This window comes from Desmospora activa DSM 45169, from assembly GCF_003046315.1.
Lineage (GTDB): Bacteria > Bacillota > Bacilli > Thermoactinomycetales > DSM-45169 > Desmospora > Desmospora activa.
Genome location: NZ_PZZP01000001.1, coordinates 2361675 through 2477017, shown reverse-complemented (window position 1 = coordinate 2477017; position 115343 = coordinate 2361675). Strand labels below are relative to the sequence as shown.

Annotated in this window: 101 protein-coding genes (2 of these 101 cut by a window edge); 76 read left to right on the top strand and 25 right to left on the bottom strand. The window is 48.2% G+C overall.

What is annotated here, in order from left to right:
- Window positions 1–1027 carry the 5' portion of a 2-hydroxycarboxylate transporter family protein gene (locus C8J48_RS11910; protein WP_107727085.1) on the bottom strand. It extends 296 nt beyond the left edge of the window, so the window shows 1027 of its 1323 coding nt (coding positions 1–1027); its start codon is at window positions 1025–1027; the stop codon falls past the left edge of the window.
- Window positions 1028–1383: 356 nt separating this feature from the next.
- Here C8J48_RS11910 and C8J48_RS11905 point away from each other — a divergent pair, with 356 nt between their 5' ends.
- Complete coding sequence (locus C8J48_RS11905) at window positions 1384–1872, top strand: spore coat protein (RefSeq protein WP_107727728.1); 489 nt, start codon at window positions 1384–1386, stop codon at window positions 1870–1872.
- Window positions 1873–2008: 136 nt separating this feature from the next.
- Here C8J48_RS11905 and rbsK read toward each other — a convergent pair whose 3' ends face one another.
- The 4 genes from rbsK to C8J48_RS11885 form a co-directional block, all read right to left on the bottom strand.
- Entirely contained in the window at window positions 2009–2950 is a 942-nt protein-coding gene (rbsK, locus tag C8J48_RS11900; RefSeq protein ID WP_107727083.1) for a ribokinase, read from the bottom strand.
- Window positions 2951–2985: 35 nt separating this feature from the next.
- Entirely contained in the window at window positions 2986–4083 is a 1098-nt protein-coding gene (locus tag C8J48_RS11895; protein ID WP_107727081.1) for a glycoside hydrolase family 172 protein, read from the bottom strand.
- An 80-nt stretch (window positions 4084–4163) separates the two neighbouring features.
- Window positions 4164–4763: a KpsF/GutQ family sugar-phosphate isomerase gene (locus C8J48_RS11890; RefSeq protein ID WP_170105429.1), complete on the bottom strand. Its 600-nt coding sequence runs from the start codon at window positions 4761–4763 to the stop codon at window positions 4164–4166.
- Window positions 4764–5037: 274 nt separating this feature from the next.
- Window positions 5038–6030 (bottom strand): LacI family DNA-binding transcriptional regulator, encoded by a 993-nt coding sequence (locus C8J48_RS11885; protein ID WP_107727077.1) that lies wholly within the window; start codon window positions 6028–6030, stop codon window positions 5038–5040.
- Window positions 6031–6372: 342 nt separating this feature from the next.
- On the opposite strand from C8J48_RS11885, the gene C8J48_RS11880 reads away from it, so the two are divergent.
- The 6 genes from C8J48_RS11880 to C8J48_RS11855 all read left to right on the top strand — a co-directional run bounded on the left by C8J48_RS11880 (window position 6373) and on the right by C8J48_RS11855 (window position 14477).
- Complete coding sequence (locus C8J48_RS11880) at window positions 6373–7686, top strand: extracellular solute-binding protein (protein WP_107727075.1); 1314 nt, start codon at window positions 6373–6375, stop codon at window positions 7684–7686.
- A gap of 78 nt (window positions 7687–7764) precedes the next feature.
- Window positions 7765–8658: a carbohydrate ABC transporter permease gene (locus C8J48_RS11875; RefSeq protein WP_107727073.1), complete on the top strand. Its 894-nt coding sequence runs from the start codon at window positions 7765–7767 to the stop codon at window positions 8656–8658.
- Between the two features lie 24 nt (window positions 8659–8682).
- The gene (locus C8J48_RS11870) at window positions 8683–9507 is read left to right on the top strand and encodes a carbohydrate ABC transporter permease (protein WP_107727071.1); all 825 of its coding nucleotides are present in this window, start codon (window positions 8683–8685) and stop codon (window positions 9505–9507) included.
- Between the two features lie 25 nt (window positions 9508–9532).
- Entirely contained in the window at window positions 9533–11050 is a 1518-nt protein-coding gene (locus tag C8J48_RS11865) for a glycoside hydrolase family 183 protein (protein ID WP_107727069.1), read from the top strand.
- Between the two features lie 84 nt (window positions 11051–11134).
- Window positions 11135–13492 carry a DUF6259 domain-containing protein gene (locus tag C8J48_RS11860; RefSeq protein ID WP_107727066.1) on the top strand — a complete coding sequence of 786 codons (2358 nt, stop codon included), beginning with the start codon at window positions 11135–11137 and terminating at the stop codon, window positions 13490–13492.
- Entirely contained in the window at window positions 13395–14477 is a 1083-nt protein-coding gene (locus C8J48_RS11855) for a glycoside hydrolase family 172 protein (RefSeq protein WP_107727064.1), read from the top strand. Before C8J48_RS11860 ends, C8J48_RS11855 begins: the two co-directional genes overlap by 98 nt.
- Before the next feature lie 83 nt (window positions 14478–14560).
- Here C8J48_RS11855 and C8J48_RS11850 read toward each other — a convergent pair whose 3' ends face one another.
- Window positions 14561–15682: a hypothetical protein gene (locus tag C8J48_RS11850; protein ID WP_107727062.1), complete on the bottom strand. Its 1122-nt coding sequence runs from the start codon at window positions 15680–15682 to the stop codon at window positions 14561–14563.
- Between the two features lie 429 nt (window positions 15683–16111).
- Between C8J48_RS11850 and C8J48_RS11845 the strand changes: the two genes are divergently transcribed.
- From C8J48_RS11845 to C8J48_RS11830, 4 genes are all read left to right on the top strand, one after another.
- On the top strand, window positions 16112–16369 hold the full coding sequence (locus C8J48_RS11845; protein WP_107727060.1) for a hypothetical protein: 258 nt from the start codon (window positions 16112–16114) through the stop codon (window positions 16367–16369).
- The gene (locus C8J48_RS11840; RefSeq protein WP_107727058.1) at window positions 16370–17026 is read left to right on the top strand and encodes a hypothetical protein; all 657 of its coding nucleotides are present in this window, start codon (window positions 16370–16372) and stop codon (window positions 17024–17026) included. It abuts the gene before it with no gap.
- 8 nt (window positions 17027–17034) lie between these two features.
- Window positions 17035–21711, top strand: a complete 4677-nt coding sequence (locus tag C8J48_RS11835; protein ID WP_342748251.1) for a DNRLRE domain-containing protein — start codon at window positions 17035–17037, stop codon at window positions 21709–21711.
- 269 nt (window positions 21712–21980) lie between these two features.
- Window positions 21981–22982, top strand: coding sequence for a TolB family protein (locus C8J48_RS11830; RefSeq protein WP_170105427.1), 1002 nt, complete (start codon window positions 21981–21983; stop codon window positions 22980–22982).
- Window positions 22983–23528: 546 nt separating this feature from the next.
- On the opposite strand, the gene C8J48_RS11825 is transcribed toward C8J48_RS11830, so the two are convergent.
- Complete coding sequence (locus C8J48_RS11825; protein WP_107727052.1) at window positions 23529–24053, bottom strand: type 1 glutamine amidotransferase domain-containing protein; 525 nt, start codon at window positions 24051–24053, stop codon at window positions 23529–23531.
- 289 nt (window positions 24054–24342) lie between these two features.
- Here C8J48_RS11825 and sufC point away from each other — a divergent pair, with 289 nt between their 5' ends.
- From sufC to C8J48_RS11730, 18 genes are all read left to right on the top strand, one after another.
- Window positions 24343–25131, top strand: a complete 789-nt coding sequence (gene sufC / locus C8J48_RS11820) for a Fe-S cluster assembly ATPase SufC (protein WP_107727050.1) — start codon at window positions 24343–24345, stop codon at window positions 25129–25131.
- Window positions 25132–25148: 17 nt separating this feature from the next.
- Complete coding sequence (gene sufD / locus C8J48_RS11815) at window positions 25149–26450, top strand: Fe-S cluster assembly protein SufD (protein ID WP_107727048.1); 1302 nt, start codon at window positions 25149–25151, stop codon at window positions 26448–26450.
- Window positions 26451–27671, top strand: coding sequence for a cysteine desulfurase (locus C8J48_RS11810; protein ID WP_107727045.1), 1221 nt, complete (start codon window positions 26451–26453; stop codon window positions 27669–27671).
- Complete coding sequence (gene sufU / locus C8J48_RS11805; RefSeq protein ID WP_107727043.1) at window positions 27658–28107, top strand: Fe-S cluster assembly sulfur transfer protein SufU; 450 nt, start codon at window positions 27658–27660, stop codon at window positions 28105–28107. The genes C8J48_RS11810 and sufU overlap by 14 nt, the downstream gene beginning before the upstream one ends.
- A 15-nt stretch (window positions 28108–28122) precedes the next feature.
- On the top strand, window positions 28123–29547 hold the full coding sequence (gene sufB / locus C8J48_RS11800) for a Fe-S cluster assembly protein SufB (RefSeq protein ID WP_107727041.1): 1425 nt from the start codon (window positions 28123–28125) through the stop codon (window positions 29545–29547).
- Between the two features lie 220 nt (window positions 29548–29767).
- Entirely contained in the window at window positions 29768–30778 is a 1011-nt protein-coding gene (locus tag C8J48_RS11795; RefSeq protein ID WP_107727039.1) for a glycerophosphodiester phosphodiesterase family protein, read from the top strand.
- 393 nt (window positions 30779–31171) lie between these two features.
- Window positions 31172–32149 (top strand): extracellular catalytic domain type 1 short-chain-length polyhydroxyalkanoate depolymerase, encoded by a 978-nt coding sequence (locus C8J48_RS11790; RefSeq protein WP_107727037.1) that lies wholly within the window; start codon window positions 31172–31174, stop codon window positions 32147–32149.
- A 135-nt stretch (window positions 32150–32284) separates the two neighbouring features.
- Window positions 32285–33097: a DUF2935 domain-containing protein gene (locus tag C8J48_RS11785; protein WP_107727035.1), complete on the top strand. Its 813-nt coding sequence runs from the start codon at window positions 32285–32287 to the stop codon at window positions 33095–33097.
- Window positions 33098–33350: 253 nt separating this feature from the next.
- The gene (locus C8J48_RS11780) at window positions 33351–36677 is read left to right on the top strand and encodes a phosphodiester glycosidase family protein (protein ID WP_170105425.1); all 3327 of its coding nucleotides are present in this window, start codon (window positions 33351–33353) and stop codon (window positions 36675–36677) included.
- A 484-nt stretch (window positions 36678–37161) separates the two neighbouring features.
- Window positions 37162–38022: a hypothetical protein gene (locus C8J48_RS11775; protein ID WP_107727030.1), complete on the top strand. Its 861-nt coding sequence runs from the start codon at window positions 37162–37164 to the stop codon at window positions 38020–38022.
- 314 nt (window positions 38023–38336) lie between these two features.
- Window positions 38337–39164 (top strand): helix-turn-helix transcriptional regulator, encoded by an 828-nt coding sequence (locus tag C8J48_RS11765; protein ID WP_107727027.1) that lies wholly within the window; start codon window positions 38337–38339, stop codon window positions 39162–39164.
- A 147-nt stretch (window positions 39165–39311) separates the two neighbouring features.
- On the top strand, window positions 39312–40349 hold the full coding sequence (locus C8J48_RS11760) for a glycoside hydrolase family 53 protein (RefSeq protein ID WP_107727025.1): 1038 nt from the start codon (window positions 39312–39314) through the stop codon (window positions 40347–40349).
- 237 nt (window positions 40350–40586) lie between these two features.
- Window positions 40587–41825, top strand: coding sequence for a sugar ABC transporter substrate-binding protein (locus tag C8J48_RS11755; protein ID WP_107727023.1), 1239 nt, complete (start codon window positions 40587–40589; stop codon window positions 41823–41825).
- A 54-nt stretch (window positions 41826–41879) separates the two neighbouring features.
- The gene (locus C8J48_RS11750) at window positions 41880–43166 is read left to right on the top strand and encodes a carbohydrate ABC transporter permease (protein WP_245891138.1); all 1287 of its coding nucleotides are present in this window, start codon (window positions 41880–41882) and stop codon (window positions 43164–43166) included.
- Window positions 43166–44008 carry a sugar ABC transporter permease gene (locus C8J48_RS11745; RefSeq protein WP_107727021.1) on the top strand — a complete coding sequence of 281 codons (843 nt, stop codon included), beginning with the start codon at window positions 43166–43168 and terminating at the stop codon, window positions 44006–44008. Before C8J48_RS11750 ends, C8J48_RS11745 begins: the two co-directional genes overlap by 1 nt.
- Window positions 44009–44360: 352 nt before the next feature.
- On the top strand, window positions 44361–46451 hold the full coding sequence (locus C8J48_RS11740) for a beta-galactosidase (RefSeq protein ID WP_107727019.1): 2091 nt from the start codon (window positions 44361–44363) through the stop codon (window positions 46449–46451).
- A 490-nt stretch (window positions 46452–46941) separates the two neighbouring features.
- Window positions 46942–47823 (top strand): Vgb family protein, encoded by an 882-nt coding sequence (locus tag C8J48_RS11735; RefSeq protein ID WP_170105423.1) that lies wholly within the window; start codon window positions 46942–46944, stop codon window positions 47821–47823.
- A 458-nt stretch (window positions 47824–48281) separates the two neighbouring features.
- Complete coding sequence (locus tag C8J48_RS11730; RefSeq protein WP_107727015.1) at window positions 48282–49223, top strand: GNAT family N-acetyltransferase; 942 nt, start codon at window positions 48282–48284, stop codon at window positions 49221–49223.
- 57 nt (window positions 49224–49280) lie between these two features.
- Here the strand turns inward: C8J48_RS11730 and C8J48_RS11725 are convergent, their stop codons facing one another.
- From C8J48_RS11725 to C8J48_RS11700, 6 genes are all read right to left on the bottom strand, one after another.
- The gene (locus C8J48_RS11725; RefSeq protein ID WP_107727013.1) at window positions 49281–49889 is read right to left on the bottom strand and encodes a TetR/AcrR family transcriptional regulator; all 609 of its coding nucleotides are present in this window, start codon (window positions 49887–49889) and stop codon (window positions 49281–49283) included.
- Between the two features lie 3 nt (window positions 49890–49892).
- Complete coding sequence (locus C8J48_RS11720; protein ID WP_107727011.1) at window positions 49893–50783, bottom strand: alpha/beta fold hydrolase; 891 nt, start codon at window positions 50781–50783, stop codon at window positions 49893–49895.
- A gap of 376 nt (window positions 50784–51159) precedes the next feature.
- Window positions 51160–52293 carry an N-acetyldiaminopimelate deacetylase gene (locus C8J48_RS11715; protein ID WP_107727009.1) on the bottom strand — a complete coding sequence of 378 codons (1134 nt, stop codon included), beginning with the start codon at window positions 52291–52293 and terminating at the stop codon, window positions 51160–51162.
- Window positions 52290–53501 carry an aspartate aminotransferase family protein gene (locus C8J48_RS11710; RefSeq protein ID WP_425430461.1) on the bottom strand — a complete coding sequence of 404 codons (1212 nt, stop codon included), beginning with the start codon at window positions 53499–53501 and terminating at the stop codon, window positions 52290–52292. Before C8J48_RS11710 ends, C8J48_RS11715 begins: the two co-directional genes overlap by 4 nt.
- A gap of 375 nt (window positions 53502–53876) precedes the next feature.
- Window positions 53877–54587 (bottom strand): 2,3,4,5-tetrahydropyridine-2,6-dicarboxylate N-acetyltransferase, encoded by a 711-nt coding sequence (dapD, locus tag C8J48_RS11705; RefSeq protein WP_107727007.1) that lies wholly within the window; start codon window positions 54585–54587, stop codon window positions 53877–53879.
- Window positions 54588–54699: 112 nt separating this feature from the next.
- Window positions 54700–55305 (bottom strand): TetR/AcrR family transcriptional regulator, encoded by a 606-nt coding sequence (locus C8J48_RS11700; protein ID WP_107727005.1) that lies wholly within the window; start codon window positions 55303–55305, stop codon window positions 54700–54702.
- 92 nt (window positions 55306–55397) lie between these two features.
- Between C8J48_RS11700 and C8J48_RS11695 the strand changes: the two genes are divergently transcribed.
- From C8J48_RS11695 to aceA, 3 genes are all read left to right on the top strand, one after another.
- Window positions 55398–56345, top strand: coding sequence for an alpha/beta hydrolase (locus C8J48_RS11695; protein WP_170105421.1), 948 nt, complete (start codon window positions 55398–55400; stop codon window positions 56343–56345).
- 193 nt (window positions 56346–56538) lie between these two features.
- Entirely contained in the window at window positions 56539–58146 is a 1608-nt protein-coding gene (gene aceB / locus C8J48_RS11690; protein ID WP_425430460.1) for a malate synthase A, read from the top strand.
- A 144-nt stretch (window positions 58147–58290) separates the two neighbouring features.
- Entirely contained in the window at window positions 58291–59577 is a 1287-nt protein-coding gene (aceA, locus tag C8J48_RS11685) for an isocitrate lyase (protein WP_107727001.1), read from the top strand.
- 150 nt (window positions 59578–59727) lie between these two features.
- Here aceA and C8J48_RS11680 read toward each other — a convergent pair whose 3' ends face one another.
- Window positions 59728–60429 (bottom strand): HD domain-containing protein, encoded by a 702-nt coding sequence (locus C8J48_RS11680; RefSeq protein ID WP_107726999.1) that lies wholly within the window; start codon window positions 60427–60429, stop codon window positions 59728–59730.
- Between the two features lie 234 nt (window positions 60430–60663).
- Between C8J48_RS11680 and C8J48_RS11675 the strand changes: the two genes are divergently transcribed.
- From C8J48_RS11675 to C8J48_RS11655, 5 genes are all read left to right on the top strand, one after another.
- Entirely contained in the window at window positions 60664–61371 is a 708-nt protein-coding gene (locus tag C8J48_RS11675) for a hypothetical protein (protein WP_107726997.1), read from the top strand.
- A gap of 213 nt (window positions 61372–61584) precedes the next feature.
- On the top strand, window positions 61585–62589 hold the full coding sequence (locus tag C8J48_RS11670; RefSeq protein ID WP_107726996.1) for a Bug family tripartite tricarboxylate transporter substrate binding protein: 1005 nt from the start codon (window positions 61585–61587) through the stop codon (window positions 62587–62589).
- Between the two features lie 64 nt (window positions 62590–62653).
- On the top strand, window positions 62654–63100 hold the full coding sequence (locus C8J48_RS11665) for a tripartite tricarboxylate transporter TctB family protein (protein ID WP_170105419.1): 447 nt from the start codon (window positions 62654–62656) through the stop codon (window positions 63098–63100).
- Between the two features lie 18 nt (window positions 63101–63118).
- Window positions 63119–64627 (top strand): tripartite tricarboxylate transporter permease, encoded by a 1509-nt coding sequence (locus C8J48_RS11660; protein WP_107726992.1) that lies wholly within the window; start codon window positions 63119–63121, stop codon window positions 64625–64627.
- 123 nt (window positions 64628–64750) lie between these two features.
- Complete coding sequence (locus tag C8J48_RS11655) at window positions 64751–65755, top strand: tripartite tricarboxylate transporter substrate binding protein (protein WP_107726990.1); 1005 nt, start codon at window positions 64751–64753, stop codon at window positions 65753–65755.
- A gap of 27 nt (window positions 65756–65782) precedes the next feature.
- On the opposite strand, the gene C8J48_RS11650 is transcribed toward C8J48_RS11655, so the two are convergent.
- A complete protein-coding gene (locus C8J48_RS11650; RefSeq protein ID WP_107726988.1) occupies window positions 65783–67156 on the bottom strand; it encodes an amino acid permease in 1374 nt (457 codons plus the stop codon).
- A gap of 156 nt (window positions 67157–67312) precedes the next feature.
- Here C8J48_RS11650 and C8J48_RS11645 point away from each other — a divergent pair, with 156 nt between their 5' ends.
- The 3 genes from C8J48_RS11645 to C8J48_RS11635 are packed head-to-tail and all read left to right on the top strand — an operon-like array spanning window position 67313 to window position 70174.
- Window positions 67313–68026, top strand: a complete 714-nt coding sequence (locus C8J48_RS11645; RefSeq protein WP_107726987.1) for a (Fe-S)-binding protein — start codon at window positions 67313–67315, stop codon at window positions 68024–68026.
- 13 nt (window positions 68027–68039) lie between these two features.
- Window positions 68040–69470 (top strand): LutB/LldF family L-lactate oxidation iron-sulfur protein, encoded by a 1431-nt coding sequence (locus C8J48_RS11640; RefSeq protein WP_107726985.1) that lies wholly within the window; start codon window positions 68040–68042, stop codon window positions 69468–69470.
- Window positions 69467–70174, top strand: a complete 708-nt coding sequence (locus C8J48_RS11635) for a LutC/YkgG family protein (protein ID WP_107726983.1) — start codon at window positions 69467–69469, stop codon at window positions 70172–70174. Before C8J48_RS11640 ends, C8J48_RS11635 begins: the two co-directional genes overlap by 4 nt.
- A 102-nt stretch (window positions 70175–70276) precedes the next feature.
- Here the strand turns inward: C8J48_RS11635 and C8J48_RS11630 are convergent, their stop codons facing one another.
- Window positions 70277–71023 (bottom strand): sugar phosphate isomerase/epimerase family protein, encoded by a 747-nt coding sequence (locus tag C8J48_RS11630; RefSeq protein ID WP_107726980.1) that lies wholly within the window; start codon window positions 71021–71023, stop codon window positions 70277–70279.
- A 277-nt stretch (window positions 71024–71300) separates the two neighbouring features.
- Between C8J48_RS11630 and cobS the strand changes: the two genes are divergently transcribed.
- Together cobS and C8J48_RS11620 are read left to right on the top strand one after the other, a co-directional pair.
- The gene (gene cobS, locus C8J48_RS11625; protein ID WP_170105417.1) at window positions 71301–72041 is read left to right on the top strand and encodes an adenosylcobinamide-GDP ribazoletransferase; all 741 of its coding nucleotides are present in this window, start codon (window positions 71301–71303) and stop codon (window positions 72039–72041) included.
- 228 nt (window positions 72042–72269) lie between these two features.
- The gene (locus C8J48_RS11620) at window positions 72270–73109 is read left to right on the top strand and encodes a sulfurtransferase (protein WP_107726976.1); all 840 of its coding nucleotides are present in this window, start codon (window positions 72270–72272) and stop codon (window positions 73107–73109) included.
- Between the two features lie 259 nt (window positions 73110–73368).
- On the opposite strand, the gene C8J48_RS11615 is transcribed toward C8J48_RS11620, so the two are convergent.
- Complete coding sequence (locus tag C8J48_RS11615) at window positions 73369–74835, bottom strand: nicotinate phosphoribosyltransferase (protein WP_107726974.1); 1467 nt, start codon at window positions 74833–74835, stop codon at window positions 73369–73371.
- Between the two features lie 5 nt (window positions 74836–74840).
- Window positions 74841–75278: a M67 family metallopeptidase gene (locus C8J48_RS11610; RefSeq protein ID WP_170105415.1), complete on the bottom strand. Its 438-nt coding sequence runs from the start codon at window positions 75276–75278 to the stop codon at window positions 74841–74843.
- Between the two features lie 183 nt (window positions 75279–75461).
- Here C8J48_RS11610 and C8J48_RS11605 point away from each other — a divergent pair, with 183 nt between their 5' ends.
- From C8J48_RS11605 to C8J48_RS11595, 3 genes are all read left to right on the top strand, one after another.
- Window positions 75462–76337: a DUF72 domain-containing protein gene (locus C8J48_RS11605; protein WP_245891137.1), complete on the top strand. Its 876-nt coding sequence runs from the start codon at window positions 75462–75464 to the stop codon at window positions 76335–76337.
- 143 nt (window positions 76338–76480) lie between these two features.
- On the top strand, window positions 76481–77296 hold the full coding sequence (locus C8J48_RS11600) for a sulfite exporter TauE/SafE family protein (RefSeq protein ID WP_107727723.1): 816 nt from the start codon (window positions 76481–76483) through the stop codon (window positions 77294–77296).
- Between the two features lie 19 nt (window positions 77297–77315).
- Window positions 77316–78749 (top strand): bifunctional metallophosphatase/5'-nucleotidase, encoded by a 1434-nt coding sequence (locus tag C8J48_RS11595; RefSeq protein WP_170105413.1) that lies wholly within the window; start codon window positions 77316–77318, stop codon window positions 78747–78749.
- A 196-nt stretch (window positions 78750–78945) separates the two neighbouring features.
- Here the strand turns inward: C8J48_RS11595 and C8J48_RS11590 are convergent, their stop codons facing one another.
- Window positions 78946–79428, bottom strand: a complete 483-nt coding sequence (locus C8J48_RS11590) for a QueT transporter family protein (protein ID WP_107726967.1) — start codon at window positions 79426–79428, stop codon at window positions 78946–78948.
- A 116-nt stretch (window positions 79429–79544) separates the two neighbouring features.
- On the opposite strand from C8J48_RS11590, the gene C8J48_RS11585 reads away from it, so the two are divergent.
- The 9 genes from C8J48_RS11585 (at window position 79545) to C8J48_RS11545 (ending at window position 88617) form a co-directional block, all read left to right on the top strand.
- Window positions 79545–79799: a DUF6154 family protein gene (locus C8J48_RS11585; RefSeq protein ID WP_107726965.1), complete on the top strand. Its 255-nt coding sequence runs from the start codon at window positions 79545–79547 to the stop codon at window positions 79797–79799.
- A gap of 78 nt (window positions 79800–79877) precedes the next feature.
- The gene (locus tag C8J48_RS11580) at window positions 79878–80180 is read left to right on the top strand and encodes a YunC family protein (protein ID WP_107726963.1); all 303 of its coding nucleotides are present in this window, start codon (window positions 79878–79880) and stop codon (window positions 80178–80180) included.
- A gap of 216 nt (window positions 80181–80396) precedes the next feature.
- Window positions 80397–80732 carry a hypothetical protein gene (locus tag C8J48_RS11575; protein WP_107726962.1) on the top strand — a complete coding sequence of 112 codons (336 nt, stop codon included), beginning with the start codon at window positions 80397–80399 and terminating at the stop codon, window positions 80730–80732.
- Between the two features lie 236 nt (window positions 80733–80968).
- A complete protein-coding gene (locus tag C8J48_RS11570) occupies window positions 80969–81553 on the top strand; it encodes a GNAT family N-acetyltransferase (protein WP_170105411.1) in 585 nt (194 codons plus the stop codon).
- 251 nt (window positions 81554–81804) lie between these two features.
- A complete protein-coding gene (locus tag C8J48_RS11565; RefSeq protein ID WP_107726959.1) occupies window positions 81805–82818 on the top strand; it encodes a LacI family DNA-binding transcriptional regulator in 1014 nt (337 codons plus the stop codon).
- 27 nt (window positions 82819–82845) lie between these two features.
- The gene (locus tag C8J48_RS11560; protein ID WP_245891219.1) at window positions 82846–84117 is read left to right on the top strand and encodes an ABC transporter substrate-binding protein; all 1272 of its coding nucleotides are present in this window, start codon (window positions 82846–82848) and stop codon (window positions 84115–84117) included.
- Window positions 84118–84340: 223 nt separating this feature from the next.
- A complete protein-coding gene (locus C8J48_RS11555) occupies window positions 84341–85228 on the top strand; it encodes a carbohydrate ABC transporter permease (RefSeq protein WP_107726954.1) in 888 nt (295 codons plus the stop codon).
- On the top strand, window positions 85229–86098 hold the full coding sequence (locus tag C8J48_RS11550; RefSeq protein ID WP_107726952.1) for a carbohydrate ABC transporter permease: 870 nt from the start codon (window positions 85229–85231) through the stop codon (window positions 86096–86098).
- A gap of 101 nt (window positions 86099–86199) precedes the next feature.
- A complete protein-coding gene (locus C8J48_RS11545) occupies window positions 86200–88617 on the top strand; it encodes a beta-galactosidase (RefSeq protein ID WP_107726949.1) in 2418 nt (805 codons plus the stop codon).
- Window positions 88618–88784: 167 nt separating this feature from the next.
- Here C8J48_RS11545 and C8J48_RS11540 read toward each other — a convergent pair whose 3' ends face one another.
- Window positions 88785–90131 (bottom strand): hemolysin family protein, encoded by a 1347-nt coding sequence (locus tag C8J48_RS11540; RefSeq protein ID WP_245891136.1) that lies wholly within the window; start codon window positions 90129–90131, stop codon window positions 88785–88787.
- A gap of 168 nt (window positions 90132–90299) precedes the next feature.
- Between C8J48_RS11540 and C8J48_RS19370 the strand changes: the two genes are divergently transcribed.
- Window positions 90300–90443 carry a winged helix-turn-helix transcriptional regulator gene (locus C8J48_RS19370; protein WP_107726945.1) on the top strand — a complete coding sequence of 48 codons (144 nt, stop codon included), beginning with the start codon at window positions 90300–90302 and terminating at the stop codon, window positions 90441–90443.
- A 60-nt stretch (window positions 90444–90503) separates the two neighbouring features.
- Here C8J48_RS19370 and mgtE read toward each other — a convergent pair whose 3' ends face one another.
- A complete protein-coding gene (gene mgtE / locus C8J48_RS11530; RefSeq protein WP_245891135.1) occupies window positions 90504–91868 on the bottom strand; it encodes a magnesium transporter in 1365 nt (454 codons plus the stop codon).
- 203 nt (window positions 91869–92071) lie between these two features.
- Window positions 92072–92317, bottom strand: coding sequence for a hypothetical protein (locus C8J48_RS11525; protein WP_107726943.1), 246 nt, complete (start codon window positions 92315–92317; stop codon window positions 92072–92074).
- A gap of 212 nt (window positions 92318–92529) precedes the next feature.
- Between C8J48_RS11525 and C8J48_RS18770 the strand changes: the two genes are divergently transcribed.
- The 6 genes from C8J48_RS18770 (at window position 92530) to C8J48_RS11500 (ending at window position 99423) form a co-directional block, all read left to right on the top strand.
- The gene (locus tag C8J48_RS18770) at window positions 92530–92676 is read left to right on the top strand and encodes a hypothetical protein (RefSeq protein WP_170105409.1); all 147 of its coding nucleotides are present in this window, start codon (window positions 92530–92532) and stop codon (window positions 92674–92676) included.
- A gap of 166 nt (window positions 92677–92842) precedes the next feature.
- Window positions 92843–94111 (top strand): hypothetical protein, encoded by a 1269-nt coding sequence (locus C8J48_RS11520; protein WP_107726941.1) that lies wholly within the window; start codon window positions 92843–92845, stop codon window positions 94109–94111.
- A 233-nt stretch (window positions 94112–94344) separates the two neighbouring features.
- Window positions 94345–95571, top strand: coding sequence for a lipoprotein (locus tag C8J48_RS11515; protein ID WP_146160486.1), 1227 nt, complete (start codon window positions 94345–94347; stop codon window positions 95569–95571).
- 139 nt (window positions 95572–95710) lie between these two features.
- Window positions 95711–96850 carry a hypothetical protein gene (locus tag C8J48_RS11510; RefSeq protein ID WP_146160485.1) on the top strand — a complete coding sequence of 380 codons (1140 nt, stop codon included), beginning with the start codon at window positions 95711–95713 and terminating at the stop codon, window positions 96848–96850.
- An 86-nt stretch (window positions 96851–96936) separates the two neighbouring features.
- Complete coding sequence (locus C8J48_RS11505; RefSeq protein ID WP_107726934.1) at window positions 96937–98097, top strand: hypothetical protein; 1161 nt, start codon at window positions 96937–96939, stop codon at window positions 98095–98097.
- A gap of 81 nt (window positions 98098–98178) precedes the next feature.
- Window positions 98179–99423, top strand: coding sequence for a hypothetical protein (locus C8J48_RS11500; RefSeq protein WP_107726931.1), 1245 nt, complete (start codon window positions 98179–98181; stop codon window positions 99421–99423).
- Window positions 99424–99577: 154 nt separating this feature from the next.
- Here C8J48_RS11500 and C8J48_RS11495 read toward each other — a convergent pair whose 3' ends face one another.
- Window positions 99578–100513 (bottom strand): protease complex subunit PrcB family protein, encoded by a 936-nt coding sequence (locus tag C8J48_RS11495; protein ID WP_170105407.1) that lies wholly within the window; start codon window positions 100511–100513, stop codon window positions 99578–99580.
- A 200-nt stretch (window positions 100514–100713) separates the two neighbouring features.
- On the opposite strand from C8J48_RS11495, the gene C8J48_RS11490 reads away from it, so the two are divergent.
- From C8J48_RS11490 to C8J48_RS11450, 9 genes are all read left to right on the top strand, one after another.
- The gene (locus C8J48_RS11490) at window positions 100714–102378 is read left to right on the top strand and encodes a DNA repair helicase XPB (RefSeq protein WP_107726927.1); all 1665 of its coding nucleotides are present in this window, start codon (window positions 100714–100716) and stop codon (window positions 102376–102378) included.
- On the top strand, window positions 102369–104273 hold the full coding sequence (locus tag C8J48_RS11485; protein WP_170105405.1) for a helicase-associated domain-containing protein: 1905 nt from the start codon (window positions 102369–102371) through the stop codon (window positions 104271–104273). The genes C8J48_RS11490 and C8J48_RS11485 overlap by 10 nt, the downstream gene beginning before the upstream one ends.
- Before the next feature lie 62 nt (window positions 104274–104335).
- The gene (locus C8J48_RS11480; protein WP_107726923.1) at window positions 104336–104758 is read left to right on the top strand and encodes a YlbF/YmcA family competence regulator; all 423 of its coding nucleotides are present in this window, start codon (window positions 104336–104338) and stop codon (window positions 104756–104758) included.
- Between the two features lie 160 nt (window positions 104759–104918).
- On the top strand, window positions 104919–105167 hold the full coding sequence (locus C8J48_RS11475) for a DUF2129 domain-containing protein (RefSeq protein WP_107726921.1): 249 nt from the start codon (window positions 104919–104921) through the stop codon (window positions 105165–105167).
- 118 nt (window positions 105168–105285) lie between these two features.
- The gene (locus tag C8J48_RS11470; RefSeq protein WP_107726919.1) at window positions 105286–106515 is read left to right on the top strand and encodes an MFS transporter; all 1230 of its coding nucleotides are present in this window, start codon (window positions 105286–105288) and stop codon (window positions 106513–106515) included.
- A gap of 171 nt (window positions 106516–106686) precedes the next feature.
- On the top strand, window positions 106687–107325 hold the full coding sequence (locus C8J48_RS11465; RefSeq protein ID WP_107726917.1) for a hypothetical protein: 639 nt from the start codon (window positions 106687–106689) through the stop codon (window positions 107323–107325).
- A 24-nt stretch (window positions 107326–107349) separates the two neighbouring features.
- A complete protein-coding gene (locus C8J48_RS11460) occupies window positions 107350–107649 on the top strand; it encodes a YkvA family protein (protein ID WP_146160484.1) in 300 nt (99 codons plus the stop codon).
- Window positions 107650–107915: 266 nt separating this feature from the next.
- The gene (minD, locus tag C8J48_RS11455) at window positions 107916–108716 is read left to right on the top strand and encodes a septum site-determining protein MinD (RefSeq protein WP_107726912.1); all 801 of its coding nucleotides are present in this window, start codon (window positions 107916–107918) and stop codon (window positions 108714–108716) included.
- 18 nt (window positions 108717–108734) lie between these two features.
- The gene (locus tag C8J48_RS11450; protein WP_107726910.1) at window positions 108735–109025 is read left to right on the top strand and encodes a cell division topological specificity factor MinE; all 291 of its coding nucleotides are present in this window, start codon (window positions 108735–108737) and stop codon (window positions 109023–109025) included.
- Between the two features lie 21 nt (window positions 109026–109046).
- Here C8J48_RS11450 and C8J48_RS11445 read toward each other — a convergent pair whose 3' ends face one another.
- Entirely contained in the window at window positions 109047–109853 is an 807-nt protein-coding gene (locus C8J48_RS11445) for a hypothetical protein (RefSeq protein ID WP_107726908.1), read from the bottom strand.
- A gap of 318 nt (window positions 109854–110171) precedes the next feature.
- On the opposite strand from C8J48_RS11445, the gene C8J48_RS11440 reads away from it, so the two are divergent.
- Window positions 110172–110612, top strand: a complete 441-nt coding sequence (locus C8J48_RS11440) for a hypothetical protein (RefSeq protein WP_107726906.1) — start codon at window positions 110172–110174, stop codon at window positions 110610–110612.
- A 118-nt stretch (window positions 110613–110730) separates the two neighbouring features.
- A complete protein-coding gene (locus C8J48_RS18765; RefSeq protein WP_170105403.1) occupies window positions 110731–110886 on the top strand; it encodes a hypothetical protein in 156 nt (51 codons plus the stop codon).
- A gap of 50 nt (window positions 110887–110936) precedes the next feature.
- Here C8J48_RS18765 and C8J48_RS18760 read toward each other — a convergent pair whose 3' ends face one another.
- A complete protein-coding gene (locus tag C8J48_RS18760) occupies window positions 110937–111104 on the bottom strand; it encodes a hypothetical protein (RefSeq protein WP_170105401.1) in 168 nt (55 codons plus the stop codon).
- A gap of 151 nt (window positions 111105–111255) precedes the next feature.
- Between C8J48_RS18760 and C8J48_RS11430 the strand changes: the two genes are divergently transcribed.
- The 4 genes from C8J48_RS11430 to zwf all read left to right on the top strand — a co-directional run.
- On the top strand, window positions 111256–111471 hold the full coding sequence (locus tag C8J48_RS11430; protein WP_107726902.1) for an alpha/beta-type small acid-soluble spore protein: 216 nt from the start codon (window positions 111256–111258) through the stop codon (window positions 111469–111471).
- A gap of 175 nt (window positions 111472–111646) precedes the next feature.
- Window positions 111647–113197 (top strand): acetate--CoA ligase, encoded by a 1551-nt coding sequence (locus tag C8J48_RS11425; protein WP_425430480.1) that lies wholly within the window; start codon window positions 111647–111649, stop codon window positions 113195–113197.
- A 61-nt stretch (window positions 113198–113258) separates the two neighbouring features.
- Window positions 113259–113789 (top strand): hypothetical protein, encoded by a 531-nt coding sequence (locus C8J48_RS11420; RefSeq protein WP_107726898.1) that lies wholly within the window; start codon window positions 113259–113261, stop codon window positions 113787–113789.
- 165 nt (window positions 113790–113954) lie between these two features.
- Window positions 113955–115343, top strand: the 5' portion of a protein-coding gene (gene zwf / locus C8J48_RS11415; protein WP_342748246.1) for a glucose-6-phosphate dehydrogenase. It continues 156 nt past the right edge of the window; 1389 of the gene's 1545 nt are visible here — the first part of the coding sequence; it begins with the start codon at window positions 113955–113957; its stop codon lies beyond the right edge, outside the window.

Here is a 115343-nt window from a genome sequence, read left to right as displayed (position 1 = left end):
ACAGAACGCCGAGACCCACCATCAACGGCCAGGTTAGGGTTGAGGAGATAAATTTGTAGAGGTGGAACGCTCCCTGTTCCATTTTCGCCGGCAAGACCTGTATATATTTTACGATGGCGGCCAAAAAGATCATCAGAATGGCGCCGGGGATCTCGACGAACCCTTCAGCTACTTTACCAAAGATGAAAAAGCTACAGGCCAGAATCAATCCGGCACCCATCAGAGGAAACTGGATCGGCTTCTCTTCGTTTTGCAAAGCCAACAATTCTTTCTCGTTGCCGCTTTTCACCAGCATTCCGTTACCGCTCAACTCCGGTTTCTTTTCACCCAGGCGTTTCAATAAACCAGCGGAGATCACCGCAATAATGTTACCCAATACGGCTGCGGGAATCATTTGTGAAATAAAGCTTTCCGCAGGAGCACCTAAGATGTGGGAATAAGCCAGGGAGAGAGGTAGAATTCCTTCCCCGACCCCACCACCGATAATGGGTACGATAATGAAAAAGAAGGTGTGATACAACTCATAGCCAAACAGTGTACCAACTAAGAGTCCCATCAGAATAGAGGCGATTGTTCCGGCCGCCAAAGGCACGAACATCCGGATAAAGCCCTGAATCATCACAGTTCTATGCATGCCCAAGATACTTCCTACAACCAATATGGATATATAGAGGTAAAGAAAGTTAGCAGAGCCGGGCTTATTGTCGACCAGAACGGTGATGGCTTCCACCGCTGAGGGAGAAAAGAAATCAAAAAAGATCATAATTGAAGGAACAAATAATGCCAGAATCGCAGGACCGCCGATATCTTTTAGAATCGGGATCCGTTGGCCGAGGTCGCCTAGCAGAATTCCAAGCGCCATAATGACGGCAAAACCGCCAATCATATCAGCGGGAAGCTTATTGTAGACGGCAGCGAGATAAATGATCGCAGCCAATACCAAATAGAGTGGTAAAGGTAAAAATCCGACTTTCATTGCAGCTAATCGTGAGAGAAAAGGGGGAGGTATTGTTTCCGCAGATTTCATAAAAAGACTCCTTCCACAAAAACCGCTTAGATTTACCGCGTATAAGAAATCGCTTTCCTTTTTAACAGTACATAGGGATTGAAGACCAACTATTATGCTACCTGTTTCAAATGTTTTCATGAAGTCAAAATAACTAATAAAAAAGTTTTATAAATAAAGTAAGCAGTAATCCATATATAAGATTCACCTTTTTGTGTGGGAATATGTTTTTTCACGGTTTATTTGATGGGGAAAATAGGGCATGAACCCATTGGGGAAATATTGCATAAGGTATCCCGACATTTTTTAAAGAGGTGTTGGGTGTGAGTAATGAAAGCAGAGGGTACCACGAAGAAGGACTGTCCGGGGACCAACAAATCTCTGATCATCGGCACTTGGCTTGGCACGAAACAATGGAGTTACATGAATTGACTGCTTTTCAAGCCAGTGCGTTAATCAAATTAAAAAAGAGCGTCAGAAAGGTGAAAGACCCCCAGCTTCAGTCGCTCTATATCTATTCCATCCAATTGCTTGAACAAAATTTACGTGAATTGCTTCTCTTTTACTCCTACGCGCCTTCCGTCAGTAACGACCATCATTGTCATAGGGGAATAACTGCTTCTCAGGCTGGAGACTTATTAGGGTTGGCTAAAACCTCCGTTCGTACCTATGCTGCTGCGATCACGGAAACGGCGACACCTATACTGCGGAGAGTTTTGACGAAGCAGCTTCATGCCGCGGTGGAATGGCATGGGAAAATTTTTTACTATATGTTGCAACACGGTTATTACCCTGCGTACAACCTTGAAATGTTATTAAGAAATGATCAAGTTAATGCGCAAAGAGCCATCGCCATGCGCTATTAACCGTGCTGAAAATCGGAAAGGCCGGTAGAACAGTAAAGATCCTACAAGAGATCTTTACTGTTCTACCGGCCTATTGTTAACTTCCCTCATAAGTCTAATATTCGCATTTACCCCACGGTTAAAACGAGAAGCTTTACTACTTTAGTGGAGAGTCGATCACAAATGGTTGAACATCCTTATAATACGGTAAAGATGGAATGGCCCCTTTTTTGGTGACAGTTAATGCACCAACAGCGTTGGCCATCTCGACCGTTTCCTCCAGATCCATAGCATGGACGATGCCAAATGCAAGCGCACCATTAAAGGAATCACCAGCACCAACCGTATCGATAGGCTCCACAGGAAAGCCGGGGATGTGTATCATTTTGTGTTTATTGGCAATCAGCGCCCCCTGATCAGCAAGTGTCAGGATAATGTTTTGAACCCCTTTGTCTAATAAGATTTCTGCCGCCTTCTGTGCACTGTTTTGATCGTGAACTTCAATGCCTGATAAAAATTGGGCTTCTTTTTGGTTTGGTGTTAAATACGTGATTTTTTTATATAATTCGTCATCCAGTTCTTGTGCCGGTGCTGGATTTAAAATAACCGGAACATTGAACCCATGCGCAAGCTCAGCCGCCCTTTTTACGGTTAAAATATTCATCTCCAATTGCAGAATGAGCACACCGGCTTCTCGGATTACTTCTTTTACATTATCCACTTCTTGCGGAGTGAACTGTAGGTTTGAACCGGGGATGACGATAATGCGATTATTTCCATGCTCATCGATATAAATGGATCCGACACCGGTAGGGTGAAGCTGGTCACGTAAAATATAGGATGTGTTGATGCTCTCCGCATTTAACGTATGTAAGAATTCATCTCCAAAGTCATCAGCCCCTAGCTTTCCTACCATCGTTACGGGGGCTCCGAGCCTGGCGGCGGTTACCGCCTGGTTTGCCCCCTTTCCTCCGGGAAACCGTCCAAAACTGGTTCCGATCACGGTTTCACCATCTTCCGGTATGCGGGGAGTAAGGGCAACCAGGTCCATCATAAAGCTTCCAATAACGAGCACGCTTTTCGTTTGTGTTTGCCCCATTTTGTCCACCTTCTAAAATGAGTTCTGTTTATGTTTTAGTAGTCGAAGCATTTTTTTAAATCTTTTGCATTAAATGGCGATATATCTGGCAATGGTAACCGCTCTTGAACGGGCAAGATCGAGTGGATCGTTTGGTGTGGTTCCGTTTGGTACCAGTAAGCCGTACTGGAGTAATCATCACTTCGATGATTGTTATGACCGTGTTCAATCGTAACCTTAATCGATTGATCAAATGTTATCGGATCTTGTATATGGTACCGATAGACAGAGATCTTGCCGGACCAGTTGGGACCGCCGCCTAGAATGATACCGTGATAAGGGGTGCATACTTCCTGTTGCGGACACCATGCCGTGTTAAAATAGTCTTCCATTCCTGTTCCATGTAAGGAGGGAGGCCAAGGTTCGCCATCGATAAAAATCATATCGTCACCTTCGCCGTACCAATTCCATTCCGGTGTAAAGCGCAAGTTATGGATATTTAGATTACAACCCACATAATGTCCTTTACCCACTGTGTCTAAAAGGACATAATTATTTTCTCCCGATCGATTTTTCCCTCCAAAACAGTAGAGCGCATTTGAGATGTTGTCTTCGATGCCCGTGGTCCGCTCTCGCTTCCATATAGCATGAAATCGAAGCGGACTGTCGATCTCCGCTTGATACAGCTCATAGTCGATATAGTAGTAAAACTTAATGGGCGCATCCGCTTCACTCGTAATTTCGATTTTGGCGTTTTGGCCAAAGGGCATGGGGAAGAAACAGTTTAAAGCCCGGCCATCTTCCGGACTCATCGTGAGCGGGGCAGAGGAGTAGTTTTTGGTGATGCCGTGTCCCATCCCGAAGAAATCACCGATCGGTGCTTGTACACTCGGGTTTTCCTCATTGTCCCAGAACATTCGTAATACGATTTTTCGATGTAAAAACGCCTCAAGTGAATCATCGAGAGGGGCCATGGTCATCCAGATGTGCGTGATACAGCCCGAACCTTCCAGCTCACAAATCGTTTTGCGATCCCCTGGGAATACCTCGATATAATCTTTATTTCCCCCGGTTTTATCGTAGCTGGATGCTCGTTTCCTTTTACAATTTCGCTCTCGGTATAAATCCCGTAACGAGGTACCTAAAAACGTCATCACTTATTCCCCTTTTCGTCTGTTGATGTTAAAGATAAGGGCGATGATTGATCGAGGCTATTGCTCGCGATCAAAAGCGGTCATTTCCTGATCTTTTCAGATAATTGTTGCCCTAAGCTGCCGCCGGGATGGTATAGATAAAAATCCTCTTTTTCAAATTTTTTTAAAACAGAGAGGCCGATGGCTAATGCATCCCCAATCACAAGCGTAATGGTTGCGCTTGTCGTTGGGGCTAGACCGAGATGATCCGCCTCTGTCTCATAGTGATAAGTGAGAGCAGTATCACACGATTGGGCTAAGGTTGAGTTTGCATTTGAAGTGATGGCAATCTTTTTTGCACCTATTTTAGCCAATGAGGGGAGGAGATTTAACACTTCCGCCGTTTCACCGCTGTTGGAGATCATGATGACGATATCCTCTTTTTGTATCATGCCTAAATCGCCGTGAACGCCCTCCGCACTATGCACAAAAAACGCAGGCGTACCTGTGCTGGCGAGAGAAGCGGCGATTTTTTTTCCGATGTGTCCAGACTTTCCGACTCCTGTTACAATCACTTTCCCTTTGCAATTGCGTACGAGGTGAAGTGCAGTTTCGTAATTAGGGCCAATCTGTTCTGAAAGCGCTTTAATCGAAGAGGCCTCCAATTCGATTACTTCTTTCATCTTACTTAATATTTCCAATGTCCTTCTCTCCCTTGTTGTCATGCTTAAACGTGGGTGGATTTCATGATGGGCTAAAATATATGTAAACGTTTACACGTAGGATTCGGAATTATTATATACACCGAATCTTACTTTGGCAAGGGAGAATTTTGAATTAAAAATCTCTTCATGGGGAGAGGCAAGGAGGTTCGTTGATGTGAAATTGAACTGAAACGCCCCCGCAAATTCCATATGGGCGTTTCAACTTTCGGTTACCATAGAAAAGTCTCTTCATCGCGTTTGGGTATTCGATTCAACGGGACCCATAGAGGTGAATTTGGGGAATAAACGTCTCTTGTATAATCTTTTTGCGTTTTTGCAGACGATGCATAATAATCTTCCCTACTTTTAAACCCATTTCATAGGGTTCTTGTTTCACATAGATGATCTGCGGGTTATCCAGGAGTTGTGCTGCTTCCACTTCGCCATAAGAGGCGACCACCATATCTTCCGGTATGTTGTATCCACGACGCCGCAGTTCAAGGATTACGCCAAAAGACATGGTGTTGTTAAAGGATAAGATTGCTGTCGGCTTTTTGTCGAGACTCAAAAAGTAATCGACGGCTAGACATCCGTCTTGTTGTGCAAAGTTGCCTTGATACGCAAACTGGAGGTCTTCTTTTAATCTATACTCCTGCATCGCTTGCTTGTACCCTTCGTATCGTTCCCAACCGGTACTCACTTTCAACGATCCGTTAACGACTCCGATCTGTCGATGCCCTTGCTCCAGCAGTGTTTTTGTTAAACCGTATGCCGCCTGAATATTATCTTCAATCACATAGTCTAGTTGCTGGGATTCGATCTCCATTTTTCGGTCTAATAAAACAATCGGAATCCCAGCGGAAGCGACGATGTCTTCACTCTCTCCCGATGTTGCTAAAACGATGGCATCTACTCTTTTTTCATACATCACCGTAAGCAGTTCTCTTTCTTTCTCCGAATCTTCATCAAAGCTGCAAAAGATTAAGTTGTAACCACTGTTGCTGACGGTATCTTCAATTGCTTTTGCAATTTTCATAAAGTAAGGATTGGCGATATCGGGAACAACGACACCGATTGTATTCGTTTTGTCCTGTTTTAAACTTCTGGCGATTGCATTCGGTTGGTAGTTTAGTTTTTTGACGGCGGCAAGAACGCGCGCTTTGGTCTCGTTACTCACATAACCGCTTTCATTTAAGACACGAGATATGCTGGCGGTGGATACACCGGATTCTTTTGCCACATCTTTAATCGTTATATTCCCCAAAGCGGCTTACTCCTTTCAAAAAAACCGTTTCACGAGGGGTTCATTCATCATCTCTTTTAGACAATTTTAACACAGTTTTCGGGGGAAGAGCTGGTTTGATGGGAGCTAACAGGGATACACGTTTTTAGCCTTGTGAGCGGACTTCTACTATTTTTGAAAATTTTCTTATTGCTTCTGTTGGATAAATGATTTAGAATACAAAAATGAAAGCGATTACAAACACTCACTCCATTATGTAAACGTTAACACATCGGATAAAAGGTGGTTTTTGCAGTAATGGGATAGACATCAGCATCGTCTGTGCACAGTTCTCGAAACGTTCGGCAAAGGAGGAAGGGTGAGATGAGAAAAAAGGCGTTCGCGCTACTTTTGTCGATTGTGTTGGTTTTATCGATTTTCCTTGCTGGCTGTGGCAATGATGCTGCATCGGGAGATAAAGTCGTGATCGATTTTTGGGCAAATCAATTTGAGGAAACGACAGACGAATGGTTTAAAAAGTGGGTTGATGAGTATAACCAATCGCAAGATAAAGTGGAAATTCGGTTGCAAATCGTACCAGGAGACGCTTGGGCACAAAAATTAAAAGCGGCGCAAGCCGCTGGTAAGGCTCCACAGGTTTATACCATGAATTACAGTAATATCGCTCCCTCCGTTGCCAAAAACCAATTGACGCCCCTAGACGAATATACGGATGCAGCCATCTGGGATGATCTGTTAGACAATGTGGAAGAATTTGTGACGGTGAAAGGAGAGCATTATGCTTATCCCAAGCTGGTAGAGCCGTCTGCGGTTCTGTATTACCGCAAGGATTATTTTGAGAAAGCGGGCCTGGACCCTGAGCAACCTCCGCAAACATGGGATGAATTGATCGATTACGGTAAAAAGCTAAAAACAAACAATCGATACGGTTTACATATCGCCAACAATGCGGATGAATTGGCATGGTCAACATGGGGATTACAACGGAACGGCGGCCGTGAAGCCGTTAACGACGAGTGGACGAAAGCGACGCTGGATAAGCATTACTTAGACTTGATCACCTTTTATCAGCGAATTTATGCGGAAAAAATTGCACCGGCGCAAGCATTGAGCGAATATACCGATTTGCAAGATTTTGGTGAAGGGAAGGTGGCAATGGCGGTTTCGGGATCTTGGGGAATTGGGCAGCTACGCAACGATTACCCGGATATCCTCGACAATGTCGGTGTAGCGGTGATGCCTTCCCCTGACGGAGACCATACCAAGCCGGTTTCAACCTTAGGCGGATGGACATTGGTGATCGATGGCAGGGCTGAGAACCCGCAGGAGGCCGCCGATTTTATTTCGTGGCTGTTGGCGGGGGATACGGAGATTATGGTGGACTTCTTTCGCACCAGTAAGTTTTCTAAATTTCCAACTCGCACTTCTGTAGAGGAAGCGCTAAATGAAGATCCGGAAGGAAAAAAGGATGAGGTACGGAAGCTGATCGCGGAAAAAGTGGTTCCCAATTCCGTCAGTGAGCCGATTTATCCGTGGGAAATCAGCTTTGCGTACGGTTCAGCCATTGAGCGGGCCATTAAAGGGCAGCATCCACAGAAGGCGCTAAAGCAGGCGGAAGCGGAAATCAACGACTACATCAAAAAGAATAATCTTGCGGGGATAAATCCAAAGCAATGATCCAACCCAAGGGTCAAATGGCTTTTCCGGAAGTACAATCTTCCGGGAAAGCCGATGCGGGGGTGAGGTGGGTAAAGCATGGGTAAAATCGAGCAAACGAAGAAGTACGATAATGGGACCGCTTATTTGATGTTGTCCCCCATCGTGATCCTGTTGACGAGTTTTGTTGCTGTTCCCTTTGTTTATGCCATCTATATCAGCTTTTACAACTGGGGCTTTTATCAAGACTCCGTTTTTGTCGGTTGGCGCAATTTCTATTTGGTTCTTACCGATCAGCTGTTTTGGCATTCGATTGTCGTCGGGTTGAAATTTGCCTTGTACGTCATCCCGTTACAAATGCTGCTTTCCTTCTTATTCGCCCACGTTATTCGCGCAATGGGGAGACGATCTTCCGGTATTGTAAAAACATCCATCTATATACCGACGGTTATTTCCGGCATTATTGCATCGATCATTTTTGGGTTTATCTATCATTATGACGGAGGGATCGCCAATTACCTCATCGGTCTGATCGGCATCGAAAAAATCGCATGGTTAAACGATGTGAGCACAGCATTGCCCAGTTTAGCGGTTCCGGCTATATGGCTTGGGTTTGGAATCTCGGCATTAATCATGCTGGCGGGATTGCTCGATATTCCCGATTCGTATTATGAAGCGGCGGATATGGAAGGGGCAAATGCCTTTCAAAAGATGATTTATATCACCATTCCGTTAATGAAAAACGTGATTCTGTTTTTGTTGGTAACCGGATTTGCCGGGGCGTTACAACAGCTTGAACTACCGATGATCATGACTGGCGGAGGACCGGTTAACGCCACACTGACCCCTAACTTGCACATCTTTAACCACTTTAGAAACGATGTAGAAATGGGATACACCATTGCCGCCGCCCTGTTGATGTTTGTCGTCTTGGGGAGTATAGCGGCGTTTATCTTTCGGATTTTAAATTCGGATAAAGCGATTGACGGATAACTGGTGGTAAAGGTAGGGAGTGTCATGGTTCGAGGAAATGCGGTTGGCAAGGCGATTGTTTATAGTATCGGGTTTTTGGTATCGATAGTTTCCATATTTCCGTTGGTCTGGTTGGCGATTGCAGGCTTCAAAGGCAAAACCGAGGTGGTTGCCACTCCCTTTCGCTTTTTTCCGGAAAAATGGCTGATTTCTAACTATATCACGATTTTATCGGATGAAGCCTTTTCGCGCTCGCTTTTGATCACCTTTATCGGTGCTGTTATCTTTACCGTTTTTACGCTGTTGATCAATTCAATGGCGGCTTATGTTTTTGCCCGGTTGGAATTTCGCTTTAAACGCATCCTGTGGGTCTATGTCATCATGACGATGTTTATCCCCAGTATGGCGATTCTCGTTACTTCCTTTATCGTTGTCTCAAAAATGAATCTATTGGATACGATCGCGGTGTTGATCCTTCCCGGTTTGGCCTCAGCCGCCCATATGTTTTTTATGCGCCAGTTTTATTTGAACATACCCGTATCGCTGGAGGAAGCGGCCATGATCGACGGAGCCGACCGCTTTAAGATCTATCTCTATATATTTTTACCCTTGTCCTACCCGGTTTTTGTCATCGTGGGCATCGCTGCTTTTCTCGGCTATTGGAATTCCTTTATCTGGCCGACGATGACGATTACAAGCCCGGAGCTCTATCAAATTATGCAGTATCTGGCGACGTTTCGATCGGAGCGCGGCTCTGAGATGGGCTTACTGATGGCAGGATCGACATTGTCGGCGATTCCTACCATTGTACTGTTCCTATTCTTTCAAAAGCACATCATGAAAGGAATTAAAATCTCCGGTTTAAAATAACCGGTCAGCAAAAGGATGGTGCAAAATGAACAGAAAAAAAGTGTTTGTGTCGACTCTTCTCATGAGCGTATTGCTTTGTACCGTATTTTTCAGCAGTGTGGAAGCGGTTACACCCTCCGGCCCTGAAATCATCGCGCGGGTGACGGGAGCGACACCAGCAGGGGAAACCGTACCCAATCCCAATCAGACCGACGTCAACTATCGCATCTCAGGAACGGATTTAGGCATTATTTGGGAAAAAGGCGATGGGGAATACTTTATCGCGTTTGGCGATACCAACGGGTTGGATGAACACGACTGGCGCAGCAATACACTGGCGATATCCTCGGATACCAATCTGGAAGATGGCTTATCTTTTGATACCATGATTCAGGATACGCCTGGACATGCCAAGGAGATCCTGCCTTCCAAAAAAGTGGACCGTGACGAGATTACCGTCATTCCTACCGCCGGTGTAACCGTTGGTGACAGACATTATATTCACTATATGTCCGTCAATCATTGGGGAGATCCCGGCCGATGGTATACCAACTATTCCGGAATCGCTTACTCCGATGACGATGGAGAGACGTGGGTAAAGCACCCAACGGCCCGCTGGCAAAACAATAATAACACCTGGGACAACAAGTTTCAGATGGCGGCATTCGTCAAAAAGGACGGCTTTGTCTATCTATATGCTACACCCAATGGACGCTTTGGCAATATTCATTTGGCGCGGGTGCCGGAGAACAGCCTGTTGGACATCGGAGCCTACCGTTATTGGAATGGAAACGAGTGGGTCGCTAATCAAGCAGAGGCGCGGCCGGTTGCTATCGGTGTAGCGGGAGAACTTTCCGTCGCTTATAATACCCACTTTGATCGCTATATCATGACGTATCTCAATGAAGACCGACGCGCCATTGTGATGCGGGATGCCCCTACGCCGACCGGACCGTGGAGCGGGGAAAAGATTTTGGTTCCAGACGGTTTTACGGGATTGGGGCAATATGGCGCGTATATGCACCCCCTGTCCAATGACGGTCCAGATCTTTATTTTGTGATGTCTACCTGGTATCCGGATTATAACACCCATTTGCTGAAAGCTCGTCTGGACGATGATCTGTTAGGCGACAATATCCTCTCCGATCCCGGTTTTGAAACGCAAACAAAAACACCGATCATGGCGCCGTGGTATGTAGAAGGGGAAGGAGGGATTGATCGCAACCTCGGCTATGCCCGTACAGGCGAGAACAACGGCTATGTTCGAAACGGAAGCGGCTGGAACGCGATTATGCAGCGAGTTGCGGTACAACCGCACACGGATTACACACTGAAGGGGTGGGTGCGAACGTCCAACAACAATACTGATGGCTACTTCGGTGCGAGAGTATACAAGGGTTCCATCTTGAAGGAGAGCAAGTTTGAGTCCCTTTCGGAATATACGGAGTTGACGGTGCAATTTAACTCCGGAAACAATGACATCGTGGAGATCTATACCGGTATGTGGGCGGAGAATGGTGATACATGGGTGCAAGTGGATGATGTCAGTTTGGAGAAAAACTAAGTTTGGATGAGTCTACTTTAGCGGATCGGAAGGATCGCTTTCCGATCCGCTAAAGTGTCATTTTGCTGAGAAGGAGGGGCTGCGATGATTCAATTGGAAAACAACCGATTAACGTTAAGGATCAATAAAAGCAATGGGGAAATTTGTGGTTTGTACGATAAGCTTAAAAAAAAGGAGTATATCTTGAGCCAACCGCAGTCCATTTCCTTTCGATTGGAAAGGGGTAGCGGAATCACGACGCAATATCGCCATTTTTCCTATATGTTGGACGAGTCTACCGAGGAAAAGAAAGCGGTACTGACGTGGGAAGTAGAAGCCGGTTTAACGGTGACAGGGACGATTATCGCCTCTTCCGCCACCGAAGAGTTTCGGTTTTATGCTAATGTAACAAATGAAACGAAGGAACCCGTCATTGGAGTAGAATATCCGATTATTCCCGATATCCAAGCGATTACAGCGGATGGGGCGGATGATTTTGTCGCCCATAGTTTTGCGACGGGCATTTGTATTCGCAACCCGTTGAAGCACTTTGAAAGTGAGGGTGTCGGCTTTAGACAGATGCCGTATCCCGAAGGTTTTTCCGGTGCTACGATGCAGTTTTTTTCCTATTATGGATTAAATCAAGGTGGTCTCTATTTTGCCGCACTTGATGGGGATGGATATGCAAAAGGGCTCAATTTCTACAAGAATGAGAGCGGCTTGCTGGAAGCCTCCTTTTTTCACGCCGCTGAGGATATCGGACCGCAGAAAGGGATAAAAGTGGAATATCCGATTGTAGTGCAGGCGCTTGAAGGAGAAGGGTGGGTTGAAGCTGCGGATCGCTATAAGGAGTGGGCGGTCCAGCAATTTTGGTGTAGAAAAGGTGTGCTTGCGAAACGAGACAAAGACGATTACGCCCCTTGGTTATATGAAGAGATGGGGGCCGCCACGTTTGGAATTAATGCGATGCATGATCGAAGCCGCTGGATCGATCGCTATCATGACTATATCCAAACCCCGCTTTTTCATATTCTAGGACCGGATTGGGTGAATCAAAGACAAAATTTTTACAACGGTGTACCCGGTGGCATGGATGATTGGTTCCCAACGCGCTTTCATCCGCATAATATCCAAACCCTCCAATCATACGGAGATAAATACGCTCCCTTTGAGTTTGACTATTTGTACAATATTTACGGTGCGGATGGGGAGCGTGGCCGAAAAGCGTTACAAAAGTTCCCTGAAGGAGAATCGCTACGCAGCATTGACAAGTATCAATTTCCGTTGATTTGTCCTGTCGCTCCTTATACACAAGATTTTCATGTGCGCCGGGATGAGCGCCTGCAGGAGGAAGCGGACGTCGATTCGATTTATTACGATATTTCCGCCAACAATATCCTGAAGGTCTGTTTGGATGATTCCCATGGTCACCCGGTCGGTGCAGGCAAACAAGTGACGATGGCGTACCGGCAAAACTATGGTAATACCAAAGCGGCCATGATAAAAAAAGCGGGCCGTTATATTCCAATGGGAACAGAAATGATGAACGAAGTCTTTTTGGATGTGCTCGACTATTATCAAGCCCGTGCCGGTGGACGACCGGCGGCTCCTCTTGAAGGATGGAACTTTCGCGAATTGCTCATTCAAGGCGAAGCAGAGCTGATTCCGATGTTTACCTATGTGTATCATGAATACGGTGCGCTTCGTCTCGACGGTTGGGGAAAGCTCGTGGAGGAGATCGGTTCCCTCTTTTATTTTACAGTGGCTCGTACATACTTATGGGGTGGATTGTATGAGTTAAATCATGAGTACAGTCCGATGGAAGTCGTCGATGGGAAAGAGAATGAGCGGTCGGAGCATTATTATTTATTTGAAGCGAGAGGCTATCGGCTGTCACCGGAACGAGCCCGCTATTTAGGGAAGTTTGCCCGTTTAAGAACCGGCAGCGGCAATCAATATCTGGCTTATGGAAAGATGTTAAGGCCACTATCGGTTCCATGTGAGCGGATCAAGGTGGACTGGTTTCATTACAATCATAGTAAGGGTTTAGAGGATTACAACCAGTCCGGCAAGTATGAAGTGGATGCGATCGTTCATTCCGGCTGGCAGTTTCAAAACGAATGCCTTGCTTTCTTTTTTGCCAATGTTACCGATGAACAAGCGGAGGTTTCCATCGATTTGGATATGAAAAAATATGTGCTTCCTCCCGGACGTTATCAGGTCAGAAAAATGGTCGATGATCGCGATATGGAGCCATTGTTCGTCATTGAGCACGATAATGTTCGCAAGGTGGAGTTCAATATTCCCGGAAAGAGCGTGGTCATGTTGGAAGTGATAAAAGCCGAAGAAAGAAAGGGTGAAGATGATGAATCGATTCAACGGCTTAGATATGGGCTTAGGCAACCTCGTGCGACTTTCCAATGCGAAAACACGGTCGATCAGTGCGGAAAATTTCACCGGTGAAAAAGGGAAAGGAGGAATGGCCACAGAAGGAACGGGTGCTCATAGTGCCCGCGAACTGGGGCAAGGGTGGAAAATATCTCCCTCTGTTGAGATTGAACCGGGAGCGGTATTTACCATGGCGGAGATTCGTGAACCGGGTGCCATCCAGCATATCTGGCTCACCTGTTTTCCCAACAGTTGGCGTCATCTGATTCTGCGAATGTATTGGGATGACGAAGAACAGCCGTCGGTAGAAGTACCGCTGGGGGACTTTTTTTGCAATGGTTGGTGCGAGAGAAGCAATGTCAATTCACTGCCGGTTGCCGTCAATCCAGCAGGTGGGATGAACAGTTACTGGCTGCTGCCCTTTCGCAAAAGTGCGAAGATTACGGTTGAAAACCGCATGCCGGAAAAAGTGGTCTTATACTATCAAATCGATTACACCTTGACCGATGTACCGGAAGATGCTGCCTATTTTCATGCCCAGTGGCGGCGAAGCAATCCGGTAAAATATAAAGACACCCATACCATTTTGGACGGTGTCAGAGGAAAAGGGCATTATGTCGGCACCTATCTCGCTTGGCAAGTAAACAATACCGGCTGGTGGGGGGAAGGGGAGATCAAGTTTTATCTGGATGGGGATCAACAATTTCCGACCATATGTGGAACCGGTACAGAAGATTATTTTGGCGGGGCGTGGAACTTTGAACATCCCCAAGGCGAGTATGGCTTGTTTTCCACGCCATTTCTCGGCCTTCACCAAGTGATCAAACCGGACGGCTTATATCGCAGTCAACAACGATTTGGCATGTATCGTTGGCACATCATGGACCCGATCCGGTTTGAAGAAGATTTACGGGTGACGATCCAGGCCCTTGGCTGGCGTTCGAATCAACGGTATTTGCCACTTCAGGACGATATCGCATCTGTTGCCTACTGGTATCAGGCTGAGCCGCATGCCCCGTTTGAACCATTACCGGATAATGACACTCTTGAGGTGATTTGAGGGGATATTTTGGGGATCGTTCTTGTTTGATTGAGTTTAGCGGAAACCCTTAGAAACTTCACTGCTGTTTAGACTGGAAGGTTCTACCCCGTTGGCCGTGACGGTTGTGTACCTGGATTGATTCGATTACTATCCATATATTTAAAGCCTCGATCAACCAAATAAATTATCCCGACCACCGCCAGATATATAAGTGGTAATAAAAAGCCATTCAACGGATACTCCGCCGCTTTTTGCACAAAAATGATCAACAATACCACTGCGAGAGGATACGGAAGCCATCCGATCCATGGTTGACGCAGGCTGGAGCGGAGCCAGAACAGCACAGCACTAATCGCCCAGATCATGCACGCAATGAACCAATTATGTTTCCATGGGGTGTTGGTGTAAAACAACAGCCGCTCACGGTCGACAACGGAAAAGTACCATTCTTGTGCAGGAAGTGTATCAAATGTAGTAAAAAAAATTGATCCCTCCTGCTTTAAAGGAAGGTTGGAAGCGACATCATATTTCCCCCGTGGCAAAATGATTTCCAAGCGGACGTGTGGCTCTCCTTCCCAATAACGAGCAGGGGTGAGATAGTATAAGTGGGAGAGGGCCGGGCTGACTTGACCGGCTTCATGATAAGCGACAGGGTCACGATACCGGATATGGATCTGGGTGGATTCTCCTGGTTGGAATGACAAGGGGATTTGTACTCCAAGCGGATGATGAGGATCCGTGATATATTCTGGAAAATCCATTGCCCCCTTCTGTGAGGAGTCGATCCCATTTTCCGGTTCTTGCGGTTCCCACTCTTGCGGGTGAACCACCTGGGGCTTTTTTATTGGGAGATGTTCACCATCTTGTGTCACTTGGAAGTTTGCATTTTTCAACTCTTTATGAAATTCCGGAAGGGATTCAGCATTACCTGGGGCAAGGAAAAACATTTGAATATGTCTCTGCTGATCTAAGGTATTCTTTAAACGGTATCTCACTTCCACCGCTGTCCGCCCTTGCCGAATGTTGGTGAAGGCCTCTTTATTCATATGGAAACGAACGGTTTCCTCTTCTAGTACAATCCCGGAGTTGGAATCAAACCAAATTTCTCCAGTCGCTTGTGGCTCACCCCTCACAGGGCCACCGTTGGCATCAACCTCAACCGGCAATAAGATTAACATCAACAGCCATAGGTACAATATGTGCTTTCCACGTACCAACACCACCGCAATTCCTCCCCTTGAGCCGGATATGACAATCCATTGAACAAAAATACTTTCCACTAAACCGATCGATGATCCTTTTTGGAACGCAGAAATAAACCGACCTTTCATAGAGAAGGTCGGTTATTTTGGTTTTGGTGGCTGTTTAGTGGGGAGTTCTTGATTGGTGTAAAATCGCGATGATGTGTAACGATCAAAATAAGTAGTTCATTTTAAGCAAAAAATATTTCTTTTGCAGGAGGAAAGCGTCGGAATCCGTCGAATATAAATCTTTGCCTTAAAATGAGGCAAATTTTTCATTTCTTGATGCTGGAATTAAATTTAACAATGTTGTATTTATGGGTAATAAAAGGAAAATAAAACCCAATCTCATTCAATCATACCCAGTCTTACCCATCGATCACAATTGAATATCAGAGAGGAGAAAGAAGCGTGTCTCAAAGCACAACGAAAAAGCTTTCCTGGATTTCAATCCTCGTAATCATTGCCATGTTGGGTTCATTGCTAATACCCGATTACCAGTTGGCTTACGCGGCGGCAAAAGAGGAAAATACAACGACGAAAAAGGAGAATACAAAACAGGAACTGCTTGACTTACGAACACAGTATTCGAAAACCTTTAAAAAAGGTGACGAATACATATTGGAAGAGTATTTGGAACCGATCCATGTGGAGAAAAAGGGCGAGTGAGTGGATATCGACAACGAGATCGAGCCGGTATCCCGCCAGTCGGCTCTCGATGACGAACTCCTCCTGGAAAATAAGGAGAACGAGTACCGTATCGGCTTTGCCAATAAAAGCACGGCCTCAAAATTGGTGCGATTTCAGCTGAATGAAGCGTACGTAGATTTTGGGTTGGTTGAGGGAAAAGAAGTCGATGCTGTTCATGAAGATAACCAGGTCTCCTATCCGTCGGTCTTTCCCAATGTCGACCTGGTGTACCATACAGGCAACACCAGTGTAAAAGAAGAATGGGTTCTCCACTCCTATGACGGAAAACGCAAGTCTTTTACCATGACCTTGAATACCGAAGGAGTGGAAGCGAAGCCGCAAAAAGACGGCTCGATTGACTTTTTGGATGCAAAGGGTAAAGCCGTTTTCACCATTCCCCGCCCTTTTATGATAGATGATAATCTCCGATACTCGGACAACATTCAGTTTACGATCCGCGAAGAGGGCAACCAAACGTTTTTAGATCTTAGCCTGGACCAAGAATGGTTGCAAGATCCGGAGCGGGCATATCCGGTCCGGGTGGACCCCTCCATCGTCATCCAGGGTAAATACAAAACCTACGACAGTTTTGTTGGAAGCAAGGATGAAAAAGAAAAGATAAAAACTACCAATTAACCACGTATCTGACAGTCGGAAATAACCCTGATCACGGCATCAGTCGATCTTTCATCAAATTTGCCTTGGAGCCGCTATTAAGCAGTGCTAAAATTCAGTCGGCCAAATTTAGTCTCTATCAGGTGAATGCGGACACGACACCTGAACGGGAAAATCTCCATCCCGTTACGGAGTATTGGAGCTCTTCAACTGTTACCTGGAGGAATCAACCGGCTGTTGGAGCAGCCATATCCAATCAAACCGTAGGCGGACCTGGGTGGGTGGACTTTTACCTGACCGATCTGGCACGGCAGTGGTATAGCGGTGAAGCTCCCAACTATGGGGTCTCCCTTCGTCACGCTACTGAGAGCAACAACCGCAAGTCCTATTGGTCCAGCGACTACACTGACAACAGTCTACGGCCTAAGTTGACGATTACTTATAATATTGACCCCTTGGGCAAAGAAGAGTTCTGGACCACTGTGGATTCCAATGTGAATACCTATAATGGTAATTTTTTCCTTTGTGATTGTTCTACCACATATGATGTCAGTATTCAGGGTCGTGGGATTCCAGCATCCGTGGAACGGGCCTACAACAGTCGCTCTACCGAAAGCGGGATCTTTGGCTATGGTTGGACTTCTAACATTGAGCAGCGCATCACCGACAATGGCCACGGTCCACTACTTTACACCGATGGAGACGGGACCACCCATACCTTTATCCCTAACGGTGACGGCACTTATCAGGCACCACCGGGAATCCACTTTGAGCTGACGAAAAAAAGTGGCTATACCCTGGAAGATAAGGACCAGACGAAATACCAGTTTAACACCACCGGTCGTCTGACCTCGATCACCGATGCTAACAACAACAAGACGACCATCAGCTATACGGGAAGTAATCCCACAAGTATCACCGATGCTTCTGGACGAAAAGTGAACCTTACTTTTAACACCAGCAACCGCGTCACCAAAGTGACCGATCCGGCCAATCGCACAACGGAATACACCTATGATACGGCTGGCAATCTTAAAACCGTAACTAAGAAGGATGCTGGCGATAAAACCTTATCTACTGTCACTTACGGATATGATACTGATCACAATCTGACGTCGATTAAGGATCCCAACGGCAACGATAAAACGGTGGAATACGACAGCGAAGATCGGGTGAAGCAGCTTTCCCAACGGGTTACTATCGGCGGAGAGAAAAAAGAAGCCACCACCTCGTTCCAGTACGACACTACCAACAAAATCACGACCGTCACCAACCCCAAGGGAACCAAGACCGTCTACACCCATAACGAATACGCTAATGTCGTTCAAATCACCCAGGATCCTATCGGGTTAAACGTCAAGCAAACATTTGAATATAACGATAAAAACGAGATGATTAGCCGAAAGGACGCTAATACTATTGCGATCAACAGTAATGCTACCTACCATTATACCTACGACGATAACGGCAATCTAACTAGCATTACCAATCCGCTCAATGAAAAATCGACGACGGAATACGATGAAAACAACAACCTTATCAGGGATACGGATCCAGAAGGAAACACTACCACCAACGAATATGACGATGAAAGCAACAAAACTTCTACTACAGACCCCTTAACCAAATCTTCGGCGATGATCTACGATGGTTACGGAAAAGTGATCGAAGAAACTACCGCTATGAGCCCAGGAGTAAACTTAGCTCGTAACGGTAGCCTAGAGAAGGGGAGTGGCAGCCTGGCGGATGGGTGGTATCAATTCCCGTCCGATTCAACCGCAGTCCGCTGGACCAACGGCGGGCTAACGGTAAACGGGGTAACTTTAGGGGATAAGAAGATCGAGATCGTCAACCCGACTGAAGATACCTTGATCGGTAGTGGCAGCAACTATACGATCCGCTATGATTCGAACCAGAGCTATTTTGCCAGTGGAATCGTACAAGTGGTAAATGCACAGGGGAAAGCCGGCATCCAGATTACAGGCTATGATAACGAAGACCGCATCACTGGTCGGATCAAGTCCAATGAAATCAGCGGCACCCAAGGGCCCATTCGTTTACATGCGGCGGCAGAAGCGGGAGCATTTCCGGCTAACACCATCAAGCTTCGAGTACGAGCCTACGCTTTCCATAACAACGGCCAAATTGCGGGAACCTATCGTTTTGACGGACTGCAGCTGGAAGAAGGTTTCCTTGGCGGGTACAACCTCCTTGAAAACTCCGGCATGGAACGGCCCAACGCTCAGAATGCTTCTATTCCCGACGGCTGGTTTATGTCACCCTTGACTGGCTCCTCCGATACCCTGGTTACCACCGATGCCCATACGGGGCAACGATCAGTTCGATTGGTCGGAGAGAAGGGTGTATATAAATCCATCTACCAGGATATTCCCATCAAGGGGAATGTGGGAGCTGTCTTTACCATCTCCGGTTTTTCCAAGGTGGAAAAGCCTGATCCTAACGGTGGCATTTATGGCTACATTGTCAGAACCTATTTGGGTTCGATGGAGCAGGAGACCTTCACCTATCATTTTGATAAGTTCAAATCCCACGATTGGCAACATCTTGCCCGTGAGATTAAAACAACGAAATCCTTTGACCGCATCCGTGTATTTTACCAATTTAGCGAACAAGACGGTGGGAGAGCTTGGTTCGACACTGCTAAAGTGATTCCCGGTTCAATTACCACGAAGTACGGATACGACAGCGACAAAAACTATCAAACCAAAATTACCGATTCAGAAGGACGCGTCATTGAGTCAGGATATGACACGGTGGGCAACCAGACTAGTGAGAAACAAGGGGCTGACACCACCACCTTCAGCTACGATGGTTTAGATCGTCTTACTAAAGTAATCGACCCCAAAAAAAATGAAACCAGCTACACTTATGACGGCAACGGTAATAAAACCAAGGTTATTAACGGCCACGGCAAAGAAACCATCTATGAATACAACGAACAAGACCAGGTACGAAAATCCATTGACGCAATGGGTGAATCTGTCCTTTTCACTCACGATCTAAACGGCAATTTAACAAAGATGTCCCAGCCCAACGGGAATACAATAACATATGATTATGACGCCATCGATCGGCAGGTCGCTGTCTCTTACAATGGAGAGAAGAGGTATTCCTTTGAATATGATCCCAACGGCAATGTCACGAAAGAGACGGATGAATCCAAGAAACAGTCTATCACCTTCACCTATGACGAAAATAATAAAGTTAAGACAGTAAAGGAACCTAATGACAACCAAACTGAATATATCTATGATAAAAACGGTAATGTTACAGAACAAAAATTAACCGCTGATAGTACGACAGTCACCCAAGGTTTCGACTTTAATGAAAATCTTCAAGTCACTCATGTTAAAGAAAATAGTAAAAATCGTGCCATCTACACATACGACGAGAATGATCGTTTTGTCAGCCGGAAGAATGAAGACGGTTCAGTCAGCCTCTTCTACTACAACGGTGCCAGTGACCTCGTGCAGCAAGTTGTCTTGGATAAAAACGGGGAGCAAAAAGAATCCTATACTTACACCTACAACAATAAGGGTAACATCACCCAGATTAAGGATTCTAAGGGTACCATAACGTATATGTATGACGAACTGGAGCAGCTGACCAAGGAAACCCGTCCGGATGGAACGGTGATGGAATATACTTACGATGCCACCGGTAATCGTCTGACCAAAAAAGTAACCAAGGATGGAACTATAACCACCACGATCTACACCTACGATGATGCCGATCAGTTGACCAAAGTGGACGGCCAAGCTTATATCTATGACAAAAACGGCAACCTGACAAGCGACGGCAAGCATAACTATGTCTATGATGCCGAAAACCGCCTTATTGCTGTGAAGGAAGGCGATAAGACGATCGCCTCCTATACCTATCGGGCCGACGGCATGCGAAAGACAATGACGATGGGCTCAACGACGTTGACGTTTCATTATGATGAGAATAAGAACGTCACCTATGAAACGAACCAAAACAACCAAATCGTAGCCAGCTACACTTATGGGGCAAATAACGAACTAGTCAGCATGACACGGGGTGGAAAGACATACTACTACCAAACCAACTATCGTGGGGATGTAATAGCCCTTACTGAGTCTACTGGAACGGAAGTAGCAAAGTATGAGTATGATGCCTTTGGGAATCTGTTGAAGGAAACGGGGAGTATAGAGAACCCGTATCGATATGCGGGGTATCGGTATGATAAGGAGTCGGGATTATATTACCTTCAAAATAGATATTACAACTCACAGGTCGGAAGGTTTTTATCCCGAGACAGTTTTATTGGATTTGAAATTCAGCCAATAAGCCTAAACAGATACACATATGGTTACAATAATCCAATTATAAATGTTGATCCTGATGGTAACATCTCACGTAGTTTGAAAAAAAAGCTGAGTAGAATATACCAAAATCATTGGCTAATTAACTATGGTTATCATTGTGGACCAGCTAGATGGTCCAATAGTCGAAAGGCCTTAGATGGGGTTGATGCATGTTGTATGGGACATGATAACTGTTATAAAGGCAAAGGTTTTTATAAATGCAGTTGTGATAGATCTCTTGTTAGATGCCTTAATGTAGCTATAAAGTATGGTTATTATAAAAGCAGAAGAGGTTATAATTTTGCAGTCCGAGCAAGGTGGTATTTTATAAAAATAGGCTCTCGCTATTGTGTATAAAGAATCTTTGTGAAGTAAGAAAGAAAAATAAAAAATGATTATGGCTATCAAAAGAAGCTGCTTACTTTTGTTAGCAGCTTCTTTTATATAAGGAGGAACAATGAGTAAGTTATTTTGAGATAGAAATAAGCTAATGACCGAATGAAGGCAGAGAAAATCAGTTAGGGAACACTAGTAAATCCAAGTGATCATTGATATATTGTGATCTCAAGTAAAACAATGTGAAAAATAGGTCTATTTCCAAAATGGTAAACTTAAGGGGGTTTTTTGTGAAAAAAAGGTTTCTTTCGTTGTTATTGTTATTACCCGCAATATTTGCAACAGGATGCACTAGTTTTATTTCAAGTATATTATCTGACGATACAACAGAATATTTACCGGATGGATTGCAAGAGATAGTAGATATTTCACCTGATGATTCAACGCTTCTTTTTTCATATAAAATCAATGATATCGCTTCAATTTATACTGCTGATGTGGATGGAAAAAACATCAAGCAGCTGACAAAGCCCAAAAAAGGTGAAGCTCATCTTTATCCGCGCTATTCTCCGGACGGAAAGAAGATTCTCTTTATATCCAGTAGTGACGAACAAAGGCGATCACCATTGATGATAATGGATCATGACGGATCAAATATCAAGCAACTGACTGATGATGATGAAATGATACAGGAAGCGATTTTTTCTCCGAATGGAAACAGAATTTATTTTATAAAAGCAACAGAATATGCGGAACTACCTTTATTGGCGGGACTCTATGGACCAATCAATCTTAACATCTTTTCAATGAATACGGATGGAACAGGGGAAAAGCAATTAACTGATTTTCAAAAAGGGGAATTGTATAACCTTATTGTTTCGGAAGATGAAAGTCAAATCAAATTTATAAAAAAGGATGATGATGAACCCTATTCTAACCAATTGTATACGATCGAGATGAATCAGCCAAAAGACATCAACAAGATTAATCTATCAAAAGAATTTATTGTAAATGTTGATATATCTTCTATGGATGATTCTATAGCTATCGCTGCAGTTGCAAAAGAAATTTTTTCGGATTCTGAGATATTCTTAGTTGATCCGGAAACAAACGAAACGGTACAAATCACTTCTCTTCAATCAGATACCAGTCATCCTCGTTTTTTTCATAAAAAGAAAAAGCTACTGTTTATGGAAATAATTCAGTCCGACCCAGATAAATATCCTCCTCAACATCAATTATGGTCTATCGATTTGCAGAGTAGGAAATTAGATAAAGTCAAGTTATTTTAGCAGAACATTAGAAAATAAGAATATGTCAATAACCTTTTTTCAGATCTTAAAAATGGTAAAGAAAAAGCCGGGGTAGGAATCACTCACTTCTCACCCGGCTTTATTGTACTATCCAGGGTACATATTAAGTAGAGTATATTCTAATGAAAAGACATTAGCTTTAGCAATAGAAAAAAATAACCCTTCACTTATAAAAGTCGGTCAACCAAATACACATTGGAAAAACTGGATTTGGTCCGATTTTGATAATCAATAATTAAAGTATGGGTAAGAATCTCAACCACCCTCTCGACATTGTGAGGGTGGTTGATTTTGAGCCTGGTAATGAAACACGCTCTTCTCTGGGGTGGAAATCCTGGAGCTAGCTTTCCCCTTCTGTTGAATTCGGCGACTGTTTAGCGGGAGACTCCCGCAGGATAAACCACCCATCTCTCACCTGTTTATACCGATGACGGTTGCTCTTTTTAAGCGGACAGAAGTCACAGCGACCGCCAGGGCGTTGCTTGTAGCATTCGATACAGCGGATCGGCTTTGGGCCGCCCGTCGTCACTGGGAAGCCAACCGATCGCAGAAGGCTTTGGCATAGGGGGCCAAGTCTGGGGGGCGGCGGCTGGAGATGAGGTTTCCGTCGATGACGACGGGTTCATCCACCCAGATGGCACCGGCGTTGGTCATATCGTCCTTGATGCCGGGAGTGGAAGTCACCTTGCGTCCTTTAAGGATATTGGCGGAGATTAGCACCCATCCGGCATGGCAGATTTGACCGATCGGTTTGTTGGTACGGTCCGCCTCCTGTACCAATTTTAATACTGACCGATAGCGACGGATTTTATCAGGCGCCCATCCGCCGGGTACGAGGACGGCATCATAATTTTCCGCTTTCATGTCGGCAAAAGCGAGATCGCTTGTGGCGGGCACGCCGTATTTTCCGATATAGACTTGATTTGCCTCCGGCCCGGCCAAATCGATGTGTGCCCCTTCTTCTTGCAGACGGATAATCGGATACCATAGTTCCAGATCTTCAAATTCTTGTTCGACAAAACAGACGACTTTTTTTCCTTGTAGCCGCATGGGAAAGCCTCCTTCAAGGGGATAATCAACGGGATAATCCGTTCGAATATATGGAAACCTTACAAACCTTGAATCGGAAAGCTCCTTCAGTTAGAATAAAATGAGAATCAAATGAGAATGAGTTTAAAAAGCTATTGCTCACTTCACTCTTTTTATCGTATCACAACCCAAAACACCCGCAAACTGAGAAATAAAACGATGATGCTGTCGAAATCAGGCGACAGTACGGTTTTATGATTTGGTTTGCGTATCATATATGGTGAATGGGAAAAATTGGAGGAATGCAGCCATGTCAACGTCACCCAAACTCACAATAAAAGATTTGCATGTGGCCATCGAAGAAAAAGAGATTCTCAAAGGGGTTGACCTCGAGGTAAAAGGCGGGGAGATCCATGCGATCATGGGTCCCAACGGAACAGGTAAATCCACCCTGGCGCAAGCACTGATGGGACATCCGCGCTATGAAGTAACCGGGGGCAACGTGGAACTGGACGGTGAAGACGTCCTGGAGATGGAAGTGGATGAACGGGCCCGCAAAGGAATGTTTCTCGCGATGCAGTATCCCAGCGAGATCAGTGGAGTGACCAACTCCGATTTCCTGCGTAGCGCCGTCAACGCCAAACGCGGCGAAGGCAACGAAATCTCCATCATGAAGTTCATCAAAGAGATGGACAAAAAGATGGATAGCCTCAATATGGATGAATCCTTTGCCAACCGCTACCTAAACGAAGGCTTCTCCGGCGGGGAGAAAAAACGGAACGAAATTTTGCAATTGCTGATGCTGGAACCGCGCATTGCGATTTTAGATGAAATCGACTCCGGTTTGGACATTGACGCCCTCAAAGTAGTGGCGGACGGCGTCAACTCGTTGCGCAATCCCAACACGGGTTTCCTGATCATCACCCACTATCAACGGCTGTTGAACTACATTAAACCAGACTTTGTTCATGTGACGATGCAGGGTCGCATTGTCAAATCCGGCGGACCGGAACTGGCGGAACGGTTGGAAGCGGAAGGGTACGATTGGGTGAAGGAAGAGTTGGGAATCGAAGACGAAACCGTTGAGTCTAAGGCTTAAGGCGGGGAGGCACTCGAATGAGCTTAAATACGGAACAACTCTTTGACCGCCAACTGGTGACCCAACTTTCCCAATCCCAGAACGAACCCACCTGGGTGTTGGAAAACCGCCTCCAAGCCTTGGAAGCCGCCTCCCAACTGCCGCTTCCTAAGTTGGAGAAAACACGGATCGACAATTGGAACTTTACCGATATTCACCCGGTTAATACGGAAACGGCCGTTGCTTCCACCGATCAGTTGCCGGAAGGAATCCGCCAGTTTGTTTCTTCTGACGAGGAAACCAATCTGTTGGTACAGAAAAACTCCAGCTCGGTTTACACCCGTTTGTCGGAATCCTTGGCAAACCAAGGAGTTATCTTTACCGATCTGGTGACGGCGTTGATCCAGCACCCGGAGCTGGTTCAATCCCATTTTATGACCGACGGCATTCGCCCTGATGAGCACAAATTGGCGGCATTACACGCTGCCCTATGGAGCGGTGGTGCCTTCCTCTATATACCGAAGAACGTGGAAGTGGAGACGCCGTTCCAGGTATTATTTTGGGTGGAGGGCGAAAATATCGGGACATTCCCCCATCTGTTGGTGGTGGCGGATTCCCACAGCAAAGCCCATGTGATTGCCAACTTTGTATCTGATGATGAGACAAAAGCCGTCGTCAACGGCATGGTGGAAGTGTTTGCCGGTGATGGTTCCAACCTGACATTGGCCAGCCTTCACACCCATGGCAAAGGGACGACCGATGTCGCTTACCGTCGGACTGTCGTTGGCAAGGACGCTCAACTGGAGTGGATTGTAGGTGACCTGAACCAAGGACGCACTGTCTCCGACAATACCACCCATATGAAAGGAAGCGGCGGTAATGCGCAGATCAAGTCGATTACGGTTGGTGCCCATGAAGAGCGTGCCAATATTACTTCCACCGTTCGCCATTGGGGGACCCACACCGAGAGTGATATTACCGCCCGCGGTGTGATGAAGGATAAGGCCCAAACCATTTTGAACGGGATCACCAAGATTGAAAAGGGTGCGAGAAAAGCCAACGGTGTACAAGCGGAAAAAGTGTTGATGCTAAACCGCGAAGCCCGCGGCGATGCCAATCCGATTCTGCTGATCGAGGAAAACGACGTACAAGCGGGTCACGCCGCCAGCGTGGGCCGGATCGATCCGATTCAGATGTTTTATCTGATGTCACGGGGCCTTTCCAAACGAGAAGCGGAACGTCTGATCATCTTCGGCTTCGTCGGGCCGGTTTTGGACACGATTCCTTTTGCTTCCCTAAAAGAACGGATCAGCAGCGTCATTGAAAGGAAGCTGGATTAGATGAACCGTTACGCCAAGGATTTTCCCATTCTCGATCAGAACGTGAATGGGCACCCGTTGGTTTATCTGGATAGCGCGGCAACCAGCCAAAAGCCGTTTGCGGTGATTGACGCGGTTGAACGGTATTATAAAGAGAACAACTCCAATGTTCACCGTGGAGTACACACCCTTGGAAGCAGAGCGACGGATCAGTATGAGGGTGCTCGTGAGAAGGTGCGCCGTTTTATCGGCGCTTCTTCCACAAAGGAGATTGTATATACCCGTGGAACCACCACTTCGCTCAATCTGGTCGCATCCAGCTATGCCCGTAGTCGGTTACAAGCAGGGGATGAAATCGTCATTTCCCCCTCCGAACACCACAGTAACCTGATTCCTTGGCAGCAGGCGGCAAAGGCGACCGGCGCCACCTTGAAGTATTTTGAGCTGGAGCCGGACGGCACGCTGGATCTAAAGAAAGCGGAGGCTGTGATTACGGATCGCACCAAATTGGTGGCGATCGCCTATGTTTCCAATTCATTGGGGACGATCTTCCCGGTAAAAGAGTTAGCGGCGATCGTGCATCGTCATGGCGGCGTCCTGGTAGTAGACGGGGCACAGGCGGTTCCGCATTTTAAAGTGGATGTCCAGGATCTGGATTGCGACTTTCTCGCTTTTTCCGGCCACAAAATGATGGCTCCCACCGGAATCGGGGTACTATACGGAAAAGAATCCCTGCTGGAGCAGATGGAACCGATGGAATTCGGCGGCGAGATGATCGATCATGTGGATCTATATGAGAGCACATGGAAAGAGCTTCCCTGGAAATTTGAAGGGGGTACCCCGATCATCGCTGGTGCGATCGGCTTAGGAGCCGCCATCGATTATTTGGAACAGGTGGGCATGGATGTGGTGGAAGCCTATGACCGGGATCTGACCCGCTATGCGTTGGAGCGGTTGTCGACATTGGAAGGGGTGGAGATCTACGGTCCCCGTGAAAATCGGGTTGGTTCCGTTCTCTTCAATGTCGACGGTGTTCACCCCCATGATGTGGCCACTGTCCTGGATGCGGAGGGAATCGCCGTCCGTGCCGGTCATCACTGTTGCCAACCGTTGATGCGTTGGTTAGAGGTGTCGGCCACTGCCCGCGCCAGTTTCTACCTGTATAACGATGAAGCGGATGTTGATCGATTGGTGGCGGGATTACAAAAAACGAAGGAGTATTTTGGCAATGTCCTTGGATGATCTGTACCGGCGCGTTATTATGGACCATTACCAAAAGCCCCGCAACCGTGGTACGATCGAAGACGGTGCCGTTACCGTCGATTTGAATAATCCCACTTGCGGGGATCGCATCTCACTGCAGATGCGAGTGGAAGATGGTACAATAGAAGAAGCAAAGTTCCTTGGTGAGGGTTGCTCCATCAGTTTGGCGTCCGCCTCGATGATGACCGAAGCGGTGAAAGGCCTAAAGGTGGAGGAAGCACTTCGATTTGTCGACCTTTTCTCCAATATGATGCAAGGGGAAGACGTCGATACCGACCAATTTCCGCTGGAGGACATCGAAGCCTTACAGGGTGTAGCCAAGTTTCCGGCTCGCATTAAGTGTGCCACCCTGGCGTGGAAAGCGTTGGAAAAAGGCGCTGAGGAAATCGATCGCAAAACGGCTGACCAATCCTGATGAGGAGGGATTTACATGGCCAAAGAGATGCCTGATATCTCGGATTATCAATATGGCTTTCACGATAAAGATGTTTCTGTGTTTCGAACCAAACGGGGTTTGACCCGGGAAATCGTTGAAGAGATTTCGCGGATGAAAGATGAGCCACAATGGATGTTGGATTTCCGCCTCAAATCCCTGGAACAGTTCTATAAAATGCCAATGCCTACGTCCCAGAACTCCAAGTGGTTCTCGATTCTGCCGGGCAAACTGGACGATCTCAACTTTAACGACATCACCTATTATGTCAAACCGTCAGAGCGGCAAGGGCGTTCTTGGGATGAGGTGCCGGAAGAGATTAAGCGTACTTTTGACCGTCTGGGAATTCCGGAAGCGGAGCAGAAATTCTTGGCCGGTGTTTCCGCTCAGTATGAGTCGGAAGTGGTTTACCACAATATGCAAAAAGAGCTGGAAGAGCAAGGCGTCATCTTCTGCGATACCGATACCGCCATCAAGGAATACCCCGAGCTGGTGAAGGAGTATTTCGGGACTGTGGTGCCGCCTTCGGATAATAAGTTTGCCGCATTGAACAGTGCAGTGTGGAGCGGCGGTAGCTTTATCTATGTGCCCAAGGGAGTCAAGTGCGAAGTGCCGCTACAAGCCTACTTCCGCATTAACTCCGAGAACATGGGGCAGTTTGAGCGCACCTTGATCATCTGCGACGACGAATCCTTTGTCCATTATGTGGAAGGGTGCACGGCACCGATCTACAGTACCGACTCCTTGCATAGCGCGGTCGTGGAAATCATCGTCAAAGATCATGCCCGTTGCCGCTATACCACTATCCAAAACTGGTCCCCCAACGTCTACAATTTGGTGACCAAGCGGGCCGTAGCGGAAAAAGGCGCTCATATGGAGTGGGTGGACGGTAACATCGGTTCCAAGCTGACGATGAAATACCCCGCCGTCATTATGAAAGGCGAAGGAGCCAAAGCGGACGTTCTTTCCATCGCCGTTGCCGGTAAAGGGCAACATCAAGACGCCGGTGCCAAAGTAACCGCTCTCGCTCCCAACTGTACGTCGACGATCGTATCCAAATCGATCTCCAAACAAGGCGGCAAGGTGACTTATCGCGGCCTCTCCAGCTTCGGTAAGAACGCGACCGGCTCCAAAGCCAAGATCGAGTGTGATACCTTGATTCTGGACGATCAGTCCACTTCCGATACGATTCCCTACAACGAAATTAAAAACGACGATATTACCCTGGAGCATGAAGCGACTGTCTCCAAGGTGTCCGAGGAACAGCTCTTCTACCTGATGAGCCGTGGTCTCTCGGAAGAGGAAGCGACACAGATGATTGTGATGGGCTTTATCGAACCCTTCACCAAAGAGCTGCCGATGGAATACGCGGTCGAGATGAACCGTCTGATCAAGATGGAGATGGAAGGTTCCATCGGATAAAGCAAAGTACAACCTCAACCCTGGTCGAAACCGACCGGGGTTTTTCCATTTTGACAACAAGAAAAAGAGAAAGGAAAGGTTTTTATTTGAACTCTGGAAAGGGGACAGATACATTTGTACTTATCCCTTTTTAGGAGATGTTATCATTATTACTCTAAAATAGAGGGCTTCTCGATCAGTCGTATGGATAAAATCTCTGAAAGCTACTCAGGAGGGAGAAATGGAAAAATCACAACGCATCAAGCGATTGATACGCAAAAGTTTGAGAAGTAAGTTATTGTGGTGCATGATCATCTTGTTGGTCTTTATCTATATGAATAACAGTTCTATTTTCGCCAAGCCGCAGACCGGCGAGCCGCTTTTGCTGGCTCATCGCGGATTGGGCCAAACCTTTGATCTAGACGGGGTGACAAACGATACCTGTACGGCAACGCGCATCCATCCCCCGGACCACCCTTATCTGGAAAATACGATTGCAGGGATGGAGGCGGCTTTTGCCGCTGGTGCTGATGTGGTTGAGTTTGATGTCCATCCGACGACAGATGGACAGTTTGCCGTTTTTCACGATTGGACGTTGGATTGTCGCACCGATGGAACTGGGGAGACACGGACGCATACGCTGGCAGAATTGAAGAAGCTGGATATCGGTTACGGTTACAGCGCAGACGGTGGAAAAACCTATCCCTTTCGCGGTAAAGGGGTTGGACTGATGCCTTCCCTTGATGAGGTGCTAGAGACTTTTCCGGATCAATCCTTTCTCATCCATATCAAAAGTGACGATCCCGCGGAAGGGGAGCAGCTGGCGAAGCATTTATCCGCCTTGTCCCCCGATGAACGCAAACGTCTGACGGTTTACGGCGGTGACCAACCGATCGCCGCCTTGAACGAGCATCTGCCTGATATGCACGTGATGTCTAAAGCCTCCATGAAGAGCTGCCTTCTCCCTTATATCGCCATCGGCTGGACGGGAATCGTACCGGAGGCTTGTGAGCAAACACAGTTGCATATTCCCGAAAATATCGCACCATGGCTGTGGGGATGGCCCGATCGCTTCCTGAACCGTATGGATCGAGTCGATACACGTGTCATCCTTGTCGGCGACGGTGGTGATTTTTCCAGCGGATTTGATACACCGCAAGATTTGGAGCGCCTACCCTCGGATTATCGCGGTGGTATCTGGACCAATCGGATTGATAGGGTTGCACCATTATTGCTCAAACAGGAGAAGTAAAAAGCTTGATGTAACCTAATGGATTTATTAGTGATGAAATGCCTTGTCTCCTTAGCGATTGAATGGGTGTTTCGACTGGTATCGAGTGCCGCCCGGATCAGCGGTAGAATCCAGAAAATTGGAGATCACTTTAAAGATTTGGACGCCGGATCTTCTCCGTCATCCCTGTTCCGTCAGGGGTGAAGTGAAATCCGGCGTCTAAACTGTTGGATCCAATCATCTGCAAACAGGGAAAAGTCGATTGGCATCTAGTTTGCAGGTATATAGGAGTAGTACCTGTTCATTGTTATCCAGGCGGGATCATAGGGGATTAAGATTTGCCGAGTGATTGGATCCGATACCCTTGCAGTTGGTGTAACTGGGACTGCAAGGGTATAAAAGGAGAGGGGAAAGATGGGCAAAATCAAAATTTTGAGAGCGGTTACAATCGGTTTGCTTTTATCACTATTGTGGGGAATGGCGCCGCTTGACTCCGCGCAAGCGGCAACTTTTGAGTCAAGGACGGCACCGGACGGTCGGCAGTATAAACTGTACGTACCCAACGGCTATACCCCAGGGACACCGGTGCCGCTGGTGGTGATGCTTCACGGCTGTACCCAGGATCCAGATCAGTTTGCCGCTGGTACACAGATGAATCAAGTGGCAGAGCGGGAAAACTTTCTTGTCGCCTATCCGACTCAACCTTCATCAGCCAACCTCAACAAGTGCTGGAATTGGTTTGAAACCCGCCATCAAGCCAGAGGCGGCGGAGAACCGGCTTCCATCGTCGGTGTGGTGAACCATATCAAAGGGAGTTACACTGTTGACGGCAGCCGTGTCCATGTCGCTGGACTGTCTGCCGGTGGTGCAATGAGCGTGATTCTAGGTGCCACTTACCCGGATGTGTTTACCTCGATTGGAGTGGGTGCCGGTTTGGAATATCAAGCAGCCACCAGTGTAACGGGGGCGTATATGGCGATGAACTACGGAGGTCCAGATCCGGTGAAGCAAGGGGAAGCCGCTTACCGCGCCATGGGCAGCTACGCCCGCGTGGTACCAGTGATCGTTTTCCATGGGACTGCGGATTATACCGTGCGCCCGATTAACGGTGATCAGGTGATATCACAGTGGGCCCGTACCAATGATATGGCCGCTGATGGCAATGGGATCGACGACAAGCCGGATACGACCCAGCCCGGCGCGGTTCCCAACGGTCGCACCTATACCAAATACCTTTATCAAAACGGGGCGGGAAATGTGGTCATGGAAAAAGTGATCGTCGATGGGATGGGCCACGCTTGGTCCGGTGGAAGCACAGCGGGATCGTATACCGATCCGCAGGGACCGGATGCCAGCGGGATGATGTGGCAGTTTTTTCAATCCCGCCGCTAAAGAATTGAGCTGCAATCGTAAAAGTTGCCCGCTTCGCAACCCCTACGCCGGTTTTAACCGGCGTTTTTTGCCACTCCATCAAACATGAACAATCCATCACACTCATAGAATAGGAGGAACAGGAATTGCGGAGGGATGGAAGTGGGTGATTACGAGCGTGTGTCTGCCTTTGAACATCGGTTTTGGCTGCAAGTGTTGGGGGATCATGGGCGGTTTATACGAGATTCACTGTCACCGCTTGAAACAGAAGAGGTGCAAAAAGCGATCGCTTTTATCCATACCTTTGATCATTTGTTACAGCAAGCCCATCGTTCTTTATCCACAGATGGTTGGATGCAGTTGGCGCAAGAGGCATATCAAGCTTCCCTTCAAATGCGAACGTTTAAGCTGCATCTGATTCGGCGACATTTGACCGAATCGATACAATTGCAGTTGTCCCCCACCTTTGTCAACCATATGGTAAATGAAGTAGAGGAGTATATCCGCCTCTTATACCATCTGAATCGCGGAGAGGCGCCGCCTCTACAAAACCCGCTTCATCACCATCTGGTATGGTTGCTGGATGCAGCAGGGCATGCGGGAGCAATCGAGGGCAATCTGGATGCAGTCGAAAAAGGGCTGAAGAAAAAAAGCCACCGCTTTACTACCCATTTTGAGCAATTTTACTTGAAAGCAGTGGAATTAGCAGGGTATATGCGCACCAATCTTAGTAACTTTCCTGCTTTGGATCGCTTTAACAGCCAAGTGGAGCTGGAGATTGCAGTGTTTCAACGATTCCTGGGAGAAATCGAGGAGCTGCGCCTCACCAATCAGGCTTTAGGGGTGCTTGCCCCTCTGATGGCAGATCATATGGCGCGGGAGGAGTGCTACTACCTCATAAAATTATCGCAAGTCTCTCATGTTCACGCCCCCGGTTGTGACCCAACCGCACCACGGCATGGAGAGTAGGAGAGTCGCCGGGAGGCGATTTTTTTTTATGGGAAATAGGAAGGGTGATCGAGCGAGAGCGATTGAAGGAAAATAAAGAGCCTGTAGATAATAATCTCCTATATATAGTTGTGCTCGACCACATGAGGAAAAAGTCGAGTACCGTTGTTTGAAAGTTTGTTAAACTCAAGAATCATTTACGGAAAAAAATTCATCTATTCACAATTCCTTTGAACGGATGTCATTCAATGAGAGTATGAAAGGAGGAAGAACGATGCGAGGGAAAAAAGGGTTTATTCTTTGGCTGGTATTGATACTGTTGCTCTCTCCGGTGTCGGCCTGGGGCCAACCTCCGGTCCATGAGTCGGGAGAGAAGACGCAGGAAGTTAGTCTAACGAGGGCTACATCGGATGCGGTTTCCATCATCCATGAGGAAAGTACGGAGGAAATCATCGCTTCTGGTATTCGTCTCACTCAGTTTAACCGCTTTGATACTCAGGGGTGGATGGAAGGAGCCGTTTTGCAGGTGGATTTATCAGAGGAGAGCGTACAGACGGACTTGTTGACGGCGGGAGCAGTGGCGGCATCGGCGCCGTTGCGTCAGCAGATGGAGGAAAGCGGTGCGATTGCAGGGGTGAACGGCGATTTTTTTGATATCAACAACACGGAGGCGGCACTGGGTGCGGAGGTGCGTGCAGGCGAATTGTTAAAAAGCGGTGGCGAGCGAATGGCTGCCTCTGTCAGCAAAGAGCGGTTGGGTCAGATTAGCCAGTTGTTGCTACAGGGGACGGTAACCGCGGAAGGAGACACCTATCACCTCGGCTCCATCAATGCCCCGTCATTACAAGCGGGAGAATTGGGACTATACACGGCGGAATGGGGACAAGCTTCGCGCAAACACTTGGCGCGGGAGGATGGAGTGGAAGTGCGAATCCAGGACGGGATCGTAGTGGATAAGCGGGAAGGGGAGGTTTTTCACCAACCCTTGCAAGCAGGGGAAACAGTGTTGAGCGGCTTTGGGCCAGCAGGTGATTTTTTGCGACCGCTTTCCAAAGGTACATCGATCACAATCGATTACCAAACCCAACCGGATCATCGCGATCTGCTGTTTGCCGTGGGTGGTGGGGATTGGTTGGTAAAGGACGGGAAAGTGGCAACCTCCGACGATGGTCCGATTCACCCTCGGACTGCTGTCGGTTTCAGCCGTGACGGCAAGGAGATGATTCTAGTCGCGGTGGATGGGCGCTCACAGGCGAGCCGGGGAATGAGCTTGAAGGAGTTGGCCACCTGGATGAAAGAGAAGGGGGCTTGGAACGCCCTCAATTTGGATGGTGGTGGATCGACGACGATGGTTGCACGCTCCCAGGGAATGAAGGGATTACGCCTGATTAATACTCCTTCGGATGGGGAGGAGCGACCGGTCCCCAACGGGATCGGGATCTGGAATGAAGCCCGAACCGGTAAATTGAAGGGCTTCCGGGTAGAGGCGTCATCAGAGCGTGTCTTTTCCGGTTTAACCCGAACATTTCGTGCCTATGCTTATGATACTGTTTATGCCCCGTTGTCCCTGGAGGATAAAAAATTGAAATGGACGGTCGATCCTGACGAATTAGGATCGTTTCAAGGGGCGGCATTGCGAGGAAATCGTCCGGGCAAAGGTCAGGTGCAGGTAGAATATCGTGGAGTGAAGTCGCAGCGGGATGTCCATGTCCTCGGCAAGCCGGTTCTACTGGCGATCGAACCGGGGACGATCGGCGTAGAAAAGGGAAAAAATGCCCGCTTTCTGGTAACCGGCAAAGATGAAGAAGGATATCAAACCTTTATCGAACCCCGGGATATTCAGTTGGACTACGATACCGATGTGGTTCAAATTAAACCTGATGAAGACGGCTCCTTTAACGTGATTCCGCAAGTGGAACGAGGGGCGACGGTCGTGACCGCCCAGGTTGGAAAATTGCGTACGCAAGTGGGGATAACGGTGGGATTAGAGGAACGAGGGGTGGACAACTTTGACGATTCCACCTCGCCCTGGCAATTTTCCAAGGTTCCCGCTGAAGTGGAAGGGGGGCTTTCCTATGTGGAGGCTCCAGGGCGTGAGGGACAAGCACTGCGGCTTGACTATGACTTTACCATGTCCACCCGGACCCGTGCCGTGTATGCTATACCGCCACAAGGGCCGCTGGAGTTACAGGGGGATGTAAAAAAAATCAGCGTCGACGCGTATGGTGATGAGGCAAACGGTCATTGGCTCCGCACCCGCATCAAGGATGCCGCAGGCGTCTATCATACCCTCGACCTCGCTCGAAATGTGGATTGGGACGGGTGGAAACGGGTAGAGACGGAAATTCCCGCGGGAGTAGAATACCCGATTCAGCTGGATCAAATCTACTTGGTGGAACCGGATGCAAACAAGCAAGACAGGGGCTATATCCTGCTGGATGATGTGACTGTCCATGTGGCGGAGGGGTTGGAACTGGAGAAACCAGAAATCCCTCACCATCCGATGGTGTTACAACAGGGAGAGTTACCGGATAACCGATGGAAATACGCCGTGATGAACGATATGCATATCGTCAGCGCCCACTCCGACAGCAAAGAGGTACGCAACTTTGAACGAGCTCTAAGCACGATTGCCGAGGAAGAGGTGGATTTTGTCGTCTTTAACGGCGATTTGGTCGATACGGATCAGCGTGAGGATTATCATTTTGTCAAAATGTTGATTGAGAAACATTTGGATATTCCTTACTATGTCACACCGGGCAATCATGAAACCTATGGCAGCGGCAATCTGGACAATTTTATTGATGTGTTTGGCCCGGATGCCGATTTTCACAGCTTTGTCCACAAAGGCACCCGTTTTATCCTGACCAATACATCGCTTGGTGGCCTGCGGGAAAGTGATGAGGGCCAGTGGACTCGCTTCAAACAACTGCTAAAGCACGCGCAAGAGGAACCAGCGGTGCAGCAATTGGTGATCGTAGGGCACCATCCCTTGCGTGATCCCTCGCCGGCGCAAAACTCCCAGTTTAGCGATGGAAAAGAGGCGGAGCTGTTGCAATCGCTGCTGACACAGTTTCGCGAAGAGAGCGGCAAACCGGCGGAGATGATCACCGCTCACGCCCATGTGAATCATGTGGACCAACTGGACGGAATTCCCCACATCATCATGGGACCGGTGGGCAAAGCCTTATACGGAGCTGCGGAGGATGGTGGTTTTTACAGCTATGGTGTCTTTGGCGTACAAGCCGGAGCAAAGGGAACAAAAAAAGAGAATGAACCCTGGCTATTGGCGGAGATTCGCCCGATTTTAGAGGATGTCACCTTGCAGCGGGAGGTGTTTCCCGTCGGTAAAACGGTATCACTACCGTTGAAGGGGATACAGGCGGAAGGGTGGACCTTCCCGTTGGCCTATCCCGCTACATTCCGTGTGCACGGTTCCGATGGTCTGATCGTCGATGGAGAGGAAAAAAAGGGTCAACAAGAGATTGCTCGTTACGATTCCGAGGAACAAACCATCCGCTTTCAACGGGAAGGAACCGTAACCCTAACGGTGAAGAGTGGTGACTTTCGAAAAACCTTTACCCTGACGGGGAAGAAATAAGGTCGTATTACGGGGCAAGGATAGGAGTGTCATATCTGATGGACCAAGGGTTCGAATTGGATACGGAATTTCGCTGATTGAAAGCCCACGGTTTAGCCTAGCGTACTGCTAACAGGTACGCGGCCCATGCGGGTACATTTCTAACTGCATGGGTCGGGGTGATGACACAACCCTGAACTTGAGCGTTGTCTAAAACGGAAATGGACTGCGGACGCAAACGACTCAAGAATCCCACGGCTTTAGCCGTGTGGAGTGTCAATCAAAAGGTTAGCTGATCTTAAATATCAACAGGCGGAGATGATCTCCGCCTGTTGTAAATCGTGAAGGTGATAAAAATGGAAACAAAATACTTATCTATGGTTCTTTTGTTACTGTTCATTCCCTTTTTTTATACGCATGTTCAGAGAACAAGGATACTCTAAATCTACAAGAGGGCTTTTTTGGAGTTGTATATTCCGATGCACTTAAAGAAGAGTCGGAATATGTGGTTTTCGATTTAGAAGGAAAGGATATTCATTCACGTTTACGGTTAAAAGAGCACGGCATATTTAGTATTCGTGAAGATAACCAAGGAAATTATTTTTTACCTGCTGAGTATGGTGAAAGGGTGATTCAGATTGCACAAGATGGATCCGTTCGTCCCATTGATTCACTGGAAGATCCTATATATCTTATAAAAGAAGATGATGTTCAAGTTGTAACATATAATACTGGTTACGACTACGGTACGTTAGAAATCTCTGAGGGAAGTAATGTAACACGATTAGAACTGGATGGATTTAACCGATTAGTCAGTTTTGATGAGAAATATGTTTATTCCTTTGCAGATCTAATCGATGAAGAAAAAACCGTATTATATATTGTGGATAGAAAGTTGGATAAATTGGTTAAGACACTACCTTTAAAACATGGCGTAGCGAATGATATGAAAAAGATACATGGAAAATTGATTATTACGGGAACGGATAATGCCACTGAATTAACAGTTGTTGATCAGAAGACGTTGGAAATAGAATATGTGGAGCTTCCAACCAAGAATCCAGAATATATTTTAGTAGATAACGATAGGCTCCTAATTACACATGTTGCTTCTAATAAGATTACAATCATGGACAAAAAACGATTGACGGTAACTGAAACGGTTGATATCCAACACCCCGTATTTAAAGTGCGAGCGGATCATCGCTATATCTATGCTCTAACTCAATTGGAGAGTAATGATCATGCAGGCGTTATTGGGGTATATGATAAGAAAACATGGAATCTTAAACGGGAAATATTGCTCCCAAAAATTCGTGAAACACTGGTTCAAGATTTAACATTACTTCATTCTGAGGAGAGATAAAAAATGATGATAGTGTTTGGAGTGTTATATTTAGGTTTACCGTTATTATCCGTAATATCAGGAATATGGGTCGGCTTAAAAAAGCCTGGATTCCTGATATTAATCGTCTCGATCTTAATAAACGTACTGATATACTATCTATCTTTTTTTGCAATGGGTGTTGAAATCAGAATAATGACTAAAGCTTTTGTACCGATTTATTTAAGCTTACATATAGTCCCTTTTTTAGCTATCAGATTTATAAAAGCAATAAAGAATTAACTTAATTAAGATGTCAGTAGTCCAATCTAAATCCGAATCGATGGAGGGTTCCAATGGACGGTGTTAAAAAGCGATATACCTTTTCGGTGTCAGAAAACACCTTTCCATTGTTTATCGAGAGTATCGGCTATAATCCCAGGGAGCAGGATTTTACGCGCCCGGAGGGGTATCCCTATTATCACTGGTTACAAACGCTTGCGGGGGAAGGGCGGTTTCACTTTGGGGGACATGAATGGGTGTTATCGCTGGGGAAAGGGATTCTGTTACTCCCTTATACACCCCATTCTTATTTTACCGTAGGATCACAGTGGACCACCGTGTATGTCACCTTTGGAGGAGCAGCGGTGCCATCCATTTTAAACGGATTGGGGATCCATTTTTCTGCCGTGTATGAGGAAAAGGAACCCCTTCCTTTTTCTAAGATCGTGTTTGAGATGCTACAGATGGTTGAACGGGACTCGGAGTTTTCACGCCTAGAATCCTCCGCCCATTTGTATTACTTCTTGATAATGTTGAAGCAATACGGAAAAATTAACAACCAATCCTCCCTCTCCAGCCATTATGATCGTATTCGTCCGTTGGTGGAATGGTTGGAAGCGGAGGTTGCACAACCGATCAGCCTGGATGAGATGGCGGCTTACGCCAGGATGAGCCCGCAATATTTAAATCAGATCTTTCAAAATGCCTTTGGCATCAGTCCCTATTCCTTTCTCATCCAGCTTCGGATTCGCAAAGCCAAGGAGATTCTCGTTTCCAATCCGGAAATTCCGTTAAAAAACGTGGCTAAGTTGGTCGGTTTTCGTGACCTGAGTCATTTTGTCGCTACCTTTCGCAAAAAGGAAGGAATTACTCCTAAAAAGTATCGCGATTTACATACGTGATGCTTGATGGGAGACAGGTGATTCATATTTTTACATTTTTAAAGAACTATTTGATACGCACACATCAATGAAAGCGCTTATAATGTGAGATGCACTCACTTTGTAAGCGCTTTCTATATTGAGGCGATTGAGGGAGGGAGATGCTTTTTGCAGGGGAAAATCAGTTGTCTGTTGGTTTTTGTTTTAAGTTTCTCATTGCTACCGATCCATGCCTCTTTGGAGAAAGCTGAAGCAGCACCGGCCTTTGCCAAAGGGGCGGATATCAGCTGGGTTCCGGGCATGGAGGCCCAAGGTTACGTGTGGCGGGATCGTTCTGGACGGGAACGGGACATCTTGCAGATATTAAGGGATGACTATCAGATTAACTCCGTTCGTATCCGGGTGTTTGTTCATCCCAACAATGATTATGCCAATGGGTACATGAATGCCGAGCGAGCCGCCGACCTCGCCAAACGGGCTTCCGATCTCGGGATGAGTGTCATGTTGACTCTGCATTACAGCGATTCCTGGGCGGACCCCGGCAAGCAGTACAAACCGGCAGCATGGCAGCGTTACAGTTTTCAGGAACTGATGGATGAAGTATGGAACTATACGCGTCAAGTGATGTTTACCATGCAGAGCCGGGGGGTGACGCCGGACTGGGTCCAGATCGGGAATGAAACCAATAACGGCATGTTGTGGGAAGACGGCCGCGCTTCGACCAATATGCGTAATTATGCTTGGTTGGTGAATACCGGACATCAAGCGGTAAAGTCGGTCAGTCCAAATACAAAAACCGTGGTTCATCTGGCTAATGGCTATGACAATGAGCTCTTCCGCTGGAACATCGGCGGCTTAATCGACAATGGCGCCCAATTTGACGTTATCGCCGTCTCGCTGTATCCCTCTCATGAGAATTGGCGGCAGATCAATGAGCAGGCATTGGCCAATATGAGAGACATGATCAATCGTTACGGGAAGGAAATCGTCGTCTCAGAAGTGGGGATGGACTATGATCGGGAAACGGAAGCAAAACCATTTATCGCCGATATTATCGCCAAAACCCGATCCCTCCCCAACCAGTGCGGCCTCGGTGTTTTCTACTGGGAACCACAGGCCTATCCCGGATACAACGGCGGATATAACAAAGGAGCCTGGAGGAGCGACGGGAGACCGACAGCAGCGATGGACGGATTTGTCGAATAACGCTTCATGGCCAAAAACAGGTACACCCCCGCAGGCCTGTTCATTGGCGAAGCCAGCTCCTATTCAGCCGAGGTCTCGGACTTCCGTTGGGTGATTTCAATCAGAAGGATCGACTGAGCCTCTGTGCTTGGTCGATTCTTCTATCAGTTTCATATTCTTATATGATTGATGCGTTATTTCATATGCACACCAAAATGAAAGCGCTTAAAATATAAGTAGAATGAAGGGGGTGTCAATATGGTAAAAAGGCGTATGGTTTGGTTGATGTCCATGGTCCTGATCTTGTCGCTTGTGCTGGCGGCATGTGCGCCGGAGCGTGAAGCGGGGAACGGGACGAAGGATGAAAAGCCGGATAAGTTGGTAGTCTGGGTCAATGATGAAGATGAACAGGTTGAAGCACTGAAAAAGATGACACAGCGATATACGGAAGAGACCGGCATCAAGATTGTGCTTGATCGGGTGGCTTTACCGGATCAGGTGGATAAGCTGGCTCTTGCTGGTCCTGCCGGAAACGGTCCGGATGTTTTTTTTCAACCTCATGATCCCTTGGGGGATATTGTAGCACGGGGATTGGCGATCCCATTGGAAATAGAGGAAGATGTGCGGAGCGGTTACAGTGAGACGGCCCTTGAAGCTTTTACTTTTGACGGGGAATTGTATGGTGCTCCCCTCGTCGTTGAAACACTGGCACTCTACTATAATACCGATTTGGTGAAAAATCCTCCAAAAACATGGGAGGAACTGGTGGAGATCGCGGAAGATTTGACGAATCCTTCGCAAGATGAATACGGCTTTCTGATGGCGCCTGAGTTTTATTATGGCTATTCTCTGATCAGTGCCCACGGAGGGTATATCTTCGGCGGTGAACCGGGTGAATATAATCCCGATGATATCGGCTTAAACAATAAAGGGGCAGTTAAGGGTGCTGCTTCGATTAAGGAACTGTATGAGAAGCGGTTGATTCCGGAAGCCTTGACTGTTGATGTAATGGATGGGTTGTTTAGCGAAGGAAAAGTGGGCATGAATATCAGTGGACCGTGGAATACCGCGATTTACGGCGGTGCGCTGGGTGATCGGATTAAAACGGCGCCATTGTCAAAAGTAAACGGTAAAGTCATACCCACTTTTGCCGGTGTCAAAGCGTGGTTGGTCTCTTATTATTCGGAATATCCGGAATGGGCGACCGATTTGGCACTGTATCTGAGCAACAAAGAAAGCAGCCAAACCTATTTTGAAGTCAGCGGTGAAATTCCGGCACGGGAAGGGGCATGGGAGGCGGTTGACGATCCCATTTATGATGGGTTTATAGCTCAAATTCCCCACAGCGTTCCGATGCCCAACGTTCCGGAAATGGCCCAGGTTTGGGGGCCGATGGATGATGCACTCTCCTTTATCGTGAAGGAGGACGATATGCAAGAAGTGCTAGATGAAGCGGTTGATCATATTCGACAGGATATTGCAGCGGCAGGACATTGAGGAATCAGATGGGGAGGAATTCCATCTCGCGGTTGTGGAAATGGGGTGAGGCACTTGTCAACGAAGATACCGCGGTCCCATCGTCCGAGGGTGGCACTGGTTCTGTCCATCCTGTTTGCCGGCCTCGGCCAGCTGTATAACCGACGATATATAAAAGGCATCGCTTTTCTCATCATCCAGGCTTCTTTTTTGATCGCATTTGCCGATTTTATCAATCTCGGATTATGGGGCATTTGCACACTGGGAACGATTCCGGGGACTGACCATTCGATCTATTTGCTCGTTTACGGCATCCTGGCATTGTTGTTGCTGACCATTGCGATTTTCCTGTACGTGATGAATGTGTTAGACGCCTACAGACAAGCCCAAAAAATCCGGGACGGTTGGCAGGCTCCACGGTTGATGGAGTCCATTCGAGCGGGATATGAGCGCAGCTTTCCCTATCTATTGACGATGCCGGGATTTTTTATGCTGATCTTCGTCGTCATTTTTCCGTTATTGTTTGCCGTATTGCTCGCCTTTACCAATTACAATCTGTATCACTCACCACCGCGTAATCTGGTGGATTGGGTCGGGTTTGATAATTTTGTCCAGTTGGTGACGGTGCCGATCTGGAAGCAAACCTTTTTTACCGTTTTTTCCTGGACCGTAGTGTGGACGGTAGTCGCAACCACCTTGCAAATTACACTGGGCCTCTTTCTAGCAGTACTGGTGAATGACAAGCGGGTCAAGTTTAAAAAGTTGATTCGAACCGTTCTCATTTTACCGTGGGCGGTGCCCGGTTTTGTCTCCATTCTGATCTTTGCCGCCATGTTTAATGATACCTTCGGTGCCATCAACCGCGATATCATGATTCCCTTGTTGGGGGAAGGATTGCCGTGGTTGACCGACCCCTTTTACACTAAAATCGCGTTGATCGTCATTCAAACCTGGTTGGGCTATCCCTTCGTTTTTGCCCTGTTTACCGGGGTGTTACAAAGCATCTCAAGCGAATGGTATGAGGCGGCCGATGTGGACGGCGGGACGAGGTGGCAAAAATTTCGCTATATTACGCTGCCGCATGTGCTGTATGCTACCGCACCCCTGTTAATCATTCAATACACTACCAATTTTAACAACTTTAACATCATCTATCTCTTTAATCAGGGGGGACCGGCGGTTCGAGGTCAAACGGCAGGCGGGACGGATATTTTGATTTCTTGGGTGTATCAGCTGACCTTCAATAATCAGCAGTACAGTATGGCGGCAACCATCTCGATCATTATCGGGTTGATCGTCTCGATCTTTGCTTTCTTTCAGTTTAGACGAACCCGATCGTTCCAAGAGGAGGGGAATCTCTGATGCAGCAAAAATGGAAGTCACGGCTGGAAGTGATGGGGATCTACCTCATCTTCGCCGTCATGTTCGTGATTATCCTCTACCCGTTGCTGTGGGCGGTCGGCATGTCGTTAAACGCCGGCAGGAGCTTGTATTCTTCTTCCATCATTCCGCAAAACTTTTCCTTTGAACATTACCGCTGGCTGTTTACCGACCCCAACAGCTACTACTTGATCTGGTACAAAAATACCTTGATCGTCGCGGTTTGTACCGCCTTTTTTTCCACCGTGATCACCGCCTTGATCGCTTATGCCGTGTCCCGGTATGAGTTTGTCGGTCGGAAAAGCGGGCTGTATCTGTTTTTGTTGCTGCAAATGTTTCCGGTGATGATGGCGATGGTTGCCCTCTACATCCTATTAAATCTGATTGGGTTGTTGGATACCTTGACCGGACTCATCTTGATTTACATTGGGATGCAGATTCCCTTTAACGCTTGGCTGGTAAAAGGGTATTACGACACGATTCCAAGGGAATTGGACGAAGCGGCACGGATAGATGGAGCGGGGCATCTGACCGTTTTCCTAAAAATTATGCTCCCCTTGGCGAAACCGATTTTGGCGATTGTGGCCCTGTTTAGCCTGATGGTGCCGATGCTTGACTTTATCCTGCCATCGATCATTTTACACAGCCGTGAGAAGTACACGTTGGCCGTGGGGTTGTTTCAATTTATCAACGATGAATTTTCCAATAACTTTACCCGGTTTGCCGCAGGAGCGGTGTTGATCGCCCTGCCGGTCTCACTGATCTATCTTTTCCTGCAGCGATACCTGATTTCGGGGTTAACCGCCGGCAGTACCAAAGGGTAGGTAACCTCTAGAGAAAAAGCGGGTTTACAGTAGCAGTTCGCTATGGTCACTCCGTTCCCAAGTCTCGCACTGCACTTTACAGCACAAGTCTCGCTATGGTCACTTCGTTCCCAAGTCTCGCACTGCACTTCACAGCACAAGTCTCGCTATGGTCACTTCGTTCCCAAGTCTCGCACTGCACTTCACAGCACAAGTCACGCTATGGTCACTTCGTTCCCAAGTCTCGCACTGCAATCAGTTTAAGCATGGCGATTGGAGGGAGGGGTCGATTCCGATTGGGTAAAATCGGGGAAATCGATCTCGATTACCTCCAGAATCTCATCGATGATTCGTAAAAGAAAGGGGAAACAAAATGGCGTATCCACCGATTAGCCCAAAAGTGCCGCATATGCTTCACGGTGCGGACTACAACCCGGATCAGTGGCAGGAGTATCCGGAGGTGTTACAAGAGGATATCCGTTTGATGAAAAAAGCCCGCTGCAATGTGATGTCCGTCGGTATTTTCGCTTGGTCTTCACTGGAACCCGAGGAAGGGCACTTTACTTTTGCATGGCTGGACCGGGTGCTGGATACCTTTGCCGAAAACGGGATCTACGCTTTTTTGGCTACTCCCAGCGGCGCCAGACCGGCCTGGATGTCGGCAAAATATCCGGAGGTGCTGCGGGTAGAAGCGAATCGGGTGCGCAATTTACACGGCAAGCGCCACAACCATTGCTTTACCTCTCCCGTCTATCGCGAAAAAGTAGCTATCATCAACCAAAAGCTGGCGGAGCGATACGCCCATCACCCGGCGGTAATCGGTTGGCACATTTCCAATGAATACGGTGGAGACTGCCATTGCGATTATTGCCAAGGGGCTTTTCGGCAGTGGCTAATGAAAAAATATGGAACGTTGGAAAAGCTGAATCACGCCTGGTGGGCACATTTTTGGAGCCATACCTATACCGACTGGGAACAGATTGAGTCCCCCGCTCCCCATGGTGAGGATGGCGTTCACGGCCTCAACCTGGATTGGAAGCGCTTTGTCACCGATCAGACGGTTGACTTCTGCCACCATGAGATTGCGCCATTGCGCAAAGAGAACCCCGATTTGCCGATTACCACCAACTTTATGACCATGTTTGTCGGATTAAACTATTGGAAATTTGTCGACCTGCTCGATGTAATCTCCTGGGATTCCTATCCCACCTGGCACGGTGAGCAAGGGGAGACGGCACTGGCACCGGCGATCGCATTCGTTCATGATATCAAACGCTCGCTCAAAGGTGGTCAGCCGTTTATGCTGATGGAGAGTACGCCCAGCATGACCAACTGGCAAGCGATTAGCAAATTAAAGCGACCTGGTATGCACTTGTTGTCCTCCATCCAGGCGGTGGCCCACGGTTCCGATACCGTGCAATACTTTCAATGGCGCAAAAGTCGCGGTTCCTTTGAGAAGTTTCACGGTGCCGTCGTCGATCATGACGGCAGAGACGATACACGGGTATTCGAGGATGTGACCCATGTCGGCGAGACGTTGGAGAAACTGTCCGATGTGGTGGGAACCACCGTCAAACCGGAAGTGGCGATCATCTTTGATTGGGAAAACCGCTGGGCGATTGAAGATGCCAAAGGCCCGCGCAATAGTGGGATTCATTATGAAGAAACAGTAAAACAGTTCTACCGACCCTTGTGGGAGCAGGGAATCTCGGTGGATGTGATCGATATGGATATCGATTTTTCCCGCTATAAGCTGATCATCGCCCCGATGTTGTATATGCTTCGCCCTGGTGTGGCGGAAAAGATTGAACAGTTTGTCGCTCAAGGGGGCACGTTTGTTACCACTTATTGGTCGGGGATTGTCGATGAAAACGATCTTTGTTTTTTGGGAGGATTTCCGGAGCCTCTACGCAAAACCCTCGGTATTCGCTCAGAGGAAATCGACAGCCTTTATAATTGGGATCGCAATGGAATTATGATGACAGGGGGCAACAAACTGGGGCTGAACGGCACCTATGAAGCCCATGAACTGTGTGATCTGATCCATCTGGAAGGAGCAGAAGCATTGGCGGTGTATGAGCGTGATTTTTATGCCGGTCGCCCCGCTTTAACGGTGAATACGTACGGAAAAGGAAAAGCGTATTATGTTGCCTCTCGCAACAAGGAACCATTTTATACCGATTTTTTGACCAAACTGATGCAACAACACGACATCGCGCAAGTGATCCCAACGGATTTGCCGCCCGGTGTAACCGCACAACTGCGAACAGATGGAACGCACGATTATATCTTTCTATTAAACTTCAGCGAAGAAGAGCGAACTGTTTTATTGGATGACGACAACTATACCGATGTGCTTGACGGACAGTTGGTTGAACAGGAGCTAACCCTATCCACTTACGGCGTTTGTGTGTTGAAACGTCTGGCTCGGTACGGGGTGGGAATGGGGAAGGTTTCTAAGTGAGTGAGGAGATTTTTGTTATTGAATCGATCTGTTGGAATCATTTGGAGTTTCCTATGATATAGGCAAAGATGTTGTTAAAAGTGATACGGGGCAGGCAGGTGGTCCTTCCCACTGACCGATCCCTCCGTGTACACAGTTTTGGTGGTCTGCTAATCAATGGAGAGGAGTAACAGGGTCAGATCGATGGCCACTTGTTTTGGTTTTACGCTTCGTGATACAATTCAAACGATTAAGTGTGAAAGGATGATAGGAAGGCCAATGATTTACTAATCCTATTCCCAAAAACGATCCATCACGAAGAGATGTTTATTGGATAGGATTAGTGTCGGCTTTTTTATCGTTACAAAAAGGGATTGATATCTTTAGTGTATGGGGATATCGCCGCTTTTTGTCGCGTTTGACACCTCCTATCCAATCAATTGGATGGGGGGTTTTTGATATATCAACCCTTAATCCATGATGAATATTTCTCAACGGGGGTTATCAATTGATGAGGAAAATAGTGGAATATGCCCTTCCTACCCATGGATCAGGACCATACGGGATTACAGTGGGAAGTGACGGTGCGTTCTGGTTTACGCAAAACAAGGGGAACCAAATTGGGAGAATAACGGTGACGGGAGAGGTGAGTGAATATAGGGTCCCTACCCCTGATGCCGGATTAACCGTGATTACATCCGGCATTGATGGAGACTTATGGTTTACCGAGAATAAGGCCAATAAAATTGGAAGGATAACCCTACAAGGGGAAATTACTGAGTATCCACTCGCGGCTGGTACAGGCCCATATGGGATAACCACAGGGCCGGATGGAGCGATGTGGTTTACGGCGATTACCGGCAATACGATTGGGAGAATATCCGCTTCTGGGGAGCTTAGCCAATACTCGCTGCCACGTCCGGGATCGTTTCCCTCGTTTATTGTCGCAGGATCGGATGGAGCTCTCTGGTTTACCCAGAATCAAAGCAATCAAATCGGTAAAATTACAACTACGGGAACGATCGTTGAATATCCGATCCCGACTCCCCATGCGGGGCCGGTCGGAATAACTGCTGGACCGGATGGCGCTCTTTGGTTTGTAGAAATCAACGGTAACAAAATCGGCAGAATCACCACATCGGGAGAAATTGAAGAATATCCCATCCCTACAGCCGATGCCCGTCCCCATGCGATTACTTCTGGTAAAGACAACGCTTTATGGTTCACTGAATGGGGAAGCAACCAGATCGGCCGAGTCACGCTTACCAGAGAGATTACGGAGTTTCCCATTCCTACCAACCAATCTGAACCCCATGGACTGGTTTGGGGACCGGATGGATCCGTCTGGTTTGCGGAAGAGTGTAATCAAATCGGTCGGTTAATCCGTGAATGAAACTGCAACTATATACCGTACATCGATTGTATTGTGAATGGGGATATGGATGCGTTGAAAAGTTTATATCAAGTACCAGGGCTTACTAGAATTGAGAAGGTATTGGCGTAATCATAAATCCTTCCCCCTTGCCAACCGGAACTCTTGTTGCTATGATTAGCGAGAAGACCTCGGCGAAAGGAGAGTACCAAGGATGAAAAAACGCGCACTTGCTTTCTTAGCAAAAGGAGTGGGGTACTCAACTGCCGTTTTCTTCGATGAAATCGAATCACGGGAGAAGTCTGTCCAAATGGGGCTATATCGACGACTCGACATGGGGTGATTCGATTTTTGTACAGCTAATGTACATCAAATAGACACCACAGGCCGGGCGATCCTGTGGTTCATATATTGTGAAGCATACACCACAGGATCAGACTGTGGTGTTTTTATTTGGAAAAAAGAGGAGGATATTTTTAATGCGAAGAGATGGAAACAACATCTATGTTAAGCCGTTGGAGTTGGAAGATGCAGAGACGATGCTGCGACTGGAATTGCGTAACCGTCATTTCTTTCAGCTGTATACGTCTTTGCGAGAGGAACGATTTTTTACCTTGGCAGGGCAGCAGGAGCGGATTCAGGGTTACATTGAAAAGCAAGCCCAGGATCAACATTATGGCTTTGGCATTTATTTGTTACAAACGGGAGAATTAATCGGCAATGTCAACCTATCCGAAGTGGCGCGTGGCCCTCTGCAGTGTGCTTGGATCGGTTATTGTCTTGATCAGGAACAGAACGGCAAGGGCTATATGACCGAGGCGGTGCGGCTGGTGGTGTCAATCGCCTTTGATCAACTGAAGCTTCATCGCATTGAGGCGGGAGTGATGCCCCATAACCTCGGTTCCATCAAAGTGCTGGAGAAAGCGGGCTTTCACAAAGAGGGAATCGCCAAGCAAAATGTGAAGATCAATGGCAAGTGGCAAGATCATCAGATTCTCGCCATTGTCAATGAAGAAGAGTCCGAGAAAAAAGAAAGGAAAGTGATACGTAAAAATCCCGATTCAGTCGCCACACCCATCGGACCTTATACCCATCTTGCGATCGTGTCAAGAAAAGCGGAACACCTGGTTTTATCTGGGCAGGTTGGAATCGATACAGAAGGAGATCTCCCCTCCGATGTAAAAGCACAATTTCGGAATGCCTTGAACAATGTGTTACGCATTTTAAACAGTGAAGATGTGTTTGCGGAAAGCATTGTGAAAATCAACATTTGGTTAACGGAATCGATTGATCGGGATTCCTTCTATGAAATCTGGGAAGAGTTGCACGGCGGTACACCGCCGGCAATGACCTTGGTCTATGTTTCTGCATTGGCTACGCCTGCTCTGAAGGTGGAAGTGGAAGTGTGGGCAGCGCGATGAAAATCGGTGTCGATTACAGGAAGTGGGGGTATCAGCTCAAGAGAAGGTGTGATAAAATCATGCCTTCCCCTTTTTTGTAACCAGGCCGGAAGCGATGAGTTCAACTATGAGGTCGATGGTTTCGTCATAGATGTCTTCGCCGATCTCTTTTTTGTGCAATGTCAACAAAAAAAGAGATCGGATGACACTGGCGATCATTTCCGGCTTTTTTGCTAGAATCAACCCTTGCTGTTGCCATGACGAAATGAGTGGGAGCAGTGCATCTGCGTCTTTTTGGATATGCTGCTCAATCACTTCTTGCTGTAGTTTTCGCAACATCAATTCATACTCGCCATCTACATAGAGGCGGCGAACAATGGGGTTGTTTTCCGCCAACGTCAATGCCTTTAGAATCCATTGCTTAAAGGATTCGGCGGTAACGGGTTCCAAAGTAGTCGACTGTAATTTTTGTTGAATGGACGCTTCCTCGATTTCCAAGATGCGAAAGAACAACTCTTCTTTGGAGTGAAAAAAGAGATAGAACGATCCTTGGGCAATGCCGACTGCATCCGTCAATTCGCGGATGCTCGTCTTTTTTAATCCTTGTGATCCAAAGCGCTCTCTTCCTACTTCCATCAGTTTGTTGCGGATGATCTCTTTTTCCCGTTCACTAAATCCTTTTACCATGAGTTAGGACTCCTTTGCGGCGTGTAACAAAAAATCGGAAATTTGCTTTTGCACATATTGAAGCTGATCATAAGACTGAAAAAACAGATGAGAAGCGCCGTTTAATTGTTCCGCCACCGTTAAATTGGGGATCACCTTTTTTGCTTGTGGAATCACCCGATTTGCTGGGAAAATGATATCGTTCTCAGCGGCAAACAGCATCGTTGGGGCGGTAAAGGCGGCTAATTCTTCTTTTGTAACATTTCCCGGCATTTCCGCTTTTACTTTGACATGATGAAAGACCGTTTGAACCATTTCAATGGTGTCTTCATCTGGATCGGAGGCGAGGGGCTGGATCGCTTGCAACAGTCGTTTTCGGTTTGGGAATAGCTGATACAGGAACATAGGAATGGCTAAATCCTTTATCACTCGGCGCATCGAGCTATTGGCGATTCCGGCAGGAACGATGAGAACCGCTTTTGTGATCCGCTCAGGGGTACAGGCGCCTAACTGGAGCAGAATCCCACCTCCCCATGATGTACCAACAACAGAAGCTTGAGCAAGTCCCAATCCATCCATGATGTCAACGGCCCACTTCCCATAACTGGTATCACGCGGCGATAGAGAGTTTTGGGCACTTTTGCCGGGGTGACCGACGGTATCCGGCGCATAGAGGCGAAAATGTTTGGCAAGAGGGAGGAACTTTTCCAGAATATACGGGTTGGTTGTATTGCCGCCTTGAAAAAGAAGAACGGGTGGGGCGTGTTCGGGCCCCGTAATGATGACATGTGTAGAACCGAAGCGAGTGTCAATTTGGGTAGTTTTGTATTCAATCTTTAGTTTGGCCAGTTGTTTGTTGTAAAGCTCCATCATCTTTACCTCACCTGCGGGACTTTTGTAGATTGTGGTGGACATTGTTTTTCCTCCAATGGAGTTGATATAATATGAACATATGAACGAAACTAATTTTTGTTCATAAAAACTGTATCCAAAGGTGATTGGAGTTGTCAAGAAATTGTTAAACTACAACTCACAGAAACTGGTTTCGCAACTGAACAAACTGGCGGGGTGCCCCCTCGCTGTAACGTAGACAAAAATAAATACGGCATTGGATGCCGTATAAAAAATCTAATAAGCCCATGAATTGCAGGGCAGTACTGTGATCTGTCTCTACTCAGTGTGGTAGCAAGTTGGACTTCATTCTCAACCCTGCCGTTTCTCATTTCATGAAAGGGATATACAGTGGCGGAGGTTCTACGCTAAAAAAGTGTTCCCCTGATAAAGTGAAGCGTTATCCAGCGTGATTTCCTCGCCAGCGAAAATACTTTGTCACCAATTGGATTGCCGTTGGAATCGCTTCTTCCTTTGGCTCTAGTCGGGGATGATGCAGACCGTGTTCAGTGTCGACGCCGAGCCAGAACAGAAAACCGGGGATCTCCCGCAGGAAGTAGCCAAAGTCTTCTCCTGCCATCGCTTCCCGACAGTGAATGACATGGACACCGCCTTCTTGTTGCGCCCACTCCATAAATGCTGTGGTGAGGGTTTCATCATTTTCCACTTGGCAGTAGTTGGCTCCCCAATCGATGTGAGCTTTACATTCAAAACCGGTTTCAATCCCTTTGACCAACTGGCGTACACGGTGTTTTATTTTCTCCATCGATTCCATTGACAAGGTGCGAATTGTTCCTTCGAGGCGGGCTTTGCCGGGGATGATGTTTTGCTTGGTTCCGATGGTGATTTTGCCCAAGGTGAGGATGGCGGAATCCAACGGATCGATATTGCGGGAGATGATAGTCTGCAGTTGCATCGCCAATTGTGAGGCGGCGATCACCATATCGTTGCTGCGGTGAGGCAGCGAGGCGTGGCCGCCGATCCCCTCCAAATCGATAAATAGCTCCGATGTATTGGCAAACAGGATGCCGGGCCGAGTGGCGACGGTGCCCACCGGCCAATCGGGACCAATATGAAGGGCAAACAATTCATCCGGCTTCCACTGGCGAAACGCATCACTTTCCAGCATCGGCAAAGCGCCGCCGGGCCCTTCTTCCGCCGGTTGGAACAAGACGACCACATCATCGTCGATCGGTTCCCGTACCAGTGCATCTATGATCCCTAAGGCGATAGCCATATGCATATCATGACCGCAGGCGTGCATATAGCCGGGGTGGTGGGAGTGAAACGGAAGTCCGGTCTCCTCTTCAATCGGGAGGCCGTCAATATCGGTGCGCCAGCCTAAGGTGCGGCGGGGGTTACGACCGTGAATCCGCACCAACACGCCGGTGCGCCAGGTTTTGATCGCCAGCCGCTCTTGCGGCAATTTCGACAGAAAATCGAGCAGATAGCGTTGGGTTTTTTCTTCTTTGAAGCCAGGTTCAGGGATTTGGTGCAGCTCCCGCCGCACGCCGATAAAGGGATGAAGGTTCATAAAACTTCCTCCCCGCTACGGGCGAGATGAGCACTTAACCGCTCAATGAAAAAGTCGGTCTCTTCCCGCTTCAGGGTGAGCGGTGGTAAGAGGCGCACCACCCGTTGCTGGGCGATATCCACTAAAACGCCGTCTTGCAGCAATCCTTGCTGTAAACGAAGAGCGGCTTCCGGTGAGAGATGGGTATCCAGCCCGATCATCATGCCCTTGCCGCGGATGGCGCCGATCACATCGGGATGCTGTTGGCGTAAGCGGGCGAGCGCTTCCCACAGATAAGTGGCATTCTCCCGTCCCTGTTCCAGACCGCCGTTATCCAGTAGCTCTTCCACCACCGCTAATCCCAAGGCTGCACTCAGCGGTGAAGGGGCAAAAGTGGTGCCGTGATCGCCTGGTTGGAAGAGGTGAGCAATGGCTTCGCCAGCGATGATACCGCCCAAAGGTAAACCACCGCCGATGCCTTTGGCAAACAGAATCACATCAGGCGAGAAGTTATAGGCTTGGTAGGCAAAAAACGTGCCCGTCCGGCCGACGCCGGTCTGGATCTCATCCATACAGAGCATCATACCTTGTTCCTGCGCAAGGGTTGCCATCGCTTGCAGATAGCTTTCCGCTAACGGTTGTACTCCGCCGGAACCTAGGATCGGCTCAGCCAGGATGGCGGCGGGGCGCTCCTGTTCACAAACGGCCCGCAGTGCGTCGATGTCGTTGGGAGGCACCTCAAATACAGGAAAATCCGGCTGCGGAAAGTCCTGATAGACGCCCGCTTGCCGGGTGAGTCTAACGGCGCCAAGGGTGCGGCCATGAAAGCTTTTTTCCATCACCACAAATCCTTGTCGCTCCCCGCCTGTCGCCTGGCTCCATTTATGAACCAGCTTGACCGCTGCTTCCGTTGCTTCCGCACCGGAATTGGTGAAAAAGACTTTGCCCGGGATACTGTTTTCCACTAACCGCTGGGCCAGTTGAATAGCGGGTGGGTTTAGGAATTTGTTGGAGATGTGGAGGAAGCGCTCCCCTTGCTCCTGCAAGCGTCGTACAATCGCGGGGTGGGAATGGCCTAAAATGTTGACCGCCAGCCCAGTAAACAAGTCCAGATAAGAGCTGCCCTCCGTATCATACAGATGGTTTCCCTCCGCCCGTTCGATTGCGATCGGAAGGCGGTGATACGTGGACATCAAATACTGTTGATCCAAGTCATGCCATTGAGACACGGGTAATCCCTCCTTGCTTGGGATAGTGAAGAAGGGCCGCCGCGGCGACCCAACGTGCTGACAAACGGATATAAAGGGAAATGGTTGATTGGAGGTTTCTCGCCGATCGGTTGTCCAGTGGAGACAGTGACGGTTTCAACCGCTATACTCTCCGTTCACTTCGTTATTTAAAAATCCCCTAGTAGGACAGTAAGTTTTAGGCCCATCGCTTTTGCTTTAGCCGCTAACTAATTCGGAGGGCTCGAAAAAACAACGCTTCATTGTAAAATGGAAAAGGGAGAGGTTGGATAATCGGAATCGAATCCTACTTTATCAACAATCAAACCGAATCCTACTGTGTCTACAAAGGAGATCAGAGGTGGTCCCGATACTCCCTTACAGTTGACGCAGCTCTTGCTTAATCTCCGTTTTTGCACGGGTTTTCTCATCAATCTGTTTGATCACCTTGGCGGGAATGCCGGCGACCACACTGTTTTCCGGTACATCGTCCACGACGACGGCGCCGGCGGCAACAACGGATCCTTTACCGACTCGAACCCCTTCCAAAATGACGGCGTTGGCACCAACAACAACATCATCCTCGATCACCACCGGTTTGGCGGAAGGCGGCTCAATCACACCAGCGATAACCGAACCCGCTCCGATGTGGCAGTTTTTGCCGATGGTGCCGCGACCGCCGACTACTACATTCATATCAATCATGGTACCGTCACCGATGACTGCACCGATATTGATGGAAGCTCCCATCATGATAACTACGTTTTTGCCGATCTCCACTTGATCGCGAATGATGGCTCCCGGTTCGATCCGCGCTTGGATGTCTTTTAGATCTAGCAGCGGAATGGCGGAGTTGCGGCGATCGTTTTCCACAGCGTAATCTTCGATTTTATCCCGGTTGGCTTCCAATACGGGCTTTAAGACATTCCAATCCCCGAACAGCACACCGACACCGCCGTTGATAAAGGTTTGTACGCCTTTGCCAAAGTCGATCCCGTCAGTGTCCCCTTTGATATGGACCTTGACCGGTGTTTTCTTTTCGCTTTTCTGGATAAACTCGATAATTTGGTTGGCGTCCATTTGTTCCACGTTGTGAGCACCCTTTCTATCAGCGTTTAAGTAAGTTTCGAGTGGCTAAAACCATGCTTCTCCCCAAGTATAGCACATCCCCGTAAATGGTCGGAAGTTATGGGAAAGGACATCATTCCTTCAGATAAGTCAAACAGATCCGAATCACTTCTTCCTTGCAATCCTCTGTGGAAAATCCTGCTGGCGGTTGAAGGACAACTTCATGGATGAGGGTATAAATCAGATCCACCAGGATGATTGACTTTAATAATCTTTTTGGATCACGATGGGAAAAGAGAGGTACTTGTTGGGCGATTTCTGTTTTTGCCTCTTGCAATGCATGGAGAAGTTCTCGATTTCTCGGTGCTTCATCATAGATCAGACCATTTAGAGACCGATTCTCATGATGAAATGAAATCACTTCATCCACCAGAATCCGTAACAACTGCTCAGCTGATGCGTCCGTCCGACAGGAGTGGATCTTGCTTACTATTCTTTGTTTTCCCTGTGAGATATGATGCTCGGCCAGAACCAGCAATAGTGCATCTTTATTGGGAAAGTATTGATAAATCGTACCGATGGATACACCGGCTCGTTCAGCGATATGGTTGGTGGTTGTCTTTTTGTAACCTTTTTCACCAAAAACCTGAGCAGCTGCTTCTAAAATAAAGGTTACCGTTTCTTGGGAACGCTTCTGTTTTGGCGTTTTACGCGGCTTTATCCCGTCATCGATACCCATACGGAGCTCCTTTCCAGATGCGAGTAGAAAAGAAAGCGTGTTGCTTTTATTCTAATGATAGGATCGCGTTTGAAAGGAGATGGAGTGGAAGCATGAGAGGGGATCAACAATCGCCTCGTTACCATCATCAAGAAGGTTGGGGAAAAATTCAATCCTTTTTCCCGGAATCATTTCAGTTGAATCATGCCAATCTGCCGAAAGAAGAATGGTATGGTTGGAAAGAATCTCGTATCCATGTGGATCGTTACGAGGTGAAACAATCTTCGGCTAAATTAATCATCTTCCATGGTGGAGGTGGATATGGGCGCTTAATGGCCCCATACGGTATAATGGCGCAGCAGTCTGGTTATGAAGCCGTTGTCCCGGATCTTCCCGGTTATGGTTTGACTCAGGTTCCAAAGAAAGATGCCTTTCTATATCAAGATTGGGTGGATTTTGCAATCGATTTTATCCGTGCGGAACAACAGCGGGATTCACGTCCGATCGTTCTGTTTGGAGGAAGTATGGGTGGACTGTTAGCATATGAAGCAGCGGCACGCAGCCGTATTCCGGCAGGAATCGCAGCTACTTGTTTACTGGACCCGCAAGACCCTCAAGTGCGAAGGGCTGTTTCGCTATATTCCTGGATGGGATCATTGATCGGGCCGCTTTTTAAGGTAGGGCGTCCGTTACTTGATCCCATGCGTATCCCCATGCGCTGGATTGCAAAGATGAACGCAATCGTAAACGACCCGGAGATAGCCAAAATCATTGCGAAAGATCCCTTGGGCGGTGGCACCTGGATGCCCGGAAGGTGGATTCGCAGCTGGTGGGAACATCAGACGATCCCCCCGGAACAATTTGATGTCTGTCCCGTATTATTGTTACATCCGGCGGATGACCGCTGGACGCCGGTTGCCGTATCCCAGCCTTTTTTTCAGCGATTGCCGGTTGCCAAACAGACGGTTCTGCTTGGAAATGCCGGACATTTCCCTTTGGAAGAACCGGGAATATCACAGTTGCGTACAGAGCTGGTTCAATTTTTGCGTAAATGTTCTTGATAGGCTTCCTGATGATTTAAGCGTTAGCCCGATTTTTAGTCTAAAACCGCTATACGAATCGCCTTAACACCATCATCGATGGTGTTTTTTGTGTAAAGTCAGAAAAAAGTATTGTCATTCCAAAATCAACTGTTATATAATACAACACAAGTTAGAGAATCTGTTCTCTAACAGATATGAAAGGAGTGATCGATTGGTGCGTACACAGTCGCCACCCCACCCAGCAGGTGTGAAGGTGAATGGGCCGGTTACCGCCGCCTTTGCCGAAATCTTAACTCCTGCAGCCCTTTCCTTTGTGGCGAAGTTGAGCCGTCGTTTTTCTGATCGCAGGGATCAACTGTTGCAATGGAGGATGGAGCGGCAGCGTCACCTCAATGAGGGAGAATGGCCCGATTTTCTGGCGGAGACGGCAGCGATTCGCCGGAAGTCTTGGTCGATCGAGCCCTTGCCTCACGATTTGCGAGATCGGCGGGTGGAGATTACGGGCCCTGCCTCCGATCGCAAAATGGTGATTAACGCCCTTAATTCGGGGGCGAAGGTGTTTATGGCCGATTTTGAAGACGCCAACTCCCCCACCTGGGAGAATACCATCCAAGGGCAGCTCAATATGCGGGATGCCATCCGACGTAACATCGATTTTACCGGAAGCAACGGCAAGCGCTATCTGTTGCAAAATCACCCGGCTGTGTTAAAGGTGCGACCCCGGGGATGGCACCTGGATGAGAAACATGTGCATGTGGATGGAAAAGCGATTCCCGCTGGGTTGTTCGATTTTGGGCTTTATTTTTTCCACAATACCAAAACCTTGTTAAAGCGAGGGTCAGGACCGTACTTCTACTTGCCCAAACTGGAGAGTCATCGCGAGGCGCGGCTGTGGAACGATGTATTCTCGTTTGCCCAAGAGGAGTTAAAGATCGCTCCCGGTACCATTAAAGCGACGGTGTTGATTGAAACGATACTGGCTGCTTATGAGATGGATGAAATTTTGTATGAGCTGCGGGAGCATTCCGCCGGTTTAAATTGTGGTCGTTGGGATTACATCTTTAGCTTTATCAAGCGTTTTCGCCATCACCCGGATACGCTTTTGCCGGATCGTTCCCAGGTGACGATGACGGTGCCGTTTATGCGAGCGTATACTCGGCTGGCGATTAAGACCTGTCACCGTCGTCATGCACCTTGTATCGGCGGCATGGCTGCGCAGATTCCGGTTAAACATGATCCTGTCGCCAACGAAAAAGCGATGAAACAGGTAGAGGCGGATAAGGAGCGGGAAGCCCAAGACGGACACGATGGCACATGGGTGGCTCATCCGGCGTTGGTGCCAGTGGCACGGGCCATTTTTGACCGATATATGCCAAAGCAAAATCAGATTGAGAAGAAACGGGAAGATGTCGCCGTATCAGCAAAAGATCTACGGGCGGCTCCCACCGGCTCCATCACCGAAGCGGGCTTGCGGCAAAACATTCGCGTGGCCCTGCTGTATATGGAAGCCTGGTTGCGGGGAGTGGGAGCAGTCGCCATCGATCATCTGATGGAAGATGCCGCCACTGCTGAAATCTCACGGGCGCAGGTATGGCAATGGATCCGTCATCCCCGCGGCATGTTGGAAGATGGACGCAAGGTGACACAAGCATTGGTTCGTCAAATGGTGGATGAGGAGTTGGCTAAGATTGAGGAAGACCAGGGTCCAGAAGCGTTTTCTCAGGGACGGTTTAAGGAAACCGCTGAATGGTTTTTATACTTGACAGAGCAGGATGAATTTGCAGAGTTTTTAACCTTGTCCGGATATGAACGGCTGTGAAAAACGAGAGGATTTGAGGAGAGCAAGTGTTGAAAACGGGAGTAATTCCTTAGGAGTTGGCTTACCACTGAACAGAAGAGGCTTACTAGGTGACAGAATACAAGTGTCCGTGTCACTTTGTTTAAAAAGAGAGGAGAGCGAATCATGACAAGGAAAAATGAAGAGGCAAAAAAATTGCAAGAGGATTGGGAAAATAGCCCGCGCTGGCATGGCATCAATCGTCCTTATACGGTGGAGGATGTGTTACGGCTGCGAGGATCTGTAGCGATTGAACATACGTTGGCGCGGCAGGGAGCAGAGCGTTTGTGGGAGCTGCTGCAGCAAGACCCTCATGTAAAAGCGTTAGGAGCGCTGACGGGTAATCAAGCGGTGCAACAGGTAAAAGCAGGGTTAAAAGCGATTTATCTCTCCGGTTGGCAGGTAGCCGCCGATGCCAACCTGGCGGGGCAGATGTATCCGGATCAGAGCTTATACCCGGCTAACAGTGTTCCGCATGTGGTGAAGCGCATCAACCAGGCGCTGCAGCGGGCGGATCAGATTGAGCATGCGGAAGGAAAGCGAGAGCGCAATTGGTTCGCCCCGATTGTCGCCGATGCTGAAGCCGGTTTTGGTGGGCCGCTCAATGTGTTTGAATTGATGAAGGGAATGATTGAAGCGGGAGCGGCAGGTGTTCACTTTGAGGATCAACTGGCGTCGGAGAAAAAATGCGGACATTTGGGAGGCAAGGTGTTGATCCCTACCCAGCAAGCGATCCGTAATCTGGTTTCCGCCCGTCTGGCCGCCGATATCCTAAACGTTCCCACCATCCTGGTGGCCCGCACCGATGCCAATGCAGCAGAGCTGATTACCAGCGATATCGATCCTTATGATCATCCGTTTTTGACTGGTGAACGGACGCCGGAAGGCTTCTTCCGCCAGCGTTGCGGGCTGGAGACGGCGATTGCTCGCGGATTGGCTTATGCCCCTTACGCCGATTTGATCTGGTGTGAAACTTCTACACCTGATTTAGAGGAAGCCCGTCGGTTTGCAGAAGCGATCCATGCCCAATTTCCCGGGAAAATGTTGGCTTACAACTGCTCTCCTTCTTTTAACTGGAAGAAAAAATTGGACGATGCCACCATCGCCCGCTTCCAGGATGAGCTGGGGAAGATGGGTTATAAGTTTCAGTTTGTTACCCTGGCCGGTTTCCACGCACTCAACAACAGCATGTTTGAACTGGCGCTGGAATACAAACAGACGGGGATGGCTGCATACTCTCATTTGCAGGAGCGGGAATTTGCCAATGAAATCCATGGTTACAGCGCGACCCGTCATCAGCGCGAAGTGGGAACCGGTTACTTTGATGCGGTCTCCCTCGCGATTAGTGGCGGTACATCGTCCACCACTGCGCTGAAAGGTTCCACCGAGGAAGAGCAATTTACTCCTTCATGACAGAAAGGCCGATTGACGGCATAGTACCGTTGGTACTGAAAAACCAGCATCGTAACGGCCAGCTCCAACCGCTCGGTTATAGGTTGAGGTCGATAAACCCCCGATCGCCCTGCGGTCGGGGAGCGTTTTTATGCGCTCTTTTGTAATTCTTTACTCTTCGCTCGCAGGGGTTCCATCTTCCTCCGGCAAGGGGAAGTCCAGATAACATTCATCTGCCAATCGTTGTACATATTTCACCATATATCGATGTCGCTCCTCTGCAATTCGACGGGCGGAAGGTGTGTTCATTCGATCTTTCAAAAGAAATAACTTTTCGTAAAAGTGATTGAGGGATGTCGAACGCTTCTGTTTGTATTCCGCTGCACTTTGATGGAGAACCGGAGGAATATCGGGATGATAGATCGCTTGCCCGACATAGCCGCCATACGCGAATGTGCGGGCAATACCGATGGCACCAATCGCATCTAAACGGTCCGCATCTTGTACAACGGCACCTTCCAGTGTTTCCATCGGAGTAACAACATGAGCACCTTTAAAGGAAAGTGTAGCAATGATGCGACAGACGTGATCGGTTACATCCGCCGGAGCCTGTAGCGATTGCAGCCACGCTCGGGCGGTGGCGGGACCGACGGTTTCATCCCCATCGTGAAATTTCCAATCGGCGATATCGTGGAGCAATGCGGCTAACTCCACCACGAGCCGATCTGCCCCCTCCTCTATGGCCAGCTTTTGCGCCAACAACCAGACGCGCTGTACGTGCCACCAATCATGGCCGCTTTCTTCCCCCATCATTTTCTCTTTTACATAGTGAGCGGTTTTCTGCACCAATGGATGTGAGGTCTCTGATATCATGGAATTCATCCGTCCCCTTTAATCGCTAAGTGAATCATCATCCTTGCATTTATGTTACCGGACGGTTGCCACTTGTACAATCATCGATGTATCATTTGTTTTCCATTCAGATCCTTTCTTTTGGTCGAATTAATCGAATACTGGAATAATAGTCTTTTTTGCCTAGTGCGCCTTTTGCTTTATTTCGATAAGATAGTGAGAGAGTGGACTCTAATATTTAAAGAGGTGTTTGTATTGCCGTTAAAGTGGTATGGAGCCCTAATAGCGGTTTTTTCCCTTTTATTCGCCAGTGGATGTTCTACAGTTTTAATTGAAAACATGGGATTACAACAAGAGAAAGAATCCCCGAATGATGATAAGAAGAAAGAAAAGGAAGAGAAAGAAGAAGAGCCAAAAGAAAAAGAAGAAGAGGAAGATACGGATGCCCAGCCACCGATGAACGATGAATCGGAGGAGACATCAAATTCCGTAGAAGCGGAAGAAGTGACGGCCGGTGATCTTACTTTCTACGCCGATAACCAAAATTGGATGGAAGAAAGCCGGGAAGAGGATGAAGAGGGATTTGAATATTATTATTTCACTCCCGACGGCGAGAATGCGGATTACGCAAGAGAGTTGATCGAGGTTCATACGTATCCTGGAGTACAGGATTATTTTACTTCTTTGGTTATAGCGGAAGGACTCCAAGAACTGTTGCAGGAAGAATATGGAGAGAGTTTTTCGTGGCAGGTTATCGATCAGGATCGGGATAATATCCTGGCGAAAATCAGTATAACGGATGATGAGACTTCGCAAAAAGCGGATGGAATGGCTCGTGTCTTCTCTAACGATACCGGTATATATGCGATTATTTATTACACCATGGAAGAATGGACGGACGAAAAAGAGGAGCAATGGACGAATTTGTTGATTCAAGCAGGAGGTAGCGGGATGACGTTGTAAGAATAAGAGGGATGGGTCCTTCCATTGGGAAGGGCCGTTTTTTTATTTGTGCGATGTCTGCTGAAAGCATGATACGTTAAACAGATTTTGACCGTGGAAAGAGCGTGAACAAAATGAACAAAAAGGAGCTTATGATTTTTTTGTTCACAAAATAGTCATGTTCCATTATCCTTAAAGCAAATTGAAAGCGCTTTCTGAAAAGGAGTGAACAGCATGAAGTTAAAAAAGCGGTTACTGGGTATCGGAATTATATCTTTGGCTCTCATAACAACCGCCTGCAGTGGGACAGGTGCCGGTGGGGCGCAAGGGGATGAGTGGAAGCCGACAAAGCCGATTGAAATGATTGCGCCGGCAGGGGCCGGCGGTGGATGGGATACGACAGCACGCGTCATGCAGACGGTGATGGAGAAAGAGAAGTTACTGGATAAATCGATGGCGGTCGTCAATAAGCCTGGAGGCGGGGGTGCCGTGGGTTGGTCTTATATTCACAAGAAAAAGGCAGATCCCCATACGCTGTTTGTCACCTCTCCTCCCATTATGTTTGTTCCGTTGAACGGACAGTCGGAGTACGGGCATCAGGATTTTACGCCGATTGCCGGTGTGATCGCCGACTATGGCGCGTTTGTGGTGAAAAAAGACGCCAAATGGAAAGATATCAACGAACTGATGGATGATTTAAAGAAAGACCCACAATCGGCCTCGATCGTAGGGGATTCTGCTCCCGGCAGTATGGACCATATGCAGTTTGTCAAAGCGGCGAACAAAGCCGGAGTAGATGTGAAAAAGCTGAAATACGTATCGATGCAAGATGGCGGCGGAATGAGTCAACTGTTGGGCGGTCATGTTGATGTCTACTCCACTGGTTTGGCGGAAGCGACAGAACAGGCTAGAGCAGGCAAGGTGCGCGTGTTGGCCATTACTGCAGAGGAACGGTTGGAAGGGGAAACGATTTCTGATTTTCCCACTTTGAAGGAGCAGGGGATCGATGACTCCTTTATCGTATGGCGCGGCATCATGGGGCCGCCGGATATGGATCCGAATGCGGTGAAGTATTACGAACAAAAAATTAAAGCGATGTTAGAGACAGAGGAATGGAAAGCACAGGCAGATAAGCTGGGATGGACGGAAAACTTTATGACCAGCGAAGAATTTGGAAAGCATTTGGATGAAGAGTACAAGCTGTTTGAAGAGTTGATGAAAGAAGCGGGCTTAAAATAATAAGGAAAAAGGGATGGCGGTTACCCGCTGTCCCTCATTTTCAAGAGGGAGGGAGGCACGATTTATGACAAGAGACCGGCAAGCGGCGCTTGTGTTGGTGATTGTATCATCGATTTATCTCATTTTTAGTTACCGTATTCCATCTTTTGAAATAGCCGTGATGGATTCTGATGCGTTGCCGATTGGATTGGGGTGGCTTTTGTTAGCGCTGTCTATTGCACTCTTTTTCTTTGGTGAGAAAAAGGAGGATAACCAATCACAGCCGATCTCACGCAAAGAGTGGGGTGTGATCGGCGCGGTGTTGGGTTCGACATTGGTGTATGTGTTTCTATTGGAGTGGTTGGGTTATATTTTGGTGACGATTCCCTTCATCCTCGGAGTGACGGCCTTATTGGGATATCGGCGCTGGATGGTAAATGTAGCGGTGGCGGTTGGATTTACGGGAATCACCTATTACGCCTTTAACTATCTTCTCAATATCTATCTTCCCCAGGGTATTTTGCCCTTTTAAGAAAGGAGGGAAGCGGAAATGGAAACGTTGGAAAGTCTATTGTACGGTTTTCAGGTGGCGTTTACGCCTGAGAATCTCATTTTTGTCTTAATCGGGGTGCTGGCAGGAACAGTCATCGGGATGTTGCCGGGATTAGGGCCCATCAGTGCTATCGCCATCATGATTCCGATGAGTTATGGCATGTCTCCCGCTTCCGCCCTGATTATGATGGCTGGCGTTTATTATGGTGCTATTTTTGGCGGCTCCACTTCATCGATTTTGCTTAATGCGCCGGGAGTGGCCGGTACCGTCGCCACTTCCTTTGACGGCTATCCGATGGCACAACAGGGAAAAGCGGGAAAAGCTTTGGCGATTGCAGCCATCTGTTCCTTTATCGGTGGAACCGTCGGTGTGGTGGCATTGATACTGGTTGCACCGGGGTTGGCACAGGTGGCGGTCAGTTTTGGTCCCCCTGAATATTTCGCCTTAATGTTACTCGGGTTAACGGCGATTGCCAGTCTAGCGGATGGTTCCACCATCAAAGCTTTTATTGCTGCGGTGGTCGGGTTGATGTTGGCCACCATCGGAATCGATCAGCAGACGGGGACACAACGGTTTACCTTTGGTACTCCTGAACTGATGGAAGGAATTGATTTCCTGATCATTGCCTTGGGTGTGTTTGCCTTAGCCGAGGTTGGATTTATGATTATTAATCGTAAGGAATCCCTCTTTTCTTCCTGGAAAGAAGTGGGTAGTCTCAAGTTGACGAAGCAAGATATAAAGGAACTGGCAGGACCGACGGGACGGCAATCCATTATGGGCTTTTTCCTTGGGGTATTGCCGGGAGCCGGTGCCACCATCGCTTCCTTTTTGGCATATATCACAGAAAAACGTATCGCCAAGGATCCTTCTCAATTTGGCAAAGGCTCCGTCAAAGGGGTGGCCGCTCCTGAAACCGCTAACAATGCGGCTTGTACCGGCTCATTTGTGCCGCTTCTCACCTTGGGTATCCCCGGTTCGGGCACGACAGCGGTACTGCTGGGGGCGCTGTTGGTATATGGAATCCAACCAGGGCCGCTGATGATGAATGAGCACCCTGATATCTTCTGGGGTGTGATCACCAGTATGTATGTGGGCAATATGATCTTGTTGATTCTCAACCTGCCCCTGATTCCCTACATTGCGCGAGCGCTGTTGATTCCTCGTCCCCTTTTGATCAGTTTGGTCATTCTTTTTTGTATGATCGGTGTATATGGGGTAAGTTTTGCCACCTTTGATCTATACCTCTTGATCATCTTTGGGGTTGTTGGATTCCTGATGCGCCGCTTCCGCTTCCCGGCGGCACCGTTGATTTTGGCCTTTATTCTCGGGAGTATGATGGAACAATCCCTGCGTCAATCCCTCACCTTGTCAGGCGGTGATTGGGGCATCTTTCTGGAACGGCCGATTACCCTGCTGCTGTTAGGCTTTACAGCACTATCGCTGATTTGGCCGTTGCTGAAGCAGTGGATCGCTGCTCGTAAGCGAAACGGAAATGTTGCAGCGTAATAGGTGTATTTGTGGGCTGGTGATAAATCGATGACGGTTGAACACCCAGCCCTCTCTATTTGATTGAAATAGACGAAATGTTTGCGCTCGATGCTTTATTTAATGCTCTGAAGGAGGTCTCCCATGAAAAAAAGAAAGCGGTTTGCCCTTGTTGGAGTCCTGGTATTGTCGCTAGTAGCTGTTGCATGCGGAACCCCAGAAGCAGGCAACGGGTCTGAGGGTGATTGGAAACCGGCTAAACCGATTGAAATGGTTGCGCCGGGAGGAGCCGGAGGTGGTTTGGATACAACGGCACGTATGATCCAAACCACGATGGAGAAGGAAAAACTTTTGGATAAACCGATGGCGGTTGTCAATAAGACGGGGGGCGGTGGAGCAGTCGGCTGGTCCTATGTGGTCAAACAGAGCGGTAATCCACACACGCTGTTCGTTGTTTCACCGGGGATGATCTTTGTCCCGCTAAACGGTCAATCCAAATATAATCATCAGGACTTTACCCCGATCGCTGGTGTGATTTCCGATTATGGGGCGTTTATAGTAAGAGAAGATGCCAAATGGAAAGATATGAAAGAACTGATGGAGGATTTAAAAAAGGACCCGCAGTCCGCTTCCATCGCTGGTATCTCCGCTCCCGGCAGCATGGATCACATGATGTTTGTTAAAGCAGCGCATAAGGCTGGCGTAGATGTGAAGAGGCTAAAATATGTCTCTATGCAGGACGGTGGAGCGATGAGTGCGTTGTTAGGTGGCCATGTGGACGTCTATTCCGCTGATTTAGCGGAAGCGACGGAGCAGGTTCGGGCCGGCAAAGCACGGGTGTTGGCTATCACTGCAGAGGAGCGGTTGCAAGGGGAAACCATTTCAGAGTTTCCCACTTTGAAAGAACAAGGTATTGACGACTCTTTTACTGTGTGGAGAGGAATCATGGGGCCGCCGGATTTAGATCCGGCTGTGGCCAAATACTATGAACATAAAATCGAAGAAATGTTGCAGACGGAGGAGTGGAAAACACAAGCGGAAAAATTGGGTTGGATGGATGGATTGATGAGCGGAAAAGAGTTTAAGAAACACATGGATAAAGAATACGAAATTTTTGGCGACTTAATGGAGGAAGCGGGATTAAAGTGATGAATACCTAATATATAAGTGAGTCGATCACTTTCCTTGGGCCAACTTGATGCGATAACCGATCGTAATCAGTAGGAGGGCACCCAGGCTAAAGAGGAAGCTGATCAAGTGCCTCCGCTCTAACAACGAACCGGCTAGCACCAAGAAGATGCCCACTGCTGCTGCCGTGTTTCGCCACGGGTACCCCCACATCGGGTGGGTACCTTTTTTTGCTCGGGTTTGGCGTTTGTAGTTGTGGTGGGCCCAAAGTATCACCAGCCATACCAGCACCAGATTGATTCCGGCGGAGGTGGAGAGAAGTTCATATACTTCTTTAGGTAGAAAAAATGAGAGTCCTACCGCTATGATTAATCCCCCAGAACTGGCAAAAAGCGCTCGCATCGGCACACCACGCCGATTTCGGGTGAGAAGGGTGGACGGTGCATCCCCATCTTCCGCGAGGGAGAGCAGGACTCGTGCCACGGCAAACATGGCTGCCACCATGGTGGAGAAAGCGGCGGCGATCATGACGCCGTTTAAGAGATCCCCGGCAAAGGGGACGCTGGATAATACTGTGATAAAGGGGCTTTCCTGAGGGGAGAGGTGATGAAGAGGCTTCGTTAGAACCACTAGAGTCAAAGGTAGGAGATAAAGGATTAACAGTAAAATCATCAGCCGACGAAATGCGGAAGGAACGGGAGCAGGATTCCGCAATTCTCCCGCTGCCATACCGGTTACCTCAATACCGCCAAAAGTAAAGAAAATAAGGATCATCGCTGACCATAATCCAGTCAATCCATTGGGGAACCATGTTGTGACTGTATGTGGGAGCAACCGCCCCAATGTTGCCTCACCTCCGTAGATCACGATAGCCGCGATCACAAAGCCGATGAGGGCAGCGATCTTAATGACGGCGAACAGCGATTCCACCTTGCCAAACTTTTCAGTACCGAGCAGGTTTAAACCGAGCGCGAGCAGGGCGAAGACCGCTACCAGTAACCAGAGTGGCCAATGAGGGAACCATCGCTGTACAAATAGACCCAAAGCCGTCACTTCGCTGGACATAATTAAAACACCCGCTAACCAATAGGTCCAGCCGATGACAAAGGCAACGCCCCTTCCCAGATGCTCCTCCGCATAAAGACGAAAGGAACCGCCATATCCCGGTTCATCCGCTACCATTTCTCCAAGGGCGGCGATCACCGTTGCCACAACAAGCCATGCGATGCCATAACCAAAAAGAGTTGCCGGACCGGCAAGGGAGAAAATGCTGGAAGTCGCCAAAAAAAAGCCCGCTCCCACGATGGAGGCGATTCCGACAAATACCAACCTTCCTGCCGTCATACCGGTTTCTTTTGCTTCTTGTTGCTGTACTCGAGGATGGATGGAGCGTTTGTTTCCCCGTTCATCCCTGTATTTCATCGGAAATCCCCCTCCACGTTTTTATAGCTTTACCGGAAGGATCTCCTCTATTCCAGCTAGTGCCCCATCAGTCATTTGCAGGGAAGCACGATCAAAGATACCGAAGGGGGCATTAGGCTGCGTTCCACTTTGTCAGTTACAAAAAGGAGTGTTTACATGAAAGTTTCCTTATTTATCACTTGTCTGGGTGATTGCTTTTATCCCGATGTAGGCAAGGATACCGTCCATGTGTTGGAACGATTCGGTTGTGAGGTGGACTTTCCCTTGGCGCAAACATGTTGTGGGCAGGTCGCATATAACAGCGGTTATCACAAGGAAGCGAAGGAAGCGGCGAAACATATGATTCACACTTTTGCCCATGCTGACTATGTGGTGGCTCCGTCCGGGTCCTGTGCAGCGATGTTTCATGAGTATGAGCAGTTATTCCAGGAAGAGGAGTGGAAGGAAAAAGCTCGTGTTCTCGCCGTCAAAACGTATGAATTGACGCAGTTTCTGGTTGAGGTGTTACAGGTGAAAGAGGTGGGAGCCGAACTAAATGCCAAAGCGGTTTACCACCAATCCTGTCATATGGCGCGACTGCTCAAGGTGAAAGATGCACCATTGACACTGTTGCGCCAGGTGAAGGGGTTGGAGGTGGTTCCGTTTGCCGATGCTGATGTTTGCTGTGGTTTTGGCGGTACCTTTGCCGTTAAGATGGCGCCGATCGCTGAACAGATGGTAGAAGAAAAAGTACAGCATATGGTAGATACCGATGCAGCGATTGTTATCGGCAGTGACAGCGGATGTTTGCTCAATATCGGTGGGTGGATCAATCGTCAGGGAAAACCGATGCAAGTGGTGCATATCGCCCAAGTTCTCAACAGTCGCTAAGGAGGGGATAAACATGTCGCTGAAAATTGGTGAAAAGAAATTCTTCCCACGGGTGGATGATGGCTTGGATAATCATTTTATGCGGGGGGCAGTCCGAGCCGCCCAAGATCGCCTCGGGGAACGGAAACAATCGGCCACGGATGAACTGGGCGATTGGGAGGAATGGAGAAGTCTGGGTGAAGCAATTCGTGCCCATACATTAGCAAACTTGGATTATTACTTGGAGGAACTGGGCGACAACGTCGCAAAAGCGGGGGGACACGTTTTTTTCGCTGAAACGGCGGAAGAGGCCAGCGATTATATTCGCCGTGTCGTGAAGGAGAAACAAGGGAGAAAAATTGTTAAATCCAAGTCGATGGTAACGGAGGAGATCGGACTTAACACCGCGTTACAAGCGATGGGATGCGATGTGGTGGAAACGGATCTGGGAGAATATATTTTGCAGCTGGATGATTGTGATCCTCCTTCCCATATTGTCGCCCCTGTTCTGCACAAAAATCGAGAGCAGATTCGGGAGGTTTTTCAGCAAAAACGGGGATATACGAACTCATCCCAACCGGAGGAGCTAGCCGCCTTCGCCCGAGAGCAGCTGCGTCAGGAATTTTTGACGGCGGATATCGGCATCACCGGATGCAACTTTGCTGTGGCTGAATCAGGCTCTGTCACACTGGTGACCAATGAAGGGAACGGTCGTCTCTGTACCACTCTTCCCCAAACCCAGATTACCGTGATGGGTATGGAACGGATCGTCCCCACCTGGGAGGAGCTGGATATCATGGTGAGCCTCCTCTGCCGCGCTGCTGTCGGTCAGAAACTGACCAGCTATGTGACCGGACTGACAGGGGTGAAGGCTGAAGGGGAGACAGATGGTCCGCAGGAGTTTCACCTCGTTATTGTAGACAATGGACGCTCGGATATCCTGGGGACGGAGTTTCAAAGTGTACTTCATTGCATTCGCTGTGCGGCTTGTATCAATGTTTGCCCGGTTTATCGACACATTGGAGGGCATGCCTATGGCTCGATCTATCCAGGGCCGATCGGGGCCGTGCTGTCGCCGCTGTTGGGCGGGTATGACGACTATAAAGAGCTTCCCTATGCATCCAGCCTGTGTGCGGCGTGTACGGAAGCATGTCCGGTAAAAATTCCGCTGCATGAACATCTAGTTCGGCATCGTCGCCGTATCGTGGAAGAAGAAAATCGCTCTTCCTTTGGCGAGCGTTTGGCGATGAAGGGATTTGGACTCGCTGCCAGCCACCCCGGTTTCTATGAGATGGCGACAAAAGCGGCACCACGGGTGATGTCCTTTTTCAGCGAGGAAAATGTAATCAAAAAAGGCCCCGGTCCACTGCAAGCATGGACAAAGAGCCGCGATTTGCCTGCACCGAAGCGCGAATCTTTTCGTCAATGGTTTAAAAAGCGGCAAAAAAAGGATGAGCAACCATGAATATGGATAAGCGGGAGCGATTTCTCAATCGGATTGCCGACAAATTGGGGCGGGAGCGCAGACGGGAAGTAAACCGTCCCGCGTGGTCGTATACTCCGCAGTGGAATCGGATGGCGGGATTCGACCAAAAACGGTTAACCGCTGTCTTGGCGGAGCAGTGTGACCGAATTCATACTACATGTATACTTTCAACTGCCGACAAGCTACCGCAAGTGTTGGCGGAAGCAATCCCCGTTTCTGCGCAGAGGATCGTTACCTGGGATGATCCCCGTTTTGCCGAATATGGACTAAGTGACTATTTTCAGGAGGCACAAACGCGGGGCGATTGGGATGTACATCGATGGGATCCCGCTCGTGGTGAGGAAAATATTCATATCGCCGAGCGCGCTGATGTAGGGATCACTTTTAGTGATATCACCCTGGCCGAGTCGGGAACGGTCGTCTTGTTTAGCGGTGACGGCAAAGGAAGATCCGTCAGTTTACTTCCCCATACGTATATCGCCATTATCCCTCAATCGACCATCGTTCCCCGCATGTCTCACGCCACCCGCGAAATTCACCAACGCGTAGAACGCGGAGAGATAATTCCCTCTTGTATCAACTTTATCTCCGGCCCCAGCAACAGCGCCGATATTGAGATGAATCTGGTAGTGGGTGTACATGGGCCTGTACGAGCGACGTATATTGTGGTGGAGGATCGGTGATTGGGATAAACGTTTAATCAGGTCTTAATTTTACCACAATATTACGCCTTGGAAATCCTAACCCCCGGCATCTGTTGAAGTTGCCGGGGGTCGGGTGTTTTTCTATACCATTGTCCGCAAATGTTTCACACTTCGCTCCACATGAACCAGCGGGACTTCGGTAAAGTGCTCCTGCTCCACGGTGAACCATTCGACTCCTCGTTCTTTGCCTTTCTCAATGATGGTAGGGAAATCGAGTTGACCCGCCCCCACTTCAGTGCTGACCGTGTTGTTGACGGTCTGTTTTAGATCCTTGAGATGAAGGGAGACGAGGCGGTCGGCGTATTGATCCATCAGTGTAGCGGCTTTACGGCCGGTGTAATGGACCCAGTAGACATCCAACTCCAGCTTCACCCATGCGGGGTCGGTTTCATTAAACAGAATTTCAAATCCAGTGGTATCATCAAAGACTTGAAATTCAAAATCATGATGGTGGTAAGCAAATTGGAAGCCTGCGTTGTGGCATTGTCTACCGATGGCGTTAAAGCGCTCGGCCAGGCGATGGTAGTCGTCTGCGCTTTGTCGCATCTCCTCCGGCAGGTAGGGGCAGATCAACAAGGGGTTGCCGATTTGATCGTGGTAGGAAAATATCTCATCCACCTGCGCCCATTGATCGATGGGAATATGGCTACCCGCCCGCTTTAACCCGTTTGCGTCAAGGGTTTCGCGGATGTCCCCCGCCGCTATGCCGAAAAAGCCGGCAAACTGGACGGCTTCATATCCCATTGCCGCTACTTGGGCTAGAGTGCCCAATAAGTTGCGTTCCGCTTCCTCCCGGACGGAGTACAGTTGTAATCCCAGCGTCGTCAAAAGATTTCCCCCTTTGTCGGTTTCTATCTTCACTTTAACGCAAATGAGGAATGAAAACACTTACAAAATGAGGTTGATCGATTCTTTCCACAAAATGATTTCCCACTTCAAAAGTTAGACTCAAAAGGTACACAATTTCCCTTGTCAGCGTGAGGGGTTTGCGCGATGATAGGGGTTGGAGATGGGATATGAAAAGGCGAGTTTTGTATTTCGGCGGGAGTTGGGTGGTGAGTAATCATCCCGATCACTTTTCCGGCATTCCATGGAGGTTAGAAGGATGAACGCGTTTTTTACGGCCTTATCATACTTAACGCGAATACCGGCGCCTATATCGACCGAACGGGATGATTGGGTGAAAAGTCCTTGTCATTACCCGTTAGTGGGATTGATTTTGGGCGGAGTGTTGTTGATTTTTGACTTAGCGGTTTCAAGTTTGTTTCCATCCCTGGTCAGAGGAGCACTACTAACCGTGCTATGGATTTATTTGACAAGAGGCATCCATTTAGACGGCTTAATGGATACCGCCGATGGCTTTGGATCCAATGGAAGCTTGGAGCGCACCTTGGAAGTGATGAGAGATAGCCGCGTCGGATCGATGGGGGTTATGGCCGCTTTTTCTGTACTTCTGTTGAAGTTTAGTGTGTTGGCTTCTCTGGCCACAGACGCGATCTGGATCGCCTTGGTGGCTGCACCGGTGGCGGGAAGGTTGGCCTTGATCTTGTCGATTCGCCTGTTTCCATATGCCAAAAAAGATGAGATCGGTCTGGGGATGAAAAAGAATCTCACCATGAGGCCGTTGATTTATGCGCTAATCGTTGGTGTTGGTGTATTGTTTTTGACCACCGGCTGGTTTGGTTCTCTTCTGTTGGCGGGTACGCTGGCCGTTGTCTGGATTATGGGTGAAATGTCCCGCGGTCGCCTGCGCGGTATGACCAACGATACCTATGGCGCAACGGTGGAAATCACCGAAGTGGTGGTGCTGCTCCTGTGTCTATGGTACGGGGGCGCTCGTTTATGACTGAGGGGTTGGGGAAAATGGCATTTCTCGTTACAATGATAAAGAGGGCCCGGTGATCACCGCTGCAAGCAAAAATTTGTCGTCGGGTACTTCGGCTCTCCCGATTTTAATGTGAATGACCGACACACACCTCAAGCAGGTGCAACGAAGGTTCGTCTTCGGCAGGGCCTCCTTTTTTTATTATTATTTGAAACCGCTTTCGCTAAAAGTAACTGGAGGGGGAGAGAAATGAAATCGTTAATTGATACTAAAACTTTGCATCATCATCTGGATGATCCTAGCTGGATTGTGGTGGATTGCCGTTTTGATTTAAAAGATGAAGAGCAGGGGCATCAGGCGTACGAACAGGGACATATCCCTGGTGCCCGTTATCTGTCGCTAAAGTATGATCTGTCAGGGCCTGTTTCCAAACATGGGGGTCGCCATCCGTTTCCCGATATGGACGAATTTGTGGATAAGTTAGGCCGGATGGGTATCGACGGGGAGAAAACAGTGATCGCCTACGATGATCAGGGGGGAGCGATGGCGGCACGGTTGTGGTGGATGTTACGCCATCTCGGACATGAACGGGTAGCAGTGTTGGACGAGGGGTTCCAAAGCTGGGTAAAAGCGGGGTACCCTGTTACGCCAGAGGTACCGGAAATGACTGTCACCCGCTTTATCCCCCATATTCGCCATCCAGAGCGTCTGGTGGGAATGGAGGAGACCAAAGCGGAGAAAGGATGGGTCATCGATTCCCGCGAGCGCGATCGCTATGAAGGGAAAATGGAACCCATCGACGCCAAGGCGGGCCATATTCCCGGCGCGGTACACCATTTCTGGAAAAGTAACCTGACGGAGGGGCAACGTTGGAAATCGAAAGAAGAAATCCGGGAGCAATTTTCATACCTGCAGCCAGGGAGTCGTCCCATCGTCTATTGCGGCTCCGGTGTGACGGCATGTGCCAACCTGCTGGCCCTCCATGTGGCCGGAATTGAGGATGCTCGCCTCTATCCGGGAAGTTGGAGTGATTGGATCAGTTATGAAGAAAATCCGATTCGGCAAGGTCCAGAATTGCGGGCAAAGTAGGCACGGGGTCCCAATTTCCGTCTTGCGCCTCTTTCCCTTTCAAGGATGTAGGGCTGGCCGCTCCGCCTCCTCCGTCCCCAACCAGCGGCCAAAGGAAAAGATGTGTGGCCGCTAAACGGTTCGGTCCTTCTGAGACTCCGCTAGGCAGTCGGTCAAAGGGCACTACGCCGCAAATCGCTCCCTTCTCCTCTTTAATAGGGTTTGACAATTCTCTCATCCGATTCCCATTCAGGGAATCGGATTTAATCTTTAACCGGGATTATTCCCCGTTTTCTTCTCGGATGGTTCGGTAGATTTTTTGTACTAGTTGTTGCTTGGTTTCCCAAAGTTCCGGTGATAAGTCTACCGGGTATTCTTCCGGATTTAACAGGCGTAAATACTCTTCCCAAAAGAGGGAGCGCTCTTCTTGGTGCCGATCGCGCAGCTCATGGAGGCTGGGGAGTTCTGTGATCAGGTTTCCTGCTCGTATTACCGGTTGCAACAGTTGGATGGCGCGAAAACGTTTCACTTTTTTTATGCGGTAGGTATGAACAGGATGGAACAAGGTAAGCGGTTGATTCTCATCAATCGTCTGCCCTTGCTTAACGATCAGGTCGCCTCGGGCTTTGCCACTGTTTTGATCTACAATGCGATAGACGGTTTTTACCCCAGGGGTGGTTACTTTGTCCGGGTTGGAGGAGATTTTGATGGTGGGAGTCCATTCGCCGTTTTGTTCCCGTGCTACCAATTTGTAGACCGCGCCCAGTGCCGGTTGATCGTATGCCGTGATCAGTTTGGTACCCACGCCCCAGGAGTCGATGCGGGCTCCCTGGGACTTAAGGCTGAGTATCGTGTCTTCATCTAAATCGCTGGAGGCGACGATGGCGGTATCGGTTAAGCCCGCTTCGTCCAGCATGTGGCGCGCCTCTTTGGATAGATAAGCCAAATCGCCGCTGTCCAGACGAATGCCGGCCAAGCGATGCCCTTTTTCTCGCAGTTCCAACCCCACCTGAATCGCGTGGGGGACACCGCTTTTCAAGGTGTCATAGGTGTCCACCAGCAATACCGACTGATCGGGGAAAGCGGCGGCAAAGGTGCGAAAGGCTTCCAGTTCCGAGTCAAAATCCTGCACCCAAGCGTGTGAATGAGTTCCTTTGGTAGGAATGCCGAACTGTTCCCCCGCACGCATATTGGAAGTGGCGTGAAATCCGGCCAGATAAGCGGCGCGGGCACCCCATACCGCCGCTTCCGCTTCTTGCGCCCGCCGTGTGCCAAATTCCATCAGGGTGTCATGAGGGGCAATCGTCTTCATGCGGGCGGCTTTGGTGGCAACCAGCGTTTGGTAACCGATAAAGTTAAGGAGTGCCGTTTCCACCAATTGTAGTTCCATTACCGTGCCTTCCATTCGCAAAAGGGGCTCATCCGGGAAGACGAGACTTCCTTCCCGCATCGCATAAACATCACCGTTAAAACGAAAATCCCGCAACAGATCCAAAAAAGCGGGATCGTACTTTTCCTCCTGTTCCGCTAGGTAGCGGATATCTTCCGCAGTGAAGCGAAGCTGTGTCAAGTACTGAACAGCCCGTTCCAAACCGGCGAAAACGGCAAATCCGTTGCCGAAGGGCAATTTGCGAAAATAGAGATCAAACGCCTTTCGTTGCCGATGGGAGCCGTTTTTCCAGTGGGCATACATCATCGTGATCTGATATTTGTCCGTGTGTAGCGCCCACCCTGATGCTGGATACATAAGGTTCACTCCTGTTGCTCTGTCTCGATATCGTTGGAAATCACTTCATAAAGGACGGGAACAGCGCGACCCTGCCTAATATGATAAGCCGATAATTGCGGAGGATGGTCGTGAAAAGACAAAATCCAGCTTGTCAATTCTGGATAATGCCACCGGGAGATATCCCGAACAGACGGATTGGTTCCCTGTTGTGGATGAGAGTGGAGAATACCTAACCATTCCAGTTGTTCCAGCCGCATGACCTTTAGTGTTTGCAGAAAGGCACGCGGCTCAAAGGAAAAGGATTGCGGGCTAAAATCTTGGTTGGGGATGGGAAAGAAATGGGTGATTTTTTGTCCCTTTCCAGCCAGAATACCGCAAGCTTCCCGTGGCAACTCCCGTTGACAATGCTCTTTTATAATATGGATGACATGAGTTTGAATGGCGATCATGGTAGTAGCCATCTTGCCACCCCTTTTAAGTAAAAAGCTTTCTGCCATATTGTACAGGTTTTTTCACCTCACGGCAAAACATGTTGAAACAGCAAGAGCACTTAAGCCTCAAAAATCCCTTTTCCAACATCTAATTATGGCGAATCAGCAAGCTTTTTCTGTGGTACAATGGCGGCGATGACAGGAGGGGAAGATTTGGTGAATGGAAACCTTCGCAATCCGATTCAGGTGGGGGTGTGCGGTTGGGGAGACCATGATTTATATCCGGCGGGCACACCATCGCGGGAAAAATTGGCTGTCTATGCAGGCCATTTTCCGGTGGTGGAGGTGGACAGTAGCTATCATGCGATTCAACCGCCGGAACGAATGGCTCGCTGGGCGCAGGAAACACCGGCAGATTTCCGTTTTGTGGTAAAGGCTTACCGTGAAATGACGGGCCACGGGCGCAAGGCGGGTGCTCCGGCACGATCGATGAAGGAGATCTTTAGCGACTTTGAACGCTCGCTGACACCGATGGCGGAAATCGGCAAACTGGCGCTGGTGTTGTTTCAGTTTCCACCTTGGTATGATTGTCAAAAGAAGCATGTACAATATATCCGACGTTGTCGCGAAGCATACCCCGATTGGACCGTAGCGGTGGAGTTTCGCCATCAATCGTGGTTTCGGCCGGAATATCGGGAACAGACACTCCGTTTTCTGGAGAAGGAGCAGCTGGTGCATGTGATTTGTGATGAGCCTCAGGCAGGGGAAGGGTGTGTACCGATTGTTTCCACAGCAACCCATCCCGAGCAAGCGTTGATCCGTTTTCATGGCCGTAACCACTCCGGTTGGACCGCGTCGGGCCGATCCAATGAAGAGTGGCGGCAGGTGCGGTATGCGTATCGTTATTCCCGCGAAGAGCTGGTGGAATGGGTTTCACGCATCCAGGACTTGAAAGAGCAATCCCGTCAGGTTACGCTGTTGTTTAACAATAATTCGCAAGGGGATGCAGTGGACAGTGCACGCTTGATGATGGAGTTGCTGGGGGTAACGATGGAAGGATTAGCTCCACGACAGATGGATATGTTTTAGATGTTTCATCCAAATGTTGCCGGTTGATTGTCCTGCTCTTTCTTTTCTTATCTTCCGTCTGCTACGATAGTGAGGAAGGCGAATGGATAAAACGGGAGCGGGTTTATAAAGATGCTGGTTCCCTCAGGAGGAGAAACCTATTGTTGGAATGGATCTTACTGATCCTGATCGGATTGTTAGCTGGAACCATCGGCAGCTTGGTTGGTTTGGGTGGAGGGGTCATCATTGTTCCTGCGCTGCTCTTCTTCGCTGCGCTGTTTCCCGAATACAGCCATATCACCCCCCAGGTAGCGGTGGGAACATCATTGATTTTGGTCATTATAACCGCTTTATCATCCACAATCTCTTATACACGCCAAAAACGGGTCGATTTCCCCAGTGCTTGGGCCTTTTTCCTCGCCAGTGGCCCAGGGGCAATAGTGGGCGCATACTTGACAAACTTTTTCGCTCCCGGTTCCTTTTTTATCGCATTTGGTGTGATCATGATTGTAAACGCCCTTATCACCCAATTTCGGGATCGCTTGAAAAGCAATACGGTAAAGTGGGATGTCAAGCGGGAATTCACGGATCATGAGGGGAATATATACCGGTATGGATACCACCGTCCCACTGTATGGATCGGTGGTTTCCTGATCGGAATCCTGTCCAGCTTGTTTGGGATTGGAGGCGGATCGTTTATGGTGCCGATGATGGTGGTGCTGTTTCAATTTCCGCCTCATGTTGCCATCGCTACATCGATGTTTATTATGTTTTTATCATCCATTGTGGGTTCGATTACTCATTTTATCCAGGGGAATATCGATTGGATCGCGGTGCTGTTGATTGCGCCGGGGGCGTGGTTTGGCGGACAACTGGGCGCTTGGATCTCCGCCCGCATCAGCGGCAAGTGGCTGATGATCGGGTTTCGGATTGTGATCTTGCTCGTAGCGGTACGAATGATCATTCAGGGACTTGCATAAAGAGGAAGGGAGGATGGCCGTGAGTCGCAGGACCCGCGTTCACCTCATACATACCAACGATATCCATAGTCATTTTGAGGTTATGCCGCAGATCCATCGGATTGTGAATGATCTCAAGCGGGAATGTCATGACCAGGGCGAAGCGTGTTGGATATTGGACATCGGTGATCACATGGATCGCTCTGCCATTGAAACGGAAGGCACTGGCGGAATGGCCAATCGCCATGTGCTGGAGACTTCCGGTTACGATATGATGACATTGGGGAACAACGAGCTATTGACGTTTTCCAAGCAAGAGCTAAACGAGCTGTTTCAAGACGCTTCTTTTCATGTGCTGGCAGCCAATGTTACCGATGCTTCCGGGGAAGAGGTCGACTGGATACAGCAGTGGATTTTGCGCGAACAGGAAGGGTTTTGTCTGGCCTTTATCGGGGTGACCATTCCATTTACGGAGTTTTATCAACTGTTGGGATGGACGGTAGAAGATCCCTATCATATTTTGGCCCGACAGGTCTCACGTTTGCGGCGCGAAGCGGACGCGGTGGTGGTGCTTTCCCATCTGGGGTATAATCATGATCGTCGTCTGGCGGCGGAAATTCCAGGTATTGATGTGATTATGGGAGCTCATACCCATCATCTATTGGAACAACCGGAGCGGGTAGGGGATACCTGGATTGCTGCCGCCGGTAAATTTGGCAGTCATGTGGGGCACTTGATGCTGGATTGGGACCAAGTATCCCGTCGATTATCGGTGTCGGGTCGAACGATTCCGGTTGTGAATATCTCTCCAGACAAAACGGTTTTACGCTTAATCGATGAGGATCGGGTAAAAGCGGAGCAGCGCTTGTCCCATCCGATTATCCAGTTGGAGCATGATTTAACTATCGATTGGTTTGGGGAATCTTCCTTGGGCAATTTGCTGGCGGATTCTCTTTTAAGCTGGGTGGAAGCGGAGTGTGCGCTGGTCAATGCCGGTCAGATCTTGGGGAACTTGTATGCGGGTGCGTTGACACGCGGCCACATCCACCAAATTTGTCCTCATCCCATCAATCCTTGCACCATGACTCTCCCAGGCGAAATCATACAAAAAAGCCTGGAGGAATCACTCCTTCAGGACGTACAGCACAAGGAGATCCGTGGCTTTGGCTTTCGTGGCAAACAGTTGGGAACCATGAATGTAGCTGGACTGGATATCGTATACGATCCAAACGGTGTCCCCACCGAACGTATTCGGGAGATTCGGATCGGGGGTCAACCCCTGAAATCGGAACGGCTATATCGAGTGGCTACGATTGATATGTTTACCTTTGGAATTGGCTATGAAGAGATTCAGCAAGGCACAGATCTCCGTTTTTATCTGCCGGAGTTTTTGCGGGATGTGATGGCACAACATCTGACGATACCGGGGGTGTTGGAACGGGCACAGCGGCGGCGTTGGCACCCGACGGGTTAAAGCTAGTGCCCCATCCGGTATCTTTGCTTGTATCTAGGGAGGGATGGCTTTCCTTCTGTGCGACTCTGGCCACGCCAAGCAAGACCCGGGAGCGAAGCGACCAGGCGAGACTTGTGCTGGTGAGTACATGGAGCGAAGGCGAAAAGCTATCCCGACCGCCCGGAATTGATGGCCACTAGAATCGGTGGTTTCTATGTCAGCGCTTAGGACGAGCGCCGGGAATATGATCCCGAAAGCGACGAAGAAGATAGAGAAAGGGAAGCCCCAATCCATAACAAACCAGCAGCTGTCCCAATCCAACATATAACATGGCTGCGAATACCGTGACTGGGAGGCCGCTTACTGTTCCCAGCAAAATGCCGATGATAACCGCATTGACGAGCACAGGAGGTAGGGGAGCCAACCATGGTCGCGGCATTCGGGCAGTAAGCCAAGCGGCGATCAAAGAGGCCAAGCTTCCAAAGATCACATCATAAAAACCCACCGGACTCAATAAATTAGCGATCGCAGCTCCGATAAACAATCCAGGAATGGCCAGCGGTGTGAAATAAGGCAAAACGGTTAAAATCTCGGAGATACGCAACTGGACGGGCCCATAAGATAACGGGGCCAACGCCATCGTGAGGACGGCGTATAGAGCGGCAATCATCGCAATGGCTGTCAAATGACGAGTGGACATGGGTGACACACTCCTTTCATAAATTAGTATGTCCATGGATGGTTTTCTTTTTTGCCGGATAGGTTATAGACACATCTATAACGGTGGGATGTTTGAATAGAGGAGGATCTTAGAATATGCGTTTTGTGGACGACATCTATTCATTATACCGGGAACAGCTGGGAGAAGACGAGGAAAACGCCATTTCAGTTGTGCTCAATATATTGGAAGATCAGAGCCGCCAGGATATGATGACCTTAATCGGAGGAATGGAAGACGAAGAAGTGATTCAGATGGTAGGGGTTTATTTGGTGGAAATGCTTAAAATGAAAATGGCACAAGAAGGGCAGTTGGGCGAAGACGACACCGTGCCGGGCCCTCGCTATCATTGAACGTTGAAGAAAACGGGCACTTCCCTCTTCATCCGCTCATAAAGTGTATGGTACCTGCTTGGGATGGGAGGGGATGGCATGGTTCAACTTCAGCCACTAAAGATAGAGGGTCACACCGTTTTGGGCATTGAAGTGAAGCTACCTAAAACCAATCTGTTGGTGATCACTACCGATAAGGGGTATATCATGTGTGGGGCCTTGGATGTTGAGCTGCTCAACAAGCGTCTGCCTGATCGCAAAATTGTAGCCGGTCGCGCAGTCGGTGTGCGAACACTTTCCGATTTGTTGGAGGCTCCCTTGGAAATGGTCACCCTGGAAGGGGAAGCGCAGGGAATCACTCCCGGTATGAGCGGTCGCGATGCGTTGTTAAAGATGTTGTGACTCTCAATCTAACAGAATTTCACATTACACCCCCGGCCATGCTGTGGCCGGGGGTGTTGTATTCATTGAACCTACCGTCAAACTTCTGTATACTTAATTCCGTTCAAATATGACGGAAGCAAGGCTGTGAAGAAAGAACGATTAACTAAATTCTGTGGCTTTCCCTCGATACGCACATGGATAAAAGCAAAAAACGGGAGGAGAAACATCATCGGGATGTCAACGTGGTATGGACCCAAAGGAAGTGAAGCTCTGGCAGTATCACCCCGTTCATTGCAATTAGTGGAAATGTATCTGGACGACGTCGTCGGATCGAAGCAGGCGACAAAAGCAGAAATGAAACTGATGGGTTATCTCATTCGTCGCTATTTGGGTTTAGGTGCCGCCACCAAGCAACCTGGTCGGATTGCGGTAAAGGATTGGACGGCGGATGCGGGTCTGACGAAAGCAGAAGTGGACAAGGCTTTAAAAAAATGTCAGGAACGGGGATGGATCTCGATTGATGAAAGTGTGCGCCCCATTGCCATTCAAGTGACATTGGCACAAAAGTAGCGATTAGATCCCGGATCCATACCAGAGGCAACTTTGGCAGGGACTTTTGTGGTAGAAAAACGGGCACTCTCGCGAAGGTTATGGAGCCCACCGCTTCTATTTTTTTGCAACCAGCAGGAGCCAAAGACGAGCCTTCCTGGTGATCTGAATTCACTTACTTGGCATCGTTTGCGACTGCCGTCGATCAGGGAGGTCGACGGTCGTTTTTTTCTGAAGAAGATAGGGAGGGGATGGGGATGAACCGTGTGATGGTGCGACGATTGGGATTGGAAGATGTGGAAGCCCATTGGAAGCTGCGACTGGAAAACCGTAAATTTGTACAACCCTATGAGCCGGTAAGGGAGGACGGTTTTTTCAGCCTGCGCTCACAGGAACAGGTAATTCGGCAATCGATGCGCGATTGGCGACAGGACCACGCCTATGGATTTGGCGTCTTTCTACGGGAAAACGATCGTCTAATCGGACGCGTCCATTTATCCAACATTGTACGGGGCGCCTGGCAAAACGCTACGCTTGGATATTTCCTCGACCATCGCTACACCGGGAAAGGACTGATGGGAGAAGCGGTGCAGGAAGTATTGGACTTTGCCTTTGCCGAAGGCGGCCTTCATCGTGTTGAAGCAAGTGTCATGCCTGATAATCAACCTTCCATTCGCCTGTTGCAAAAAATCGGCTTTCATCGGGTGGGATTATCCCCTCGTCATTTAAAGATAAACGGCCGCTGGGAAGACCATGAAATTTTTGCGATGACTGCGGAGGAATGGGAGAAGCTTCAGCCGAACAAGAAGAATGAGGCGCTGATGCAAACGGATAGGCGCTAAAACGCATTTAACCCCTATGAGAACCATGTCACCATGAGGCATGAAACTCAGGGGTTTTTTATTCATGTTAATCGGGTTCGGCGAATTGACACATCCATCGATATCGGTTATATTTCGAATAAGATCAATTTATAGAAACGTTTCGATAATATTTCTGGTTAAAACTGACGTTTTGTTTGTTCTCAATATCGCATAAAATCGAAACGTTTTCCTTTTCAAATATACGAAATATTCCCTTAGGGAGGATGAGGATGGCGACGATTAAAGATGTGGCAAAGCTGGCGGCGGTATCCGTTTCTACGGCATCCAGTTCACTCAATGGCAAAAAGCATGTAAAACCGGAAACGAGAAAAAGGGTGGAGGCGGCGGCTAAACAATTAAACTATCAAAAAAACGGTTCAGCTTCTGATCTGAAAAAAATCAAAACCAACACACTTGTATTAATTTTGGATGACCTGTCTGGACCGTTTTTCTCCGAATTGATTCGAGGAGTACAAGATGTCGCGTTATCCAATGGCTATGACCTCATCACCTGTAGCTCTTTGGGTGGAAAAAACATGACACCAAAACGCTTCTTGTTGGAAAAAAGAAGTGATGGTGTTGTGATCCTAGCGCACAATCTCGATGATGAAACGATTGCGCGCTCGGCCCGGAATGGTTTTCCGGTGGTGGTGTTGGATCGGAATCTCCCCCACACTCACACACTCCATATCCAGGTGGACAATGAACGGGGTGGGTACGATGCAGCCAATTATCTGCTTAATTTGGGGCATCGTGCGATTGCATATATCAGTGGACCGGTGGTTTCCTACGATAATCAGGAACGTTACAAAGGTTTTTTGAAAGCGCTTTCTGAAAATGGATTGACTCTTCCTGGAAAATGGCAGATTTGTGGTGAGTTTACACAGCAAGGAGGGTATCATGCCACCAACATGCTGCTATCACAACGGCCTTTACCGAGCGCAGTATTTTATGCAAACGACGAAATGGCGATCGGTGGCTTACAGGCATTTGCTGAAAGCGGAATAAAGGTGCCGGAGGATATTTCGATTATCGGATATGACGACATTTTGCTATCACAGTATACTACCCCTCCCTTGACGACGATTCATCAACCCAAATATCAAATGGGTTCGCTGGCGGCACACTTGATCTTACAGGTTTTAAACGGAGAAGAGCTGGAACAGCAATCGTATACGCTGCAAACACAGCTGATTGAACGGGAGTCCTGTCGCAGGGTTGAAAGGGATTTAGCCAATAGTTAAGAAAAAGGGGTGTTTCACGTGACATGGATGCGAATGGTCTCTGCATGGACGATTGGGTTGGTCCTGCTGGGCTCGGTGGGATGCAACCCCTCCGAGGGCAGCGGTGGAGACAGGGTGAAGGTCGACTTTTGGTATACATGGTTGGGGGAAGGTTCTGATGCGATGGAGAAATTGATCGATGAATTTAACCGCAGCCAAGATGAGATCTATGTCAACGGATTGGCTCAAGGCGATACCCAGAAGCAGATGACAGCGATTGTCGGAGGGAATCCACCCGATCTCGCCTCTCTTCCTGATGAGATCAATCTATCTTCATGGGCTGAAAAAGGGGCAATGTTGCCCTTGGATGACTATATTCAGACAAATGGATATGATATGGAGGATTATTTGCCTGCTGCACGAGAGGCAGTTACCTACAAGCGTAAAACCTATGGTTTGCCCCTTGGCATGAATACCTGGATGCTCTATTACAATAAAGATCTTCTTCAAGAAGCGGGATTTGATGGTCCTCCCAAAACGATACAAGAGTTGCGGAAATACGAAGACAAACTGAGCAAAAAGAAAGACGGACGGTTGGTGACGCTAGGGTTATGGCCGGGCACAACTCCTCACATTTGGATGCAATCATTTGAAGGACGTTTGTGGGATCCGGAAAAGAAAACGGTAACCCCGCTCGATCCCGGCTTTAAAGCTTCCGTCCAGTTAAGTGAGGACATATGGCAAAAGCATGGGCCTGAAAACATCGACCGCCTTCTGGCTGGAAACGGAACCTATGGCTCACCACAAGATCCCTTTGCCACCGGGAAGTATGCCATGACATTGGATGGGGAATGGCTAGCTCCGCTCCTTGAAAAAAATGCGCCTCAGTTGAATTATGATGTTGCTCCTGTGCCATATGACAAAAACAGTCCCGAGGCGGAAAACGCTGGTTATATCAATGTCAATCTACTGTATATTCCGAAAGGAGCGGATCAACCGGATGCGGCATGGAAGTTTATGGAGTGGCTGACGGCAAAGGAGAAGATGGTTGAATTTGATACAGCGATCGGAAACTTGCCTCCGCGTCAAAGTGCCATGGATGACCCCATTTTTGAAAGCGTTCCCAAATTTGATCGTTTCCTTGCGTACGCCAACAGCGAAAAAATGGAACCTCTACCGTCACTTCCTTTTATGGAGAAATACATGGGAGAAATTCATAAGCAGATCGACCGGATCAATCGCGGGAAAGTTTCACTTGAGCAAGGGCTGCAAGAGGTGGAAAAAGAGATTCAACCCCTTGTCGACAAGATGGAGAAATAGCTGTTTATCCACGATGGCGTCGTATCCTGAAAAAAGGGGGAATAGCGCAAGCCGACCTCTTGGCCATGTCTGATAATTTAATTCCGTGAAAAGGGTCTGTGTGGTCGTCGGAGAGCCATTGCACTGTTAGCGATATAAGTAGGACGACCACACAAGCCCCAACACTCCCGGTTTGGATTTATCAGACACGTTTGAGTGGAGTAAATTTTTTGCGCTGATAAATATGAAGAAAAAACAGCAGGATTTTTGGTTGGGCTTGGCATTTGCTTCACCCTTTATTACCGGCTTTCTGTTTTTGACCGTAATTCCGTTTGTCCAGTCGTTTTATTTCAGTTTTACAGAATACGATATTTTTACTGATGCGAAGTGGGTAGGCTTTGACAACTATATTCGCATTTTTCAGGATGAAAACTTTTACAAAGCTTTGGGCAATACATTTTTTATGGCGTTTATCGCTGTTCCGATTTCGTTGCTTGTCAGTTTGTTGATTGCGTTGTTGCTAAATATGAAGGTGAAAGGCATCGCCTTGTATCGCACGGTTTACTATTTGCCAACGGTGATCCCTGGTGTAGCTGGCTCCATTTTGTGGCTGTGGATTTTTAATCCGGAGATGGGGATTCTGAACACGGTTTTGCGCTATTTACACCTTCCTGATCCCGCGTGGTTGATGGATCCCGCATTTACAAAGCCCTCTCTGATCATCATGGGTTTATTTGGGAGCGGAGGCGGTGCTCTAATTTATCTTGCCGCTCTTCAGGGGATACCCAAGGATTTTTACGAGGCTGCTTCTATTGATGGTGCCAATTGGTGGCACAAATTTTATGCGATCATTTTGCCGGCGTTATCGCCGGTTACATTGTTCCAACTGATTATGGGACTAATCGGAGCATTTCAGATCTTTACCGAATCGGTTATTTTGACGGGAGGCGCTTTAGGTGGGCCGGACCAAAGCTTGCTGTTTTATGCGGTATACCTTTACAATGAAGCCTTCGTCAATCTGAATATGGGATATGCCAGCGCGCTGGCGTGGATCTTGTTTGTTATCGTTATGTTGATCACCGTAGTCATTTTTAAAAGTTCCCTACGTTGGGTCTACTATGGGGGTGAGTAAATGGAAGGATTGCGCGTCCCCATAAAAAAGGAGATTGCGACCGCTGGGAATCGGTTTAAAAAACTGATTTTGCCTCATCTTGTATTATCCGCAATCGGGCTGCTGTTTTTGTTTCCGTTTATTTGGTTGATTCTTTCCTCCTTGAAAACACCGCAGGAAATATTTCAGATTCCGCCGACCTTTTGGCCACAAGAGCCGAGATGGGATAATTATATACGGACATTTGAAGCCATGCCCTTTTTTCGATACACCTTAAATACAATCTTTCTGTGCACGGTTAATATTGTTGGACAATTGATTGCGTCACCACTGACGGCTTATTCCCTTTCCCGAATTGAGTGGAAGGGGCGCAGGTTCGTTTTTGGCATCATAATCGCCACTATGATCTTGCCACCTCAAGTGACGATGATTCCCGTGTACATCATTTTTGCTCAACTCGGTTGGGTTAACACTTATATCCCATTGACGATTGGCGCTTTTTTCGGTTCCGCCTTCAATATCTTTTTATTGCGCCAGTTTATGATGGGCATTCCGAAGGAATTGTCAGAAGCGGCCCGCATTGACGGCGCGTCGGAAATCAGGATCTATCTACAGATCATTTATCCCTTGTTGAAACCTCCATTGGCCGCGATCGCCATCTTTACCTTTGTAGGCGTTTGGAATGACTTTATGGGCCCGCTCATCTATCTAAACGATGATCGATTGTGGACGATCACATTGGGACTGCAAGGATTTTTATCTCAACATGGCGCACAGTGGGAATTGTTGATGGCTGCGGGAGTTATCTTTACACTCCCTTCGGTGATTATCTACTTTATCGGTCAGAAAAAATTTATAGAGGCAGGTGCTTCATTAACTTCGTTTAAATAGGCTTCCTCTACGAATCGTTCGTTAAATCTAATAGGATATTGACGAAAAGTGGGGAGTCACCGTTAGTATGCAATTGATGCATACAGAAGGGTGGGTTAAGTGTGATCGAGATCAGGGATAAGCAGATTTTGATCAATGGCGAGCCGCAGATTATCATGTGTGGAGAGATTCATTATTTTCGATTGCAACAAAAAGATTGGCAGGATCGCATCGATAAGCTGAAGGCGGCCGGTTGCAATGCGGTTGCCTCCTACGTGCCCTGGCTCTGCCATGAACCGGTAGAAGGTGCCATCGATTTGACGGGGAAAACAAAACCGGAGTTGGATTTAGGCGGGTTTATCGATCTGTGCAAAGAAAACGGTCTCTACTTTTTTGTCCGTCCCGGTCCTTTTATCATGGCTGAGATGAAAAACGAGGGTCTGCCTTACTGGATCTATGAGAAGCATCCGCACATCGTTCCCATCAGCTGGGATGGTAAAGAGGTGCCCACAAAAACCGTCGACTACCTTTCACCCGGCTTTTTACAGGAAGCGCGTAGATGGTTTGCCGCTGTAATGGCGGTGATTGAGCCTCGATTGATAACAAAGGGTGGCAATATTATCGGCGTTCAGCTCGACAATGAGATTGGGATGCTCTCCTGGGTAAGCAATAGTCCCGACTTAACGGACAATGTTATCACCGATTTTTTCGGTTGGCTGCAAACGAGATATCCTGCGCAGACATTACAGTCTCGCTATCCCATCGACTGGGACAATCAGGAAGCGAGAGAAAAGGAATTGCGTTCTCCTCGGGAGGAGTATGCGACCGCATTGTTGTGCGATTTGGGGTACTATATGAGAAATCGCTTTGCCCGTTATGTGGCGAAGCTACGTTCCTGGGCAGAGGAAAGTGGCGTGCGGGATATACCGTTTGTGGTCAATATCCACGGTTCATCCGCCGGTCGCGGACTTCTGTTTCCAATCGGGATCAGTCAGCTGTTTGAGGCGTATACACAGGCACCGGGTTATTTGTCCGGCTCCGATCTTTATTTTGGCGACTTAACCATGGGAAATTTCCAAGATCTCTATCTGATCAACGCTTTTATGGATGCGGTTCATCTCCCAGATCAACCCCTGACATCTGTCGAATTTAACTGTGGCGATGGCAATTTTGACTGTTCTCACGGGGCACGGTACGATCCTTCTGCGGTTGATCTAAAGATGCGAATGTGTATCGCCCAAGGCAATCGGCTGCTAAACTACTACTTATTCGCTGGCGGTTATAATTACCGTCTGCACGAAAAGCCACATAACGGAAACGACCGCATCGCCTTTACAGGGGAGCGGCATGGATTTGCTGCTCCGATCAGTCCTGAGGGTGAGCTTAATTATACCTATCCACGCATGGCTCATTCGATTCAGACGATGATGGCTGTCTCAGACAAGCTGGCAATCATGGAAGAGGAGCATGACGAGATCGCCTTCGCCTTTATACCAGACTATTTTATGACTGAGTATTCGTACCCCGGTAGCGATAAAATGAAGGAAATGGTGCAAAATCTTGAAGCAAACCGCGCTGATGGCGCATGGGAAATGATGGCCCGAGCGATACTGCTCGCCGGTTACCGTTTTGGCGCCATCGATATTCAGAATCGACCGATCAACCCGGAGACGACACGGGTCTTGATCTTGCCGTCCGCTCGTTATATGCCCGTTAGGATTCAACAGAAGCTGATCACTTATTTGCAGGCAGGGGGACGCATTCTTCTGTACGGGGAAGTTCCTCTCTACGATATGGAAGGAAATCCATGCTTGTTGCTTGCAGATGCACTCGGTGTGAAGCCGCGAGGTTACAAATATTCTTCTGACCGTTATTATCTATCGTTGTGTGCCGATGGATGGGCAGCGCCACGGCCGGAGGTACGGACCCATTTCGCCCAGCGCTTAGAGGTGGGGAAAGGGGCGGAGGTCCTTTTTCGCCTTTATGATGGTGGAGAAGTGTGTGGTTTTGATGCTGCTGTCGGCAACGGCAGAGCGGTCGTTATTGCCGCTCAATACAACTGTGATATCTCGTTGTTTCAGACTATCTTGGAAAAGCTGGGGGCTGTACCGACGCTTACACATGATTGTCCTGACCACGGCATTTTTATGACATCAACCGCAGCACCAGGAGTGGGCAGGTTTCTTCATATTCTCAATCTCGATGGATTTGATAAGCGGTTACATCTGTATGAAAACGGACGTGCGTTGTTGGGTGGACAAAACCTGCTCCTACAGAGCAGGAGTGGAGTAATGTTGCCGCTTCACCTTACATTTGGCGATGTGATGATTGTTTATTCCACCGCCGAGATCGCAGCGGTGGAGAAAGATAGTATCCGCTTTCACCTCACCCAGGAAGAGGATGTGATGGTTATTGAAACCACACGGCAGGTTGCTGCAAGTAAAGATTATACTTTTTGCAAAAATGGTAGCAGATATATCGTTACCTCCCATAAACATGCCAAGATCGATGATGATATAAATGTACGGTTTTATGATTGACAAATGCATCGATACACGATGAAAATTGGAGCCGCCGGTAACGATCAGCTTCTGTTCGGCAGCTATCGCTCGATAATGGTTTAACCATCTAAAGAGATCGGCATTTCCGCTACTCTTCACAAATATAACCCCCGTCCAGCTTTAGACGGGGGTTTGTCGGTTAAACACTACTGTTGTAGACCCTCTTCCTCTGACAGCAGTGTTTTTTTATCCACTTTTTCGACCAGTAACCGTGTCACACTCCGTTGGTCGATCTCTTCCACCGTAAACTTAAAGTCATCGTAGATAACTTCGTCCCCGACCTGGGGAACTTCCTGTAGGCGGGAGAAGACCCAACCCCCGATGGTATCGTTGTCCGGATCTTCGATATCGGTACCGAAGTGATCATTGATCTCCTCGATCAGTAAGCGGGCGTCAATCGACGTTTTTTGGCCGCTTTTTTGGAAGAATGGCCGTTCATCGTCAAATTCATCCTGGATTTCACCGAAGATCTCCTCAATAATATCTTCTGTGGTGACAAGGCCGGCAGTACCTCCGTATTCATCTACGACAATTGCAACTTCCGTTCGTTTTTTTTGCAGTGTACGCAAAACTTCCATGATCTCCATCGTTTCCGGTACTTGAACGGCGGGACGAGCCAACTTTTCCAGTTCGGGTTTTTCTCCGTTGAGCAACCGTTCATAAACATGACGGATGTGAACAATGCCGATAATATTGTCTTTATCTTCATGGCACAGGGGAAAGCGTGTATGACGGGAAGATTGAATCGTTTTTAGATTATCGGAAAAGGTATCATCGGTGTATAAGCTGATCATATCGATGCGAGGAACCATAATCTCCCTCGCCACGCGGTCAGAGAACTCAAAGATGTTATCAAACAGGGAGAGTTCAGTCTGATCGATGATACCGCTTTTATGGCTTTGCGCCACTAACATACGGATTTCCTCTTCTGTGTGGGCTTGTTGATGTTCAGGCACCATCTCCACTCCCACCCACTGCAAAATCCGATTGGCGGCGCCGTTGAGGACATAGATAAACGGATAAAAGATTTTGTAAAACCAATCAAGTGGGGTGGCCGTCCACAGGGTAGTCGCCTCTGCGCGTCGAATGGCCAAAGATTTGGGGGCCATTTCTCCCAATACGATGTGGAGAAAAGTGATGATGGCAAAAGCGATGGCAAAGGAAAGCGTCGACACGAGCCACGCGGGTACCGCAAACGGTAGGCTTTTCAAAAGAGGCTCCACGATTAGGTGAGAGATTGCAGGCTCCCCGACCCAGCCCAGCCCGAGGGAGGCGAGGGTGATGCCCAACTGGGTGGCGGACAGATAAGCATCCATTTTTTTGATTACTTTGTCCGCCACTTTTGCTTTACGATTGCCCTCGTCCTTTAATGTGGTAATCCGTGTTGCTCGCGCTTTGACGATGGCAAATTCCGCCGCCACGAAAAAACCGTTGAGAAAAACGAGAAAGATCACCAAAAGTAAATTCCAAGCGATCACAAAAAAGCTTTCCAAGGCGCAGACGCCCTCCCCCATAATAAATGGTTGACAGATTACTCTTAGTATAAGGGTATCGACTTATCAGTTAAAGGAATTTCATCCAGATCGATTGAGAAATACAGGTAAAAAACAGATGAAGCAATTTAATGGCCTTTTAGTAGGCTGCCCTTTTGTTTCTTAATCATGATTTTGGGATCACTTTTTACGTGTAGGATATTTTATATTTCCTGCAATAGTCATGTGGAATATCAAATGACGGAAAAAGGAAAAGGAGCCAAACCGATTATTCGGCAAATTCACGGCTGGGCATCCAATTGGCTGGACTGAGCTTCAAATGAAAGCGGATTGCAGTAAAAACGCCCAGAGAATTCTCTGGGCATCTAAGCATTAAATCAAATATTGAATAAACAGAGTGGCAAAGCCAAAGTAGATCAGCAGCGAAAATACATCATTCAGGGTGGTGATCAGTGGTCCGGAAGCGACGGTGGGGTCTACTTTTAGCAGATGGAGGATCAGAGGAATCACTGTTCCGGCGAGGGTACCGACAATTAAAGTAAGCAGCATCGAGCCACCCACCACCAATCCCAAATAGGGGTTGCCCATGAGCAGGGTGACGATCCCGATGATCAAGAGGCTACAAACAACCCCGATAATCACCCCCACTACACCCTCTTGTCGCAAAATCTGCCAATAACGGTCCCGTGTAATCTGGCCACTGGCCAATCCGCGGATTACCAGAGCCAGGGATTGTGTGCCGGTGTTGCCGGTCATTCCGGCGATCATCGGCATAAAGAAGGCCAATGCCGCCACTTTGTCGATGGTGGCTTCAAAAGCGCTAAGGATGGAAGCCGTCCCCATGCCGATTAACAACAACAGCAACAGCCAAGGGATTCGGCGTCGGGCAGAAGCGAAAGGATGGGTGAGTATATCCATCTCCGTTTGGCTGACAGCGGACAATTTGGCGATATCTTCCTGAGCCTCTTCGATCAAGACATCGATCACATCATCGACGGTGATAATGCCCAACAATCGTTTTTCGTCGTCGACGACAGGAATGGCCAGAAAGTCATATCGCTCCATCATGGTGGCCACTTCTTCCTGGTCCATATCCACCGGCACAGCGATGATCCGCTCAAACATAATCTCTGTGATCGGTGTATCGGGTTGCGCGATTAAGAGCTCGCGCAAGGAGACGACTCCTACCAGGCGATCATCCGCATCGATGACATATACATAATAGACGGTTTCCGCTGTGGGAGCTTCACGGCGCAAATATTGAATCACTTCTTCCACTGTGTAGGTATCGTAGACACTGACATATTCCAGCGTCATTTTCCCACCAGCGGTATCTTCCGGATAGTGGAGAAGGGCGCGTACTTTGTCGGCTTCGTCCCGTTCCATGGATTTAAGCAACGTCTGTACGTTGCTTTCTTCCATCTCCCCGAATAAGTCAGCCGCATCATCCGAGGACATACGATTTAAAACGCGGGAGGTTTTTTCTAAGCTGAGATTGGCCAAAATCTCCTGTTGTTCTTCGGTTTCCATCTCCTGCAGCAGTTCAGCGATTTCTTCGGCATTTAACATACCGAGGAAATGGGAACGGTATACGCCTGTCAGTTGGAAAAAAATTTGTCCGACATCATAGGGATGCAATTCATCGATCAGCGGGCGCAGAAAGCGGCGTTCCCGTTTTTGTAACGCCAACTTAATTTGATCTAAGTCGATTTCATGTCTCCGCTCTTTCTCCGACATTGTTCTCCCTCCTTTCCTTGAAACAACACGGGAGAGTTTCATGAGGTACAATCCCATTAACAAAAACGATAAATAATAAAAAGGTAAATAAATGATCGACCGTTGGACTATAGCCTTACTCATCATAACAAAAGAACCGGGGAGTTTGGAACCAAAGGCTATTGGAATAACAGCCGCAAAAAACTCCATATATTGTAATGATCTCATTGTAAGAGAGGTGACATGTATGTGGAATCAAAAAGTGCCGCTGCCGATGATGGGAGGGTGGCCGCACGCGCCTGTTTATAGGGGGTTTTCTCACTATCCGCAGCCGCCTCTTTATCCGCCTTCACCTTCTCCCCAATTATGGCATGTTGGGATGGGGGAGGGATTTCCCTGGAATGGAGGGTATGGGATTCCTGCTTTTGTAAACGATCAAATGGCTGCACAGGGAGCAGTTCCCCCGCCATCGTTTTTTCCTCCGACCCATATGCACACCCCGACTCCCGTAGAAAAATCATCAGTGCCTGTAAAACCGTTGTGGGAATCGCCTGAGTCCCCTGAGTCCCCCTGGTTAAAGGAATGAAAAGAATGCATTTCCAAATGAAGGGAGATACATGTTATTTCCGGTGCTGGAGACCTTATCGGATAGGTCATCTTTTGACCGGGAGGAGGGTTTCATATGCGCATTCCGGAGATTGGAACTCCCCGCAGGGAGCCAGAGATCACTCCCCCCAGGGAACCGATCACAACCGCCCCGGAACAACCGGACCGAGGCGGTTATCCTGAACGGGAGCCTTATCCCGATCGAGAACGGAAAGACGCCTGACCCGATCCGGTTTATTGGCCTACAGAAAAGTCCCACCAAAAGGTGGGGCTTTTTATTGTCTTTCATCCACAAGAACAAATCTTTCTTTGCACAATCATTATCATTCTGATATTTTTTGGATGAGGTATATGGTTCTTTAAAAATAACATGGGAGAGGGTGAAAAGAGTGAGAAAGGCTTTTTCCATCATCGGTGTATTCATACTGTTGTCCGGTTGTTCGTTTTTGCCAATCGATCAAGAGCAGGCGGAAAATGGTGAGCAAAACGATAAGGACGTTTACGTCGAACGACCCGAGTATAAGGATTACCCCATCCCGGAAAGTATCGGCGATCCTGCACCCCTCGTAGAAAAAACCAATGATAAGGCCGTCGAATACAACGGGGAGAAGATCATTCAAGCATGCAACCTTTTATCCCTAGAGGATATCCAGGAAGCGGGGGTATTATTGCATCCACATACGGGTAATGGGATCAAACGCATTTACTTTGATGGTAAGGGGAAAGGCGAGTTAGCCAAGAAATTTAACAATTTTCACGTAGAGGGAAACAAGTGTGAATATGCGTTAGCGCCGGATAAAGATGAAGAGGATGCGTTAGAATCCCTTATGCCTTCCGGCATTATAAACCTGATGGTGTTTCAACCTTCCTACGCCGATACCAACAGCTTGCGGGAAGATATTGAAGGAGTATATACCGGTAACAGCAAGTATGAGAGTTTGGGCGATATGGATGGAGTTGCAGTGTATCGCCATAAGAGCAGCGACTCCCCCCGATATGTCTTACATAAAGGAGAGGTTTGGGTCGAGTTTGGAGTTAGCGATGAGAGTGAAAAAGGGGAAAAAACAGCGGAGTCGTTATTGCAGTCGGTTGTAAAACGGTTGAATGAGCAAGTGGAGAAACCGACGGGTCCATCCCGTTTTGAATATGAGAGTCCCGCCTTTACAAAAGAAGTTGCCAATGTCTGTGAAATAAGCGATCGCGAGGATTATCGCATTGTCTTTAATGAGGATGACAGCCCGATGAAAGTGGAGGAATTCGGAACGGCGGTGGGAGTGATTAACTACTCCATGAGTAGCGGAGATTCCACCAAATATAATTATGTGGAACAGGGCTGTCGCTTTCAATCCAACGATTACTACGGTGACGGAAAAGCATTAACGATTCATACCATTACTTATGAGAGCGAGAAAGCGGCACAACACGATATGAACTTCAACAAGTCTGAAAGCCAGGATGTACAAGAGCTCAATTCCATCGGTGATGAAGCTTACTTCTCTGGAAACAAAATTCAGACGAATAACGTTCTCACTTTTCGTAAAGGATCTGTGGTTGTCGATGTGAATTTTACCGAGTCTGCACAAAATTCCTCTGCATCCGATGTTATTGAAAGCCTCACCCCAATCGCGCAAAAAATGGTGGAACGGATCAAGGATTAAAAACGAAGACGTGTATCGCTCACCTGATACACGTCTCTTTTTATGCATATAGGAACAATTTGTCGCTATCTGTCAATTTGAGTGATTATATAGCAAGTGTCTCCTATGATCGCGTAAATGATGGGAAATTCGTGGGCCTATTTTATTTGCAACCTCGTTATCAGTTTGGTATTTTGGTCAAAGCATGTTTAGATTATTATTTTGAAAAAACAGAAACAAGATGGGGGATTTTTATGCGCAGATTCTTTGTAATCTTTAGCGCTTTAGTCTTGCTGGCGGGTTGTTCAATCTTCTCGCAACCCGAGGAGCCAGGGGAAGAGACAAAGAATCCAAACCGAGTGGAACGGCCGGAGTATAAAGACGTTGATGTGGATTCCAGGGTGGCCGATCCCGACGCATTGGTGTTAAAACCCAACAAACAAGCGGTGAAGTACAAAGGGGAGCCGGTTGTACAGGCTTGTGATGTGATCTCCTCAGATGACCTGCGCAAAGCGGATCAGTTGCTCCATGCAGATTCATATCCAAATAATGTGATGACACGTACTTATTTTAACGGTGAGAGTAAGGGCGAAGTGGATACATCCATTGAAAGCGCGAATAACGAATGCTGGTATGTTCTACATGGAAAGTCACGGAAGTCACGCAATGAGTCTATTGAGATCAATGTATATGAGCCGGCATACACCAATCAGAAGGAACTGGCTACTGAAATTAAAAAAAATTATAAAGCGATCGCTGATATTGAAGGGGTAAAAGCTTATCAGATGGCGGAGGAAAAAATGGAGGATCACACCGGACGCTTTACAGATTATCGATTGCAGCAGGGCACGATCACAGCGCACATCTATACAAGCATCATAGATGAAAAGGTTGTGAAGTCGCTGCTGCAAACGGCGGCGAAACGCTTGAAGCAATTGGAAGCGAAACCGACGGGTCCCAGCCAGGTGGATTATAAGAGTCCGGTATTTGCAGCCGGTTATGTCAATAGTTGCGATTATATCGGCAATGAAGATTTCCAAAATCTGTTCGGGGTGGATGCTGACCCGCTTGTAACCGAGGGGATCAGCTCTTCCGTCGGAGTCGAGGATAGCGATCACTATCTAAAACACAACTGTTCCTTGCGCGAAAATCCCGAAAATAACCAGGTATTATCGATGAAGACGACGGCGTATGAAGATGAAAAGACGGCTGCGTTACATTTTAAAGAGGGTAAAAAAGAGGTGGATGGTGACAGCGTACAAGAAGTCTCATCCATCGGCGATGACGCCTACTACGCAGTAAATGAGGTGGATGGTGAGTGGTCTCTCACATTCCGGCAAGGGCGTGTCGAAGTACAAATGGACTTTTACGACTACAGTGAGAAAGAAGATCCCTCTTCCGATGAGGAGATTGCGGAGAAAAGGATTGAACGCCTCACCCCGATTGCACAAGCAGTAGTAGAGCGAATGAAGGACGTATAAGAAGAAATGGACCTTCGCGTATATTGGCTGAGGCCCTCAACCGAGATAACAACCAGATAAATCGCAGGAAGGATTGTGGAAGATGAAAAAGGTCGGCATATTTCTTTTGGTCTTAACATTATTGTCAGGTTGTTCCGTTTTGCCCCAGACAAATGAGCAAGGGTCGAAGGATGCAGATCAAGCGAAAGATGGTAAAAAAGATAACGCTCTAGTGTTAAAACCGAACGAGCAAGCAGTGGAGTACAAAGGGGAGCCGGTTATACAGGCCTGTGATGTGATTACGTTGGATGATCTCAAGAAAGCGGGTCAGACGTTATATCTAAGTGATGGTCTTATTCCAAATGGGATACAACGGACTCACTTTAACGGCGAGGGCAAGGGCGAAGTGGATACGTCCGCAGACTACGCTATTCTCCGTTCGATTTACCAAAATGAATGCGATTATGGTATCCAGCGGCCTGAGAGATCCGGTGGTGTTGTTAACATCAAAGTATATCAACCGGCATACACCAATCAGAAGGCACTTAACAGAGAAATGGAAAAATTTAATGCCATTCCCGATATTGAAGGGGTAAAAGCTTATCATTATCAGTTGGATGAGCAAGATGAATTTAAGGATTATCTATTGCAGCAAGGAACGATCACAGCACACATCTATACAGATATCGAAGATGAAAAAGCGGTAAAATCGCTGCTGCAATCTGCGGCGAAACGTTTAAAGCAATTGGAAGCGAAACCGATAGGTCCCAGCCAGGTAGAGTATAAGAAGAGCCCAAACTTTTCAGCCAGTTATGTAAACAGCTGCGAATATATCGGCAATGACGATTTTAAAAATCTGTTTGGGGTGGATGCGGGCCCTCTTGTATCCGAGGGAATTAGCTCTACCGTCGGATTTGTCCGAGAGGATCCTCCTGGTCAGAATAGCTATCACTATATGACGCATAGCTGTTCCTACGCTTTGCACGAAGCTCGCGGAAATAAACAAGTATTATCGATTAAGACCATCGCGTATGAAGATGAACAAAAGGCTGCGGCTGCTTTTGAAATGTGGAAAGAACCAAAGGCAGAGGCTGACAATGTAAGGGATATTCCATCCATCGGTACTGGCGCTTACTACACAGTAGGTGAGGATGGCTTATGGGATCTCGTATTCCTCGTGGGACGCGTCGAAGTACATATGAGTTTTGTCGACGACGTACAAAAGCCTTCTACTCATGAGGAAAGGTTTGAACGCCTCACCCCGATTGCACAAGCAGTGGTAGAGCGAATGAAGGATTGATAAGAAGAAACGGGCCTTAGCATATATTGGCTAAGGCCCTCAATTAAGATAACAACCGGCTTAAATTGCGGAAAGGAATGCGGAAGATGAAAAAGGTTGGCATAATTCTTTTGGTATTCACTTTATTGGCAGGTTGTTCGCTTATCCCCCAGATCAATGAGCAAGGGTCGAAGGATCCCGATCAAGTGAATCCCAGTAAAGACCTCGCGCTGGTGTTAAAACCGAACGAGCAAGCGGTAGAATACAAAGGAAAGCCGGTTGTGCAGGCCTGTGATATCATCACGGTGGATGATCTAGAAAAAGTGGGATTGTCGCTGGAAGTGCCGTTTTTTGCGCTGGATCGTGTTTACTTTGACGGTGAGGGCAAAGGGGAGTTGGAGACACCAAGAGGGCATCGTCCTTCTATGAATACCAATGAATGTAAGTATGTAGTGCGAGGGAAGGATTCAGTGATAGTGGAAGTGTACGAACCCTCCTATACCAGTCAGTCGCAACTGGACTATGAAATGGAGTATAATTTTGATGCGATCCCCGATATTGAAGGGGTAAAAGCGTATGCGTATAATAACGAGGATATCCGTGAATACCGGCTGCAGCATGATTCCTTAACCGTAGATATCAACTTTAACTTCCTTGATGTGGATGAAAAAAGAGAGAAGCAATTGCTCCCAATCGTTGCCAAACGCCTCACCCAACTGGAAGGGAATCCAACGGGCCCTATCCGTGCGGAATATGAGAGTGATTTATTTTCAGCCGACTTTGTCAACGGCTGTGATTACATTAAGAATGAAGACTTCCAAAATCTTTTCGGTGAAGATGCCGGACCTCTTGTCAGCGAACAAATCAGCTCCTCTGTCCGCCAACTTTTGGATGCAAAAGATACGTATTACTACATTGAGCACAGATGTGCCCGTGGTTTTGAGCGTTTTTCAGGCGAAATGAAATTACTGTCGATCGAGACCGAGTCCCATGTAGATGCGCAATCGGCTGCCGGAACCTTTAAAGGTATGAAAGAAGCCGAAACAAATCCAGCGATTGGAAATGAATTGCAGGAAATCAATCCTATCGGCGATGAAAGCTACTACTCTGAATCTGAAGATGGGATATGGAGAATTAAATTTCGCCAAGGGCGTGTCATTGTGGGGATGTCATTTGTAGATACGGAACTAAACTCCACCACTGAACAAAAGATCGAACGCCTAACTCCGATTGCACAAGCAGTAGCGGAACGAATGAAGGATCTTTAAGGGAAATGGGCTTCAGCATTTAATGGCTGAGGCCTTGAAGCGAGATGACAACCGATTTAATCGCAGAAAGGAATGCGGAAGATGAAAAAAATCGGCATATTTCTTTTGGTATTCACTTTATTGGCAGGTTGCTCGATTTTGCCTCAAGCAGATGAGCAAGGGGGGAAAGATCCAAACCGAGTGGAGCGACCGGAGTATAAAGGTGTGGATGTGGATTCCACAATCGGAGATCCCAACGCTTTGGTGTTAAAGCCGAACGAGCAAGCGGTAGCGTACAAAGGGGAACCGGTGGTGCAAGCATGTAATGTGATAACGGCGGGAGATCTTCATAAAGCGGGTCTGCTGCTGTATGACGGTACAGGACCGGGATCGGGCTCGGTTAAACGTACTTATTTTGATGGTGAGGGCAAGGGAGAACTGGATACCTCTCATGACAGATACCTTCCCACTCCCGGTGGTATAGACACCAATCAATGCGATTATACGCTGTATATGAAGTCTGATGTGGGTGTAGTCGAGGTAAAAGTGTATGAGCCCTCATACGCCAACCAATCCGCCGTCGCTTATGAAATCGAAAGCAAATATCAACCCATTTCCGATATTGAAGGTGTCAAAACATATCAATCCACAGGAGAAATTCCAGAGTATTTTTTACAAAAAGGGACGATATCGGCAGCGATCACCATGAAGTTTGACAGTGATGAGAAAAAAGAACAGTTTCTGCTCCAAACCGCAGCCAAACGCCTCAATCAATTTGAAACAGAAGCAGTGGGCCCCAGCCAGGTGGAATACGATAGCCCGATCTTCTCCAGCCGTTATATGAACGGATGCCAATATATAAACAATGATGATTTTAAAAGCTTGTTCGGTGAAGATGCGAGCCCGCTCGTATCGGAGTCGATTCACGCAGGGGTCGGATATATCAAAGCCAGATCAACGGAAAAGAGCTATAACTACTTATCGCACCAATGTACCCGCGGTGTTGAAAGAAATACGGACACCGAAGAGACAAAGTTATTAACGATTGGGACTGACACCTATGAAGACGAGGAATCGGCAACATTGCTCTTTAAAGAGAGTAAAGAGGCGCTTGCAACGACTGTCGGTGATGAAATACAGGATCTTTCCGCGATCGGCGATGAAGCTTACTACTCCGATGATGGGGATGGAATCTGGCGAATCCATTTCCGCAAAGGGCGTGTTCATGTGCAAATGAATTTTGCAGACAGCAAAGGTCATGAAGCACAAAGTTCTACCCCCGCGGAAAAGATTGAACGTCTAACTCCGCTTGCGCAAACAGTGGCGGAACGGATGAAGGATTTTTAAAAAGCCTTAGGGGAAAAAGTCATAAAATAAAACGCGTATCGGTCCTCCCCAAATGGGAGCGACCGATACGCGTTTTTTATTCAGATTTGACCTCTTGAGGATGGCAAGTTGTGACGCTTTAAGTGTCTTCACATTCATTTAAGTAAACGTCCCGTCATACTTCAGCCTTGCCTGTGGAGTCGGATTGCTGCAGATGAACATTGACCGCTTGCTCCTCCTTCGTTTTAAAGGAGACGACCGCCAAGGGATAGGTGATCGCTTGGATAACCATCGCACCCGTCTCGGGGGCGATTTCACGGGCATAGACGTGAACTTCATTTCCGCGCTCTTCCACGTCTTCCACTTCTACCTGATATCCGCCTGTACGCCGTTCTCCCAGGGCGATAATCACAAACTGACGCCCATCATGGTGAACGGTTGTCTCGCCGCCACGGGTGCGAAGCGATTCCGCTTTTTCCTTCACTTGGACAGGAAGTTTTTCCACCGTTTCCGTCTGTACAGTTACAGCGGCGTTTTCCGGATGCTCACGGTTTGAAGTGGGTGTCGCCTGTGAATCCTCTGCATTCGTTGGCTGATCTTTTTCTGAGCGAGAGGCATCTGGAGATTCCTTTGCATTCTCTTCTTCCATCTTCAACTCAATATCCATCTCTTTTTCCGCCTGAAACGAGATCACCGCTACTGGGGTGGTAAGCACTTGTATCACCATGCCGTCCTCAGGGGGGGCGATTTCCTCGGCGTGAATCGTCACCTTGTCGCCGTTTTGCTCAACCTGGTTGACACGGATGGTGTATCCTCCCGTCGGCTTTTGCGAGCTGGCGATGATCGCATACAGGGTGCCTTGGTGTTCCACTGCGACGTGCTCCGGTTGCTGTGGGCTTTGTTGCAGCAGCTCTTCTTTTTTTGCTTGAACGGAAGCAGGTAGCTTTTCCTCAGGTTCATTTTTAAAGGCGATAACGCTGACATTTTCCCTTTCAGCATCGTCGGCGCCCGTTCCTCCGTTGCTGTCATCCGACATCGGGGTGCCGCAACCGGTTATACTCCATACAAACAAGATTCCCATCATGATCCATTTCACCTGCCGAAGGGTCATGGTATCCGGCCTCCTTTGGTTGTTACACTTTTTGGACGGAGGCTGGAGTAAAAAAGTTGCAGTATTTTCGGACCAATTTCGTTTCTCACATTTTATCACAGATTTCACTCCAACAGTCATGTTTCCGTTGGATTTGCGAAAGAATGATTAGCAACAGGTCTATAATTTCGGATTTTGATGTTGGTGGAAGGTGAGTAGGTATGCAGTTTCAAGCGGATGCTCCCTTAATTGTAGAAAGTATGGGACGTATTTTGTTGGAGGAAGACCATCCTCGGATCGAGGAGATCCGGGCAGGATTGACCGCCTTTGCCCATCAGGTGAAAACACCGGAAGGGATGCACACTTTTCAATTGACGCCGTTGTCCCTGTGGAATGCGGCCGCATCTGGTTGGTCCGCTGATCGTGTTGTCTCCTTTTTGCGGGAGAATAGTCAATGGGGCTTGGCCCGCTCACTGGATGAGGAACTTCGGGAGACGATGGCGCGGTACGGCCTGTTTCGATTGGAGTCCCATCCATCTGGCTCCATTTTGTTGGTTTGTGAAGATCCAGAGCGGATTCGATGGGCCCGGGATCATCCGATTGTGGGTTCGCGGTTGGTGTGGGTGGATGATCAACGCTTACGGGTAGATCCGGTGGATCGCGGTTGGATCAAAGAGGAGATGATGCGCCAGGGATATCCGGTAGAGGACGGTGCCGGGTATGTAGAAGGGGAAGCATTGGCGGTACAGTTGCGGGAACGGTTGGAGGGTGGTCAACCCTTTTGCTTGCGAGGGTATCAAGAGCAGGCGGTAGAGATTTTTAACCAGCATGAATCAGGGGTACTGGTACTTCCCTGTGGAGCCGGCAAAACGGTGATCGGGTTGGCGGCGATGACGCGGGTGGGGCGTGCCACTTTGATTTTGACACCCAATGCGACATCGGTACAACAATGGATTCGGGAAATTCGAGAGAAGACCGATTTGCCTGCGGATGCAGTCGGCGAGTACAGCGGCAGGTGCAAAGAAGTGCGCCCCGTAACGGTAGCTACCTACCAAATCCTGACCCATCGTGACGACAGTGATGGAGAGTTTACGCATCTGGGCCTGTTTGAGCAAAGAGACTGGGGCTTGATCATCTATGATGAGGTCCACTTGTTACCGGCGCCGGTTTTTCGTGCCACTGCTGAACTTCAGGCACGTCGTCGGTTAGGATTAACGGCGACACTGGTGCGTGAGGATGGGAACGAGGAGGATGTTTTTTCTCTCATCGGACCGAAGCGGTTTGAAATGCCGTGGAAATGGATGGAGCAACAAGGATGGATTGCAGAGGCGGAGTGTGTGGAGGTACGCGTCTCGATGGCTGCGGATCGTCTTCGCAAATATCGGCAGGCAAAGCAGCAGCAACGATATCGGATCGCAGCTGAAAATCCGAGCAAGATGGATGCGGTGGCACATCTTGTTTCACATCACCAGGAAAAACAGGTGTTGGTGATCGGTCAATATCTCTCACAATTGCGGGCAATCGCCGAACGGTTGCAAGCTCCCCTGATTACGGGCAACACCCCGCAAGGAGAGCGGGAGTCCTTATATCGGGCATTCCGAGAAGGGAAAATTAGTGTCTTGGTAGTGTCAAAAGTGGCCAATTTCGCCGTTGATTTGCCGGATACAGAAGCTGCGATACAGGTATCGGGCACCTTTGGCTCACGGCAGGAAGAAGCGCAGCGATTGGGGCGTATTCTGCGTCCCAAAAAAGGAGAAAACCGGGCGTTTTTTTACAACGTGGTCACCCGGGACAGCGTCGATCAGGAATATGCATGGAACCGGAGGCGGTTTTTAGTGGAACAAGGTTATCGCTATCGTTGGATGGATGCGGAACAATGGAACTAATCACGCATCGTCCACAGTGGAAAGACTGCTTAGAGGCGCTGTCCGTCGATGTAATCGCACAGATGTGCCGGCGGCTGGGATTGGAGAAAACAGAGGGACTCGAACCTTTTATCGCGAGATGGAAACAACGTCTACGGGAAAGAGAGTCCGATTGGAGTCGCTGGGAGCAGCAAGCGATGGAGTTGCTTACTTGGCAGGTGGGAGAGCAACCGTTGTCGGATACAGATCTGGGACGTACAGCTACCCATGTGCAACTGTCACCTGCTCGCCTGCGGATAGGCTTATCGTTGTTGGCGGGAAGAGGACTGGTTTTCCGGTTGCGACTTCCCGGTGGAGAGCGGGTATACTGGTGTCCGCGGGAAGTACGGGAAGCGTATCTGGATGGCAGTATTCGCCCCTGTCCGCTTCCTGGAACGGATGCTGCAGGGGAAAATCGGCTGGTAGGGGTGTGGGATACGCTCTTCTATTTTTTGGTCTTGATGGAGCGGGAAGGGTTGCCGCTGACGAAGGAACAACGAATCCCACAGCCACTCAGACGAAAATGGTCGGCAGAGCTTGAGTTGGACAGCGATGGCTTGCGGGGAACCGTTTGGGAGGATGAAACGGGAGACGCAGCCTTTGCCTTACTGTTGGAGTTGGGACGCCGTCTCGGTTTGATTCAGATGGAAGGACGGTCGGCTAAACTTAATCCGCCGGCGGTGGCCCAGTGGTTGCTGTTGTCATGGTCGGAGCGTTTGGAGCAGTTATTCGCGGTGGTGGAAGAGTCCCTGCTGGCTTCCCATCCTCAACACCATCCCTTGTGGTGGTGGCTAAAACAGCAAAACCGCTCCGATTGGCAACCTTGGGAAGAGACAGTTTCCGCCGCTTGGCGAGATCGATCGACCAAGGGTCGTGTGATTACCCAAAGCGAAGTGGCGGATATACTCCACCAGTGGATGAGCTTATTGACATGGATGGGGTGGATAGAGCGAATTGAAGAAAAAGAGAATCCGCTCTGGCGTTGGTCGCCCTGGGTGTCGATGTTAAAGCGGGGGGATAACGGCTGGAAGGGTAGAGTACAGCCAGACGGGGAAGTGCTGCTACCGCCGGGGACCCCTTTGGCCGAACGTTGGCGCCTGGCTCAGTTTGCCGATTATATGGGGGGAGAGCAGCTTACCCATTATTTGTTGTCGCCGGATGCTGTTAAGCGAGGTGCACAGTCGGGCATGACAGTGAATGAGATGGAACGGGTATTGCAGGAGTTGACGGGTCGCCCCCTGCCTACCACCGTAACCCATTCGCTGCAAGAGTGGGCGCAACCGCGAGGGGCCCGGCTGGAATCGGTTTGGTTGGCACAGTTCGATGAGGATGATTTAGCGCAGGAATGGGGACAATGCTTGCACGAATGGCCGGATTGGGGACGCAGGGTGGGTGAGCGCTCCTTTGCTCTCACTGAAGGAGGGGCGGAGGCTTTTCAGCGCTGGCTGAAGGAACGGGCCGTTCCGCTGGCACAGGGGAAGACGGGAAAAAAGGCATGGTGGTGGCGGCTGGAAGAAGAGCAAAAAGAATATCAAAGCCAATCTGAGGATCCCTTGGGCGCGTGGCGGGTGGAACCGCCTGAATTACGTCCCGAGGCGGCGATTCCGGGATGGTCTTCCCTGCCACACATGTGGACACGCTCCCTGCGCCCGTACCATGAATCGACGCTGCGGGAGGTGTTCCGGCAGGCGGCGCGGTTGGAGTTGGATGTAACCTGGACTGATTCCAAGGGCTGCCTTCAGCAGATCACACCGCTTTTCGTCACTGCCGAGGGGCGGGAGTGGATTGTGCAGGGGAGAGGAGAAAATGGGAACGAACTCTCTTTCAGTCTGTCTGAAGTGAGCCAAGTGGGGATTTTCCCTCCCTGGAAAGAATGAGAAGGTGTTCAACAAGCGGGTTTTCCAGAGATTGTGTTATGATAGAAGCGGGAGGGATATCCATGAGTACGTTGGATATGTCGGAGTTGTTGTTAGAGGCTTACCAACTAGCCGATCAGATAAATGAGTCAGAAGAAGTGAAACGGTACCTTCATCTGAAGCAAAAAGTACAGGAGAGCGATGAGGCGCAATCCCTGATCGCACAGTTTCAACGAAAAAAAGAGCTGTTTGAAGAGGCGCAGCGATTTGGCCATTTCCATCCGGATTATTACGCTGCCAAAAAAGAAGCGAATGCGTTTCTGAAACAGATCCGTAAACATCCCTTGATCGGACAATACCTGGAAGCGGAGGAACAGGTGGATCATTTGCTGTCCGAAGTGAGCCGTACCCTGGCTGGAGCGGTTTCCGACTCCATTAAAGTGCCGATCAACGACCCGCGAGAATTGCGTCAGGCCAACCGAAAACAGCGCAGGGGTTGTGGTTGATTGTTTGTGGCTATCCGACCGCCTAGAAATAGGGCGGTTTTTTTGATTGATGTAAGCGGTTTGATTTATAAATAAGACTTTGTTATCCTAATATATAGGAAGAGAGACGGATCCATCGGCATACCCCTGGCGGAACTATGTGATAAAGGAGACACGACACATGTCTAGCGAGATCGCGGAACGGCTCGGGTTGGCTGTTTGGGTGAAGGATCTCAAGGCGGCGCGTTCATTGGGACGCATGGGTAACATCCATTACATGTCCAAACGACTAAAATATGTTTTTATGTATATCGACGGACATAAGGCGGATCAGATGATTCAACGGATCGAACGCCTTCATTATGTCTCGCATGTAGATCGATCCTTACGTCGAGAATGGACGACGGAGTTTAATCGGTCTTCTCCATAAGAATGTTGTCAAGTGGGATGTTGCTGCCTAGTGATTACAAGGCAGCTTTTTTTAACCTTATATTTCGTGAAACTAAATAATAGATCATAGAAAATGAAGGGATTGGAGAAAGAGCGCGATGGAAACTTGGAGACGTAATTTGTACATTTTGATGGTATCACAGTTTTTGGTGATGAGTGCCATGACGATGATTATCCCCTTTTTGCCCTTGTATCTGAAGGAGATGGGGATAACCGATCCAGCCAAAACGCAACTGTGGGCCGGGATCATTTTTGGAGCGAATTTCTTATCGGCATTTGTGATGGCCCCGATCTGGGGAAGTATGGCCGATAAAGTGGGGCGGAAGATCATGGTGCTGCGCTCCGGGTTCGGGATGACGATTGTGATCCTGTTGACGGGATTGGCGACCAGTCCGCTGCAACTTTTGTTTTTACGTTTGCTGAATGGGGTGGTTGCCGGTTTCATTCCGGCTTCCATCTCGCTGACAGCGACAAACACCCCGAAGGAGAAGGCTGGATACGCTTTGGGAATGCTACAATCCGGTGCAGTGGCCGGGAGCATATTGGGGCCCTTTATCGGTGGGGCCATGGCTGAAATGTTTGGATTTCGTATGATCTTTTTCCTGACCGGCACCATCATCGGCCTTGCTACACTGGTTGTATTGATGGCGGTAAAAGAAGAGCAGAAACCAGACCCCACGCAAGAGCGAAAAGGTTTTTTCGCCGAAGGTTCCTTTATTCTGCATCAAAAGCCGCTACTCTTTCTCTTTTCTGTGGGCTTTCTGTTGCAGTTTGCCATGTTGGCTCCGATGCCGCAGATGCCCTTGTTTGTCTCTGAACTGGGTGCTCCCGGTGGGTATGTTGCCTTTTTCGCCGGTTTGGTAACTGCAGTTACCGGTATGGCCAATATGTTAGCCTCTCCCCAATTGGGTAAATTGGGCGACCGCTTCGGCTCAGAGCGAGTCTTGTTTTACGCGATGTTGGGAGCGGCACTCTTTTTTATTCCTCATGCCTTTGTGCAATCGGTTTGGCAGCTGTTGATCCTACGCTTTTTACTGGGGCTGTGTATGGGCGGATTGCTCCCGGCGCTCAACTCGCTCATTCGTCAAAACGCCCCTGTGGGCAAAGAGAGTACCGCTTACGGATACAGCACCAGCGCCGTTTTTCTCGGCAATATGCTGGGGCCGATTACGGGTGGTTTTCTCTCCGGCTTTATCACGATACGGGGGTTGTTTGTGTTGACGGCAGCACTGCTGATCATCGGTGCCTGGTGGTTGCGGGTGAGCCAGTCTAAAGTTTCGGATGCGGAGTCAGAGTCCTCCTCGGTCTCACAAAAAGTTTCGGTTTAGATGGGATTTTTGTTTTATCAATCAACGGGGTAGGAAAAGAAGGGAGAGCACGGGTGAATCGGTGTTCTCCCTTCTTTTTTCAGGTTGTTTCCTGGAAGTTGGTCCGTTTTCGTCGTACAATAGGGAAAAAGACTCCTCAGCGGGAGCAAGCGCAAAAAGGGGCGAATGCGAGTGGGCTTGCTTACGGATTTAAAGCAAAACTTGAAAAAGGGGATCGAATCCACCAGTCAGCGTTCTAAAAAACTGATGGATATTAGCCGTTTAAATATGGCGATCAAGGGAAAGCGCGAAGAGGAGGTACGCCTGTATCGGCAGTTGGGGAAGGAGGCGTATCATCTGTGGGAACAAAAGGAGAAATGGGAAGTCACGGATTCCATTCGCGCCACGCTGCAACAAATCCAATCGATTCGCGAGACGATCAAACAATGGGAACGTGAAGTAGAGGAGTTAAAAAAACAAGAAGAAAAGGAACGGCTACAGGAGGAACAGGGAAAAGAGCAAATCAAACAAGCAGGAGAGCAGCATGCGGTTGCGGAACCATCACAACCGACGCCACAAGCCCAACAGCTACCACCTCCACCTAAACCTGAATCAAAGCCGGAAGCACAGCTTAGCTCAAAACCTGAGTCACAGCCGGAACCGAAACTTCCCCCCTCCCATGAACAGACACCACAACCGAAAACATCCGATCCCGATTTGTGGGCACAGCTGGAAGGTCAAGCGTTATTTATTTGCCCTCACTGTGGTGGGCAAGTAAAAGAAGATGCGGTAATCTGTTCACACTGCCGCAAAAATATGTATTACGACTGATCAAATATAGAAAGGCTGAATCCTGTGGCAAAATCCTCGGTAATCAGGAAAATGTTGACCGGATTGGATCGAAAAGCGAAACGGGTAGGCGGTATTGCGCAAGTGGCGAAAAAATGGAAGGCATTGTACCGCTATTTTCGTGATCCAAAAACCAGCTGGGTAAAAAAAGCGTTGGCCGTGGCTGCGTTGTTGTATTTTATTATGCCGATGGATATTATTCCGGATTATCTGGTTGTCATGGGGTATTTGGATGATTTGACTCTGGCCGCTTTCGTTTGGCGTGCCCTCTCAAAGGAGTTGGAACACTTTTCGTCTGAGGAGTAGGGAGTAAACATGATCAATTTCCACAAATATCTTTTTTTGTATTGAGAAATTTGATACAATAATAGGGAATCTTGTTGCAGTGTGTCAAATCATTAAAATGATTGAAATTTTACATGGAGCGAAGAAGAATCCTCATTTTTCGGTTGGAAAGCCAATAGGGTAATATTGGGGCTTGCCGCCATAAGCGGGATTCTTTCTTCTTTTGTGGTGGGAAGCGGTGGGTCGATCACAATAGATAGAACGGGCAGGAAAGGGGTAATCGAGCAATGGAGCAAAAATCCGTAGCGATTACGGTGACAAGTGGGAAAGGCGGTGTCGGAAAATCGACGACAGTGGCTTCGGTCGGACTCGCCTTAGCGCAATTAGGGCGTCAAGTATGTGTAATGGATACCGATATCGGTTTGCGGAAGCTGGATTTAATGTTAGGGTTGGAAAACCGGATCGTATACGACTTGGTGGATGTAGTTGAAGGAACGAGCAAACTGCGCCAATCGTTGGTACGGCACAAGGAATATCCCAACCTGGCACTGCTTCCCGCCGCTCAGACCCGGTATAAAGAGGAAGTAACTCCCGCTCAGGTTAAACAGCTGGTGGATGATCTGCGCAACGAGTTTGAGTTTATTTTTATCGACTCCCCCGCCGGTATTGAAGGTGGCTTTCGCAATGCAATCGCACCGGCGGATCGGGCGATTCTTGTCGTCAACCCCGAAATTCCATCGGTACGGGATTCAGACCGGGTCATCGGATTATTGGAATCCGCCGACTTGGCTCAGATTGACCTCATCGTCAACCGGGTTCAGCCGGGAATGGTGAAAGACGGGGATATGCTCAGTGTAGAACGGGTGCAAAACCATTTGGCCATCAATTTGTTGGGCATCGTACCGGAAGATCGACGTATCATCCGTTCTTCCAATACGGGTGAACCTGTGGTATTGGATGGAAAATCGCTGGCTGGTCGCGCTTTTAACAATATCGCCCGCCGTATTAACGGAGAAAATGTTCCCTATCTGGATTTGGAGGAGTCGAGTCTCATCAATCGCATTAAACGTATTTTTCATATTGCCTAATGAAGTGAGGTGAAATCTGTGTCTTTTTTAAATATGTTCGGCAAGGAAAAAGAGCGCCCGACGGCGGCCACGGCGGATGATCGCTTATCCTTAGTATTAAGTTACCAACGATCCGATATCGATGAACGGAAACTGAAGCAATTTCAAGCGAGACTGATTGATCTATGTGACGAATTTGGATACGATGTGGTGGGTCAAGTGGAGATTCGGCCACAATCCAGGCCGAGGGATAACACCACGATCCTCAATGCCAGCATTCCAGTTCGGCTTCGTGTTAACACTGATAACGAAGAGAGCGCGGATCTTTAATAAGGGTCCACGCTCTCTTTTTCAATTGGTGGGATGATTATGATAAAGATGATTATCCAGAAAACGAACGATCATAGCGGGGAACTCCTTATTATCTTGCAAGGTGAACAAGGCGATGGAGACACGGGTATGTCCATATTGCTCCATCAGTCGCAACAATTGTTTTCGGGTGGAAAGATTTGCTTTTCCATACCGATTTTCAAATGCTTTTATCACCATTTCTTCTTCCGACAAGTTATCCTGTTGATGAATCGATGTCATATGGATGGATTCCATCGATGCTGCTGCTTCTTGCTGAGGGTAGTATGCCGATTGCGATTCGGATAGAGACTGTCCGTTCAGGTCGCGAATAACAGGGCGCTGAAATTGCCATTCTTCCAATTGACGTTTTCTGCGCGGTCTCGATTCCGGCATGCGGGTAAATCGTTCTGGAAATTTGCGACGCAGGGTGTAAATACGTTGGTAGATGGCCCCTTGCGTTCGATTTAGCTTTTTTTCTAAGTAAGCGATGGCTGAAGCAAGAGATTTCCCCTGTTCCAAATAGTTGTTGACACACTCGATCACTTGGTTTTCCTCTTCTTCGGTCCAACTGTTAAGCCGTTTTTCGTGTTCACTGTCAGAATTCGTGTTCGATAAAAAACGTTCCGGATGTTCATTTCGCAATTTACGCACATGGGACATGATACCGGCAAATCCACGGTTTAATTCCGTAGAAAGCTCTTTTAAAATGTCCCGATCCCGCATCCCCTGTTGAAAGCCTTCGTTCATTTTTTCAATAATTCGTTCATTTTCTGCAAAAGAATATTTCCCTTTTTTTGTGTCAAACATGCCATCCCTCACCTCATATTAATTTATTATCTATAAATATAACAAAAGTATAATGATGTTTTCCACCAAAAACTTAGAAAAACTACCCTAAAAATACTTTATAAGTGGTAATGGAGCGATTTCGCTTGAAATTGGTCGCTATTATTTCATTGTATCATCCATGTTTACTTATATATAAGAAAAAAATCGATATAAATCCCAGTTTATTCCCCTTTTTTTAGTATATATATACGTCAAATGGGCGATAAAGATAATATCGTTTCTCAATGTCACAAGGTTTTTATTATTGGGTTTGAAGAAGGGAAAGGGGCGAAACACATGGCACATCTGTCGGTTCAGGAGATCAGTTCGTGGTTAACGTCCCGATTCGGTGGTCGCGTCAAAAGTCAAAATCAAAACGAACAAGTTAATCGTCCCCATCAAAACTGGGATGACCAATCACGAGCGTCGTTAGTCATCTTATGGGGATTGCTCGTCTATCCTCGATTGGACCCAGATTGGCGTGAACCGGATCCGTCAGTGCAGTTAAGTGAAGTTTATCGCCTGTTTAACGAACATCTGGGGTCTACTGATCAATGGGAGACGATCGTTCACCGTTTGGAAAAATATGATTACATCCGTCGTCGTTTAAACGATACTGTAGTGGCAGGAACCAGGCTGTGGACAGCAGTGGATGCTTCCAGGATGTATCCGCTTTTTCGGCGCTCGGTTTTATATCGAAAACAGTCTCCGGACAACGACCAAAAAACTGCTGACTGATGAGGAGGCAGTTTTTTCCGATTTTGTTTGGTTCATAAAATGTTTGACGCATTACTGGCGAGGGAATGAATGAAACAGCTTCACTCACTCTGATACTTGTGGAATGAGGTGGCAATCGATGGATCAACTACATGAGCTGAAACAAAAGTACCTCATGAAGAAAGAGGAGTACCGCCAGGCGATCGAACGACATGAATTTTTGGAACAATTGGAGATCCGTCAAGAGATCGAACAATTGCGTAGCAAATGGCTGGAGTTAAAGCGAATTTCATAATCAAAAAGCCCAATGTCATCGCGTGCGCATGCACATTGGGCTTTTTATTTTTAAATGCGCGGCTTCAACGTTGGCAACGTGCCGAACTGTTCCTTTATCGCGCGGCGATGACGGTTAATCTCATTCAATTTTGTGATTGACCAGGGAGCATAAGCTTGATTGGCAAGATCCAAATTAAGTTCCAACATCAACAGATCGAGGGAATGAAACTTATCCATGGGTTCACTTCCTTTTCCCGTTAGCTGCTTCTCAATATAGTCATCTACACAGAACAAAGTGACCATGAAATACATTCCAGAATTTCACTTGAATGGGGCGGCTACCGACAAAGCATCATAAGAGTACCATCTACAAGGAGGTGAATCGAAAATGCAACAACAACAACGCGAGCGCCACACCAACCAACTGTTGGTTCCTGGTGCTGCTCAAGCTCTGGATCAATTGAAGTACGAAATCGCTTCTGAATTTGGCGTTCAACTGGGCCCTGACACCACTTCTCGTGCCAACGGTTCTGTAGGTGGGGAAATCACGAAACGCTTGGTCTCTTTGGCTGAGCAACAACTGAGCGGTGGCGCTGCTCGCTAAGGCAGTCCGTTTCAGTGAATAAGTTTATAATTTGGTGTGGAAGGCAGTGGGTAAACCGCTGCCTTCGTTTCATATTCCAGGAAAAAAGCACTTTCTGTCGAAATGAATGAGGAACAAGGTGAATGGAGGGATTGTCGTGGATCGGACTATTCCCGAAGCATTTAATTTGGCGCAAATGATTGATTGCTTTGCTGAATCCGCTTCTGATCGAACCGCGATTCGATGGTTGAGCGAAAGCGGTGAACAAAGGGAAGTGTCGTATGGAGAATTGAAAACGCATTCTGATCAAGTGGCCGCAGGGTTGGTATCTGCAGGTTTAAGTAAAGGTGATCGTATTTTGATTTTGTTGCCTCGACTGCCTGAGGCATATATTGCGTATTTAGGAGCATTGAAGGCAGGCTTAATCGTCTTGCCTGGATCGGAAATGTTGCAGCCCGCTGATATCGCTTATCGGATGCAGCATGCGGAAGTGGCCGCTGTTATTATGAATCGGGTCTTAGTTGATAAGGTGGATCAAGCGGTGGAAGGTTTTTCTTTTCTTCGCCGAGGATGGGTGGTTGATGGAGCTGACAGCCATGATCGCTGGGAAGATTTTTCACGCTTACAGGAATGCGAAAACGATGTTGTTCTTCCGCAGACTTCTTTTGACGATATCGCTTTTCTCTCTTATACATCGGGAACCACCGGCGGTCCGAAAGGAGTGATCCATCGCCATCGTTGGGCCTTGGCCCATCATCGCGTGGCCGCGATGGAATGGTTAAATATCCATGAAAACGATCTGGTTTGGGCGACCGCAGGACCGGGATGGGCAAAATGGGTATGGAGCCCTTTTCTTTCCACATTGGCTAGTGGTGCCACGGCGTTGGTATATCATGGTCGATTTGATCCAGAAAAAACATTGGCGTTAATTGCGGAAAATGGGGTACAAGTGTTATGCTGCACACCCACTGAATACCGAATGATGGCAAAGGTGGATGAACTGGAGCGGTTTGATCTCTCCCGTCTACATAGTGCCGTCAGTGCCGGTGAACCCCTCAATCGCGAGGTGATTGATACCTTCCGCCGGTATTTTCAGGTAGAAGTGCGGGATGGATACGGTCAGACGGAAAATACACTGTTGATAGCAACATTGAAGGGTATGACCAGCAAACCGGGTTCAATGGGAAAACCAACACCAGGCAATTATGTGAAGATCATCGATGAAACAGGTAAGCCGCTTCCTGTAGGAAAAGTGGGCGATATCGCTGTTTATAAGGATGCACCGGCACTTTTTTCCGAGTATTACCGCGATGAGGAACGAACTCGTCGAGCGTTTCGTGGAGACTGGTATCTAACCGGTGACCGAGCGTGGCGAGATGAGGACGGTTATTTTTGGTTTGAGGGTCGATCCGATGATATTATCATCAGCTCCGGTTATACGATTGGCCCATTTGAAGTGGAGGATGCGTTGGTCAAACATCCAGCGGTACGGGAATGTGCGGTTGTCGCTAGTCCCGATCCCGTCAGAGGTTCTATCGTCAAGGCGTATGTGGTGGTGAAACGGGGATATGATACGACTTCGGCTTTGCGACGAGAGTTGCAGGAACATGTAAAAAACCTGACCGCTCCCTATAAGTATCCCCGTGAATTGGAATTTACAGCAGAACTGCCAAAGACGACGAGTGGAAAAATTCGGCGGGTGGAACTACGCCGTCTGGAAAAAGAACGAAAACGTCAATCGCCTTGAATCCGGTAAAGGGACTAGGGTATAATCTGGGAGAATCCGCTAGAAAGGATCGGACAACCTTATGCGTATTTTTCCCCATGGCAATGTCGTCAACTTTCAATCATCGGTCCGAGAGATGACGGCTCCAGAATTGGAAACCCTAATCAAGCGAGCAATGGAACAAGGATCGATGATAACCGGTTGTCTTAATTTGGAACAATCGGAGTTAGTGGTATATGGTCAAGCGATCGCGATTCAACTGGACGAACAATCGGACCAGGTAATATTGACGACTCAGACGGACGATGGAACGAGGCATTCGATTGAAACGGTATTTAGTGACCTCTCCATCAGCCATGAAATGCATTTTGATATTGAAGAATCAGAAGGGAAAACCCTTCGTTATACGGTGTATTATCTAACATTTACCGGTGATTCCGCTGCTACTTCCACCGAAAAAACTTGGTTTTTCGCTAACAGTGAGACGATTGCACAACCCTTGGATTGTGTGGTTGAATTTTGGCGCCAAGGAGGAGAAGCGGGACGGGATGCTGATTTTTCCACAAGCGGTTGCGGGATTCCTCCCTCTTTTGGCAAATCGATAAAGAGATGAAGGAGCTTCTGGGCGCTGTTGACGAATGTCGTCAGCAGTTTTTTTCTGTAGGAAAGCGGGAAACGTTAACAGCAACGAACCATCCGCTATGAATCCATAGATGGAAGGGGTCGGGCCGGGTTTCCCTCCAGGGGAAAGAAAACGGACGGAATAGGAGTGAATATGTTGTCACAGCCACAAATCGATCGACAAAATCCTTTTGTTATGGTCTTATTTGGAGGGGCGGGAGATTTAGCCCGGCGCAAGTTGTTTCCCGCACTCTACAGCTTGCATCGAAATGGATGGATTCATCCGCGGTTTGCCGTCGTCGGTTTAGGCCGCTCTGCCCGCGAGCGGCAGGAGTATCAAAGCATTGTGCGGGAATCGGTGCAAAAGTATTCACGTCTGGATACGGATACGGAACAGGATTGGGCTGCTTTTTTAAACCGGTTTCACTATGTTTCCCTCGATGTGACAGAAGAAACGGGATACCAACAATTGAAGCAGGAAGTCGAACGGTTGGAGCAAGAGTGGGAAATTCCGCAAAACCGCTTATTTTATTTGGCGATTTCTCCTCGTCTGTTCGGCGATGTGGTTTCTCGACTAAAAAAAGTGAAACTGACGGAGACCAACGGTTGGAGAAGATTGGTGATCGAAAAACCTTTCGGTCATGATTACCCCTCGGCTAAAGCTTTAAACGACCAAATTTCGCAGTCGTTTTTGGAGGAAGAGATCTATCGGATCGATCACTACTTGGGGAAAGAGATGGTTCAGAACATCGAAGTGATCCGCTTTGCCAACAATCTATTTGAAGCCATGTGGAACAATCGCTATATCAGCAATGTGCAAATTACGGCCAGTGAAACGGTCGGGGTGGGGGAGCGCGCCGCCTACTACGATCAGGCCGGGGCTCTGCGCGATATGGTGCAAAATCATATCCTGCAAATAGTAACAATGGTGGCGATGGAGCCGCCAAGCCGACTAAAGCCGGAAGCCATCCATGACGAAAAGGTGAAAGTGTTACGTTCGCTGCGAGGATGGACCGAAGCGGATGTGGCGAAGCGGATGGTGCGGGGACAATATACGGCAGGGCTGTTAAATGGGAGTACGGTTCCTGCGTATCGAGAAGAAGAAGATGTTCCGCCAAACTCCGCCAATGAGACCTTTGTCGCGGGGAAATGGTATATCGATAATTTTCGCTGGTCCGGTGTTCCCTTTTATTTCCGCACCGGTAAGCGGTTGGGCCAGAAAGCGACCGAAGTGGTAATCCAATTCCGAGGCGTTCCCCAAAATCTCTACTTCAATAAAAACAATGATCTTGCTCCCAATTTATTAGTGATCAAAATTAATCCCGATGAAGGGCTCTCCTTCCAGATGAACGCAAAAAAGCCCGGAGGCGAGATGGAAGTGGTTCCGATTGCGATGGAGTTTTGCAATAACTATGAAGAAGGATCACCGGAAGCGTATGAAAGCTTGCTCCATGATGCGTTGGAGGGAGATCGCACCTTTTTTACCCATTGGGATGAAGTCTCCCTCGCCTGGCAGTTTATCGATCCCATCCGCAATATCTGGGAT

Excerpts from the sequence above, each read along its gene's own strand:
- C8J48_RS19370 (WP_107726945.1), top strand. The coding sequence starts at position 90,300 with ATGATTTTGGGATCACTTTTTACGTGTAGGATATTTTATATTTCCTGC.
- rbsK (WP_107727083.1), bottom strand. The coding sequence starts at position 2,950 with ATGGGGCAAACACAAACGAAAAGCGTGCTCGTTATTGGAAGCTTTATG.
- C8J48_RS11480 (WP_107726923.1), top strand. The coding sequence starts at position 104,336 with ATGAGTACGTTGGATATGTCGGAGTTGTTGTTAGAGGCTTACCAACTA.
- C8J48_RS11735 (WP_170105423.1), top strand. The coding sequence starts at position 46,942 with ATGAGGAAAATAGTGGAATATGCCCTTCCTACCCATGGATCAGGACCA.
- mgtE (WP_245891135.1), bottom strand. The coding sequence starts at position 91,868 with ATGTCGGAGAAAGAGCGGAGACATGAAATCGACTTAGATCAAATTAAG.
- C8J48_RS11565 (WP_107726959.1), top strand. The coding sequence starts at position 81,805 with ATGGCGACGATTAAAGATGTGGCAAAGCTGGCGGCGGTATCCGTTTCT.
- C8J48_RS11635 (WP_107726983.1), top strand. The coding sequence starts at position 69,467 with ATGAATATGGATAAGCGGGAGCGATTTCTCAATCGGATTGCCGACAAA.
- C8J48_RS11575 (WP_107726962.1), top strand. The coding sequence starts at position 80,397 with ATGTCAACGTGGTATGGACCCAAAGGAAGTGAAGCTCTGGCAGTATCA.
- C8J48_RS11560 (WP_245891219.1), top strand. The coding sequence starts at position 82,846 with ATGCGAATGGTCTCTGCATGGACGATTGGGTTGGTCCTGCTGGGCTCG.
- C8J48_RS11555 (WP_107726954.1), top strand. The coding sequence starts at position 84,341 with ATGAAGAAAAAACAGCAGGATTTTTGGTTGGGCTTGGCATTTGCTTCA.
- C8J48_RS11430 (WP_107726902.1), top strand. The coding sequence starts at position 111,256 with ATGCAACAACAACAACGCGAGCGCCACACCAACCAACTGTTGGTTCCT.
- C8J48_RS11445 (WP_107726908.1), bottom strand. The coding sequence starts at position 109,853 with ATGTTTGACACAAAAAAAGGGAAATATTCTTTTGCAGAAAATGAACGA.
- C8J48_RS11505 (WP_107726934.1), top strand. The coding sequence starts at position 96,937 with ATGAAAAAGGTTGGCATAATTCTTTTGGTATTCACTTTATTGGCAGGT.
- C8J48_RS11470 (WP_107726919.1), top strand. The coding sequence starts at position 105,286 with ATGGAAACTTGGAGACGTAATTTGTACATTTTGATGGTATCACAGTTT.
- C8J48_RS11640 (WP_107726985.1), top strand. The coding sequence starts at position 68,040 with ATGTCGCTGAAAATTGGTGAAAAGAAATTCTTCCCACGGGTGGATGAT.
- C8J48_RS11610 (WP_170105415.1), bottom strand. The coding sequence starts at position 75,278 with ATGGCTACTACCATGATCGCCATTCAAACTCATGTCATCCATATTATA.
- C8J48_RS11475 (WP_107726921.1), top strand. The coding sequence starts at position 104,919 with ATGTCTAGCGAGATCGCGGAACGGCTCGGGTTGGCTGTTTGGGTGAAG.
- C8J48_RS11860 (WP_107727066.1), top strand. The coding sequence starts at position 11,135 with ATGATTCAATTGGAAAACAACCGATTAACGTTAAGGATCAATAAAAGC.
- C8J48_RS11590 (WP_107726967.1), bottom strand. The coding sequence starts at position 79,428 with ATGTCCACTCGTCATTTGACAGCCATTGCGATGATTGCCGCTCTATAC.
- C8J48_RS11660 (WP_107726992.1), top strand. The coding sequence starts at position 63,119 with ATGGAAACGTTGGAAAGTCTATTGTACGGTTTTCAGGTGGCGTTTACG.
- C8J48_RS11655 (WP_107726990.1), top strand. The coding sequence starts at position 64,751 with ATGAAAAAAAGAAAGCGGTTTGCCCTTGTTGGAGTCCTGGTATTGTCG.
- C8J48_RS11790 (WP_107727037.1), top strand. The coding sequence starts at position 31,172 with ATGGGCAAAATCAAAATTTTGAGAGCGGTTACAATCGGTTTGCTTTTA.
- C8J48_RS18760 (WP_170105401.1), bottom strand. The coding sequence starts at position 111,104 with ATGGATAAGTTTCATTCCCTCGATCTGTTGATGTTGGAACTTAATTTG.
- C8J48_RS11865 (WP_107727069.1), top strand. The coding sequence starts at position 9,533 with ATGAACAGAAAAAAAGTGTTTGTGTCGACTCTTCTCATGAGCGTATTG.
- C8J48_RS11700 (WP_107727005.1), bottom strand. The coding sequence starts at position 55,305 with ATGGGTATCGATGACGGGATAAAGCCGCGTAAAACGCCAAAACAGAAG.
- C8J48_RS11730 (WP_107727015.1), top strand. The coding sequence starts at position 48,282 with ATGCGAAGAGATGGAAACAACATCTATGTTAAGCCGTTGGAGTTGGAA.
- C8J48_RS11695 (WP_170105421.1), top strand. The coding sequence starts at position 55,398 with ATGAGAGGGGATCAACAATCGCCTCGTTACCATCATCAAGAAGGTTGG.
- C8J48_RS11870 (WP_107727071.1), top strand. The coding sequence starts at position 8,683 with ATGGTTCGAGGAAATGCGGTTGGCAAGGCGATTGTTTATAGTATCGGG.
- C8J48_RS11810 (WP_107727045.1), top strand. The coding sequence starts at position 26,451 with ATGAACCGTTACGCCAAGGATTTTCCCATTCTCGATCAGAACGTGAAT.
- C8J48_RS11855 (WP_107727064.1), top strand. The coding sequence starts at position 13,395 with ATGAATCGATTCAACGGCTTAGATATGGGCTTAGGCAACCTCGTGCGA.
- C8J48_RS11420 (WP_107726898.1), top strand. The coding sequence starts at position 113,259 with ATGCGTATTTTTCCCCATGGCAATGTCGTCAACTTTCAATCATCGGTC.
- C8J48_RS11500 (WP_107726931.1), top strand. The coding sequence starts at position 98,179 with ATGAAAAAAATCGGCATATTTCTTTTGGTATTCACTTTATTGGCAGGT.
- C8J48_RS11550 (WP_107726952.1), top strand. The coding sequence starts at position 85,229 with ATGGAAGGATTGCGCGTCCCCATAAAAAAGGAGATTGCGACCGCTGGG.
- C8J48_RS11715 (WP_107727009.1), bottom strand. The coding sequence starts at position 52,293 with ATGAACCTTCATCCCTTTATCGGCGTGCGGCGGGAGCTGCACCAAATC.
- C8J48_RS11795 (WP_107727039.1), top strand. The coding sequence starts at position 29,768 with ATGGAAAAATCACAACGCATCAAGCGATTGATACGCAAAAGTTTGAGA.
- C8J48_RS11825 (WP_107727052.1), bottom strand. The coding sequence starts at position 24,053 with ATGCGGCTACAAGGAAAAAAAGTCGTCTGTTTTGTCGAACAAGAATTT.
- C8J48_RS11720 (WP_107727011.1), bottom strand. The coding sequence starts at position 50,783 with ATGTCCACCACAATCTACAAAAGTCCCGCAGGTGAGGTAAAGATGATG.
- C8J48_RS11875 (WP_107727073.1), top strand. The coding sequence starts at position 7,765 with ATGGGTAAAATCGAGCAAACGAAGAAGTACGATAATGGGACCGCTTAT.
- C8J48_RS11570 (WP_170105411.1), top strand. The coding sequence starts at position 80,969 with ATGAACCGTGTGATGGTGCGACGATTGGGATTGGAAGATGTGGAAGCC.
- minD (WP_107726912.1), top strand. The coding sequence starts at position 107,916 with ATGGAGCAAAAATCCGTAGCGATTACGGTGACAAGTGGGAAAGGCGGT.
- C8J48_RS11895 (WP_107727081.1), bottom strand. The coding sequence starts at position 4,083 with ATGACGTTTTTAGGTACCTCGTTACGGGATTTATACCGAGAGCGAAAT.
- C8J48_RS11745 (WP_107727021.1), top strand. The coding sequence starts at position 43,166 with ATGCAGCAAAAATGGAAGTCACGGCTGGAAGTGATGGGGATCTACCTC.
- C8J48_RS11780 (WP_170105425.1), top strand. The coding sequence starts at position 33,351 with ATGCGAGGGAAAAAAGGGTTTATTCTTTGGCTGGTATTGATACTGTTG.
- C8J48_RS11620 (WP_107726976.1), top strand. The coding sequence starts at position 72,270 with ATGAAATCGTTAATTGATACTAAAACTTTGCATCATCATCTGGATGAT.
- C8J48_RS11645 (WP_107726987.1), top strand. The coding sequence starts at position 67,313 with ATGAAAGTTTCCTTATTTATCACTTGTCTGGGTGATTGCTTTTATCCC.
- C8J48_RS11880 (WP_107727075.1), top strand. The coding sequence starts at position 6,373 with ATGAGAAAAAAGGCGTTCGCGCTACTTTTGTCGATTGTGTTGGTTTTA.
- C8J48_RS11785 (WP_107727035.1), top strand. The coding sequence starts at position 32,285 with ATGGAAGTGGGTGATTACGAGCGTGTGTCTGCCTTTGAACATCGGTTT.
- cobS (WP_170105417.1), top strand. The coding sequence starts at position 71,301 with ATGAACGCGTTTTTTACGGCCTTATCATACTTAACGCGAATACCGGCG.
- C8J48_RS11615 (WP_107726974.1), bottom strand. The coding sequence starts at position 74,835 with ATGTATCCAGCATCAGGGTGGGCGCTACACACGGACAAATATCAGATC.
- C8J48_RS11680 (WP_107726999.1), bottom strand. The coding sequence starts at position 60,429 with ATGATATCAGAGACCTCACATCCATTGGTGCAGAAAACCGCTCACTAT.
- C8J48_RS11495 (WP_170105407.1), bottom strand. The coding sequence starts at position 100,513 with ATGACCCTTCGGCAGGTGAAATGGATCATGATGGGAATCTTGTTTGTA.
- sufD (WP_107727048.1), top strand. The coding sequence starts at position 25,149 with ATGAGCTTAAATACGGAACAACTCTTTGACCGCCAACTGGTGACCCAA.
- C8J48_RS11665 (WP_170105419.1), top strand. The coding sequence starts at position 62,654 with ATGACAAGAGACCGGCAAGCGGCGCTTGTGTTGGTGATTGTATCATCG.
- C8J48_RS18770 (WP_170105409.1), top strand. The coding sequence starts at position 92,530 with ATGCGCATTCCGGAGATTGGAACTCCCCGCAGGGAGCCAGAGATCACT.
- C8J48_RS11525 (WP_107726943.1), bottom strand. The coding sequence starts at position 92,317 with ATGGCGGGGGAACTGCTCCCTGTGCAGCCATTTGATCGTTTACAAAAG.
- C8J48_RS11755 (WP_107727023.1), top strand. The coding sequence starts at position 40,587 with ATGGTAAAAAGGCGTATGGTTTGGTTGATGTCCATGGTCCTGATCTTG.
- C8J48_RS11580 (WP_107726963.1), top strand. The coding sequence starts at position 79,878 with ATGGTTCAACTTCAGCCACTAAAGATAGAGGGTCACACCGTTTTGGGC.
- C8J48_RS18765 (WP_170105403.1), top strand. The coding sequence starts at position 110,731 with ATGGATCAACTACATGAGCTGAAACAAAAGTACCTCATGAAGAAAGAG.
- sufU (WP_107727043.1), top strand. The coding sequence starts at position 27,658 with ATGTCCTTGGATGATCTGTACCGGCGCGTTATTATGGACCATTACCAA.
- C8J48_RS11725 (WP_107727013.1), bottom strand. The coding sequence starts at position 49,889 with ATGGTAAAAGGATTTAGTGAACGGGAAAAAGAGATCATCCGCAACAAA.
- sufC (WP_107727050.1), top strand. The coding sequence starts at position 24,343 with ATGTCAACGTCACCCAAACTCACAATAAAAGATTTGCATGTGGCCATC.
- aceA (WP_107727001.1), top strand. The coding sequence starts at position 58,291 with ATGACAAGGAAAAATGAAGAGGCAAAAAAATTGCAAGAGGATTGGGAA.
- C8J48_RS11440 (WP_107726906.1), top strand. The coding sequence starts at position 110,172 with ATGGCACATCTGTCGGTTCAGGAGATCAGTTCGTGGTTAACGTCCCGA.
- C8J48_RS11670 (WP_107726996.1), top strand. The coding sequence starts at position 61,585 with ATGAAGTTAAAAAAGCGGTTACTGGGTATCGGAATTATATCTTTGGCT.
- C8J48_RS11490 (WP_107726927.1), top strand. The coding sequence starts at position 100,714 with ATGCAGTTTCAAGCGGATGCTCCCTTAATTGTAGAAAGTATGGGACGT.
- C8J48_RS11585 (WP_107726965.1), top strand. The coding sequence starts at position 79,545 with ATGCGTTTTGTGGACGACATCTATTCATTATACCGGGAACAGCTGGGA.
- C8J48_RS11485 (WP_170105405.1), top strand. The coding sequence starts at position 102,369 with ATGGAACTAATCACGCATCGTCCACAGTGGAAAGACTGCTTAGAGGCG.
- C8J48_RS11650 (WP_107726988.1), bottom strand. The coding sequence starts at position 67,156 with ATGAAATACAGGGATGAACGGGGAAACAAACGCTCCATCCATCCTCGA.
- C8J48_RS11765 (WP_107727027.1), top strand. The coding sequence starts at position 38,337 with ATGGACGGTGTTAAAAAGCGATATACCTTTTCGGTGTCAGAAAACACC.
- C8J48_RS11740 (WP_107727019.1), top strand. The coding sequence starts at position 44,361 with ATGGCGTATCCACCGATTAGCCCAAAAGTGCCGCATATGCTTCACGGT.
- C8J48_RS11425 (WP_425430480.1), top strand. The coding sequence starts at position 111,647 with ATGATTGATTGCTTTGCTGAATCCGCTTCTGATCGAACCGCGATTCGA.
- sufB (WP_107727041.1), top strand. The coding sequence starts at position 28,123 with ATGGCCAAAGAGATGCCTGATATCTCGGATTATCAATATGGCTTTCAC.
- C8J48_RS11515 (WP_146160486.1), top strand. The coding sequence starts at position 94,345 with ATGCGCAGATTCTTTGTAATCTTTAGCGCTTTAGTCTTGCTGGCGGGT.